Annotated in this window: 105 protein-coding genes and 4 pseudogenes (1 of these 109 only partly in view); 52 read left to right on the top strand and 57 right to left on the bottom strand. The window is 69.2% G+C overall.

The features are described 5' to 3' along the window. On the top strand, window positions 1-340 hold the 3' portion of the coding sequence (locus AB0N66_RS31375; protein ID WP_365441357.1) for a hypothetical protein. It extends 53 nt beyond the left edge of the window; the window shows 340 of its 393 coding nt (coding positions 54-393); its start codon lies off the left edge, out of view; it ends in the stop codon at window positions 338-340. A gap of 73 nt (window positions 341-413) precedes the next feature. Here AB0N66_RS31375 and AB0N66_RS31370 read toward each other — a convergent pair whose 3' ends face one another. Next, window positions 414-1,007: an SH3 domain-containing protein gene (locus AB0N66_RS31370; RefSeq protein WP_365441355.1), complete on the bottom strand. Its 594-nt coding sequence runs from the start codon at window positions 1,005-1,007 to the stop codon at window positions 414-416. A gap of 225 nt (window positions 1,008-1,232) precedes the next feature. On the opposite strand from AB0N66_RS31370, the gene AB0N66_RS31365 reads away from it, so the two are divergent. From AB0N66_RS31365 to AB0N66_RS31350, 4 genes are all read left to right on the top strand, one after another. Beyond that, window positions 1,233-2,141 carry a hypothetical protein gene (locus AB0N66_RS31365; RefSeq protein WP_365441353.1) on the top strand — a complete coding sequence of 303 codons (909 nt, stop codon included), beginning with the start codon at window positions 1,233-1,235 and terminating at the stop codon, window positions 2,139-2,141. Window positions 2,142-2,229: 88 nt separating this feature from the next. After that, a complete protein-coding gene (locus tag AB0N66_RS31360; protein ID WP_365441351.1) occupies window positions 2,230-3,033 on the top strand; it encodes an alpha/beta hydrolase in 804 nt (267 codons plus the stop codon). Window positions 3,034-3,143: 110 nt separating this feature from the next. Next, window positions 3,144-3,584 (top strand): hypothetical protein, encoded by a 441-nt coding sequence (locus AB0N66_RS31355; RefSeq protein ID WP_365441350.1) that lies wholly within the window; start codon window positions 3,144-3,146, stop codon window positions 3,582-3,584. A 105-nt stretch (window positions 3,585-3,689) separates the two neighbouring features. Continuing rightward, window positions 3,690-5,627: an FUSC family protein gene (locus AB0N66_RS31350; protein WP_365441348.1), complete on the top strand. Its 1,938-nt coding sequence runs from the start codon at window positions 3,690-3,692 to the stop codon at window positions 5,625-5,627. A 73-nt stretch (window positions 5,628-5,700) separates the two neighbouring features. Here AB0N66_RS31350 and AB0N66_RS31345 read toward each other — a convergent pair whose 3' ends face one another. After that, window positions 5,701-7,782 (bottom strand): PhoX family protein, encoded by a 2,082-nt coding sequence (locus AB0N66_RS31345; RefSeq protein ID WP_365441346.1) that lies wholly within the window; start codon window positions 7,780-7,782, stop codon window positions 5,701-5,703. 341 nt (window positions 7,783-8,123) lie between these two features. Here AB0N66_RS31345 and AB0N66_RS31340 point away from each other — a divergent pair, with 341 nt between their 5' ends. From AB0N66_RS31340 to AB0N66_RS31325, 4 genes are all read left to right on the top strand, one after another. Next, window positions 8,124-9,773, top strand: coding sequence for a VWA domain-containing protein (locus tag AB0N66_RS31340; RefSeq protein ID WP_365441344.1), 1,650 nt, complete (start codon window positions 8,124-8,126; stop codon window positions 9,771-9,773). A gap of 161 nt (window positions 9,774-9,934) precedes the next feature. Next, window positions 9,935-11,659 (top strand): methionine--tRNA ligase, encoded by a 1,725-nt coding sequence (gene metG / locus AB0N66_RS31335; protein ID WP_365441342.1) that lies wholly within the window; start codon window positions 9,935-9,937, stop codon window positions 11,657-11,659. A gap of 118 nt (window positions 11,660-11,777) precedes the next feature. After that, complete coding sequence (locus AB0N66_RS31330) at window positions 11,778-12,254, top strand: hypothetical protein (protein WP_365441340.1); 477 nt, start codon at window positions 11,778-11,780, stop codon at window positions 12,252-12,254. Between the two features lie 94 nt (window positions 12,255-12,348). Then, window positions 12,349-15,504 (top strand): VCBS repeat-containing protein, encoded by a 3,156-nt coding sequence (locus AB0N66_RS31325; protein ID WP_365441338.1) that lies wholly within the window; start codon window positions 12,349-12,351, stop codon window positions 15,502-15,504. Between the two features lie 73 nt (window positions 15,505-15,577). On the opposite strand, the gene AB0N66_RS31320 is transcribed toward AB0N66_RS31325, so the two are convergent. Continuing rightward, window positions 15,578-16,483 carry a hypothetical protein gene (locus AB0N66_RS31320; RefSeq protein WP_365441336.1) on the bottom strand — a complete coding sequence of 302 codons (906 nt, stop codon included), beginning with the start codon at window positions 16,481-16,483 and terminating at the stop codon, window positions 15,578-15,580. 313 nt (window positions 16,484-16,796) lie between these two features. Further along, complete coding sequence (locus AB0N66_RS31315; protein WP_365441334.1) at window positions 16,797-17,885, bottom strand: glycosyltransferase; 1,089 nt, start codon at window positions 17,883-17,885, stop codon at window positions 16,797-16,799. A 324-nt stretch (window positions 17,886-18,209) separates the two neighbouring features. Between AB0N66_RS31315 and AB0N66_RS31310 the strand changes: the two genes are divergently transcribed. Next, window positions 18,210-18,866: a peptidylprolyl isomerase gene (locus AB0N66_RS31310; protein WP_365441331.1), complete on the top strand. Its 657-nt coding sequence runs from the start codon at window positions 18,210-18,212 to the stop codon at window positions 18,864-18,866. A gap of 26 nt (window positions 18,867-18,892) precedes the next feature. On the opposite strand, the gene AB0N66_RS31305 is transcribed toward AB0N66_RS31310, so the two are convergent. The 4 genes from AB0N66_RS31305 to AB0N66_RS31290 form a co-directional block, all read right to left on the bottom strand. Further along, complete coding sequence (locus AB0N66_RS31305; protein WP_365441329.1) at window positions 18,893-20,365, bottom strand: DUF2079 domain-containing protein; 1,473 nt, start codon at window positions 20,363-20,365, stop codon at window positions 18,893-18,895. 144 nt (window positions 20,366-20,509) lie between these two features. Further along, entirely contained in the window at window positions 20,510-20,875 is a 366-nt protein-coding gene (locus AB0N66_RS31300) for a hypothetical protein (RefSeq protein WP_365441327.1), read from the bottom strand. A 193-nt stretch (window positions 20,876-21,068) separates the two neighbouring features. Further along, window positions 21,069-21,248, bottom strand: coding sequence for a DUF397 domain-containing protein (locus AB0N66_RS31295; RefSeq protein ID WP_365441325.1), 180 nt, complete (start codon window positions 21,246-21,248; stop codon window positions 21,069-21,071). A gap of 3 nt (window positions 21,249-21,251) precedes the next feature. Continuing rightward, window positions 21,252-22,103: a helix-turn-helix transcriptional regulator gene (locus tag AB0N66_RS31290; RefSeq protein WP_365441323.1), complete on the bottom strand. Its 852-nt coding sequence runs from the start codon at window positions 22,101-22,103 to the stop codon at window positions 21,252-21,254. A gap of 245 nt (window positions 22,104-22,348) precedes the next feature. Here AB0N66_RS31290 and AB0N66_RS31285 point away from each other — a divergent pair, with 245 nt between their 5' ends. Next, a complete protein-coding gene (locus AB0N66_RS31285) occupies window positions 22,349-22,783 on the top strand; it encodes an ATP-binding protein (protein ID WP_365441322.1) in 435 nt (144 codons plus the stop codon). A gap of 288 nt (window positions 22,784-23,071) precedes the next feature. On the opposite strand, the gene aspS is transcribed toward AB0N66_RS31285, so the two are convergent. Beyond that, window positions 23,072-24,835, bottom strand: a complete 1,764-nt coding sequence (gene aspS / locus AB0N66_RS31280; protein ID WP_365441320.1) for an aspartate--tRNA ligase — start codon at window positions 24,833-24,835, stop codon at window positions 23,072-23,074. Window positions 24,836-25,071: 236 nt separating this feature from the next. On the opposite strand from aspS, the gene AB0N66_RS31275 reads away from it, so the two are divergent. Further along, window positions 25,072-27,282, top strand: a complete 2,211-nt coding sequence (locus tag AB0N66_RS31275; RefSeq protein WP_365441318.1) for a SpoIIE family protein phosphatase — start codon at window positions 25,072-25,074, stop codon at window positions 27,280-27,282. Here the strand turns inward: AB0N66_RS31275 and AB0N66_RS31270 are convergent. Continuing rightward, entirely contained in the window at window positions 27,201-28,298 is a 1,098-nt protein-coding gene (locus AB0N66_RS31270; protein WP_365441316.1) for an AI-2E family transporter, read from the bottom strand. The genes AB0N66_RS31275 and AB0N66_RS31270 overlap by 82 nt on opposite strands. Before the next feature lie 410 nt (window positions 28,299-28,708). Between AB0N66_RS31270 and AB0N66_RS31265 the strand changes: the two genes are divergently transcribed. Further along, the gene (locus tag AB0N66_RS31265; RefSeq protein ID WP_365441314.1) at window positions 28,709-30,358 is read left to right on the top strand and encodes a multicopper oxidase family protein; all 1,650 of its coding nucleotides are present in this window, start codon (window positions 28,709-28,711) and stop codon (window positions 30,356-30,358) included. Between the two features lie 142 nt (window positions 30,359-30,500). Here AB0N66_RS31265 and AB0N66_RS31260 read toward each other — a convergent pair whose 3' ends face one another. Further along, entirely contained in the window at window positions 30,501-30,926 is a 426-nt protein-coding gene (locus AB0N66_RS31260; protein WP_365441312.1) for an ATP-binding protein, read from the bottom strand. 95 nt (window positions 30,927-31,021) lie between these two features. On the opposite strand from AB0N66_RS31260, the gene AB0N66_RS31255 reads away from it, so the two are divergent. The 5 genes from AB0N66_RS31255 (at window position 31,022) to AB0N66_RS31235 (ending at window position 34,020) form a co-directional block, all read left to right on the top strand. Beyond that, window positions 31,022-31,840 (top strand): helix-turn-helix transcriptional regulator, encoded by an 819-nt coding sequence (locus AB0N66_RS31255; RefSeq protein WP_365441310.1) that lies wholly within the window; start codon window positions 31,022-31,024, stop codon window positions 31,838-31,840. Continuing rightward, a complete protein-coding gene (locus AB0N66_RS31250; RefSeq protein ID WP_365441308.1) occupies window positions 31,837-32,049 on the top strand; it encodes a DUF397 domain-containing protein in 213 nt (70 codons plus the stop codon). Before AB0N66_RS31255 ends, AB0N66_RS31250 begins: the two co-directional genes overlap by 4 nt. A 233-nt stretch (window positions 32,050-32,282) precedes the next feature. Beyond that, entirely contained in the window at window positions 32,283-33,245 is a 963-nt protein-coding gene (locus AB0N66_RS31245) for a hypothetical protein (protein WP_365441306.1), read from the top strand. Between the two features lie 74 nt (window positions 33,246-33,319). After that, window positions 33,320-33,634 (top strand): ribbon-helix-helix domain-containing protein, encoded by a 315-nt coding sequence (locus AB0N66_RS31240; RefSeq protein WP_365441304.1) that lies wholly within the window; start codon window positions 33,320-33,322, stop codon window positions 33,632-33,634. Continuing rightward, the gene (locus AB0N66_RS31235; RefSeq protein ID WP_365441302.1) at window positions 33,631-34,020 is read left to right on the top strand and encodes a hypothetical protein; all 390 of its coding nucleotides are present in this window, start codon (window positions 33,631-33,633) and stop codon (window positions 34,018-34,020) included. Before AB0N66_RS31240 ends, AB0N66_RS31235 begins: the two co-directional genes overlap by 4 nt. Before the next feature lie 156 nt (window positions 34,021-34,176). Here AB0N66_RS31235 and AB0N66_RS31230 read toward each other — a convergent pair whose 3' ends face one another. Both AB0N66_RS31230 and AB0N66_RS31225 read right to left on the bottom strand, forming a co-directional pair. Next, window positions 34,177-35,148, bottom strand: coding sequence for a pirin family protein (locus AB0N66_RS31230; protein ID WP_365441300.1), 972 nt, complete (start codon window positions 35,146-35,148; stop codon window positions 34,177-34,179). A gap of 150 nt (window positions 35,149-35,298) precedes the next feature. Continuing rightward, window positions 35,299-35,790 (bottom strand): SseB family protein, encoded by a 492-nt coding sequence (locus tag AB0N66_RS31225; RefSeq protein ID WP_365441298.1) that lies wholly within the window; start codon window positions 35,788-35,790, stop codon window positions 35,299-35,301. Window positions 35,791-36,016: 226 nt separating this feature from the next. Between AB0N66_RS31225 and AB0N66_RS31220 the strand changes: the two genes are divergently transcribed. The 3 genes from AB0N66_RS31220 (at window position 36,017) to AB0N66_RS31210 (ending at window position 39,725) form a co-directional block, all read left to right on the top strand. Further along, a complete protein-coding gene (locus AB0N66_RS31220; protein WP_365441297.1) occupies window positions 36,017-37,858 on the top strand; it encodes an acyl-CoA dehydrogenase in 1,842 nt (613 codons plus the stop codon). A gap of 190 nt (window positions 37,859-38,048) precedes the next feature. Continuing rightward, window positions 38,049-39,356 (top strand): M18 family aminopeptidase, encoded by a 1,308-nt coding sequence (locus AB0N66_RS31215; protein ID WP_365441295.1) that lies wholly within the window; start codon window positions 38,049-38,051, stop codon window positions 39,354-39,356. A gap of 123 nt (window positions 39,357-39,479) precedes the next feature. Then, a complete protein-coding gene (locus AB0N66_RS31210; RefSeq protein WP_365441293.1) occupies window positions 39,480-39,725 on the top strand; it encodes a DUF6458 family protein in 246 nt (81 codons plus the stop codon). 160 nt (window positions 39,726-39,885) lie between these two features. Here the strand turns inward: AB0N66_RS31210 and AB0N66_RS31205 are convergent, their stop codons facing one another. Next, window positions 39,886-40,299, bottom strand: coding sequence for a cupin domain-containing protein (locus AB0N66_RS31205; protein ID WP_365441291.1), 414 nt, complete (start codon window positions 40,297-40,299; stop codon window positions 39,886-39,888). Between the two features lie 52 nt (window positions 40,300-40,351). Between AB0N66_RS31205 and AB0N66_RS31200 the strand changes: the two genes are divergently transcribed. Both AB0N66_RS31200 and AB0N66_RS31195 read left to right on the top strand, forming a co-directional pair. Beyond that, window positions 40,352-41,365, top strand: a complete 1,014-nt coding sequence (locus AB0N66_RS31200; protein ID WP_365441289.1) for a helix-turn-helix domain-containing protein — start codon at window positions 40,352-40,354, stop codon at window positions 41,363-41,365. After that, window positions 41,362-41,856: an LURP-one-related family protein gene (locus tag AB0N66_RS31195; protein WP_365441287.1), complete on the top strand. Its 495-nt coding sequence runs from the start codon at window positions 41,362-41,364 to the stop codon at window positions 41,854-41,856. Before AB0N66_RS31200 ends, AB0N66_RS31195 begins: the two co-directional genes overlap by 4 nt. Before the next feature lie 9 nt (window positions 41,857-41,865). On the opposite strand, the gene AB0N66_RS31190 is transcribed toward AB0N66_RS31195, so the two are convergent. Beyond that, window positions 41,866-42,717, bottom strand: coding sequence for a carbon-nitrogen family hydrolase (locus AB0N66_RS31190; RefSeq protein ID WP_365441285.1), 852 nt, complete (start codon window positions 42,715-42,717; stop codon window positions 41,866-41,868). 154 nt (window positions 42,718-42,871) lie between these two features. On the opposite strand from AB0N66_RS31190, the gene AB0N66_RS31185 reads away from it, so the two are divergent. Next, entirely contained in the window at window positions 42,872-43,696 is an 825-nt protein-coding gene (locus tag AB0N66_RS31185) for a maleylpyruvate isomerase family mycothiol-dependent enzyme (RefSeq protein ID WP_365441283.1), read from the top strand. Between the two features lie 107 nt (window positions 43,697-43,803). Here AB0N66_RS31185 and AB0N66_RS31180 read toward each other — a convergent pair whose 3' ends face one another. Then, window positions 43,804-45,102, bottom strand: a complete 1,299-nt coding sequence (locus tag AB0N66_RS31180; protein ID WP_365441281.1) for an MFS transporter — start codon at window positions 45,100-45,102, stop codon at window positions 43,804-43,806. After that, window positions 45,099-45,749: a GntR family transcriptional regulator gene (locus AB0N66_RS31175; protein ID WP_365441406.1), complete on the bottom strand. Its 651-nt coding sequence runs from the start codon at window positions 45,747-45,749 to the stop codon at window positions 45,099-45,101. Before AB0N66_RS31175 ends, AB0N66_RS31180 begins: the two co-directional genes overlap by 4 nt. Window positions 45,750-45,987: 238 nt before the next feature. Between AB0N66_RS31175 and AB0N66_RS31170 the strand changes: the two genes are divergently transcribed. Together AB0N66_RS31170 and AB0N66_RS31165 are read left to right on the top strand one after the other, a co-directional pair. Further along, on the top strand, window positions 45,988-46,884 hold the full coding sequence (locus tag AB0N66_RS31170; RefSeq protein ID WP_365441279.1) for a serine hydrolase: 897 nt from the start codon (window positions 45,988-45,990) through the stop codon (window positions 46,882-46,884). A 198-nt stretch (window positions 46,885-47,082) separates the two neighbouring features. Then, on the top strand, window positions 47,083-48,003 hold the full coding sequence (locus AB0N66_RS31165) for a Bro-N domain-containing protein (RefSeq protein WP_365441277.1): 921 nt from the start codon (window positions 47,083-47,085) through the stop codon (window positions 48,001-48,003). Window positions 48,004-48,121: 118 nt separating this feature from the next. Here AB0N66_RS31165 and AB0N66_RS31160 read toward each other — a convergent pair whose 3' ends face one another. Both AB0N66_RS31160 and AB0N66_RS31155 read right to left on the bottom strand, forming a co-directional pair. Beyond that, window positions 48,122-48,319, bottom strand: a complete 198-nt coding sequence (locus AB0N66_RS31160) for a DUF397 domain-containing protein (protein ID WP_365441275.1) — start codon at window positions 48,317-48,319, stop codon at window positions 48,122-48,124. A 5-nt stretch (window positions 48,320-48,324) separates the two neighbouring features. Further along, window positions 48,325-49,206 carry a helix-turn-helix transcriptional regulator gene (locus tag AB0N66_RS31155; RefSeq protein WP_365441273.1) on the bottom strand — a complete coding sequence of 294 codons (882 nt, stop codon included), beginning with the start codon at window positions 49,204-49,206 and terminating at the stop codon, window positions 48,325-48,327. A gap of 260 nt (window positions 49,207-49,466) precedes the next feature. On the opposite strand from AB0N66_RS31155, the gene AB0N66_RS31150 reads away from it, so the two are divergent. Continuing rightward, the gene (locus AB0N66_RS31150) at window positions 49,467-49,943 is read left to right on the top strand and encodes an ATP-binding protein (protein ID WP_365441271.1); all 477 of its coding nucleotides are present in this window, start codon (window positions 49,467-49,469) and stop codon (window positions 49,941-49,943) included. Between the two features lie 108 nt (window positions 49,944-50,051). Here AB0N66_RS31150 and AB0N66_RS31145 read toward each other — a convergent pair whose 3' ends face one another. From AB0N66_RS31145 to pdhA (AB0N66_RS31135), 3 genes are read right to left on the bottom strand one after another with little or no spacing between them, the layout of a single operon-like run. Then, window positions 50,052-51,551: a dihydrolipoamide acetyltransferase family protein gene (locus AB0N66_RS31145; protein ID WP_365441269.1), complete on the bottom strand. Its 1,500-nt coding sequence runs from the start codon at window positions 51,549-51,551 to the stop codon at window positions 50,052-50,054. 10 nt (window positions 51,552-51,561) lie between these two features. Further along, complete coding sequence (locus AB0N66_RS31140; RefSeq protein WP_365441267.1) at window positions 51,562-52,542, bottom strand: alpha-ketoacid dehydrogenase subunit beta; 981 nt, start codon at window positions 52,540-52,542, stop codon at window positions 51,562-51,564. A gap of 2 nt (window positions 52,543-52,544) precedes the next feature. Beyond that, window positions 52,545-53,801 (bottom strand): pyruvate dehydrogenase (acetyl-transferring) E1 component subunit alpha, encoded by a 1,257-nt coding sequence (gene pdhA, locus AB0N66_RS31135; protein ID WP_365441265.1) that lies wholly within the window; start codon window positions 53,799-53,801, stop codon window positions 52,545-52,547. 380 nt (window positions 53,802-54,181) lie between these two features. On the opposite strand from pdhA (AB0N66_RS31135), the gene AB0N66_RS31130 reads away from it, so the two are divergent. From AB0N66_RS31130 to AB0N66_RS31120, 3 genes are all read left to right on the top strand, one after another. Then, the gene (locus tag AB0N66_RS31130) at window positions 54,182-54,850 is read left to right on the top strand and encodes a response regulator transcription factor (RefSeq protein ID WP_365441263.1); all 669 of its coding nucleotides are present in this window, start codon (window positions 54,182-54,184) and stop codon (window positions 54,848-54,850) included. Window positions 54,851-54,949: 99 nt separating this feature from the next. Further along, the gene (locus AB0N66_RS31125; protein ID WP_365441261.1) at window positions 54,950-55,399 is read left to right on the top strand and encodes a pyridoxamine 5'-phosphate oxidase family protein; all 450 of its coding nucleotides are present in this window, start codon (window positions 54,950-54,952) and stop codon (window positions 55,397-55,399) included. Window positions 55,400-55,501: 102 nt separating this feature from the next. Further along, window positions 55,502-56,578, top strand: coding sequence for a phosphotransferase (locus tag AB0N66_RS31120; RefSeq protein ID WP_365441259.1), 1,077 nt, complete (start codon window positions 55,502-55,504; stop codon window positions 56,576-56,578). Between the two features lie 118 nt (window positions 56,579-56,696). Here the strand turns inward: AB0N66_RS31120 and AB0N66_RS31115 are convergent, their stop codons facing one another. Then, window positions 56,697-58,271, bottom strand: coding sequence for a protein kinase (locus AB0N66_RS31115; RefSeq protein WP_365441257.1), 1,575 nt, complete (start codon window positions 58,269-58,271; stop codon window positions 56,697-56,699). 390 nt (window positions 58,272-58,661) lie between these two features. Here AB0N66_RS31115 and AB0N66_RS31110 point away from each other — a divergent pair, with 390 nt between their 5' ends. Beyond that, the gene (locus AB0N66_RS31110) at window positions 58,662-60,314 is read left to right on the top strand and encodes a protein kinase (RefSeq protein WP_365441255.1); all 1,653 of its coding nucleotides are present in this window, start codon (window positions 58,662-58,664) and stop codon (window positions 60,312-60,314) included. Window positions 60,315-60,395: 81 nt separating this feature from the next. On the opposite strand, the gene AB0N66_RS31105 is transcribed toward AB0N66_RS31110, so the two are convergent. Then, entirely contained in the window at window positions 60,396-60,938 is a 543-nt protein-coding gene (locus tag AB0N66_RS31105) for a bacterial proteasome activator family protein (RefSeq protein ID WP_365441253.1), read from the bottom strand. 157 nt (window positions 60,939-61,095) lie between these two features. On the opposite strand from AB0N66_RS31105, the gene AB0N66_RS31100 reads away from it, so the two are divergent. Continuing rightward, window positions 61,096-61,557, top strand: a complete 462-nt coding sequence (locus tag AB0N66_RS31100) for a hypothetical protein (protein ID WP_365441251.1) — start codon at window positions 61,096-61,098, stop codon at window positions 61,555-61,557. A gap of 71 nt (window positions 61,558-61,628) precedes the next feature. On the opposite strand, the gene AB0N66_RS31095 is transcribed toward AB0N66_RS31100, so the two are convergent. Further along, window positions 61,629-62,609 (bottom strand): NAD(P)H-quinone oxidoreductase, encoded by a 981-nt coding sequence (locus AB0N66_RS31095; RefSeq protein ID WP_365441249.1) that lies wholly within the window; start codon window positions 62,607-62,609, stop codon window positions 61,629-61,631. 218 nt (window positions 62,610-62,827) lie between these two features. Here AB0N66_RS31095 and AB0N66_RS31090 point away from each other — a divergent pair, with 218 nt between their 5' ends. Both AB0N66_RS31090 and AB0N66_RS31085 read left to right on the top strand, forming a co-directional pair. Then, a complete protein-coding gene (locus tag AB0N66_RS31090) occupies window positions 62,828-63,871 on the top strand; it encodes an ATP-binding cassette domain-containing protein (RefSeq protein ID WP_365441247.1) in 1,044 nt (347 codons plus the stop codon). Beyond that, window positions 63,868-64,716 (top strand): ABC transporter permease, encoded by an 849-nt coding sequence (locus AB0N66_RS31085; protein ID WP_365441245.1) that lies wholly within the window; start codon window positions 63,868-63,870, stop codon window positions 64,714-64,716. The genes AB0N66_RS31090 and AB0N66_RS31085 overlap by 4 nt, the downstream gene beginning before the upstream one ends. Before the next feature lie 69 nt (window positions 64,717-64,785). Here AB0N66_RS31085 and AB0N66_RS31080 read toward each other — a convergent pair whose 3' ends face one another. From AB0N66_RS31080 to pdhA (AB0N66_RS31055), 6 genes are all read right to left on the bottom strand, one after another. After that, on the bottom strand, window positions 64,786-65,883 hold the full coding sequence (locus AB0N66_RS31080; protein WP_365441243.1) for a potassium channel family protein: 1,098 nt from the start codon (window positions 65,881-65,883) through the stop codon (window positions 64,786-64,788). Then, the gene (locus AB0N66_RS31075) at window positions 65,880-67,394 is read right to left on the bottom strand and encodes a molybdopterin molybdotransferase MoeA (protein ID WP_365441241.1); all 1,515 of its coding nucleotides are present in this window, start codon (window positions 67,392-67,394) and stop codon (window positions 65,880-65,882) included. Before AB0N66_RS31075 ends, AB0N66_RS31080 begins: the two co-directional genes overlap by 4 nt. After that, window positions 67,391-68,506, bottom strand: a complete 1,116-nt coding sequence (locus AB0N66_RS31070; protein ID WP_365441239.1) for a DUF6457 domain-containing protein — start codon at window positions 68,504-68,506, stop codon at window positions 67,391-67,393. Before AB0N66_RS31070 ends, AB0N66_RS31075 begins: the two co-directional genes overlap by 4 nt. Before the next feature lie 63 nt (window positions 68,507-68,569). Then, entirely contained in the window at window positions 68,570-70,162 is a 1,593-nt protein-coding gene (locus AB0N66_RS31065; RefSeq protein ID WP_365441237.1) for a dihydrolipoamide acetyltransferase family protein, read from the bottom strand. After that, a complete protein-coding gene (locus AB0N66_RS31060) occupies window positions 70,162-71,166 on the bottom strand; it encodes an alpha-ketoacid dehydrogenase subunit beta (RefSeq protein ID WP_365441235.1) in 1,005 nt (334 codons plus the stop codon). Before AB0N66_RS31060 ends, AB0N66_RS31065 begins: the two co-directional genes overlap by 1 nt. Further along, the gene (gene pdhA, locus AB0N66_RS31055; RefSeq protein ID WP_365441233.1) at window positions 71,163-72,380 is read right to left on the bottom strand and encodes a pyruvate dehydrogenase (acetyl-transferring) E1 component subunit alpha; all 1,218 of its coding nucleotides are present in this window, start codon (window positions 72,378-72,380) and stop codon (window positions 71,163-71,165) included. Before pdhA (AB0N66_RS31055) ends, AB0N66_RS31060 begins: the two co-directional genes overlap by 4 nt. A 190-nt stretch (window positions 72,381-72,570) precedes the next feature. Between pdhA (AB0N66_RS31055) and AB0N66_RS31050 the strand changes: the two genes are divergently transcribed. Beyond that, window positions 72,571-73,056: an Lrp/AsnC family transcriptional regulator gene (locus tag AB0N66_RS31050; RefSeq protein ID WP_266836212.1), complete on the top strand. Its 486-nt coding sequence runs from the start codon at window positions 72,571-72,573 to the stop codon at window positions 73,054-73,056. A 90-nt stretch (window positions 73,057-73,146) separates the two neighbouring features. Here the strand turns inward: AB0N66_RS31050 and AB0N66_RS31045 are convergent, their stop codons facing one another. Together AB0N66_RS31045 and AB0N66_RS31040 are read right to left on the bottom strand one after the other, a co-directional pair. After that, on the bottom strand, window positions 73,147-73,737 hold the full coding sequence (locus AB0N66_RS31045; RefSeq protein WP_365441232.1) for a TetR/AcrR family transcriptional regulator: 591 nt from the start codon (window positions 73,735-73,737) through the stop codon (window positions 73,147-73,149). Further along, a complete protein-coding gene (locus AB0N66_RS31040; protein ID WP_365441230.1) occupies window positions 73,734-75,248 on the bottom strand; it encodes a 3-hydroxyacyl-CoA dehydrogenase in 1,515 nt (504 codons plus the stop codon). Before AB0N66_RS31040 ends, AB0N66_RS31045 begins: the two co-directional genes overlap by 4 nt. Window positions 75,249-75,451: 203 nt before the next feature. Between AB0N66_RS31040 and paaN the strand changes: the two genes are divergently transcribed. Beyond that, entirely contained in the window at window positions 75,452-77,158 is a 1,707-nt protein-coding gene (gene paaN / locus AB0N66_RS31035) for a phenylacetic acid degradation protein PaaN (RefSeq protein ID WP_365441228.1), read from the top strand. 4 nt (window positions 77,159-77,162) lie between these two features. On the opposite strand, the gene AB0N66_RS31030 is transcribed toward paaN, so the two are convergent. The 3 genes from AB0N66_RS31030 to AB0N66_RS31020 are packed head-to-tail and all read right to left on the bottom strand — an operon-like array spanning window position 77,163 to window position 80,214. Beyond that, a complete protein-coding gene (locus tag AB0N66_RS31030; RefSeq protein ID WP_365441226.1) occupies window positions 77,163-77,960 on the bottom strand; it encodes a TrmH family RNA methyltransferase in 798 nt (265 codons plus the stop codon). Beyond that, on the bottom strand, window positions 77,957-79,183 hold the full coding sequence (locus tag AB0N66_RS31025) for an HTTM domain-containing protein (protein WP_365441224.1): 1,227 nt from the start codon (window positions 79,181-79,183) through the stop codon (window positions 77,957-77,959). Before AB0N66_RS31025 ends, AB0N66_RS31030 begins: the two co-directional genes overlap by 4 nt. Beyond that, window positions 79,180-80,214, bottom strand: coding sequence for a DUF5819 family protein (locus tag AB0N66_RS31020; protein ID WP_365441222.1), 1,035 nt, complete (start codon window positions 80,212-80,214; stop codon window positions 79,180-79,182). Before AB0N66_RS31020 ends, AB0N66_RS31025 begins: the two co-directional genes overlap by 4 nt. 279 nt (window positions 80,215-80,493) lie before the next feature. On the opposite strand from AB0N66_RS31020, the pseudogene AB0N66_RS31015 reads away from it, so the two are divergent. Next, window positions 80,494-81,486: pseudogene (locus tag AB0N66_RS31015) on the top strand (2Fe-2S iron-sulfur cluster-binding protein); the annotation flags it as partial. Between the two features lie 228 nt (window positions 81,487-81,714). After that, window positions 81,715-82,848 carry an acyl-CoA dehydrogenase family protein gene (locus AB0N66_RS31010; RefSeq protein ID WP_365441220.1) on the top strand — a complete coding sequence of 378 codons (1,134 nt, stop codon included), beginning with the start codon at window positions 81,715-81,717 and terminating at the stop codon, window positions 82,846-82,848. 73 nt (window positions 82,849-82,921) lie between these two features. Here AB0N66_RS31010 and AB0N66_RS31005 read toward each other — a convergent pair whose 3' ends face one another. The 5 genes from AB0N66_RS31005 to AB0N66_RS30985 all read right to left on the bottom strand — a co-directional run bounded on the left by AB0N66_RS31005 (window position 82,922) and on the right by AB0N66_RS30985 (window position 87,182). After that, window positions 82,922-83,269 carry a rhodanese-like domain-containing protein gene (locus AB0N66_RS31005; RefSeq protein WP_365441218.1) on the bottom strand — a complete coding sequence of 116 codons (348 nt, stop codon included), beginning with the start codon at window positions 83,267-83,269 and terminating at the stop codon, window positions 82,922-82,924. 80 nt (window positions 83,270-83,349) lie between these two features. Beyond that, the gene (locus AB0N66_RS31000) at window positions 83,350-84,441 is read right to left on the bottom strand and encodes a hypothetical protein (protein WP_365441216.1); all 1,092 of its coding nucleotides are present in this window, start codon (window positions 84,439-84,441) and stop codon (window positions 83,350-83,352) included. 153 nt (window positions 84,442-84,594) lie between these two features. Further along, window positions 84,595-85,065 (bottom strand): GNAT family N-acetyltransferase, encoded by a 471-nt coding sequence (locus tag AB0N66_RS30995; protein ID WP_365441214.1) that lies wholly within the window; start codon window positions 85,063-85,065, stop codon window positions 84,595-84,597. 87 nt (window positions 85,066-85,152) lie between these two features. Next, window positions 85,153-86,496, bottom strand: a complete 1,344-nt coding sequence (locus AB0N66_RS30990; RefSeq protein ID WP_365441404.1) for a DUF2252 domain-containing protein — start codon at window positions 86,494-86,496, stop codon at window positions 85,153-85,155. A 323-nt stretch (window positions 86,497-86,819) separates the two neighbouring features. Beyond that, window positions 86,820-87,182 carry a helix-turn-helix domain-containing protein gene (locus tag AB0N66_RS30985; protein ID WP_365441212.1) on the bottom strand — a complete coding sequence of 121 codons (363 nt, stop codon included), beginning with the start codon at window positions 87,180-87,182 and terminating at the stop codon, window positions 86,820-86,822. Between the two features lie 165 nt (window positions 87,183-87,347). Here AB0N66_RS30985 and AB0N66_RS30980 point away from each other — a divergent pair, with 165 nt between their 5' ends. Next, entirely contained in the window at window positions 87,348-88,001 is a 654-nt protein-coding gene (locus AB0N66_RS30980) for an NAD(P)H-dependent oxidoreductase (protein ID WP_365441210.1), read from the top strand. Between the two features lie 368 nt (window positions 88,002-88,369). On the opposite strand, the gene AB0N66_RS30975 is transcribed toward AB0N66_RS30980, so the two are convergent. From AB0N66_RS30975 to AB0N66_RS30965, 3 genes are all read right to left on the bottom strand, one after another. After that, the gene (locus tag AB0N66_RS30975) at window positions 88,370-88,600 is read right to left on the bottom strand and encodes a hypothetical protein (RefSeq protein ID WP_365441209.1); all 231 of its coding nucleotides are present in this window, start codon (window positions 88,598-88,600) and stop codon (window positions 88,370-88,372) included. A 7-nt stretch (window positions 88,601-88,607) separates the two neighbouring features. Continuing rightward, window positions 88,608-89,072 carry a hypothetical protein gene (locus tag AB0N66_RS30970; protein WP_365441208.1) on the bottom strand — a complete coding sequence of 155 codons (465 nt, stop codon included), beginning with the start codon at window positions 89,070-89,072 and terminating at the stop codon, window positions 88,608-88,610. Window positions 89,073-89,264: 192 nt separating this feature from the next. Continuing rightward, on the bottom strand, window positions 89,265-89,444 hold the full coding sequence (locus AB0N66_RS30965; protein ID WP_365441206.1) for a hypothetical protein: 180 nt from the start codon (window positions 89,442-89,444) through the stop codon (window positions 89,265-89,267). Between the two features lie 367 nt (window positions 89,445-89,811). Here AB0N66_RS30965 and AB0N66_RS30960 point away from each other — a divergent pair, with 367 nt between their 5' ends. Both AB0N66_RS30960 and AB0N66_RS30955 read left to right on the top strand, forming a co-directional pair. Next, the gene (locus tag AB0N66_RS30960; RefSeq protein WP_365441204.1) at window positions 89,812-89,955 is read left to right on the top strand and encodes a hypothetical protein; all 144 of its coding nucleotides are present in this window, start codon (window positions 89,812-89,814) and stop codon (window positions 89,953-89,955) included. A gap of 36 nt (window positions 89,956-89,991) precedes the next feature. Further along, window positions 89,992-90,522 (top strand): hypothetical protein, encoded by a 531-nt coding sequence (locus AB0N66_RS30955; protein WP_365441202.1) that lies wholly within the window; start codon window positions 89,992-89,994, stop codon window positions 90,520-90,522. Between the two features lie 306 nt (window positions 90,523-90,828). Here the strand turns inward: AB0N66_RS30955 and AB0N66_RS30950 are convergent, their stop codons facing one another. The 3 genes from AB0N66_RS30950 to AB0N66_RS30940 form a co-directional block, all read right to left on the bottom strand. Further along, on the bottom strand, window positions 90,829-91,335 hold the full coding sequence (locus tag AB0N66_RS30950; protein ID WP_365441200.1) for a hypothetical protein: 507 nt from the start codon (window positions 91,333-91,335) through the stop codon (window positions 90,829-90,831). Between the two features lie 471 nt (window positions 91,336-91,806). After that, window positions 91,807-92,415: a hypothetical protein gene (locus AB0N66_RS30945; protein WP_365441198.1), complete on the bottom strand. Its 609-nt coding sequence runs from the start codon at window positions 92,413-92,415 to the stop codon at window positions 91,807-91,809. A gap of 21 nt (window positions 92,416-92,436) precedes the next feature. Continuing rightward, the gene (locus AB0N66_RS30940) at window positions 92,437-92,832 is read right to left on the bottom strand and encodes a hypothetical protein (protein ID WP_365441410.1); all 396 of its coding nucleotides are present in this window, start codon (window positions 92,830-92,832) and stop codon (window positions 92,437-92,439) included. Here AB0N66_RS30940 and AB0N66_RS30935 point away from each other — a divergent pair. Continuing rightward, window positions 92,776-93,135 carry a helix-turn-helix transcriptional regulator gene (locus AB0N66_RS30935; protein WP_365441402.1) on the top strand — a complete coding sequence of 120 codons (360 nt, stop codon included), beginning with the start codon at window positions 92,776-92,778 and terminating at the stop codon, window positions 93,133-93,135. The two genes, AB0N66_RS30940 and AB0N66_RS30935, sit on opposite strands and share 57 nt — an antisense overlap. Window positions 93,136-93,193: 58 nt before the next feature. After that, window positions 93,194-93,652 (top strand): ImmA/IrrE family metallo-endopeptidase, encoded by a 459-nt coding sequence (locus AB0N66_RS30930; RefSeq protein ID WP_365441196.1) that lies wholly within the window; start codon window positions 93,194-93,196, stop codon window positions 93,650-93,652. 161 nt (window positions 93,653-93,813) lie between these two features. On the opposite strand, the gene AB0N66_RS30925 is transcribed toward AB0N66_RS30930, so the two are convergent. Together AB0N66_RS30925 and AB0N66_RS30920 are read right to left on the bottom strand one after the other, a co-directional pair. Next, window positions 93,814-94,269 (bottom strand): hypothetical protein, encoded by a 456-nt coding sequence (locus AB0N66_RS30925; protein ID WP_365441194.1) that lies wholly within the window; start codon window positions 94,267-94,269, stop codon window positions 93,814-93,816. A 57-nt stretch (window positions 94,270-94,326) separates the two neighbouring features. Beyond that, window positions 94,327-94,779: a hypothetical protein gene (locus AB0N66_RS30920; protein WP_365441192.1), complete on the bottom strand. Its 453-nt coding sequence runs from the start codon at window positions 94,777-94,779 to the stop codon at window positions 94,327-94,329. A gap of 166 nt (window positions 94,780-94,945) precedes the next feature. On the opposite strand from AB0N66_RS30920, the gene AB0N66_RS30915 reads away from it, so the two are divergent. Continuing rightward, the gene (locus AB0N66_RS30915) at window positions 94,946-95,656 is read left to right on the top strand and encodes a TniQ family protein (protein ID WP_365441190.1); all 711 of its coding nucleotides are present in this window, start codon (window positions 94,946-94,948) and stop codon (window positions 95,654-95,656) included. 520 nt (window positions 95,657-96,176) lie between these two features. Here AB0N66_RS30915 and AB0N66_RS30910 read toward each other — a convergent pair. The 5 genes from AB0N66_RS30910 to manD form a co-directional block, all read right to left on the bottom strand. Then, window positions 96,177-97,136: an alpha/beta hydrolase gene (locus tag AB0N66_RS30910; RefSeq protein WP_365441188.1), complete on the bottom strand. Its 960-nt coding sequence runs from the start codon at window positions 97,134-97,136 to the stop codon at window positions 96,177-96,179. A 99-nt stretch (window positions 97,137-97,235) separates the two neighbouring features. Next, entirely contained in the window at window positions 97,236-98,645 is a 1,410-nt protein-coding gene (locus tag AB0N66_RS30905; protein WP_365441186.1) for a mannitol dehydrogenase family protein, read from the bottom strand. Between the two features lie 240 nt (window positions 98,646-98,885). After that, window positions 98,886-100,517, bottom strand: a complete 1,632-nt coding sequence (locus tag AB0N66_RS30900) for an MFS transporter (protein ID WP_365441184.1) — start codon at window positions 100,515-100,517, stop codon at window positions 98,886-98,888. 84 nt (window positions 100,518-100,601) lie between these two features. Further along, window positions 100,602-101,096, bottom strand: coding sequence for a gluconokinase (locus tag AB0N66_RS30895; protein WP_365441182.1), 495 nt, complete (start codon window positions 101,094-101,096; stop codon window positions 100,602-100,604). Between the two features lie 35 nt (window positions 101,097-101,131). Further along, window positions 101,132-102,358 (bottom strand): D-mannonate dehydratase ManD, encoded by a 1,227-nt coding sequence (manD, locus tag AB0N66_RS30890; RefSeq protein WP_365441180.1) that lies wholly within the window; start codon window positions 102,356-102,358, stop codon window positions 101,132-101,134. Between the two features lie 219 nt (window positions 102,359-102,577). Between manD and AB0N66_RS30885 the strand changes: the two genes are divergently transcribed. The 3 genes from AB0N66_RS30885 to AB0N66_RS30875 all read left to right on the top strand — a co-directional run bounded on the left by AB0N66_RS30885 (window position 102,578) and on the right by AB0N66_RS30875 (window position 105,866). Further along, window positions 102,578-103,549, top strand: coding sequence for an alpha/beta hydrolase (locus AB0N66_RS30885; protein WP_365441178.1), 972 nt, complete (start codon window positions 102,578-102,580; stop codon window positions 103,547-103,549). Between the two features lie 238 nt (window positions 103,550-103,787). Then, entirely contained in the window at window positions 103,788-105,011 is a 1,224-nt protein-coding gene (locus AB0N66_RS30880) for an AGE family epimerase/isomerase (RefSeq protein WP_365441176.1), read from the top strand. 147 nt (window positions 105,012-105,158) lie between these two features. Further along, complete coding sequence (locus AB0N66_RS30875; RefSeq protein WP_365441174.1) at window positions 105,159-105,866, top strand: FadR/GntR family transcriptional regulator; 708 nt, start codon at window positions 105,159-105,161, stop codon at window positions 105,864-105,866. Between the two features lie 405 nt (window positions 105,867-106,271). On the opposite strand, the pseudogene AB0N66_RS30870 reads toward AB0N66_RS30875, so the two are convergent. Next, window positions 106,272-106,430 (bottom strand): annotated as a pseudogene (locus AB0N66_RS30870) (aldo/keto reductase); the annotation flags it as partial. Here AB0N66_RS30870 and AB0N66_RS30865 point away from each other — a divergent pair. Continuing rightward, window positions 106,420-106,533 (top strand): annotated as a pseudogene (locus AB0N66_RS30865) (transcriptional regulator); the annotation flags it as partial. The pseudogenes AB0N66_RS30870 and AB0N66_RS30865 overlap by 11 nt on opposite strands. A 127-nt stretch (window positions 106,534-106,660) precedes the next feature. Here AB0N66_RS30865 and AB0N66_RS30860 read toward each other — a convergent pair. Continuing rightward, window positions 106,661-107,260: a helix-turn-helix domain-containing protein gene (locus AB0N66_RS30860; protein WP_365441172.1), complete on the bottom strand. Its 600-nt coding sequence runs from the start codon at window positions 107,258-107,260 to the stop codon at window positions 106,661-106,663. A gap of 118 nt (window positions 107,261-107,378) precedes the next feature. Between AB0N66_RS30860 and AB0N66_RS30855 the strand changes: the two genes are divergently transcribed. Continuing rightward, complete coding sequence (locus AB0N66_RS30855) at window positions 107,379-109,568, top strand: MMPL family transporter (RefSeq protein ID WP_365441170.1); 2,190 nt, start codon at window positions 107,379-107,381, stop codon at window positions 109,566-109,568. Window positions 109,569-109,593: 25 nt separating this feature from the next. On the opposite strand, the gene AB0N66_RS30850 is transcribed toward AB0N66_RS30855, so the two are convergent. Next, window positions 109,594-110,046: a hypothetical protein gene (locus tag AB0N66_RS30850; protein WP_365441168.1), complete on the bottom strand. Its 453-nt coding sequence runs from the start codon at window positions 110,044-110,046 to the stop codon at window positions 109,594-109,596. A gap of 614 nt (window positions 110,047-110,660) precedes the next feature. On the opposite strand from AB0N66_RS30850, the pseudogene AB0N66_RS30845 reads away from it, so the two are divergent. From AB0N66_RS30845 to AB0N66_RS30835, 3 genes and pseudogenes are all read left to right on the top strand, one after another. Then, a pseudogene (locus tag AB0N66_RS30845) lies at window positions 110,661-111,001 on the top strand (hypothetical protein); the annotation flags it as partial. Between the two features lie 296 nt (window positions 111,002-111,297). After that, on the top strand, window positions 111,298-111,600 hold the full coding sequence (locus AB0N66_RS30840) for a hypothetical protein (RefSeq protein WP_365441166.1): 303 nt from the start codon (window positions 111,298-111,300) through the stop codon (window positions 111,598-111,600). Between the two features lie 151 nt (window positions 111,601-111,751). Next, window positions 111,752-112,368: response regulator transcription factor (locus tag AB0N66_RS30835; RefSeq protein ID WP_365441164.1), on the top strand; the 617-nt coding region annotated here is incomplete at its 3' end.

Here is a 112,368-nt window from a genome sequence, read left to right as displayed (position 1 = left end):
CATCGTCGGCGGTCTCGTCTACGGCTTCTGGGCGGCGGCCATCAACCGCCACACGGGCGCGATCACGGGCTGGAACGTGCTGTTCGGCTTCGTGTGCGCGATCGCGTTCGCCGCGGCCTGGACCGGCGTCCGCATGATGGCGCCGCTGATGCGCCGCGAACTGCACGCGCTGATGTGGATGGCGTTCGCGGGCATCGCGTTCGGCTTCATCTACAGCCAGACCGGCGCGACCATCCTGCGGTCCGTGATCATGTCGCTGGCGGTCGCGGTGAGCGTGTTCGCGGCGCTCTTCTACCACTACTACACCCACGAGGACGCCGACGGTCACCGGCTGAACTGACCCCCGGCGTACGGCATACGACACGCGAGGCCCCGGCGCAGCAGCCGGGGCCTCGTGTGTCTCCCTCACTCACCTACCCCCTGGGACCCCAGTCCCAGGAGCTCGCGGAGGAGCCGGAGACGCTCCAGCTCCATGAACCGGAGGCGCTGAAGCTCCAGGAACCGGACGAACTGGAGCTGGAGTCACCGTTGTTCCACCGGTCGCTGCTGTCGTTGTTCCGGTTGTCGTTGTTCCAGCTGTTGTCGCCGTGCTTCCAGTTGTCGTCGTCCCAGGCCCCGTCCTTCCAGCCGGGGCACGGGTCCTGGCAGCTGGGCACCCCCTGCCTGCCGATGTCCACGTAGGTGGCGCTGGCCCAGCCCTGCGCCCCGACGAGCCAGAACCAGTCCGTGTCGCCGAAGACGCTCTGCCCCTGGACCGCGCACAGGACGCGGTCCTGGCTGCCCGGCGAGAGTCTGTCGACCACCGACGAGTACGTGGTGGGGTCCGCCCGTACGTTCATGTCACGGGGGGATACGACGGTGCCCCATATGGGACTGCCCGAGCCGCCGCCACCGGAGTCGGTGTGCGCCGGCGTGGCCGCCGCCGAGGTGCCCGCCACGGCGACGGTGAGAACGCCGCCGGTGAACAGGCCCACAGCAAGGGTCCGCAGGGCCGGGTTGGTGCGCATATCGGCCTCCTTTTCCCCAGAACCAGGTAACACCCGTTCGGGTGAGGGCTCCACCGGAGAGCGCGCGGGCCGTGCGGTTACTGGGCTGCGGGCGGGTGCGCGGTGAACCCTGCACGGGGGGTTGGACCGGGTACACGGCCCCCTGGCCCCCGTACGGCTTGTCGTATGCGCCCATTTGCAGCCAAACCGCTCGCGCGGGGCCCCGCGGAGGCCTTGCCTGGTGGGGTGTCACACCGTGCCCGCAGCGCCCTGTCGGCCGCGCTGATCGTCCTCGCCTGTCTGCTCACGCCGCTGGGCGCGCTCTCGGCCTGGGCGCTGTACGGGATCGGCGACGCGGCCCGTTACGAGGCCACGATGGCGCCGCTCGCCGCCGACGCGGACGTACGGGACGCGATCGCGGCCGGGGTCACCGACGGGATCATGCGGGAGGTCCACGTACGGCCGCGGATGCAGGGTCCGGTGAACTCCTTCGTGCGGGACGCGGTGCGCTCGTTCACGCAGACGGAGGCGTACGTCACGGCGTGGGAGGCGGCGAACACGGCCACGCACGACGCGGTGATGCGGGCGCTGCGCGACGACAGCGAGGGGGCGGTGACCGTCGACCTCGCGACCGTCACCGAGCGGGTGAAGCGCCGGCTCACCGACGACCACATGCCGTTGGCGAACCGTATCCCCGTCGAGCACACCGAGGTCACGGTGCTCGGGGCCGAGGAACTGGTCGAGCTCCGGAAGGGTTTCCACGTGCTCGAAGTCGCCGCTTTCTGGCTGCCGGCCGCCTCCGTCGTCCTCACCCTCGCGGGGATCCTCGTCGCGGTGTGCCGCCGCCGCGCGGTGCTCGCGACCGGGCTCGGCACCGCGCTGGGCGCCGCGCTGCTCGGCGCCGCGATCGCCGTCGGCCGCCGGCTCACCCTCGCCGACCTGCCGCCCGGCGTCTCCCCCACGGCCGCGGGCGCGGTGTACGACGCCCTCACGTCCACGCTCCGCCTCGCCTGCTGGCTGCTCCTCGCCCTCGGCGTCACCGTGGCCGCCGGCGCCCTGCTCACCGGCGCGTACGCCCGGCACCGGCAGCGGACGGCCACGGCGACGCCCGCGCAGGCTCCGGTGGAGGGGACAACGACACAGGTCCGCGCCTGACCGCGCCGGCGGCCCAGCATTCCCCCACGTTGCACTAGGCCAAATACCTTATTGCACTGGGTAGTTGGACCTGTCTAGGGTTTTGACCATGACACTCGACCTGCCGCACGACCCCTCGTACCTCGCTTACGCGGACGAAGGGAACGCCGGCTCCACCGCGCTCCCCCTCGTCCTGATCCACGGCCACCCCTTCGACCGCACGATGTGGACCCCACAGATCACCGCGTTCGCACCCTCCCGGCGGGTGATCGCCCCGGACCTGCGCGGCTATGGCGCGTCCCCCGTGGTGCCAGGCGTCACCCCGCTCTCGATGTTCGCCGAGGACATCGCGGCGCTCCTTGACGACCTGGGGGTGGAGGAGTTCGTCCTCGCCGGGCTGTCGATGGGCGGGCAGATCGTCATGGAGTGCTACCGACAGTTCCCGGGGCGCATCCGGGGTCTGGTCCTCGCGGACACCTTCCCGGCCGCTGAGACGCCGGAGGGGAAGAAGACGCGGAACGCGATGGCGGACCGGCTGCTGCGCGAGGGGATGCGCGGCTACGCCGACGAGGTGCTGCGCAAGATGGTCGCGCCGTACGCGGACGCGGAGGTCGCGGCACATGTGCACCGCATGATGACCGCGACCTCCCCCGAGGGCGCGGCGGCGGCCCTGCGCGGCCGCGCGGAACGCCCCGACTACCGGCCGCTGCTGACCAGGGTCACAGTCCCGGCCCTCGTCGTCGTGGGCGCCGACGACGAGTACACCCCGGTCTCCGACGCGGAGGCGATGCACGCGCTGCTCCCCGACTCCACGCTCCACGTGATCGACTCGACGGCGCACATGCCGAACCTGGAGCGCCCGGAAGAGTTCAACGAGGCACTGGCGGGCTTCCTCGCACGGCTGGACGGCTGACCCGGAAACGCCTGAAGCGGCGGCTCACCCGTTCGGCCCACCCATGATGCGAGCCTTCGCCCCCCGGGCGAGCCTGCGAGTGAACTCCAGGCCCGTCCCGAGGAGACCTCATGACCCAGCACGCCGCGCCGCCCTTCGACCCCAAGCACGGCACAGCCTCGGCCGGAGGCTCGACCTGGGCCACCGGCGGCATCGTCTTCGCCGGTGTCCTGATGATGGTCAGCGGCATCCTGAGCGTGCTCAACGGCATCGCGGGCATCGCCGCCGACGACGTCTACACGCGCCTCGGCAGCTACGTGTACGAGTTCAACCTCACCACCTGGGGCTGGATCCACCTCGTCATCGGCGTCCTCGTGGCCATCACCGGCTGGGGCATCCTCCAGGGCAAGGTCTGGGCCCGCGGCGTCGGCATCGGCCTCGCCGCGCTCTCCATGGTCGAGTACTTCATGTTCCTGCCCTACGCCCCCTTCTGGTCGATCATCTCCATCGCCATCGCGGTCTTCGTGATCTGGGCACTGGCCACGGCCGGACGCCCGTCGACCGCGGCGTAGTCGGCCGCCTTCCTCGCCCTCACCGGCTCCGACCACCGCGCACTCGTCGTCGATCTCACCCTCCACCAACAGGGCTGAGACAGAGTCGGCCGCCATACTGAGGGCATGTTCCGCCAGTTCCCCATCAGCCGCCTCACCCCTCCCGACTGGCTGGTCAGGAACCTCCAACCGAAGCCGGCCCCCATCCCCTGGGCCGCCGTCGCCCGCGCCTCGATCGCGATGTCCCTGCCGCTCGCCATCGGCCTCGCCGTCGGACAGCCGGCGTACGGCGCCCTCGCCGCGATCGGCTCCCTGACGGCGGTCATCAGCGACACCGCCGACGCCTACCGCATGCGGATCCTCCGCATCGCCATCCCCCAGTCCTTCGGCGCGGTCGGCGTCACCATCGGCTCGCTGGTGTACGGACACGGCTGGATCGCCGTCGCCGCCGTCACCACCGTCGCTCTCGTCTCCGGGATGATCTCGTCGATCGGCGCCGTGGCCTCAGTGTCCGGCCTGCTGCTGCTCCTCGACTGCGTGGTGGGCGCAGGGCTTCCGCTGCCGGGCCAGTGGTGGCTGGCGCCGCTGCTGATGTTCGGCGGCGGGCTCCTCGTACTCGCCCTGGCGCTGCTCGCCTGGCCGCTGCGGTCGGGGGTGCCCGAGCGGGACGCCGTCGCCGCGAGTTACCGGACGGTGGCCGATCTGCTCGCCGCTAGCGGGACCGCGAAGTACGACGACCTCCGCCTCGCCGTCACCGAGTCCTTCAACAAGTCGTACGACCTCATCCTCGCCCGGCGCGCCTTCCACCACGGCCGCAGCCCCGAACTGGTGCGCCTGCTGGCCCAGTTGAACGCCGTGACGCCCGTCGTGGAAGCGGCTCCGGCGGCTCACCAGTACGGCAAGCGGCTGCCGGCCGAAATCCCCGCCGCCGTACGCCATCTCGCCGAGGCCGTGGAGACCGGCTACAGCGGCCCGACAGGGCTCCACCTCCCCGTGCCCGAGAGCGAGACCGCGCGCGCCGTCGACCACGCGCTCCGGCACGCCGCCGACGTGGTGACGGGCCGGGCCCCGGACGCACGCACCATCGACGACCGGCTCGGCGGGCCCGCCGCCCTCCAGGTGCGCGCCGCCCGCGCCGCCCGCAACGTCGTCCTGTCCGGCGCCTCCTGGCGCTACGGACTGCGCCTGGCCCTGTGCATCGGCATCGCGCAGGCACTGGTCTCGACCGTCCCGGTGGCACGCTCGTACTGGGTCACCCTCACCGTCACCTTCGTGATGAAGCCGGACTTCGGGTCCGTGTTCTCCCGGGCGCTGCTGCGCGCGCTGGGCACGGTCGCCGGGCTCGTCGTCGCGGCCGGGGTCCTCGCCGCCGTGCCGGTCGGCTGGTGGGACGTGGCCGTGATGTTCGTCCTCGCGCCACTCATCCCGGTGTTCACCCCGCGTGGGTACGGCTACCAGACCGCCGCCGTCACCCCGGTGATCCTCGTCGTCTCCGACGTCCTCAACCACGAGGGCATCGCCCTCCTCGCGCCCCGCCTTGTCGACTCCCTCATCGGGTGCGCGATCGCCATCGTCGCCGGGTATCTGCTGTGGCCGGAGAGCTGGCACACCCGGGTCGGCGACCGGCTCGCGGACGCGGTCGCGGACACCGCCGGGTATGTGGAGTACGCGTTCGGCGACGACGCCGACTCCGCCACCCGCGCCCGGATGCGCCGTGGCCTCTACCGCGATCTCTCCGTCATCCGTACGGAGTTCCAGCGCGCCCTCACGGAACCCCCGCCCAGCGGCAGGCGCGCCGCCGCCTGGATGCCGCTGGTCGTCGCCGTGGAGCGGATCGTCGACTCGACGACGGCGGCAGGGGTACGGATCCGGCACGGGGCCGCCCGGCCTTCGTCCGGGGAGGTCAGCCAAGTCACCCTGCAATTGCGGGAGTTGTCCAAGGGGCTGCGCGATACGGACGTACTCTTCGAGGTCCGCACCGACCTCACCGGACCGTCGGGGAGCGTCCTGGAACCCCTGCGGCAGGAGGTCGCGGCGGCACGGGCGATCACGTCGCCGCACTGACGGTCGGCGGTACGAGGATGGGGGCGCCCCTTGGGCGAGGGGCGACGCCCCCATCCTCGTAACTGCACTGCCATCAGACGCCGATGTCGCGGCCGTCCTTGCGCCATACCGAGACGACGGCCGGGCGGACGATCCTGCCGGGGCCGTCGGGCCAGATGCTCGCCGGCTTCTCGACGGTCGCGCCGGTGATCTCGCCCGGGTGCTGGACGGAGACGAGCACGCGCCGGTCCTGGACGAGCGGGCCGCAGGTCTCCGCGCCGGTCGGGACCGTCAGGAACTGCTTCAGCTCACCGCGCCGGTCGCCCTTGGTCGCGACACCGAACAGACCGTCGTGCGAGCCGAGTTGGTTGCCGTCGGTGGAGATCCACAGGTTGCCGTGCGGGTCGAAGGCCACGTTGTCCGGGCAGGAGATCGGGCTGACCTTCTCCTTCGGGAAGCCCGCGAAGTAGGTGGCCGGGTCGGTCGGGTCGCCCGCGACGAGGAACAGCGACCAGGCGAAGGTCGTGCTCTCGGGGCGGTTGCGGCGCTCGGTGAGTTCGAGGACGTGCCCGTGCTTGTTGGCGTTGCGCGGGTTCGCCTCGTCGGCCTTGGTGTTGCTGCCGACACCGCGGTTGGTGTTGTTCGTCAGCGCGACGTACACCTTGCCGCTGGTCGGCGAGGGCTCGATGTCCTCGGGTCGGTCCATCCTGGTCGCGCCGACCTTGTCACCGGCGAGGCGCGTGAAGACGTACACCTCCTCGGCGGTCATGCCCTCGACGTGCGAGACGGCGCCCTTCGCAGTGGCCGTCGCGATCGGGATCCACACGCCACTGCCGTCGAACTCGCCGTCGGCCGGCAGCTTTCCGGTGCCGTCGATCTCGGCCGCCGGGGAGTCGCCGGTGAGCTTGGCGACGTACAGCGTGCCCTCGTCGAGCAGGGTGAGGTTGTGCTCGCGGGCAGCGCGTGAGCTGCCCTTCTTCATCTTCTTGCTGCCGACGAACTTGTAGAAGTAGTCGAAGCGTTCGTCGTCGCCGGAGTACAGGACCGGGCGGCCGTCGTCCGTGAGGCGGGCGGTCGCGCCCTCGTGCTTGAAGCGGCCCAGCGCGGTGCGCTTGCGGGGCGTGGAGGTGGGGTCGTACGGGTCCAACTCGACGACCCAGCCGTGGCGGTGGACCTCGTTCGGCTCCTGGGCGACGTCGAAACGCCTGTCGAAACGCTCCCACTTGCGCTCGGTGGCGCCGGTGCCGATGCCGTAGCGGGCGTCGGTGGGGCGGCTGCTGTTGGCGAAGTACTGGTTGAAGTTCTCCTCGCCGTGCAGCGTCGTGCCCCAAGGGGTCTCGCCGCCCGCGCAGTTGTTGAGCGTGCCGAGGACCTTCCTGCCCGTCGGGTCGGCGGAGGTCTTGAGGAGTGCCGAGCCGGCGGCCGGCCCGGTCACCTTGAACTCGGTGGTCGCGGTGACACGGCGGTTGAGGTGGTGACGGGGGACCGCGGTCAGCTTGCCGCTCCGCTTGTCCTCCTCCACCACGACGACGGACAGGCCATGTGCCGCCCAGGCGATCTCGGCCTGCTCACGGGTCGGGTTCGCGGCGTCGTACGCCTTGAACATCAGGACCTCGTCCGTGTACTCGTGGTTCGCCACGAGGATCTGGCGGCCTCGCTCACCGGGGAGCGGCAGCAGCGCCAGGAAGTCGTTGTTGTAGCCGAACTGGCCCGCCTGTGCCGCGGCGGTCTGCCTGTCCGGGTCGAAGGCGGGGGCGCCACGGAGGATGGGCTCGCCCCAGCGGATCACGACGTTCTGGGCGTACCCGTCGGGGATCACCACGGCGTCGGTGAGGTTGGGGGCGACGGGGGTGAAACGGAGGCCGCGGGCGGCCTTGGCGCTCTGGTCGCTCTTGTCGTTCTTGGAGGCCGTCTCGACGGTTGCCGCCTGCGCCTGCGGGGCGCCGGTGCCGATGACGGCGGTGCCCGCCGCGGTGGCGACGGTCACGACGGCCGCGGCCCGCATCATCGAACGGCGGCTCAGCGCGGTGGCGATCACGTCCCCGACGTACTCGTTCTCGGTGGGGTTCGGTATCTCGTGGAAACAGGCGTTGCCACAGCGGTAGAGGCAGGTCATCGCCGATCTGCCGCCGGGATGCGAGTCGGGCGTTCCGATCAACGGCAGAAGTCTGCGCACTTTGCTCTCCCCATACGGTCCCTTGGCTTGAGCATGACGCTAGGTGGTGCGTATGTGCGGAAACAGGCCAGCGGAATGAACGGAGGGTGAACCCGTGCGATCCGGAGGGGTGTTGGGGTAACGCGGGTAGCGTCGGGGACTGGTCGGCCGAGAGAGCTTACTCAAGGCGCTTACTGAGGGCGCTTGTGCGGCCGGTCACGGGTCGCGTCGGGGACGCGGTCTTGACGAGTGCGGCCCCCGTACTCCGCCCCTGCCGAAGATCACCAGCTGTGACCGCTAACCTTACGTGTCCGTCCTGGCCAGGGATTGACGGGCACCAACTCACGCGAAGGGTTGCGCACATGGGCATTCTCACCGTCTTGCGGAATGCGTTCGGCCGCTCACGCAAGGGCCGTGACACCGACGGGGAGACCTCGCGGGAGGCTTCGACTCCGACGGTTCCGGCACAGGTTTCCGCACAGGCTCCCGCACCGGAGGCCGAGCCGAAGATTCCGGCACCGTCGACCGAACTCCAGCCGGAATCAGCCACGGAGCTTCCGACTCCGGCCCCCGAGCCCAAGCAGTCCGTGGTGGACGAGCTGGTGTCGGCGGCGTTCGACAATGTGACGGTTCCGACGGCTAGGACGCCGGAGCCGGCGGCTGCGGCGGAGGTCGCGGCTGAGGTAGAGGTCGCGGCTGAGGCCAAGCCGGAGACACCCGAGCCGGTGATCGAGCCCGAGGCAGTGGTCCCCACGCCGGTCGTCGAGCCGGAAGCGGTCATCGAGCCCACGCCGGTCATCGAGCCGACGCCGGTGGTCGAGCCCGAAGCCGAGGCCGAACGGGAGGTCGCGGCTGAGGCTGAGCCCGAAGCCGAGGCCGAGCCCGAGCCGGTTGTCGAACCGGAAGCCGAGGTTGCGGCTGAGGTGGAGACGCCCGAACCGGTCGTTGAGCCTGCGCCCGTCGCCGAGGTCCCGGAGGTCTCCGAGCCGGAGGCCGAGGTCACCGAGGCGGAGCCGAAGGCCGAGGCGACTCCGGAGCCCACCGAGATCGAGGAGACCCCGGAGATCTCGGAGCCGAAGGCCGAGGAGCAGCCTGCGGCAGCGGCGGCGGCCGAGCCGACCGTCGTCGCCGCCGCCGAGGACCCCGCTCCGGTCGCCGCGAAGGCGGACGAGCAGGCGGACGTGCAAGCGCACGAGCCCGCGGCCGCCGACGGCGATGAGCCCCAACAGGGGCAACCCGCACCCGCCGACGAAACGGTCACGGGTGGTGCGGGCGGGAAGAACGACCCGGCCGAAGGCCAGGTGCCCACCCACCGACCGGAGGCCGAAAAGACCCCGGAGCCCGAGGCTGAGGCCCTCACCCCGGCCGCCGCCGAGGCCGACGTACCCGCAGGCCTCCTCACCGCTTACGCCGAAGCAGCCACCACCCTCAAGACCCAGAACCTCACCGGCACCCGAGCCAAGGTCTACCTCGTCCTCGACCGCTCCGCGAGCATGCGCGCGTACTACAAGGACGGCTCCGCCCAGGCCCTGGGCGAGCAGACCCTCGCCCTCGCCGCCCACCTCGACCCCGAGGCCACCGTCCACGTCGTCTTCTTCTCCACGGAGCTGGACGGCACCGGCGAGCTGACCCTCACCGACCACGAGAACAAGGTCGACGAACTTCACGCCGGCCTCGGCCGCATGGGACGTACGAGCTACCACGCGGCCGTGGAGGAAGTCCTCACGCACTACCAGAAGTCGGACAGCACGGCCCCCGCCCTCGTCGTCTTCCAGACGGACGGCGCCCCGGACGCCAAGACCCCCGCCACCCAGTCCCTCACGGACGCGGCGAAGAACCACCCCGCCGTCTTCTTCTCCTTCGTCGCCTTCGGAGAGCAGGACAACAAGGCCTTCGACTACCTCCGCAAACTGAAGACCGACAACACGGCCTTCTTCCACGCGGGCCCGACCCCGCGCGAACTGACGGACGCCGAGGTCTACGAGGGCGTACTGGCGAACTGGCGCCCGTAACCCCACCAGCGACTCACCACGGCCGCCCGCTTCCCACCCCGTAAAACGGGAAGCGGGCGGCCTACCCATGTCGGCTAGAATTTCAAGGTTCGTAAGACGATCGACGACACGACCTGAAACGACGATCGTCACCCCACGTACCGACTTGGGAGCAGCCCGCGATGGCTCGACACCTCATCACCAGCGCCCTTCCGTATATCAACGGGATCAAGCACCTGGGCAACATGGTGGGGTCCATGCTCCCGGCGGACGTGTACTCCCGGTACCTCCGCCAGCGCGGTCACGACGTCCTGTACATCTGCGGGACGGACGAGCACGGCACCCCGGCCGAGCTGGCCGCGAAGGAACAGGGCCTCCCGGTCGACGAGTTCTGCGCGCAGGCGCACGACGCGCAGAAGGCGGTGTACGACGGCTTCGCGCTGGCCTTCGACTACTTCGGTCGCAGCTCCAGCCCGCAGAACCGCGAGATCACCCAGCACTTCGCCCGCCGCCTGAACGAGAACGGCTTCATCGAGGAGCGCGAGATCCGTCAGGTGTACTCGCCGACGGACGGCCGTTTCCTCCCGGACCGTTACGTCGAGGGCACCTGCCCGCACTGCGGCTACGACAAGGCGCGCGGCGACCAGTGCGAGAACTGCACCCGCGTCCTGGACCCGACCGACCTGATCAACCCGCGCAGCGCCATCTCCGGCTCCACCGATCTGGAGGTCCGGGAGACCACGCACCTCTTCCTCCTCCAGTCGAAGCTGCAGCACGAGGTCGAGGCGTGGATCGACGAGGTCAGCGACGAGTGGCCGCAGCTCGCCTCCTCCATCGCCCGCAAGTGGCTGACCGAGGGCCTGCACGACCGCGCGATCACCCGTGACCTGGACTGGGGCGTCCCGGTCCCGGCCGACACCTGGCCGGAGCTGGCCGCCGCGGGCAAGGTGTTCTACGTCTGGTTCGACGCGCCGATCGAGTACATCGGCGCGACCAAGGAGTGGTCCGACCTGGAACCGGAGAACCGGGACTGGAAGTCCTGGTGGTACGACGCCGACTCCGGCGAGAACCCGGTCCGCTACACGGAGTTCATGGCCAAGGACAACGTGCCCTTCCACTCGGTGATGTTCCCGGCGACCGAGCTGGGCGTCCGCGAGCCGTGGAAGAAGGTCGACTATCTGAAGTCCTTCAACTGGCTGACGTACTACGGCGGAAAGTTCTCCACGTCCCAGAAGCGCGGTGTCTTCACCGACGCCGCCCTGGACATCCTGCCCGCCGACTACTGGCGCTACTTCCTGATCGCCAACGCCCCCGAGTCGGACGACTCGTCCTTCACCTGGGAGCACTTCACGGCGACGGTGAACAAGGACCTGGCGGACACGCTGGGCAACTTCGTCAACCGGGTCCTGTCCTTCTCCCGCAAGCGCTTCGGCGACGAGGTCCCGGCGGGCTCGGAGGCCGGTGCGGCGGAGGCGCGGCTCGGCGAGGAGATCGCGGGCCTGCTCGCGGAGTACGAGACCCAGATGGAGGCGCTCCAGTTCCGCAAGGCGGCGGCCGCGCTGCGCGCCCTGTGGTCGGCGGGCAACTCCTACCTGGAGGAGAAGGCCCCCTGGCTGGAGATCAAGACCGACCCGGACGGCGCGGCCCTGACCCTGCGTACGGCGATGAACCTGATCCACCTCTACTCGGTGGTGTCGGAGCCCTTCATCCCGGCCTCGGCCGCGGCCATGCGCTCGGCCTTCTCCCTTGCCGACGACACCGCGACCTGGGTGACGGCACAGGGGGCGAAGGCGCTGACCGCGGTCCCCGCCGGTACGGCCTTCACCGTTCCCCCGGTCCTCTTCGCCAAGATCACGGACGAGGATCTGGAGTCGTACAAGGAGCGCTTCGGCGGCGCACCGGAGTAGTCACGGTGTTGTGAGGTGGGCCCGGCATCCTTGTGGAGCCGGGCCTCTTCACAAAATCCGTCGGGCTGGAAAGCGCCCCCGGCGCTGGCATGTTCGCGACCACCCGTATGGTTTCGCCATGGCAGTCCCCGAGGTCATCCCGATCGCCTACGAACCACACCACCGCACCGAGGCCATCGGCCGCTACGCGGATGGTCAGTTCCTGGCGTCGGTCACGTACGCCTTCCCCGAAGGGTTCCGTCCCGACGACGGCTGGGAAGAGCACAAGCGCCTCTACACGGTGCTTCACACTTTCGACGCCGAGGGCCGGTACCGCGACTCGGAGATCTGGTGCGCGGGCACCTGGGCCGAGCAGCACCACGCCCCGCACGCCGAAGGCTCGGTCCTCGCCCGAGCCGAGGCCCACCTGGGGAAACTCCTGCGAAGCCTCCCCCGGCGCTCCTACATGGACATCGCGATCCGCCCCTTCCAAGTCACCGTCGACGGCGTCCTGTTCGGCCTGGTCCTCAAGGAGGACGAGGGCGAGACCTGGGCGGAGCTCTACCCGGACCGCCTCGGCTTCGGCGAGCCCTGGGACGGCTCGTACGACACCTGAGCGCGCGGCGTCCCGGCGGCCCGACCTCGTAACTCCCTGGTAGCATCCGCTCTCTTGTGCGAGGGAGGGGACCCTCGCGGGGAGGGACTTTCAAGTGGGCAGACACGCCCTGAGACGGGGCGGTCTGACCGCCGCCGTCTCCGCATTCGCGGTCACCGTCGCGGCCGTCACCATCTACTCCGAGGGCGGCGGTTCCGCCGAGGCGGTCACCACGGAAGCCGCCGGCACCACGGAGATCACGCTCGTCGACCCGAGCTCGACCACGCCACGCGCCGACCGGCCGCTCAGCGCGGGCGAGACCGGTTTCCTGCACCGGCAGAGCGGGGTCGCCGGACTGCTGTGGACGGACTACGCCACCGGTGCCACCGTCACCGTGGAGAACTCGAGCGGCGTCTACACGCCCTCGGCGCCCTGCGCGTCCCTCGGCTCGACGTGCCGGACCGCCTGGTACGGATCGGACGGCGACCTGGTCGCCCTGCCGACGGCCGCAACCACCAAGTCCGTCACCCTCTGGGACCCGGCGACGCGCGAGACGTCGACCTTCACGTCCTCCTACGAATACCGGGCACTGGCCGGGGACACGGTCGTCACCGAGAGCACCCTGATCGACACCGTGGACGGCGTACGGCGCTCTCGCACCATCACCGGCCTTGGCAACGGGTTCAGCATCAGTGCCTCCGAGATCGTGGCCGCGGACTCCGGCGGTGTGCTGGGGGCGTCCGGCAGTTCCCTGTTCTACATCGACGTCGACACGGCCGTCGTCACCCAGGCCTTCACCGACCTCGACGCCAACGCGTTCCACGTACAGAGCGAGGACCGGTTCGGCTGGTACGACTCCTACACCGGCGACCTCCACCTCAAGTCCCGTACCGACCCGGCCGGGGCGGAACAGGTCGTCGACCTCCCGCCGGTCACGATCATCGGCCAACCGGCCCTCGGCACTCTCGACGGCGAGCCGGTCCTGATCGGCGACTGGCTGCTGCTGCCCACGAACACGCGCACCGGCAGCGGCACGGCGATCACTGCTCACTCACTCGCCGACGGCTCCACGCGGACCCTGCCGGCCGACGCCGGCGAGTACGCGATTCCCGCCCCCGGCGACGACGCCCTCGTCACGGGCGGCACCGGCGCCACCGACTGGTGGGTGCAGCGAGCGAGCCAGGCGGCGGACGGCTCCCTGGAGCTGACGAAGGTGCGCGAGATCCCGGCGACGGAGAACGACAAGACGGGCCTCGCGCTCAGCCGTGGCAGCCTGCGCGTGGCCGAGAACAACCCCTCCTCCACCACCAGTGACACCACATCGGTCCGGACCCTGACCACGGACGCCGGCAGCACTCTGACCCCCTCCGCCGCCACGGCGGGCTCCTCGGTCGCCGCCGCGTGCCCGTACCCCGGCACCAGCTGCTCGGTGGTGTGGGGCAACCGGGGCTACTACCCCGAGGACGTCTATCTCAGGGCGGCCGACGTCAGCGGCACCTCGGCCGGGGACACCCTGGTCAAGATCGGTGACGGCAACGGGGTCGTCGAGCTGGAGTTCGCGCCCCAGGGCGGCGCGACCGTCGACGTCTCCGACGACTACGCGGTCTACAACTCCGGCGGCACCGCGCCCACGCAGTACGTCGGCAACTTCAACCAGGGTCAACTGCTGAAGCGTTCGACCCGCGCCGCCGCCCTCAACGGCACCACCCTCTGGAGCGCCACCACCACCGCCGGCAGGATCACCTCGTACAGCCTGACCTCGGAGAAGACCCTCTCCACGGTCACCATCCCGGGCGCGGGCTGCATCCCGACCGAACTCCAGGCGGCGGGCCGCTGGGTGTACTGGGCCTGCGGGACGACCTCGGCGGGCGTGTACGACACCAAGGCCGGTACGTCGGTCGCCACCGAGCCCGGTGACGTGCTGCTCGGCGACGGTTTCGCCGTGCGCCACGACCACGCCACGGACGAACTCGTACTGACCGACGCGACCACCGGCTCCACCCGCGTGCTCGCCGCCGGGCTCCCGGACTCAGGCCTGGCCGTCGACCGCCGCTTCCGCTGGGCGGTGGACGAGTACACGGGCCTCGTCGCCTGGTTCGACACCTATGAGCGGGCGCACGTCGCGACGACCGGGGTGACCCCGTCCGCCCCGACCTTGTTCGACGGCTTGGGCGACTACTACCTCTCGCCGAAGTCGTCGGACACCGATTCCAAGACCTGGAACGGGAGTTGGCTGCTTTCCCGCCCGGTCACCTCGTGGTCCCTGACCTTCACCTCGGTCCAGAGCGGCGAGACCGGCAAAGCCACCCGCACGGTCACCGGCGGCGCCGTCACAGCCTGGCTGGAGACCGCCTGGAACGGGAAGACAACGGACGGGACCTACTTCCCCAACGGGGAGTTCAAATGGACCCTCAGGGCGACCGGCCTCGGCAGCACCACGGCGGCCACGGTGGCCACCGGCATGACCTACGTTGAGGGCGGCGCGGCGGTACGCCACGACTTCGACAGCATCGAGGGCTACCCGGACGGTGACGGCGACCTCCTCACCCTCAGCTCCTCGGGTGCCCTGACCTACCAACTCGGCACCGGGGGCGGCAAGTTCTCCGAGAAGACGACCGGCACGGGCTGGGCCACCACGATCAAGGCCATCCCGTTCGGGGACCTCAGCGGCGATCGCTGCAACGACGTCCTGGTGCGGCTGAGCAGCGGGGCCCTGCGCCTCTACAAGCCGGGTTGCGGTGCGGCGCTGAAGCCGTCGACGTCGTACACGACGCTCAGTACCAGCGGCTGGAACCAGTACGACATCCTCACCTCGCCCGGAGACATCAGCGGTGACGGTCACCCGGACCTGATCACCCGCAACACCTCCACCGGCGCCGTCTACCTCTACAAGGGCACCAGTACCGGCAAGCTCTCCGCCCGCGTGAAGCTCTACGACAACTGGAAGACGTACAAGAAGGTCGTCGGCGTCGGTGACCTCAACGGCGACGGCATCGGCGACCTGATCGCGCAGGACAAGGCCAACGCCCTCTACCGGTACTACGGCAAGGGCAACGGCACCTTCGCGGCCCGCGTGAAGCTGTTCGCCGACTGGGGCGGCTCCTACAACGTCATCGTCGGAGTCGGCGACCTCAACCGCGACGGCAAGGCCGACCTCGTCTCCCGTGACACCAGCGGCAACCTCTGGCGCAACTACGGCAACGGTGCCGGGTCGTTCGGGGCCCGTACGAAGATCGGCACCGGCTGGGGCGGCTACAAGTCACTGTCCTGACCGCATGACCGTGCGGCGCCCCGGGGGCTTTGCGACCCCGGGGCGCCGAGGGTATGCGGGGGTCAGGAGGGTGTCAGGAACCCTTCCTGTTCGCCGGGAGTCCGTTCAGGGAACCGATCATGTTCAGGTCGCCCTTGGATTTGATGATGGCGCGGTTCACGACCGTCGGTGCGTCCACCGGGTGCCATTCTTCGGTCCAGTCGAAGTTGTTGCCGTTCGTGTCGCCCAGCGTCTCCCAGATGTCGCCCTCCGTGGTCACGACCTTGATCGAGGAGTCGTTGCCCTGGGCCGAGATGGAGATGCCACAGGCGTTGTCGGGGTAGCTCCCGTTGTCGCTGAGGTTCGTCCACGCGTAGTCGCCCAGATCCGGCTGGTTGTCCCTGCGCCCGGCGTACGCCACGCCGTCGAGGAGAAGAGCGCTGAACTCCTCGGAGTCCGAGGGCTCGTAGGTGTCGATGTCGGTGCAGGGGCCCGTGGCGCCGGTGGCACCCGTTGCGCCGGTCGCACCCTTCGGTCCGGTCGGGCCCGTGGCGCCGGTCGCACCCGCGGGACCCGTCGGGCCGGTCGCGCCGACGGCACCCGTCGGGCCTGTGGCACCGGCTCCGGGCCCGGTCGGACCTGTCGGACCCGTCGCACCCGCACCGGTCGCGCCCGTGGCACCCGTCGCGCCGGTCGGACCCGTGGGCCCCGTAGGCCCGGTCGGTCCGACCTTGCACTTGTCGTGGGCCGAGTCGGCCACGGGCCCGACGGTCATCCCCTTCGGCCTTGGCTTCGGCCTCGGCTTCTTGCAGGGGTCCCCTGTCGACGGGCTCGACACGGTGGTCTCGGTGGCCGGATCGGCGGTGCGCGCCATGGCGCCCGCGGGGGTCGCGATGCTCGAGAACACGAGTGCGAGCGAGGCGATGGTGCCGCCGGCCAGCCATGCGTTCCGTAGGGGAAGCGGACCGAATGGGGATCGTTTCCGGTGTTCAGGTCTCATGCACTGCTCCTCACGATGTGGATCGAGTGATGTTCCGAAAGCACGTTCGAGATTCCATACCGGAAGCACGTTCGAGCCTCCTCCGGCAACATCGGATCGCAGGAGCAACGCCTTAAGAATTTCGCGGAGGTATCAACATATCGGCGTACCGGGCATCCACAGATGGATGCGTGCGCGACAGCGAATTCGGAGCCGCCTACCGGCGAGCCTTCACAAGGCCCGGGGCTCCTGCGTCTACGGTCTCCCCGCCCGAACCGCCGGGAGTGGTGTTGCCGTTCGGCCGCCCGTCTGCCTCTGCGTGACCCCGGCGAGGTCAGGCGTTCACCAGTTCGCATTCGGTCGGTTTGCTTCGGGCGAACTCGAGGTTGCGGGTCACACGCTCGCGCTGTCCGTCGGGCAGCTTCCCGCCGTCGAGGAGCCGCTCGCAGCAGGCCATGGACTCCTCGTAATTCCCGGTCCAGTACGCCGCCACCGCGAGCTCGTCGAGTGCGCGCCAGTCGTACCAGTCGAACTCGACGAACAGGATGTCGCTCGGATACGGGATCTGCGCCGCGGCCTTCGCGAAGAGGTGGGCCAGCGGCCAGCGCGGGCCGTTCTCGCGGCAGAAGCGCGCCAGATCGCCGAGGGCTTCGGCGCGCGAGGGCCGGCTCTCGTGGGCGCGGAGATAGCGGTCCATCACCTCGGCGGCCGGCCTTTCGAGCCCTGCCGCGAGCCGCGCGGCATAGAGATGGGCGCAGAAGACCTCCTCGTCCCACCCGCCCATGGCCGCCCGGCGGTCGTAGGCGGCGAGTGCCTTCTCCGGCTCGCCGGCGTCGCGCCGGCTCTGCGCGAGATAGAAGACGTAGCGGGCGTTGTCGGGCTCCTTGACCAGGCCCTCCTCAAGGATCTCCGCATCGCGCAGGTACTTCTTCCGCTGACCTTCCCTCAGGCGCGCCCCGCCTCCCACGGAGAGAATGTTGGCGCCCTTGAACGTCCCGCGGCTGTACTCCTTCCCGCAGTCGAGGTACTCGTGCAGGACACCGACATAGCGCCAGGGCAGCCGGGTCGAGACCAGGGCCGGGCGCCAGTGGATGATCGGCCCGTCGTGGAGGGCGACGCGATAGGCGTCGTGGGTCAGCTCCGGCATACGGAACCCCTCCGCCACCTCCATCAGGTCGTCGGCGTCGATGAACAGCAGGTAGTCCGCACGGTCGCGGGCGAGATCGATCGCTTCACTGCGGCTCCCGTCGAAACCCTTCCAGGGCCGCTCGTGCAGAGCGCCGGGCAGATCCCCGAGAACCTCACGGATGACGTCCTGAGTGCCGTCGGTGGAGCCGGTGTCCAGGATGACCCACGTATCGATGAGAGGACGTACGGATTCCAGACAGCGGCGAATCACCGGCGCTTCGTCTTTGACGATCATGTTGAGGCATACCGTTTGATTCACGATCCACATCAAATTCCAGCTCCCCGGCATGAAGGCCTGAGGCGCGCCGAGCCGAAACGGGAATGACGCGTGTCGCCGACGCCGGAACGGTAATGGCGTGTGTCGCCGACGCCGGAACGGTGATGGCGTGTGTCGCCGACGCCGGAACGGGAATGGTGTGTGTCGCCCACCCTGATCCAAATACGCCTGGATACGCTCTCGGCGTCGTGTCGGCCAGTGCAACCCACCACGATCGGGGAATGAATGCCCATCGGTAAATGGCCAGGAAAACTGAGGGATTACGCACGGCCCGGGAACCGTATGGCCGCTGCCGCGACGACGGCCCTCGCCGTCACGGCAGCCGGCTCGGCACTGACCTGGATGTCGGTCTCCCTGACCACCTGGGACTCCGATTCCAAGCCGCAGGCATCGTGTTCTTACACGCCCACCGGGCGCGGAAACCCCGCCGGCATCCCCGTCTTCGACGCCGAAAAGGCTGCCCGCCCGCTGACCGCCACCTTGGTCACCGACCGAGGAGAGGTCACGCTCAAGGCCTTGACCGGCGACGCGCCCTGCACAACCACCTCGTTCTCCTTCCTGGCCGGCGAGGGCTATTTCGACGGCAGCGAATGCCACCGCGTCACGACCCGGGGGATCTACGTCCTGGAATGCGGCGACGTCAAAGGGGACGGCAAAGCCGACCCCGGGTACTTCTTCCCCGACGAGAATCTCGACGGCGCCGACTATCCGGCGGGCACCGTGGCGATGGCCAAGGCGGAACCGGGGAGGAACGGAAGCCAGTTCTTCATCAGTTACGCCGATCCCGACGTCGGCATGGCACCCCAGTGGACTCCGTTCGCGAAGGTCGTCGGGGGAATGGACGTACTGCGGGAGATCGGCCTGGCCGGGACGGCGGACGGATCCACCGACGGCAGACCGCGCAAGCCGGTCATCATCAAGTCGGTGGTCCTGCGGTAGGACCTCCGGACAGGCCCGGGGAGCCGTCAGCCCGCGCGGGTGAGCAGTACGAAGCCGTCCTGTTCCGCCGCTGTGCGGTAGCCCTCGGCGAGCGCACGGTCGAGGGAGATCTTCTCCTCCGCGAAACTCTGCGGCCAGCGCCGATGCTGCGGTACCAGGGTGTCCACCATGATCCACTCGGGGTCGGGGCGGCTGTCGGCCCAGCCGTAGAGGCCGGTGCTCGTGCGGCCGGTGAGCTGGGGCACGAGCTGGTTGGACGCCTGGACCGTCGCGCCGTCGGGGATGCGGTCCATGAGGCCGTGGGCGACGGCGATCCGCGGATCGGTCCGCCAGGTCTCCGGCTTGACCAACTGCCACAGCGGGTACTGCGGAAGGATCAGGGCTGTGATCGCGGCCGAGCCCACGAGGTAGCGCCGCAGACTCACCCCGCTCGGCTGCCTGCGGACCAGGGCGTCGATGAAGGCGGCGAAGACGATCGGCATCAGCACGAGCGAGTAGTGATAGCTGGTGCCCCAGTGGGTGGAGAGCCCGGAGGCGAAGCGCCAGACCAGCGTCGGCAGCGCGACCCACACCAGCGGGGAGCGCAGGGCCAGGAACAGCGTGGGGGCCAGCAGGAAGAGCAGCGTCGTGACCTTGGCCTCGGGGGTGATGAGACCGATCGTCACCTTGTGGAGCAGATCCGGCAGCCCACCCTCTCCGCCCTCGGAACCTGCCGTCAGCCAGTGCGTATACGCGTAGGACCCCTGCGGGTTGAAGGCCGGCAGGATCACCAGCATCGCCAGGGCCGTCCCGCCGAGACCGGCCGCGGCGGTGGCGATACCCAGCCTTCGATCCCCTCGCCGCGCGATGAGGAGGCCGATCACGGCCACGGTGAGGCCGAGGTCCTCCTTCACCAGCAGCAAAGGCAGCGCCCAGAACGCCGCGGCACGCAGCCGGTCAGTCCCCAGAGCGGCCAGTGAGCAGGCGAGCAGCGGTACGGCGAACGCCACCTCGTGGAAGTCGACGCCGACCGCACTCGCGATACCCCAGGACAGGCCGTAGCAGGTGCCGATGATTCCCGCGGCGGTGGAGCCCAATGTCCGACGGGCCCAGAGCGCCAGCGGCAGAACGCTCGCGGCGATCAGCGCGGCCTGCACCACGAGCAGGACCATCGGCGACGGCCAGAGCCGGTAGAGCGGAGCGACAAGCGCCAGAACGGGGTGGAAGTGGTCCCCAAGCACAGGGAAGTCCGGACCCTTCACCTCGGACACGGGAAGGTGGCCTTCCGCGTAGGACCGGATGACCTGTTCGAAGATTCCCAGGTCGAAGGCGTTGGAGAGCATCCGTTGATGGAGGCGGAGGGACAGCGTCATGTACGCGAAGAACAGTGCTCCCGCGAGAGCCCAGGCCCACCACGGAATCCCGGCGTGGCTCCTGGGGGAATCCCCTGCGCGCGTCTGCTCGCCGAGCTGCAACTGCGGAGGCGGGAGCGTGGCGCTGTCGGCGGGGGATGCCTGCATGACGGTGCCTTTCCAGAGCGGCTACAGCGTCCGAAGGCCCTCAAGATGCCAGCATTTTCCTGCACCCGACTCTGAATCATCTCCCGTGTGCGCAGAATCCTCCGAATAGCCGACCGGCTCCCGAGCAGCGCCTCGCCGCCGCAGTCATCCCAGCTGCGCCTTGATGTGGTCGATCACCTCGTTGAACTCCTTCGTCGGTGAGAAGTCCACGTACTCGCAGTCCTCAAGCGCTTCCGGGACGTGACCGGGCGCCCAGTAGAAGGCCTGCCCCGCCTCGTAGATCTCGTCCCCCTGCTCGGTGCGCATCTTCAGCCGTCCCCTGAGCAGGTAGCCCCAGTGCGGGCACTGGCACGAGTCACCGGGCAGGCCCTTGACCGCCGGCGTCATGTCCGTACCCCCAGGAAGCCGCGCGAAGGCGACGCTCATGTCTCCCCCGATCTCCTGCGCGCGCAGCTCCACACCGCCGCCTTCGATCGCGACGGGGGTCTCAGTCCACGTGGTTGACGTCATGACTCCTCCAGCCCCGGTTCGCATGGATGATTGGCAGATCTGTCCCAGGCATGACCTCGATAAGGCCTGGTCGCGGCTGCCAGGTCGGGGACGGATCTGCCAATCACCGCTTACTGTCCAGTCTGGCCCCGGGGACGGCGGGTGTCCTGCGCAGGGGGAGTACGACGCAGGGTTTGCGTGAAGTCGTCTTCGGTCAGGCGCGGTTCGCCCGGACCTGCCTCAGGAGGGCGAGCAGGCTGTCGCGGGACACGGGGAGTGTCCGAGTGGGCTCATCGCTTTCGCGGAGGAGCAAGGCGCCTTCGCGCTGGGCGAGTTCTATGCATTCGTTGCCGTCCGCGCCACCGGAGAACGAGGACTTCTGCCACTGAGTCACGTCTTACAGCTCCTTCGCCAGGCGGTGGATGAAGTCCCGCGATCGGGCGGGCTCCAGGGAAGCCGATTCCACCTTACGGAAGAGTGTTCGCATGGACTGGAGCTGGGCGGCGGCATCAAGGAAAGCCGAGCCGTACGGGGTGTCCCGCTGAACGGTGTCCAGCGCGGGTACACGCCCACCCGTGTAGACCAGAGCTGAACTCGCCCCGGCGAAGCCGTCCACATCGAACGGGACTACGCGCACCGTGACGTGCGGGAGCTCCGACTCCTTGAGGATTTCGTCGAGTTGGGCTCGGGCAACGCGCCGGTCCGCGACACGCGTGCGCAGCACGGACTCGTGCAACACCGCCGAGTACGGGGGCGCCCCGTCCCTGCCAAGGACCGCCTTTCGGCGCATCCGGTATTCCACCCTCGGCTCCAGCTCACTCGCCGGAAGCTCCGGGCGCCAGTACGCGAACACCGCACGCGCATAGTCCTCACTCTGAAGGAGTCCAGGTACGTGCGCGGTACCGATCACCTGAATGCTGGTCGCGTGGTGCTCCAACTCCGCCAGGTCCAGGAACGAGGGAGGCAGCACACCTCGATACTCCTCCCACCACCCACGCGTACGATCCGTCGCCATCTCCACCAGCACGTCGATCAAGTCTGTGTCCGCACAGGCGTAGTGGGAAGCGAGCCTACGGACACGCTCACCACTGATCCCGACGTTACCGGCCTCCATCTGACTCATCTGGGCCCGAGCTACCCCCAACAGCCCGGCCGCGTCACCGGAGGACAGCCCTGCTGCCTCGCGCAGCTTCCGCAGCTCGACACCGAGGCGCACCTGGCGGGCAGTTGGCTGCGCTCTCGCCGGCATACGGCTCCTGTCCTCAAACATCGCGACTGTGGAGCGGAGTTGGACCACCCCGTTCGGGTGTCAGATTACGCGAACGACTTGCGTGGAGTAAATTTTTACACGTACCGTCGGTGACGCGACGCACACGCTGCGGAACCCGGGACCCCGGAAGCGCACCGCACCGCCATGCCATGGCGGTCGCGACAGAGCCACCCCCGACAACCGCCGCGCACTCCACCTCCCTGACCACGAACCGGAGTTGACGCATGCCCGAAACCCCAGCCCCAGCGCCCACCTCCTCCCCCTGGGAGTACACCCTCTACATCCCCAACGACCCCCGAGCCGTCACCATCTGCCGCCGTACCCTCCGCCTGATCCTCGCCGCCCATGGCCTCCCCCACCTCACGGAAGCCGCCGAGCTGGTGGCGACCGAGCTGGTCACCAACGCCGTACAGCACACGAAGGGCCCTGCCGCCATACGGCTCCGAGCGGAGGGCACCGCCCTGCGCATCGGCGTCTGGGACGCGGACCCCGCACCGCCGCGCCACTCCCGGCAGATTGCCCCGGATGCCGAGACGGGCCGCGGCCTCGCCCTCGTCCACAGCTGCGCGGACGCCTGGGGATGGGTACAGCAGCGGGACACCTGGAACGTCGCCGGCACCGGCAAGTACATCTGGTGCGAACTGACTTGGGCGGCGTGAACGATCCCCAGTGGAGTTCCGCGCCCTTTGCCTCGGTGGCGTTCCGGCGGATCCTGTCCGCGTCGATGCGGTACGGGCCCTCGGTGGTCTCCGTGGTCGGGACGTAGCAGGCCTCCGGGGTGCCGGACGGGCTCGCGGAGTCCGTCGCCAGAGGCAGCCCGTCGCCCGCGAAGGCGTTCGCGCCCGGGCCGGCGGCTGGGCGGGGGTCCCGGAGGACCACATGAGAATGGCTCGGAACCGGTGTCGATTCCGAGCCATTCGAACCCCCGTGGGGGCCAGGACGAAGGTCTACTTCGGCTGCGGCTTCCGTACGGAAATGTGCAGCTCGCGGAGGCGGGACTCCTCCAGCTCCGTCGGCGCGCCCATCATCAGGTCCTGCGCGTTGCCGTTGAGCGGGAACGCGATGGTCTCCCGGATGTTCGGCTCGTCGGCGAGGAGCATGACGATGCGGTCGACGCCGGGCGCGATACCGCCGTGCGGCGGGGCGCCGAAGCGGAACGCGCGGAGCATGCCGGCGAACTGCTCCTCGACGGTGTCACGGTCGTAGCCCGCGAGCTCGAAGGCCTTGAGCATGATGTCGGGCTCGTGGTTCCGGATCGCGCCGGAGGACAGCTCGACGCCGTTGCAGACGATGTCGTACTGCCAGCCCAGGACGTCCAGCGGGTCCTGGGTCTCCAGGGCCTCCAGGCCGCCCTGCGGCATCGAGAACGGGTTGTGCGAGAAGTCGAGCTTCCCGGTCTCCTCGTCCTTCTCGTACATCGGGAAGTCGACGATCCAGCAGAAGCGGAAGACGCCCTCCTCGAAGTGACCGGCGCGCTTGGCGGCTTCCACCCGCACCGCGCCCATGATCTTCGAGACCTCGTCGAACTCACCCGCGCCGAAGAACACCGCGTGGCCCGCGGAGAGCGAAAGGCGCTTCGTCAGCTCCGCGACGTTCGCCTCCGTCAGGAACTTGGCGATCGGGCCGGTCAGCGAGCCGTCCTCGGTCACCCGCACCCACGCCAGGCCCTTCGCCCCCTGCTCGACCGCGTAGTCACCGAGGCCGTCGAAGAACTTGCGCGACTGCCCGGCGACGTCCGGCACCGGCAGGGCGCGCACGTGCTTGCCCGCGAACGCCTTGAACTCCGAGCCCTCGAAGATGTCGGTGATGTCGACAAGCTCCAGCTGGGCCCGCAGGTCCGGCTTGTCGGAGCCGTACTTCAGCATCGACTCGCGGAACGGGATGCGCGGGAAGGGCGAGGTGACGTGGCGGCCGCCGCCGAACTCCTCGAAGAGCTCCGTCATGAGCTTCTCGATCGGCTGGAAGACGTCCTCCTGCTCGACGAAGGACATCTCCACGTCGAGCTGGTAGAACTCGCCCGGCGAACGGTCCGCTCGCGCGTCCTCGTCGCGGAAACAGGGCGCGATCTGGAAGTAGCGGTCGAAGCCGGAGATCATCAACAGCTGCTTGAACTGCTGCGGGGCCTGCGGGAGCGCGTAGAACCTGCCCGGGTTCAGACGGGAGGGGACCACGAAGTCACGCGCGCCCTCGGGGGAGGTGGCGGACAGGATCGGCGTCGCCATCTCGTTGAAGCCCAGCGCCGTCATCTTGTGACGGATCGCCGAGATCACGGCCGTACGCAGCAGGATGTTGCGGTGCATGCGCTCGCGGCGCAGGTCCAGGAAGCGGTACTCCAGGCGCCGCTCCTCGTTGACCCCGTCCTCGGCATTGATCGTGAACGGCAGCGGGGCCGCCGCACCGAGCAGCTCGACCTCGCTCACCTCGACCTCGACCTCGCCGGTCGGCAGATCCGGGTTCACGTTCTCCGCGCCGCGCGAGACGACCCTGCCGTCGACGCGGACCGTCGACTCCTTGGAGATCTTGTCGAGGGCCTCGTAGGCGGGCGTGCCGGGGCGGGCGACGAGCTGCGTGATGCCGTAGTGATCGCGCAGATCGATGAAGAGGATGCCGCCCAGGTCGCGCCGATTGTGCAGCCAGCCACTCAGCCGGACGTCACTGTCGACGTCAGAGGCGCGGAGCTCGCCGCAGGTGTGGGACCTGTACCGATGCATCGTCGTTTCATCCAGTCTTCGCGGATCAGGGGCTGTCTTCACGTGAACGGATCGGAACGGATCAAGCCCTGTCCATCGGAATGAATCAGGCCCTGTTTCACGTGAAACTTCCCCAAGACTACCGGCCACGCCAAGATCACTCCCCCCTATAACCCTGCCGCAGCCCACCGCGACCCACCGCGACCCCGGCACGGTCTAGGTGGCAGGTACGGATCACCTCTCCCTACAGTGGGTCAATGCGAACTGGTGAGCCCCTGCCCGCCGTGGGGGACGTCCTGGCCGCCCTCGCGACCGGCCTGTGGCGCTGGGACAACGGCTCTGGGCAGGTCACATTCGACGCGGAGGCCGCCCGGCTCATGGGCCTGCCCGCGGAGCCGGTGACGCTCTCGGAGGCGGGAGCGCGCTCCCGCTTCCACCCGGTCGACTGGAACGAGGTCTACGGAGTCGTCCAGCTCGCCATCACCGAGGACACCATCGCCGAGGTCCGGATGCGGGTCATGGACGTGCAGGGCCGGGTGATCCGTACCGTACGCAGCCGCTGCAAGCCGATCACCGACCCCACGACCGGCGAGTTCGAGCTGGTCGGCACCCTCCAGGAGGTCAACGAACCCTCGCCGGCCACCGCCGCACGCACGCCCATCACCGGTGACTGGCGGCGCTCACGCGAGGCGTTCCTACTGGACGCCGGGCGCGCACTGGCCGAGGCCCGGTCCACGGCGGAGGTGCTGCGGGTCGCGGCGGGCCTGTCGATGCCGGGGTTCTCGCCGGACGGGCTCGCAGTCTTCGGCGCGGAGGGCGACCGGCTGACGGTCATCGGCCACCACGGGCAGCAGCCGGGCGACGAGGGACCGTTCGCCCACATGTCCCTCAGCACGGCCTATCCGGCCGCTGATGTCGTCCGAACCGGCCGCGCCGTCTACCTCTCCTCCCCGGAGGACTACAAGGAGCGCTATCCCGTCTCCTGGCCGCTGGCCCAGCGCTTCGGCCGGCAGTCCTGGGCGTTCCTGCCGCTGACCGTCGCGGGCCGCACGATGGGCGCGTGGATGGCGGCCTTCACCTACCCCGTCGCCTTCACGCCCGACGAACGCGCGGTCCTGACCACCGTGGCCCGCATGCTCGCCCAGGCCCTCTCCCGCGCCGGCGCCGCCGAGACCGAGCGGGAGCTGACCGACGGCCTCCAGCGCTCGATGATGCCGACGCTGGGCCCCCAGATGCCGGGCATGACCGTCGCCGCGCGCTACGTCCCCACCGGCGGCGGGCTCCAGGTCGGCGGCGACTGGTACGACATGATCCCGCTCCCGACCGGCCGGTTCGCCATCGTCATCGGCGACGTGCAGGGCCATGACGTCCGTGCGGCAGGCCTGATGGGCCAGCTCCGGATCGCCCTGCGCGCGTACGCCTCCGAGGGCCACCGCCCGGACGCGGTGCTCTCCCGGGCCTCCCGCTTCCTGTACGGGGTCACGGACTCGGTGACGTACGGGTCCAGCGGCGGCAGCGACAGCGAGGGCGACGCCGGTGACATGCGCTTCGCGACCTGCCTGTACGTCGAGGTCGACCCGGAGACCGGGACGCTGGACATCGCCCGTGCCGGGCACCCGGACCCGGCGATACGCATGGCGGACGGGACCGTGCTGACGCGCCCCACAGCGGGTGGGCTGCCGCTCGGCATCGACCCGGACGCCGACTATCCGACGACCCGGCTCGTCCTGGAGCCCGGCGAGACGATGCTGATCTGCACCGACGGGCTGATCGAGACCGGCGGCCACGACCTCGACACCGGCTGGCGGCGCATCCGCCGGATCCTCGAAGCCCACGACGGCGACATGGAGGCCCTCGCCGACGCCCTCGTCCAGGCCGTCCACGGGCCCTCCTCGCACCACACCCCCGGTCCGCTGGTTGACCGGCGCGAGGACGACATAGCGGTGCTGCTGCTGTGCCGGATGGGGCCGGGGTGCGGCTGCGGCGACACGGTCACGGCCGTACAGCCCTTCATACGCCGTACGCTGCTGACCGTGGCGCAGGCCGAGCCCGAGGGTGTCGCGGTCGCCCGCCAGCAGCTGCGGGAACTCCTCCACGACTGGGCATCCGAGGACCAGCTCGACTCCGCCGTCCTCCTCGTCTCCGAGATGATGACGAACGTCCTCGTGCACACCGACGCCGACGCCCTCCTCGTCGCCGAAGTGACCGGCGAAACCGGCAAGCGCCGGATGCGGGTGGAGGTCACCGACGCCAGCGACGACCTGCCACACAGACGCCACCCCGGCGAACTGGCGTCCTCCGGGCGGGGATTGGTCCTCGTGGAGCTCCTCGCGGACCTGTGGGGGGTGGATCCGCGGGGGGAGGGGAAGAGCATCTGGTTCGAGTTCTACGAGCCTGCCGAGCCCTCGGACGAACCTTCCGGCGACCTTCCTGACGGTCCCTCCGGCGAACCTTCCGGCGGCGCGTAACGCGTCCGTAGCTCCGACAGCACCCCGAACGCGGCCGCCGTCAGCGGTACGGCGAGCAGCATGCCCAGGATCCCCGCGACGGACGCCCCCGCGGTGATCGCCAGCATCACCACCGCCGGATGCATCTGCACGGTCCGGCTCTGGATCATCGGCTGCAGCACGTGCCCCTCAAGGACCTGCACGGCGAGCACCACCCCGAGCGCCCACAGCGCGATGACGACCCCCCGGTCCGCGAGCGCGACCAGTACGGCCACCGCGCCGGAGAGAAACGCGCCGAGATACGGGATGTACGCGCCCACGAAGACCAGCGCGCCCAGTCCCACCGCCCCCGGAACGCCGAGGATCAGCAGCCCGACCGTGATGCACACGGCGTCGATGAACGCGATGATCGTCGTCCCGCGCATAAAGCCCTCGACAGCCTCGAAGGCACGGCGGGACATGGCTTCGACGGTGTCGGCGGTGCCGCGCGGCGCGAGCGAACGCAGGGCTCCCACGGCCCGGTGGGAGTCACGGAGGAAGAAGAAGACGAGCAGCAGGGCGAGCACCGCCATGGCGATCACCTCGCCTACGACACTGATCCCGCTGATGACCCCGGAAGCCGCCGTACCGCCGAACTTGGAGAGCAGCTCCTTGGCGTTGGTCGCGAGGTCGTCGAGCGACGTGCCCGCCGCTCCGAAATGCTCGGAGACCGACTTGGCGGCCTCCTTGAGCGAGGACACGATCTCGTCACCGGTGTCGATGAGCGCGGCGACGACGATGTAGACGGCCCCGCCGACCACCGCCACGACCGCGACACAGGTGAGCCCGGCCGCCACCGACCGGTTCACCCTGGCCTTCACCAGCCGCTGGTACAGCGGCCCCAGCAGCGCCGTCCCCAACAGCGCGAGGAGCACCGGCACGACCGCCGTCCGCACCTGGGAGCACAACTCGATCCCGACCCACCCGACACCGGCGGCCAGCAGGATGACGGCACACCAGGCGGCCACCCGCCGGGCACCTTCGGGAAGCAGCTGCACCCCTTCACCTGACCATGTCAGGAGCGGTACGTCCCGCCGGAACGGTCCAGCCGGGTGACGCGGCGACGACGAGCTCGCCGCCCGGAGGACCTGGGGCGGATTCCTACCCCAACCACCCCTTTCAAGATGGTTTCTGACTGTCGGTCATCCGCGAAATCACGTGACCCGATCGCGGTAGATTTTTTGCTCACCGGTGTGCAACTCTGTGCCGCGGACGGCCGGAGTGATCTGGCTCAGGTGTGGCTCAATGCAGCCCCTGCGACGCCTTCCTCCGTTCGTCCGCTCCCCCCACGCACACAACGAACTTGGAAACGGACTCCATGTCGCAGCACAGAATTTCACGTCGCCGACTGATGAGCGCAGGGATGGTGTTGGGTGCCCTGGGAACGGTCGGAGTGGTGACCCGAGCCATGGCGATCGCCCCGAACGGCGAGCCGACAGCTCCGGATGACCAACTCACCTTCCCCTCACCGGACCTGACGCCCTACGTGGACGACCTGTGGATCCCCCCGTCGCTGAGCGGTGACCGCACCCTGTCGATGGCCCGGTCCAGCCACCGCTTCCACCGGGACCTGGACACCGCACCCACCTGGTCCTTCGGAGGACAGCCGTATCTGGGCCCGACGATCGAGGCCCGGTCGGGAGAGACGCTCAAGCTCAAGTTCACCAACAACCTGAACGGCCATCTGTTCGCCAACGAGATCGACACCACCTTGGACGGAGCGTCCGAGGAAGACCGCACCCGGCCCCGCACCTCGGTCCATCTGCACGGCGCGGTCGTACGGCCCGAGTTCGACGGGCACACCGAGAACACCTTCCGCACCGGCGCGTCGATGACCTACGAGTTCACCAACGGGCAAGAGGCCACCGCCCTTTGGTACCACGACCACGCGATGGGGATCACCCGGCTGAACGTCCCCGCGGGGCTCGCCGGGATGTACCTGATCCGGGACGAGTTCGACACCGGCACCTCAAGCAACCCGCTGGGCCTGCCGAGTGGCGACTACGAGATTCCCCTGATCGTCGCCGACCACCGTTTCAACGCGGACGGATCACTGAATCCCCGTACCGCCCGCAGCACCCCCGAGGGCACACTCCAGGGGCCCATGATCGGCGACACGATGTCGGTGAACGGTGTCGTGATGCCGACGCTGGAAGTGGCGCGGGGGCTGTACCGGTTCCGGTTGCTGAACGCGTCCAACTGGCGGGCGTACCACCTCTATCTGTCCAACAACATGCCCTTCCGGGTCATCGGGAACGACGGTGGTCTGCTCAACAGCAGTGTCAGCACCACATCGATCCGGGTCAGTCCTGGTGAGCGCGCGGATCTGCTGATCGACTTCTCCGCCCTGTCCGGCGGCGACACGGTCGAGCTGCGCAACGACGAGCAGGTGAACCCCGCCATCGCCGCCACCAGCGGTGCCTACACTCTGCCCCAGGTCATGCGCTTCACCGTCTCCAGCAGCCGGGGCTTCACCAAGGCCGCGCCGACCGTGCTGCGGGGTGGTGCGTCGCAGCCCGCTCCCCTGCCGCCGGCCGCGCCCGTATCGACCCGGCGGGTGGTGGGCCTGACGTTGACTGCCGAGGGCATGGCACTCAGCAACCTCTGCTACGACCAAGATCCGATAGAGAAGCCCAAGCAGGGCAGCACCGAGGTCTGGGAGATCGTCAACTCCACCGTGGAGGACCATCCCGTTCACCTGCACCTGGTGAACATGCGGGTCCTCAGTCGCCAGTCCTTCGACATCAACGGCTACCTCAAGGCCAACCCGGCCCCGCCCATGGGGAACCGCTGGGCCCCGCCGGCCGACGCCCACCTGACCGGGCAGAGTCAGGCCCCGGCACCCTGGGAGGCCGGACTGAAGGACACCGTGCTGTGCCCGCAGAACACGGTCACCCGCGTCCTGATCCGCTTCCCGACCGCCGACGAGCTGGGCTTCGACCCCGACGCGGTGTTCACGTCCCAGAGCGGTGAACAGTTGCAGGGCTACGTCTGGCACTGCCACCTCATCGACCACGAGGACGACTGCATGATGGCCAAGTACCGCATCGTGTCCTGACCCTGGCCCTGGCCCTGGCCCTGGCCCTGCCGGCCGCCGGGTCGTTTCGCGGCGGCCCGGCGGCGGTGGGCACCGAGGGCCCCCGTTCGCCCGGGCGGAGGCACCGACGCCGCACACAGACGTCCGTCCTGCGGCGGGGCCGTCAACCGGGAAGCGGGTGAGCGAGTTCGAACCAGACCGTCTTGCCGATGCCGCCCTCGCGGGCACTCGCACCCCAGTCGTCCGCCAGCGCGTCCACCAGCGCCAAGCCTCGGCCGGACTCGTCGTCCGGGCCCGCCTGCCGCGCCTCGGGGAGCGAATCGTTCGCGTCCGTCACCGAGACACGGAGGCGGTCGACGTCCAGGGCGCAGCGGGCCCGGATCTCGCGGCCCGGGGAGACCTTCGCGTGGCGGTACGCGTTCGTCATCAGCTCGCTGAGCAGGAGCGCCGCCGTCTCCGCCACCTCGTCCGGGATCTTCCAGGCCGCCGCCTGTTCCCGGAGGAGGTTTCGGGCTCTGCTCACGCTGCGGGCGTGACGGGAGAACTGCCACTCAATGTCACGCGGGGGAGGGGGAGTTACGTCGTTCATGACTCAGACGGTGCTGGTCAGCGGCATAGTTGGTCGAGTAGCGACGCGGGTACGGAGCGTGCTTGTACACGGAGTGTGCGCGAGAGGCGGGTGTCGTGCCGACGACCGAATCCCAACAACCGCAGCAGACGTGGCGGTACTGCGGCGATCAGATCAAGTTGTGGAGGGAGGGCGCCGGGGTCAGCCGACAGGAGCTGGCCAAGGAGGCCAACTACAACTATGAGTACGTGAAGTCGATGGAGTGCGGGAGGCGGCGGCCCACGTTGCGGTTGTTGCAGGTCGCGGATCAGATGTGCGGGGCGCGGGGGAAGTTGACTGCGGCGTACGAGCACCTGAAGCCGGAGCCGTTCCCGGAGCGCACGCAGCAGTACGTGCAAGTGGAGGCCGAAGCGATCACAGTGCAGTGGTATGAGCCCCTGCTGATTCCCGGCCTGTTGCAGACAGAGGAGTACGCGCGTGAGCTGATCGGCACCAATTGCCCGCCTCTGGACGAGGAGACGGTGGAGGAGCGCGTTGCGGCTCGGCTGAAGCGCCAGGAAAAGCTGACCAGCAAGCCCCCGACGCTCTTCAGTTACGTGATCTACGAGGCAGCACTACGTGCAGTCGTTGGCGGCAGTGATGGGATGCACAGGCAACTGGACCACTTGCTGGAGGTGGGGAAGCAGCGCAATGTGTCGATCCAGGTCCTGCCCTTCGCGCTTGCCCCGTCGGCGGCACTCAGCGGCCCGATCGTGCTGGTGGAGACTGCCGACCACGAGTCGTACGCCTTCGCGGACGGGCAGGCGACCGGGGCCCTCTACAGCAGCGGGGACAAGCTCAGCATGCTCACGCAACGCCATGGCATGATCCGCACGCAGGCGCTTAGCGTTGAGGAGTCTGCCCGGTTCATCAGAAAGGTGGCGGAAGAGCTATGAGCACCGAACTGTCGTGGTTCAAGTCCAGCTACAGCGACTCCGAGGGCAGCGCCTGCCTCGAAGTCGCCTACACCTGGCACAAGTCCAGCAACAGCGACGGCCCCCACGCCATCCACGTCCGAGACTCGAAGCTCGGCGCTCGGAGCCCCCAGGTCGAGGTCCCCTCGGGCGCCTGGGACGCCTTCGTCACATACGCCGCCGGAACTTGAGCTTCGGGGCCCGGGACCCGAGTTCCTTTTGCAAGGAATGGGTGGTGGGTTCAACCCACCCTCCCACCCTCCCCACGCCTCAACTGCCCCGCACACCAGCGAACATGACTTTTCGTGATCGGCTTGCGACGCACCGTCGCGACCGTCTACCGTTCGCAGCAACAAACGACCCCGGCAGGTGTTAGCAGCACCGAACCGGGGTCTGACCTCAAGATCGAAAACGGACCGATCTCATGGCTTATGAAGACCTTAACGCTGCCCTGCCCGCGCCCGCGCACCCCATGGCGAACCCCGGCTACGGCAAGCGCTCCGCACCGGACCAACTACCCGTCCGCGCAGTCACCTTCGGGCATCTTCCCGCCCGCGAGGCGTACGTCGCCGGATTCCTGGACCGGCTTCCCGACGGTGCCGCGATGGACGCCAAAACCCTCGCGAAGGCCCTCCCCCTCTACGGCCAGCAGGCCGTACGGACCGCGCTCAACAACCTCTCCGCGGCAGGGCATCTGCGCCGGGTACGCCGCCGGGCCGAGGTCAGCGACACCGGAACCCGGTGGGTGTTCCACACCTACTGGTCCCGTACCGCACGTGACAACGAATGGTGGGCCCGACTCCTCGACGGTGACGTACCAGGTGCCGAACCGGATCCCGAACCGGATCCCGTAGCGCCTGGCACACCCAGCGAGCCCGCACCGAAGGGCGCCGCCCCCAGCGACGTACAACCGAAGAAGGCGGGTCCGTCCCCCGCGTATACGGCGCTCGCCCAACTCGGCCGTACCGAGCCGCGTTTGACGCTCTCCGCCGCCGACTGCGCCGCCCTCGAAGGCCTCGCCGCCGACTGGCTGGCCCGCGGGTCCGACACCACCCAACTGCTGCGGAGCCTCGCCGCCGGGCTCCCCGAACAGGTGCACTCACCCCGGGCCCTCGTCCAGCGACGACTGCGCGACAAGATGCCGCCCGAACTGCCCACACCTGAGGTCCGCGCGCCTCGCAACCTCATGGAGTGCACCGACTGCGGCGTACCCGGCCGGCCGGAGGCCCTACCCGGAGGCCTGTGCCGCGCATGCCGGGACGCAGGCGCAGGTGCCGATGCCGGTGCCGGTGCCGCAACGGCCTCACATGTCGCACTTCCCGCAGACGCCGTACGCCATCGCGTCGATCAGTTGCGCATCGCACTCCGCGAACCGTGTCGCAGGTGACCTGTGGAGCCCTCCGGCGGCAGCGCCCGGCGCCTCGCGGACCCGTTGCCCGCCCAACAGCAGGAGTTGATCGCATGACCATGCGATACCCTCGCATCATGGTCGCCAAGAAGCCCATCTCCGTAACCCTGGACCCTGACGTACTCGAAGAGCTGCAGCGTCTCGTCGAAGCGGGAGAGGCTTCTTCGCTCTCGGCGGCGATCAACGAGACCATGCGCAGCCGCGTGGAGCGACGGCGCAACGCCGAGCGGGCTCGCGCGTACATCGAGGAGACCCTGCTCGGCGGGCAGCCGCTGAGCGAGGAGGAAGTCGTCGAAGCCCGCGGGATGCTCGCCGCGAGCAAGGCCCGTACGGCCGCACGCCGTACAGGCGGTAACGCGGCAGCATGAGCGACGGGATCGTCCTGGACCACCATGGTCTGCTCGCGCTGGGCAGCGGGAATCGAAGGCTCTCGGGGTTCGTCGTAGCAGCTCATGAGGACCCGCTCTACACGCTGTCCGTCCCCGCGCTCTGCCTCGCCGAAGCCACCCGGAACCGGCCCGGCGTCTCCGCGCACCTGGCACAGCTCCCGGCGGTCGAAGTCACCGTGATCGACCGGATCGTCGCCGACACGATGGGTCGCATCGGGGCCACGCTCTTTCCCGAGCAGGGCTGGCACGTCCTGCACGCGGTCGCGGCAAGTCTCGTCTCCGGGTGGGAGATCGCGACCACTGAACCGCAGGAGTACCGCGGCTTCGGAGTGCCTGTACTGCCCGTCAACGGGAGACCGGACTGACGCGGCGAGTGCCCCCCTGAAGAACATGTAGCGGAATGTGCCATCGTCGGCTTCCGGAGCGGTGCTGACCGAAAAAGCGCCCGTCCCCGCTGACACTTCAGCAGGAGACGGACGCCGGTTCCGCCGTACGACGACCAGTCGCGGTCAACCGGTCGCTTACAACCCGCTCTCGCTCATCCCGTGCACCGCGGGGACGGTGCCCAGTCGGCCCTTCTGGAAGTCCTCGAAGGCCTGCTGGAGCTCCTCGCGGGTGTTCATCACGAAGGGGCCGTAGTGGGCCATGGGCTCGCGGATCGGCTGTCCGCCGAGGAGTACGACCTCCATGTCCGGGGTGTTGGAATCCTGCTGCTCGTCCGCGCGCACGGTCAGCGAGGTGCCGGTGCCGAAGACGGCGGTCTGACCGGTGTGCACCGGGCGACGTTCCGTACCGACGCTGCCGCGGCCGGCGAGGACGTACGCGAGGCCGTTGAAGTCCTCGCGCCACGGAAGTGTCAGCTCCGCGCCGGGCGCCAGGGTCGCGTGAACCATGGTGATCGGCGTGTGCGTGATGCCCGGGCCCTGGTGGCCGTCGAGCTCACCGGCGATGACGCGCAGGAGCGCGCCGCCGTCGGGGGTCGACAGCAGCTGGACCTGGCCGCCGCGGATGTCCTGGTACCTCGGGGCCATCATCTTGTCCTTGGCCGGGAGGTTCACCCACAGCTGGAGGCCGTGGAAGAGGCCGCCGGACATGACGAGGGACTCCGGCGGAGCCTCGATGTGCAGCAGGCCCGAGCCCGCGGTCATCCACTGGGTGTCACCGTTGGTGATGGTGCCGCCGCCACCGTTGGAGTCCTGGTGGTCGAAGGTGCCGTCGATGATGTAGGTCACGGTCTCGAAGCCGCGGTGCGGGTGCCAGGGCGTCCCTTTCGGCTCGCCGGCCCCGTACTCCACCTCACCCATCTGGTCCATCATGATGAACGGGTCGAGGTGGCGGTAGTTGATCCCGGCGAACGCACGGCGGACCGGGAAGCCCTCGCCCTCGAAGCCGCCGGGCGCGGTCGTCACGGTGAGCACCGGGCGGGCCACGGCATCGGCGGGCGCCACCACACGGGGCAGGGCCAACGGGTTCTCGACGGTCACTGCAGGCATGTCGGTACCTCCTTGCGCGTTCACTTTAGTTGATTGTTGAACTTTCTGCTACCCGTAACGACGGACGCCCGGAGGGCATTCCCTCCGGGCGTCCACGCACTGATCCAGGTAATCAGCTGTACATCGGGCAGTCAGCCGTACATCGGATGGTCAGCCGTACATACGGCGCATCGCGAAGTCCACCATCTGCTCCACCGCCTTGGCGTCGAAGACCATGCGGTGCTCGCCCTCCATGTCGAGCACGAAGCCGTAGCCGGTGGGGAGCAGGTCGATCACCTCGGCGCCGGTGATCACGAAGTACTTGGACTCCTTGCCGGCGTACCGGCGGAGCTCCTTGAGCGAGGTGAACATGGGGATGACCGGCTGCTGGGTGTTGTGCAGCGCCAGGAATCCGGGGTTGTCGCCACGCGGGCAGTACACCTTCGACGTGGCGAAGACCTGCTGGAAGTCCTCGGCGGCCATCGACCCCGTGGTGAACGCACGGACCGCGTCCGCGAGGGACGGCGGCGACGGCTCGGGGTAGAGCGGCTGCTGCTGCCCGTACCCGCCGGGCATCTGGCCGCCCGGCATCTGCCCGGGCATCTGCTGCTGGGGCGCGGCGTACCCCTGCTGTGCGCCCGCGTTCTGGTCGTAGCCGTACATGGGCGCAAGCGTACCGAGACGACCGGCCGGGCGGGCGGGTACGGGGGTGACGGACGGGGCGGGACGCCATCCGCCTCCGGCGGTCTACCTCGTCACAGATGCCCGTCCGGGGTTGCGTCTTATTACCGACGGGTAGCATCATCGTAGCTACTTGCTGGTACGCGTAACGAGGCCCCGAGTTCTACGAAGAGCTTCGGCCTCCCCGATCCCTTACGGAGCCGTCGCCATGGGGCACTACAAGTCGAATCTCCGCGACATCGAGTTCAACCTCTTCGAGGTGCTCGGGCGCGACAAGGTGTACGGCACAGGACCGTTCGCGGAGATGGACGTCGAGACCGCCAAGAGCATCCTCGGGGAGCTGACCAGGCTCTCGGAGAACGAGCTCGCCGAGTCCTTCGCGGACGCCGACCGCAACCCGCCGGTCTTCGATCCGGAGACCAACACCGCTCCCGTACCGGCGTCGTTCAAAAAATCGTACAAAGCCTTCATGGACTCCGAGTACTGGCGTCTGGGCCTGCCTGAGGAGATCGGCGGTACGACTGCCCCCGCGTCCCTGATCTGGGGGTTCGCTGAGCTGATCCTGGGCGCGAACCCGGCTGTCTGGATGTACTCGTCAGGACCGGCCTTCGCGGGGATCCTCTTCGACGAGGGCAATGACGTACAGAAGAAGATCGCCGAGATCGCGGTGGAGCGGACCTGGGGTTCGACCATGGTCCTCACCGAGCCCGACGCGGGTTCCGACGTGGGCGCCGGCCGTACCAAGGCGATCGAGCAGGAGGACGGTTCCTGGCACATCGAGGGTGTGAAGCGGTTCATCACCTCCGGTGAGCACGACATGGAGGAGAACATCCTTCACTACGTGCTGGCCCGCCCCGAAGGCTCCGGCCCCGGCACCAAGGGGCTCTCCCTCTTCCTCGTACCTAAGTACCTCTTCGACTTCGAGACCGGCGAGCTGGGCGAGCGCAACGGCGCCTACGCCACGAACGTCGAGCACAAGATGGGCCTCAAGGCCTCCAACACCTGCGAGATGACCTTCGGCGACCGGCACCCCGCCAAGGGCTGGCTGATCGGCGACAAGCACGACGGCATCCGCCAGATGTTCCGGATCATCGAGTTCGCTCGCATGATGGTCGGTACGAAGGCGATCTCGACGCTGTCGACGGGCTACCTGAACGCCCTTGAGTACGCCAAGGAGCGCGTCCAGGGTCCCGACCTCGCGAACTTCATGGACAAGTCCGCGCCCAAGGTCACCATCACGCACCACCCGGACGTGCGCCGCGCGCTCATCACGCAGAAGGCGTACGCCGAGGGCATGCGCGCCCTGGTGCTGCACACCGCGGCCGTCCAGGACGAGATCGCGATCCAGACGGCGGCCGGCGAGGACACCTCGCGGCTGCACGCGCTCAACGACCTGCTCCTGCCGATCGTGAAGGGCTACGGCTCCGAGAAGGGCTACGAGCAGCTCGCGCAGTCCCTCCAGACCTTCGGCGGCTCCGGGTTCCTCCAGGAGTACCCGATCGAGCAGTACATCCGCGACGCCAAGATCGACACGCTGTACGAGGGCACGACCGCGATCCAGGGCCAGGACTTCTTCTTCCGGAAGATCGTCCGCAACCAGGGCGCGGCGCTGAACTCCCTCGCCGAGGACATCAAGAAGTTCCTGGCGCTGGGCACGGGCGGCGAGGCGCTGGCGGGCGCCCGCGAGCAGCTCGCCAAGGCGGCCGTCGAGCTGGAGGCCATCGTCGGCCTGATGCTGACCGACCTCGCGGCGACCGAGCAGGACGTCAAGAACATCTACAAGGTGGGCCTGAACACGACCCGGCTGCTGATGGCCTCCGGTGACGTGGTCGTCGGTTACCTGCTGCTGCGCGGTGCCGCGGTCGCCGCCGAGAAGCTGGAGAAGGCGTCCGCCAAGGCTGTGCCTGCTAAGGATGTGCCCTTCTACAACGGCAAGATCGCGGCCGCGAAGTTCTTCGCCGCGACCGTCCTGCCGGGTGTCACCGGTGCGCGCAAGCTCGCCGAGGCCGTGGACCTGGACCTGATGGAGCTGGACGAGGCGGCTTTCTAGCCTGAGCCCCCAAGGGCCCATCGCTCCGCACCAAAGCCGCGTCACCACGCACTCCAGGACAGGGCGGGCACCTGACCAGAACCTGGCCTTCCGGTCAGGTGTCCGGCCATGTCCGCCCTTCACAACCCCGTTACCAGGGCCCTCTCCCATCCCCGGGAGCGGGCCCTTCGGCGTCGTTAAGGTGAACCCCATGAGCACTCCCCCCCGCTTCGACCGCGGCCATACCGACGACCTCATGCCCTTCCTGGCGGCGAGCCCGTCGCCGTACCACGCCGTGGCGAACGCCGCCGAGCGGCTGGAGAAGGCCGGATTCCGTCAGGTCGCCGAGACCGACGCGTGGGAGGGGACGAGCGGCGGGAAGTACGTGCTGCGCGGGGGTGCGCTCATCGCCTGGTACGTACCTGAGGGGGCCGAGCCGCACACACCGTTCCGGATCGTGGGCGCGCACACCGACTCCCCCAACCTGCGGGTGAAACCGCGCCCGGACAGCGGGGCGCACGGCTGGCGGCAGGTGGCCGTGGAGATCTACGGCGGGCCGCTGCTGAACTCCTGGCTGGACCGGGATCTGGGCCTGGCCGGACGGCTGTCGCTGCGGGACGGCTCGACGCGCCTGGTGAACATCGACCGGGCGCTGCTGCGCGTGCCCCAACTCGCCGTCCACCTGGACCGTTCCGTGTCGACAGAGGGCCTGAAGCTGGACAAGCAGCGTCATCTGCAACCCATTTGGGGGCTGGGCGAGCAGGTCCACGACGGCGACCTGATCGCGTTCCTCGAGGAGGAGACGGGGCTTGCGGCCGGCGAGGTGACCGGCTGGGACCTGATGACCCACTCGGTCGAGCCGCCCTCCTACCTGGGCCGCGACAAGGAGCTCCTCGCGGGCCCGCGCATGGACAACCTGCTGTCCGTGCACGCGGGCACGGCGGCGCTGGCGGCGGTCGCGGCGGCCGACTCCGGTGAGCCGTACCTCCCGTACATCCCCGTCCTCGCCGCCTTCGACCACGAGGAGAACGGCTCGCAGTCCGACACCGGCGCGGACGGGCCGCTGCTGGGCGGCGTCCTCGAGCGTTCGGTGTTCGCGCGCGGGGGCTCGTACGAGGACCGGGCACGCTCCTTCGCCGGCACCGTCTGTCTGTCCTCCGACACAGGCCACGCCGTCCACCCCAACTACGCGGAACGGCACGACCCGACGCACCACCCGCGCGCGGGCGGCGGGCCCATCCTCAAGGTGAACGTCAACAACCGCTACGCCACGGACGGTTCGGGCCGTGCGGTCTTCGCCGCCGCCTGTGAGAAGGCCGGCGTGCCCTTCCAGTCCTTCGTCTCCAACAACTCCATGCCCTGCGGCACCACCATCGGACCGATCACCGCGGCCCGCCACGGCATCAAAACCGTCGACATCGGGGTCGCCATCCTGTCCATGCACAGCGCGCGTGAACTGTGCGGCGCGGACGACCCGTTCCTGCTGGCCAACGCGATGGTGGCGTTCCTGGAGGGCTAAGCCTGTTTCAGAAGTCCGTGGGCAGGACCGGAAGCCTCCGCATACGGCCGCATGTCCAGCTCCGCTGCGGGTACACGGAGTTGGCCAGAACGACGCCGAGTCGAATGCAAGGAGGCGACACCCATGGGCCTGGGCGGATGCATCATTCTGATCGCCGCAGGAGCGATCCTCACGTTCGCGACCGACTGGGACATGCAGGGGGTCAACCTCGACCTGGTCGGTCTCATCTTCATGATCGTCGGGCTGATCGGGGTGGCCACGTTCAGCAGTATGGCCAGGCGCAGGCGCGTGGTCATGCCGCCCAGCACCCCGGTGATCGACGAGGAGCGCCCCCACCGGGGCGGCTACCGCGACGGGTACGGCGGGTAAGCAGGGCCGCACAAGTCAGGCGTCCATCCCGCGAGGACCAACGGCAACCGGTCCGTCCCCGTCCCACCCTCGGTGAGACGGACCGGGACGCCCCCCAATCGCCGGCCTACGGGCGCGACCGGGACAAGGTACGGCGTGCGGCATGTGTCCGGGCGAGCTCCTAGGGCCGCAGCATGTGTCCGGGCGTGACGTCCACATGGTCGGGTACGTCGTCGTGGCGGTCGCCCACGCTGAGCGTGCCGGTGGGCTCGAAGACCAGGATGGCGGCTGTGGACGGGGCGTACGGCTTGTGTTCCGTGCCGCGCGGGACCGTGAAGACGGAGCCCTTGGGGAGTACGACGGTCCGCTCGCCGTCCGTCTCCCCCTTTTTCTCACGCAGGGCGATGTGCAACTCGCCCTCCAGGACTAGGAAGAACTCGTCCGTGTGGTCGTGCACGTGCCAGACGTGCTCGCCCTCGACCTTCGCGACGCGTACGTCGTAGTCGTTGACGGCGGTGACGATGCGGGGGCTCCACAGGTCGGTGAAGGAGGACAGGGCCTTGTCCAAGGAGATGGGGTCAGAGATGGGGTCCATGGCCTCATCGTGCGGGGTGTCTTGTCCTCCGTACGAGTGCTAGAAATCGCACATGCCGCAAGGATCCTCGCAGCACGCACCCTCGGCTCGGCCGCACCGGGTCGCCGTGATCATCGACGAGAGCACGAACCCCTTCGAGGTCGGTGTCGCGACCGAGTTGTTCGGGCTGCCGCGGCCCGAACTCGGCCGGCCGGAGCCGCTGTACGAGCTGACCCTGTGCGGCCCCACGCCCGGCGTGCGGATGAACCACGGGTTCCTCACCCTCACCGGCCTGCCCGGACTGGACGCCGTGGACTCCGCGGACACGCTGATCGTGCCGGGCCGTCCCGACAACGTCGTACCGCGCCCCGCCGCCGTGCGCGAAGCCATCCGGCGCGCCCACGCACGCGGCACCCGGATCGTGAGCTTCTGCACCGGCACCTTCGCGCTCGCCGAGGCCGGACTGCTCGACGGGCGGCGGGCCACCACGCACTGGCGCTGGGCGGACTCCTTCCGCGAGCTCCATCCGAAGGTCCTGCTGGAGCCCGACGTGCTCTTCGTGGACGAGGGCGATGTGCTGACCGCGGCCGGCAGCGCGGCCGCGCTGGATCTCGGACTGCACCTCGTCCGGCGCGACCACGGCGCCGAGATCGCCAACTCGGTCTCCCGACGGCTCGTGTTCGCCGCTCACCGCGACGGCGGGCAGCGCCAGTTCGTCGAACGGCCCGTGCCCGACGTACCGGACGAGTCGCTCGCCCCGTTGCTGGCGTGGGCGCAGCAGCGGATCGGCGAACCGCTCACGGTCGCGGACCTGGCGGCGCGTGCGGCGGTCAGTCCGGCCACCCTGCACCGGCGCTTCCGGGCCCAGCTCGGCACGACCCCGCTGGCGTGGCTGACCGGGGAGCGCGTGGCGCTGGCCTGCCGGCTCATCGAGCGCGGGGAGGAGCGGCTGGACGTCGTCGCGGACCGCAGCGGTCTGGGAACCGCCGCGAACCTGCGGGAGCGGCTGCGGCGCGCGACCGGACTCAGCCCGTCGGCCTACCGGCGGCGTTTCGGACCGCCTGCCGGGGAAGCGGTGATGGCATGAGATACCTCGTACGCGACCGGCTCCTCGGCTTCGGTGACGACTACTGGATCGAGGACGACCACGGCAGCAAGGTCTTCCTCGTCGACGGCAAGGCGATGCGGCTGCGGGACACCTTCGAGCTGAAGGACACGCGGGGGCGCGTCCTCATCGACATCCATCAGAAGATGCTCGCCCTGCGCGACACGATGATCATCGAGCGCGACGGCGACCCGCTGGCGACGATCAAGCGCAAGCGGCTCTCCCTGCTGCGCAACCACTACCGGGTGTCCCTGGTGGACGGCACCGAACTCGACGTCAGCGGCAAGATCCTCGACCGCGAGTTCGCCATCGACTACGACAACGAACTCCTCGCCCAGATCTCCCGCCGCTGGCTGCACGTCCGCGAGACGTACGGTGTGGATGTCGTACGGGAGGACGCGGACCAGGCGCTGCTGATCGCGGTGGCGGTGTGCGTGATCCACCTGGCGGAGAAGGAGCGGGAGGAGGACTGATACCTGCCGCTACCGCCCCGGGCTAACGCCTGGGCCCCCGGGCTGACGCCGGGGAGTGTCCAGCCCCAGCAGCCGGTCCTTCAGCGCCGGGAACTGCTCGCGCGTCGACGCGACCCTCGCCGGGTCGAACTCCACCGTGAGGACCTCCTCGCCGGAGCCCGCCTCCGCGAGGACCTCGCCCCACGGGTCGACCACGATGGAGTGCCCGGCCTGGGGAACCCCGGCGTGCGTGCCGGCCGTTCCACAGGCGAGGACGTATGCCTGGTTCTCGACGGCTCGGGCCTGAGCGAGCAGCGTCCAGTGGGAGCGGCGGCGCTCGGGCCAGCCGGCCGCAAGGACGAAGGTCTCGGCGCCCGCGTCGACGAGCCCACGGAAGAGTTCGGGGAAGCGGAGGTCGTAGCAGGTGGCGATGCCGAGGGTGGTCTCCGGCAGGCGGACGGTCACCAGTTCGGACCCGGCCCCCATCAGCACGGCCTCGCCCTTGTCGAAACCGAACCGGTGGATCTTGCGGTAGGCGGCGGCCAGTTCGCCGGAGGGCGAGAAGACGAGGGAGGTGTTGTAGAGGGGTCCCTCACCCGCGGCGGAGCCGCTGTCGGATGCGGCCCGCTCGGGGATCGAGCCCGCGTGCAGCCACACGCCCGCGTCACTCGCCGCCTTCGCCATCACCTCGTAGGTGGGCCCCACCAGCGGCTCGGCCTCCGTGCCGAACTCCTTGTAGGCGAACGCCCCGGTGGTCCACAGCTCGGGCAGCACGACGAGGTCCGCGCCGGCCTGCTCCCTTACCAGAGCCGCCACGCGTGTGCGCCGTGAATCGACGGATTCGGTGTCGTTTACGTCGACTTGGAGGAGAGAGGCGCGCACACTACCACCGTCCTGGCATTCGAGCCGTTGATACGGGCCTACGATCGTCACACCAAAGCACTGCCGGGGTGCCTCACAGCAGCGTAACTTAGCGTCCCAAGACACCCGCTGCCTGTGCACTGACCGCGTCCAATCGCCCGAGGGGTCCCGTTCCGTGAGTCTGCCTCCCAGCCTTCAGTCCTACGCCGACGCCTGGACCCACTCGATCGAAGCGATATCCGAGCTGGTGTCGCCGCTTGTGGAAGGCGAGTGGAACAAGCGGACGCCATGCCCGGGCTGGTCGGTGCGCGACCTCGTTTCGCACGTCATCGGCCTCGACTCCGAGATGCTCGGCGATCCTCGGCCGATCCACACGCTCCCGCGCGACCTGTACCACGTGACGAACGAACACCAGCGGTACATGGAGATGCAGGTCGACGTACGCCGTCACCACACCGCGCCGGAGATGACCTCCGAGCTGGAGTACTCGATCATCCGCCGCAACCGCCAGCTGCGGAACGAGAACCGGAAGCCCGACACCAAGATGCGTGGCCCCCTCGGCACCGAGGTCACCCTCGAACACGCCATGCGGAACCACGCGTTCGACGTGTGGGTGCACGAGCAGGACCTCCGCGCCGCCCTCGGCCGGCCCGGCGACCTCGACTCCCCGGGCGCGTACCTCGCCCGCGACGAGCTTCTCGCCGCCCTCCCGAAGGTGGTCGCCAAGGACGCGGGCGCGCCCACGAGTTCGGCGGTCGTCGTCGACGTCCACGGGCCGGTGGAGTTCCTCCGGACGGTCCGCGTGGACGCCGACGGCAACGGCTCGATAGACGGCGCGCCCTCGCTCGGCCCGGCCGCCACCCTCACCCTCGACTGGGAGACGTACTTCCGGCTGGCCTGCGGGCGCGTGACGGCCGACGCGGTCGCCGACCGCATCAAGACGGAGGGCGACCCGGAACTGACGACGGCGATCCTCAGGAACTTCACGGTTACGCGGTAGTTGGTCTTCAGCTCCTCCGGCGTTTGAGGAGCGGGGTGTGGGGCGGAGCCCCAGGTACGGGAAGGGCAGGGGCGGAGGGGGCGAAAGAATGCCCCAACTCCCACCCCCTACGCCGGAACGTGCACCGTCTCCACCCGACTGGCAACCAACCGCTCCCGCTCCCGCCGAGCCGCCTGCTTCCGCAACCGGAAGATCTGGCTCAGCCCCACCGCCTGAAGAACGAACACGGACGAGAAGGCGAGCCGGTAACTGCCACCGGTCGCGTCCAGCAGCACGCCGATCGCCAGCAGCGTGGTCATGGAGGCGACGAATCCCCCCATGTTGGTGATCCCGGACGCGGTCCCCTGCCGCTCGGGCGGATTGGCCGGCCGGGCGAAGTCGAACCCCAGCATGGAAGCCGGCCCACAGGCCCCGAGCACCGTGCACAGCACAACCAGCACCCACATCGGCGCGTACTCCCCGGGGTACACCAGCACCCCCGCCCATACGACGGCCGTCGCGGCGACCGTGCCGAGCGCCAGTGGAAGCCGCGCCGCGTGATGCCGGGCGACGATCTGCCCGTACACCAGCCCCACCACCATGTTGGACAGCACGACGAGCGTCAGCAGCTCACCGGCGGTGGCCCGCGAAAGACCCTCCGCCTCGACGAGGAACGGCAAGCCCCACAGCAGCAGGAACACCATCGCCGGGAACTGCGTGGTGAAGTGCACCCACATCCCGAGCCGCGTCCCGGGCTCCCGCCAGGACGCCGAGATCTGACGCCGGACGTACGCGGCCCCCTGGTGCGGGAACGGCTCCGGCTCGTGCCCCTCGGGGTGGTCCTTCAGGAACAGCAGCATGAGGACCAGTACGACGACACCGGCGCCGGCGCTGCCCGCGAACGCCGCCGTCCACCCGACCCCGTGCAGCAGCCGGGCGATCACCAGCGTCGAGACGAGGTTGCCCGCCATGCCCACCAGGCCCGCGAGCTGTGCGACGAGCGGCCCGCGCCGGGCGGGGAACCACCGTGTACCGAGCCGCAGCACGCTGATGAAGGTCATCGCGTCGCCGCAGCCGAGGAGCGCGCGCGAAGCGAGCGCCATCTCGTACGAGGGGGAGAACGCGAAGCCCAACTGCCCTGCCGTGAACAGCACTACGCCGATGGTCAGCACCTTCTTGGTGCCGAGACTGTCGACCAGCAGGCCCACGGGTATCTGCATGCCCGCGTAGACGAGAAGCTGGAGGATCGAGAAGGTGGAGAGGGCGGAGGCGTTGATGTGGAAGCGGTCCGCCGCGTCGAGGCCGGCCACCCCCAGCGACGTACGGAAGATGACGGCGACGAAGTAGACGGAGACGCCCACGCCCCAGACCGCGATGGCCCGCCTACCGCCGGGCGGATCCCCGGGCAGCGTGGCTGAGGAACTCATCGGACCTCGCCCCGGGCAAGGTTGGAGAACCAGCTGACGTGCCCGTGGATGAGGCCGACGACGGCCTCCGCGTCACCGGAGCGCAGCGCCTGGAGAATCTGCTCGTGCTCGACGAGCGTCTTGGTGATCCGGTCGGGGTGGGCGTGCATCACGGCTACGCCCATCCTCAACTGCCGGTCGCGGAGCTGGTCGTAGAGCCGGGAGAGGATCTCGTTGCCGCCGCTGCGGACGATCTCTGCGTGGAAACAGCGGTCGGTGACGGCCGCGGCGGCCAGGTCCCCGGCGGCGGCCTGCTCCTTCTGCTCGGCGAGCAGTTCCTCCAGGCGGGCGATGAGCTGCGGCGATGCCGGTACGGCCTTGCGCGCCGCGTGGCCCTCGACGAGCTGCCGCGTCTCCACGACGTCCGCGATCTCCTGCGCGGAGACGGGCAGGACGAGCGCGCCCTTCTTCGGGTAGAGCTTGATCAGCCCCTCCACCTCGAGCCGGAGCAGCGCCTCACGCACCGGCGTGCGCGAGACCCCCACGGCCTCGGCGAGCTCACCCTCGGTGAGCAGCGTGCCGCCTCCGTAACGGCGTTCCAGGACACCCTGCTTGACGTGCGCGTAGACGCGTTCGGCGGCGGGGGGTTGTTTCACGGGAGCGGTCATCGGCGCGGGAGCGGTAGTAGTGGGCGGGGTCACTGCGGGGGACGGCGCGGAGGGCATGCGCACAGCATAGATACAACACGTACGCATCGTCGCGCCCCTTCCAGAATGCGGACGCGGGACGCACGAACACTTCTTCAATTAACCGCACAACCTTTCGTGCGACTTACGTGTCACACGAGAGGCGGCACTCCCATGTAGCCGCGCTCCTTGGGCATTTAACGTAATCGGGGTAGGAAACTTGATAACCGGCATTAAGGGCACGCGCGTCCGCAGAGCTGCCGCCGTAGTCGTCACGACCGGCGCCATGATCGCGACCGGAGCCCTCAGCGCGGCTCCCGCACAGGCCCTCACCACGCCCACGATCGCCGCCAAGGGCGGCTACGTGATGAACAACGGGACGGGCACGTCCCTGTACACGAAGAAGGCGGACACCCGCCTCTCCACCGGCTCCACCACCAAGATCATGACCGCCAAGGTCGTGCTCTCCCAGGCGAACCTCAACCTGGACGCCAAGGTCACGATCCAGAAGGCCTACAGCGACTACATCGTGTCGAAGGGCGCCTCCTCCGCCCACCTGATCGTCGGCGACAAGGTCACCGTCCGTCAGCTCCTCTACGGGCTGATGCTGCCGTCCGGCTGCGACGCCGCGTACGCCCTCGCCGACAAGTTCGGCACGGGCACGACGCGTGACAAGCGCGTGAAGTCGTTCATCGCCAAGATGAACACCTCCGCGAAGAACCTCGGCCTGACGAACACGCACTTCGACTCGTTCGACGGCATCGGCAGCGGCTCCAACTACTCGACGCCCCGCGACCTGACGAAGATCGCCAGCAGCGCGCTGAAGAACTCCACGTTCAAGACGGTCGTGAAGGCGAAGTCGTACACGGCGAAGACCATCACGAAGACCGGCTCCACCCGCACCATGGGCAAGTGGACCAACACGAACGGTCTGCTCAGCAGTTACACCGGCACGATCGGCGTGAAGACCGGCTCCGGCGCCGAGGCCAAGTACTGCCTCGTCTTCGCGGCCACCCGCAACGGCAAGACCGTCATCGGCACGGTCCTCGCCTCCACGTCCATCACCGCCCGTGAATCGGACGCGAAGAAGCTGATGAATTACGCCTTCGCGAAGTAACCGGTAGTTTCCGGGATTTCAGGCATACGGGAAGGGGGCCTGCCGCGTAAATGCGGCGGGCCCCCTTCATGTGCTCACCACGTTCTGGGGCACCTGCGCAGGGATTTGCGTGATCTGCGCTCGGAGTGATGAACATCCCGGATCCTGTTGGCATATGCGTTGTATGTCGATCTACGTTCCGCCGAGGAGGTGGTTCGTATGAGCGAACACGACACGACGTCGACCACAGCGTCCCGGACCGACGCGATCGACATCAACGACTTCGTGTACGGGGCTACAGGGGCCCGGGTGCGGAGGCTGACGATGCCGGACGGGAGCCATTGGTTTCCGGCGGCGGATGTTCTCGGCGAGCTTGGGTACACCAACCCGAGAAAGACCCTGAAAGATCACGTGCCGGACGAATTCCGAACCCAACTCGAAAGCGTAACCACACGTTACGCTTTGGACGTTCCGGCTGGTCACGGCTTCAAGAAGTCGATGAACATGGTGAACCTGAACGGGCTCATCATGCTCATCGCGGCTACGACGAAGCCGGAGACGCGGCCCTTCAAACAATGGGTCGCGGAAGTCATCATCACGGTCCAGCGAGACGGTTCGTACGCCCTCCCCAAGGCGGAGGTACAGCCCCGCGACCCGGGCGGTCCCGTGGCGTACGCGATGCCCGCGCAGGTCGCCGACGCGATCATGCGGCTCGAGGAGCGCAACGTACGGCTGGACGAGGAGTTCGCCGAGGCGCAACGGGCCTCGGCGCGAGTGCAGTCCCGGATGGCGGATGCCATGGATCGGATCGCGGACGCGCTGGAGGCGTTCCGTCCTGTCACGGCGGAGCGCCCGGCAGCTCCGGCGGACCCGTACCGGCCGAGTGCCGAAGCCCTCCTCGCGGACTGGAAGTCACGGATGTCCGTGACCGAGGACGTGTGGGCCGTGGCTGTCACGATCGCACCCGTGCTTGCCGAGCACGGTGAGATCCGGATGTCGCTGGAGGCTCTCGCGGCGCGGACGGGCCTGAACGCCCATCGGGTCAACGAGTGCCTGCGGTTCATGCGAAGGCATGCGTGCATCCGATCCAGGGGCGGCGCGGAGGACGGCGCACTCGTCTACGTACTGGATCGGCCTTGACCGCAGCCGAGTGAGGGTGGTTGAGCGGCCGGTCGCAAGTCGAGTTTGCGGCCGACCGCTCGGCGCCTGAGCGTACGTGACGGGGGCCGGCGTGTGCCGGTTTCCGTACGTTTCGCCGTCAGGCGTCGGCATCTTGTGCGGCGGCGAACCCGGCGAACGCCGCCCAGGCGGAGGGGGCGACGCGGAGTATGGGCCCATCCACGTCCTTGGAGTCACGGACGGCGACGGTGCCGGGGATGTTGGGGGCGACTTCGACGCACTGTTGTCCGGCATCGCCGCCGCTATAGGTGGACTTCACGAACACAAACTCGGTCACCGGGTCTACATCTCCTTGCGAATGGCTTCGATCAGTTCGAGAGCGTTGCGTTCCGCCAGCCCCATCCGCGCGATGCGATCGAAGATCCGGCTGTGCCGGGTGGCGTCCTCCTCGCTCTCCAGCCAAAGCGTAGAAGAGGGTACGTCCATATGTACGACGTCCAGAGCCCCGGGTTCAGCGAACGAGACAATGCTGAACGCCCCGATCATGCCCGGGTTGGCACCGGCCAGAAAGGGCACAACCTGTACCTTCACCGTGCCCATGTGCGCCAGGTCCAGCAGATGCCCCAACTGTTCCTTCATCACGTCGCGGCCACCGACGAGTTGGCGTAGCGCCCCCTCGTGTATCACCGCCCACAGCTCCAATGGTCGGTCCGATCGCAGTCGCGCCTGGCGGGCCAGCCGCGCCTCCACGAAAGGTTCGATCTCGCCCGGGTCCTCCCAGGACCCCGCACCGACGGCCACGGCCCGCGCGTAGTCAGGCGTCTGCAACAGGCCTGGGACGAAGGCAAGTTCCCAGGTGCGCATACTCGTGGCGATGTCTTCCAGGGCCACGTACTCGATCATGGCAGGAAGCTGCGGGTACTGATTCCACCAGCCGCGGGCCTTGCGTCTCTCACGGTCCGTCCGCGCAAGCGTCAGCAGCCTCCCGAGCACCGCCTCGTCGTTCTCGCCGTACAGGTGACACAGCGCACGGATGTCCGGATCACGCATCGGCACCCACCCGCGTTCCATCTTCGCGACCTTGGCCACCGACGCCGACAAAGTCTCGGCTGCATGCGGCTGACGCAGCCCGCACGCCTCGCGCATACGCAGTAGCTCGCCACCCAGTCGGCGCGCCAGCACCGTCGACACTGACGTACCGCGATCAAGGTTCCTACCTGTCATCCCAGGCTCCCTCCCACTGAGTCGGTCACAGTCTGTGCCGTCTCCGCACTGCGAGCAAGCAAGTTCGAGTAGATATTTCTCGCACAGAACTTGAACACAGTTGCTCACGGACGTTACCGTCAGTACTCAATCGCCCACCCAGCGACACCAGTTGGCGGAAGTGCACCGCGCTGCCCACCCCAGGGCCGTACGGCTGAGCCACCTCCCCCCACCCACCTGGCAGCCGCCCGGGCACCCGGCCCGCACAAGGAGGTGCGCCCATGACCGGCTCCTGCGACCCCGACCGCCCCAAGAACAATCCGCACAGGCCCGACCGCTACGACGCCGTCAGCTACACCCCGTATCCGCAGAGCATCCCCCGCGCGCGCAGACGGGTGGCCCGCCTCGCCGCCGAGTGGGGCCATCCCGGCGCAGCCGGTGACGCGGCGCTGCTGGCAAGCGAGTTGTGCACGAACGCGCTGCTGCATGGATGTCTGCGGGACCGGCTGTTCCGCGTGGAGACGTCGCTCATCGGCCAGGTGTTACGGATCGCCGTCACCGATCCGAAGGGCGAGCGCCTGCCGGAGCCCCGTACGGCGCAGGACAGCGACCAGTTCGGGCGAGGCCTGCTCATCGTTCGCGTGCTCGCCAGCCGCTGGGCCGTCGAGAACCTCACCGTGGGCAAGACGGTCTGGGCGGAACTGAATGGTGCCGACGAAGGCGGCGATTGTGCCGAGAGTCCCAGCGGCACGCCGTAGGCGCGGCGTGTCGCTGGGACTCAACTACCAATTGGCTAAAGACGTCTCACCGAACTGAACGGATTCGCCGACGGGACTCTTCACGGACGACAGCCCGGGGTTCTCGGGTCACGCCCAAGTAATCAGCCGCTTCGGCTGCTCCAGGATCGCCGCCACATCGGCCAGCACCTTGGAGCCCAACTCCCCGTCCACCAGGCGGTGGTCGAAGGACAGCGCCAGCGTGGTGACCTGGCGGGGCTTGACCTTGCCCTTGTGGACCCAGGGCTGGAGCTTGATCGTGCCGACGGCGAGGATGGCCGCCTCGCCGGGGTTGAGGATCGGCGTGCCGGTGTCGATGCCGAAGACGCCGACGTTGGTGATGGTGACCGTGCCGCCCTGCATCGCGGCCGGGGAGGTCTTGCCCTCACGAGCCGTGGAGACCAACTCGCCGAGAGACTGAGCCAGTTGAGGCAGGGTTTTGGCGTGCGCGTCCTTGATGTTCGGGACGAGCAGGCCGCGCGGGGTGGCGGCCGCGATGCCCAGGTTCACGTAGTGCTTGAGGACGATCTCCTGAGCGGTCTCGTCCCAGGACGCGTTGATGTCCGGGTTGCGCTTGATGGCGACCAGCAGGGCCTTGGCGATCAGGAGCAGCGGGTTCACCCGCAGACCCTGCATCCCGGACTCGGCGGGGGCCCGCTTGAGCTCCTCGACGAGCTTCATCGTGCGCGTCACATCAACCGTCACGAACTCGGTGACATGCGGCGCGGTGAACGCCGAACCGACCATCGCCGCGGCCGTCGCCTTGCGGACACCCTTGACCGGGATACGGGTCTCACGCGCGGTGTCGTACGAGGCGACGGGCGCCGTGAACTGGGCAGAAGCGGCCACGGGCTGCTGGACGACCGGCTCCGGAGCGGTCGGCGCCAAAGCGGTCGGCGCCGGTGCCACCGCCGCGTGCACATCTTCGCGCGTGATGATCCCGTCCGAGCCGGCCGGGATGATCGTCGCCAGGTCGACGCCGAGGTCCTTGGCGAGCTTGCGGACCGGGGGCTTGGCCAGCGGACGGGCCACCACGGACGCGGAGTGCCCGTGCCCGTGTCCGTTCAGCTCGGCCTGGACGGCCTGGATCGCCGAAGCCGCGTAGACCGGCTCGGCCGCCTGGGCGGGAACCTCGGCGCCCTTGCGGGGGCGCCGCTTGGTGGAGGACACGGCGACGCCGTAGCCGACGAGAACCGGCGTGCGGCCCTCGCCCTTGGGCTGCTCGGACTTGGGCTGCTGGGCCTTGGCCTGCTCGGCGGCGGGCGCTTCAACAGACTCTTCAACAGGCGCCGCGGTGGCCTCGACGGCAGGCGACCCCGCCCCTCCGGCGACCTCCACCGCGATGATCACCTGGCCGACGTCCACCGTCGTCCCCTCGGGGAAACGGAGTTCGCGCACCACACCGTCGTACGGAATCGGCAGCTCCACAGCCGCCTTCGCCGTCTCGACCTCGCAGACCACCTGACCGTCACTGACCTGGTCACCGATCTGTACGTACCACTTGAGGATCTCCGCCTCGGTGAGCCCCTCGCCCACATCGGGCATCTTGAACTCGCGGAGTCCCGACGCGTTCTCAGTCATCGTCGTCACGACCCTCTCCTCAGTACGCAAGCGAGCGGTCGACGGCGTCGAGCACCCGGTCCAGGCCCGGAAGATACTCGTCCTCCAGGCGTGCCGGCGGATACGGCGCGTGATAGCCGCCGACCCGCAGGACAGGTGCTTCCAGGTGGTAGAAGCACCGCTCCGTGATCCGGGCGGCGATCTCCGCGCCCGTCCCCAGGAACACCGGCGCCTCGTGCACCACGACCAGGTGACGGGTCTTCTCCACCGAGACCTGGACGGAGTCGAAGTCGAGCGGGGACATCGACCGCAGGTCCAGGACCTCGACCGACTTCCCCTCCTCCTCGGCAGCCGCCGCGGCCTCCAGACACACCTTCACCATCGGGCCGTACGCCGCCAGCGTCAGGTCGGTGCCCTCGCGCACCACCCGCGCCTTGTGCAGCGGCCCGGGAATCGCCTCCGTGTTGACCTCGGACTTGTCCCAGTACCGCCGCTTCGGCTCGAAGAAGATCACCGGGTCGTCGCTCTGGATGGCCTGCTGCATCATCCAGTAGGCGTCGGACGCGTTCGACGGGGAGACCACCTTCAGGCCCGACACGTGCGCGAACAGCGCCTCGGGGGACTCCGAGTGGTGCTCGACGGCGCCGATCCCACCGCCGTACGGAATGCGAATGACGACGGGGAGCTTGATCTTGCCGAGCGCTCGCGCGTGCATCTTCGCCAGCTGCGTGACGATCTGGTCGTAGGCCGGGAAGACGAAACCGTCGAACTGGATCTCCACGACCGGGCGGTAGCCGCGCAGCGCGAGGCCGATCGCCGTGCCGACGATGCCCGACTCGGCGAGCGGGGTGTCGATGACCCGGTCCTCGCCGAAGTCCTTCTGGAGTCCGTCGGTGACCCGGAAGACCCCGCCGAGCTTGCCGACGTCCTCGCCCATGATCAGGACCTTGGGGTCGGTTTCCAGGGCTTTGCGCAGCGATTCGTTGATCGCCTTGGCCAGCGCCATCTTTTCCGCGGTCATCGCTACTTGTCCTCCCCTTCATCCGCGAACGACGCCTGGTAGGCGGCGAACTGGGCCCGCTCCTCGTCGACGAGCGCGTGCCCGTCCGCGTACACGTTCTCGAAGATGGCGAAGTGGTCCGGGTCCGGCATGGCCCGTACGACTTCGCGTACTCGTTTGCCCAACGCCTCGCTCTCGGCTTCGAGTTCCGCGAAGAATCCCTCGTCCGCGTGGTTTGCGGCCTCGAGATAGGTGCGCAGGCGAAGGATCGGGTCCTTGGCCTGCCAGGACTCGGTCTCCTCATCGGCCCGGTACTTGGTCGGGTCGTCGGAGGTGGTGTGCGCGCCCATGCGGTAGGTGAACGCCTCGACCAGGGTGGGGCCCTCGCCGCGGCGGGCCCGCTCAAGGGCCCACTTGGTGACGGCCAGGCAGGCGAGGACGTCGTTGCCGTCGACGCGAACGCCGGGGAAGCCGAAGCCTTGCGCGCGCTGGTAGAGCGGGACGCGGGTCTGCTTCTCGGTCGGCTCGGAGATGGCCCACTGGTTGTTCTGGCAGAAGAACACGACGGGGGCGTTGTAGACCGCGGAGAAGGTGAAGGACTCGGCGACGTCGCCCTGGCTGGAGGCGCCGTCCCCGAAGTACGCGATCACGGCCGAGTCGGCGCCGTCCTTGGTGATGCCCATGGCGTAGCCGGTGGCGTGCAGCGTCTGTGCGCCGATGACGATCGTGTACAGGTGGAAGTTGTTGGTGTTCGGGTCCCAGCCGCCGTTGTTCACACCGCGGAACATGCCGAGCAGGTTGGCCGGGTCGACCCCGCGGCACCAGGCGACGCCGTGCTCGCGGTAGGTCGGGAAGACGTAGTCGTCCTCGCGGGTGGCGCGCCCGGAGCCGATCTGGGCGGCCTCCTGGCCGAGCAGGGAGGCCCACAGACCCAGCTCGCCCTGGCGCTGCAGTGAGGTGGCCTCGGCGTCGAAACGGCGGGTCAGCACCATGTCCCGGTACAGGCCGCGCAGCTCTTCGGGGGTGATGTCGGCGACGTACGGGTCGTACGTGGCGTCCTTGACCCGCTTGCCCTCGGGGGTCAGCAGCTGAATGAGTTGAGGGCCGGCGCCCGGTGCCTTCTTGGCGCCGGCGCGCTTGGCACCGGTGCTCGCGGCACGCTTCGTCCCGGTCGTGCCGGTGCTCGCGGCGCTCTTCGAACCGGTCGTGCCGGCGCTTGCGGCGCTCTTCGTACCGGCGCTGCGTCGCGGCTTCTGCGCGGCAGTGCTCTCCACGGTCACGTGTACTCCTCCGTCGGTCCGGCCCCCGGGGTTGCCGGTCGGCCAGTGCGGCTCGCCTGCTCCAGTACCCGTGCACGGGGTGGGTGCACTCGGCCGGGAACAGACGTGACAGGTGCCCCGGCGAGTGCCCTGCAACAGCCACGTTACCCAGTGCCTCACAAATCTGTGAGACCCCTCCTGACCTGCGTTTTTGCTCGGATTTCCAACTACTTTTCAGTCGGACGTCCAAGTACATCGCCTCGGTCGGGAACAGCCGCTGGTCACAGCACTGGTAACAGCCTTGCAGGGGGCCGGAACACCGGCACGTTATCCCGGCCACCCCGGGCACGGGAAGAGTTCACCCCGGGGCAGGGCCAATGGCCGTGTGTGACACTGACAGCGTGCATGAAAACGGGAAAATCACCGTATTTCTCCTCGACGATCACGAAGTGGTCCGGCGCGGCGTCCATGAGCTGCTCGCGGGCGAGGACGACATCGAGGTGATCGGCGAGGCCGGCACCGCGGCCGACGCGCTGGCACGGATTCCGGCCACCCGCCCGGACGTCGCCGTCCTGGACGTACGGCTACCGGACGGCAGCGGTGTGGAGGTCTGCCGCGAGATCCGCTCCCAGAACGCGGACATCAAGTGCCTGATGCTGACTTCGTACGCCGACGACGAGGCTCTCTTCGACGCGATCATGGCGGGCGCCTCGGGCTATGTCCTCAAGGCCATCCGCGGCAACGAACTACTCACGGCCGTACGCGAGGTCGCCGCCGGGAAGTCCCTGCTCGACCCGGAGGCCACCGCCCGCGTCCTGGAGCGGCTGCGCGACGGCGGCGGCGCCAAGAGCGACGACAAGCTCGGCCACCTCACCGAGCAGGAGCGCAAGATCCTCGACCTGATCGGCGAGGGACTCACCAATCGCGCGATCGGCGAGCGGCTGCATCTCGCCGAGAAGACGATCAAGAACTATGTGTCGAGTCTGCTGTCCAAGCTGGGGATGGAGCGGCGGTCCCAGGCGGCGGCGTACGTGGCCCGCCTACAGGTGGAACAGCAGCAGCGTCAGTAGGTAGTAGGTGGCCATTGGGGCTTAATTCGGGACTTATGGCCCCCCGTCAGAGGGCTGGTGGCCCTTTTCCCGGTCTTCCGGGTGCCGGAAATTAGTCGTATGCCCGACGCACAGCCGGCCAACGACCAGCCGATCGACGAGCGGTTCGCCGTGGAACTGATCGCCCGCACCGACTACGGCCGGATGGCCACCAGCATGCGCGCGCTGCCCTTCCTCGCGTTCGCCCGGCACATAGTGGCCGACGGCCGCGTCCTGCTGCGCATGCCCCAGAACCTCGGCTACCACCAGGCGTGCGCCGACAGCATCGTCGCGTACGGCACCGACAACCTGGGTTCCGCGCGGCCGGGCGAGGGCCTGTGGACCGCGCAGATCGTGGGCCAGTGCGAGACCGCCGAGCCGACCGAGGTTCAGCTGGAGCGCTTCGGCCCCGCGCCGCGTCTCGTGGACGGCGAGCCCTACGAGCCGGTCTATCTGGGTATCGAGCCGCAGTTCTGCACCGTGCACGCGACGGACGGTGGCCTGGAACGGCGGTTCCAGCACGTTCTGTGACCGATCTTGCGAGCAGTGCGACTGTGTGTGACAAACCCAAGGTCAGAGGCCTTTTCTTGGCCTAGCATCTGCCGCGTGCCGCGCTCTTCCGTACCACCCCCTGTGTCTCACGCGCCCCCTCTGGGCGCCCTCCTCCGCCAGTACGCCGCCGGGTCCGCGCTGACCTGCGAACCCGTCGACCAGGGGCTGCTCAACCGCGGCTACCGGCTGTGCACCACCCGCGGCCGGTACTTCCTCAAGCACCATTTCGACCCGGAGACCGCCGACCCCGCCGCGATCGCCCGCCAGCACCGGGCGACCCAGCGCCTCGCGGACCTCGGCGTCCCGGTCGCCCCGCCGCTGACCGGCACCGACGGCCGCACGGTCGCCGTCGTCGGGGGTCACGCGTACGCACTGCACCCATGGGTCGACGGACGGCACCGGCACGGCGCCCAGCTCACCACGGAGCAGTGCGCGCGGCTGGGGGCGCTCCTGGGTGTCGTCCACGCGAGCCTGGAGCAGGTGATGCCGGCGGAGGGACGCGGGCCGGTGAAACCGGCCGAAGGTGCCGCCCTGTCGGCGGGTACGGCCCTGTCGCCCGCGGCCGCTCCGTCGCCCGGTGCCGCCCCGGCCGACGGTGCCGACCCCGCCGACACCTTCGCGCTCATCGACCACCTGCTCGCCCGCGTGCGCCGCCACCGCCCGTCCGACGCCTTCGACGAACTGGCCCGGCACCGGCTCCTGGAACGGCGCGCTCTCCTGGAACGGCATGCCGACCGACGGCCGCCGCAGGGCGCTTCGGTGGGCTGGGTGCACGGCGACTTCCACCCGTTCAACCTGCTCTACCGCGACGGCGAACCGGCCGCGATCGTCGACTGGGACCGGCTGGGCGTCCAGCCCCGCGCCGAGGAGGCGGTACGCGCCGCGGTGATCTTCTTCGTACGTCCCGTCGGCGCCCTCGACCTGACGAAAGTACGGGCCTACGCGCGCGCGTACCGGCGTACCGCGGGCGCCGCCCCCTCCGAACTCGCCGCCGCCGTGCACCGCGTGTGGTGGGAGCGCCTCAACGACTTCTGGATACTGCGCTGGCACTACGAGCGCGGAGACACCCGCGCCGATCCGCAGTTCCCTGCGGCGTCGGCGCTGGCGGTGTGGTGGACGCGGGAGTACGAGGCGGTGTGCGAAGCGTTCGCGGGGTGATCCCCACGTCTGTGCCCGTGTGCCCGTCCGGTCATAACCCGTCCGGTCACAAACTGCACGCGCGCGTGGAGCCCGTTTTGGGCCGCACGCGCGCGTGGAGGGTGTTTCGCCCGCCGGGTCAGTTGCCGGTCAGGCCGCCCGGGGGGCCACCGGTGACGCCCCCGGGGTCCGTCGGCTCCTCCGTCACCGGGTCCGTCGGCTCCGTGGTGGTCGGCTCGTCCGTCGGCTCCGTGGTGGTCGGCGTCGTCTCGCTCGGCTCGTCCGAGGGCTCGTCCGACGGCTCACTGCTGTAACTCGGAGACGGCGTGTACGACGGTGTGTAGCCCGAGCCGGAGCCCGTGCTGTTGTCGTTGTCCGTCGATTCGTCGGTGGGGTCGTTCGTGGCCTCGTCGCTGGGGGTCGCGCTGGAGTCGCTGCCCTCGGTGGCCGACGACGACGTCGTGGGCGACTGCGTCGTGCCGGCCCCGCCGTCACCGCCACCGGCGCTGTTGAGCGCGAACGCGACACCCGCCGCGATGGCGATCACCGCGAGGACCGCGAGGATCCACAGCTTGCCGCGGCCGCCGCCCTTGTTGCCGTGCCCCTCGAAGCCGCCGTCGTCCCCGCCGCCGTACCCGCTCGGCAGGATCGGCTGCGGGATCTGCGACGTGCCGGAGTCGCCGGGATGCGGCAGCGCGGCCGTACCGGCGAAGCCCGCCGCCGGGGTGCGCTGTCCGCCGTGCATGTCGACAGGGCCCGTGTTCCAGGTGCCGGTGTGGCTGCCCTGGTCGTACAGCATCTGAAGCCCGTACTGGACGAGCCCGCGCATCTCCTCCGCGGTCTGGAACCGGTCGTCCGGCTCCTTCGCGAGGGAGCGCATGACCAGCCCGTCGAGCTCCGGCGGCGCCGCGTCGGAGACCTCGGAGGGGGGCACCGGGATGTCCTGGACGTGCTGGTACACCACGGACAGCGGCGTCTCACCGGTGAACGGGGGCCGCAGCGCGAGGAGTTCGTAGAGCAGGCAGCCCGTCGCGTACAGGTCGGAGCGGTGGTCGACGGCCTTGCCGAGCGCCTGCTCGGGGGAGAGGTACTGCGGCGTGCCCATGACCATGCCGGTCTGGGTCATCGTCGACTGCGCGCCGTGCAGGGCGCGCGCGATGCCGAAGTCCATCACCTTGACCGCGCCGGTCTCCGTGATGATCACGTTCGCCGGCTTGATGTCGCGGTGCACGATGCCGTGCTGGTGCGAGTAGGCGAGCGCCTCCAGGACACCGGAGACGATGATCAGCGCCTGCTCCGGCCCGGGGGCCTCGGCGTTGATCAGCAGGTCGCGGATCGTGTGGCCCTCGACGATCTCCATCACGATGTACGGGACGACCCGGGAGCCGACCGCGTCCTCGCCGGAGTCGTACACGGCGACGACCGCGTGGTGGTTGAGGCCGGCGACCGACTGGGCCTCGCGTGTGAAACGGGCCTTGGAGACCGGGTCCTCGGCCAGGTCGGAGCGGAGCAGCTTTACCGCGACGGTGCGTCCCAGGCGTACGTCCTCGGCCGCGAACACCTCGGCCATGCCGCCCCGGCCCAGCCTGTGGGTGAGCCGATACCGGCCATCGCCGACCAGCCCGCCGTTACCCCACAGCTCCGGCGCATCCGACATACCGCCGCCAGTCGCCTCGGGGTCGGACGGGCCCTGAGCGCGCTGCTGCTGTGCCATCAGTCCTCGCCGTCGTTTCTACCCGCGGTCTGCGCGGTGGTTGTCACGGTCTCCGTCGGGCCACGCTACAGGCTCCGCGCAAGGCTCCGGTCCGAGACGGAAGTGGGATGGATCGGCCATCCAACCCGTCGCGGGTACCCGCGTGCAAATCCTGTGTACCGGCCGTACGGCACCTGTAACGCTTCCGCGACGCTTCTTTCTCAGACGGTCACGGAACGGGCACCGAACTTGACGTGTCAGTGCCCTCGGGCAGACTTGGCCGGGAATGAGCCAATCGATCACTGAACTCCGGCCGATCACCGGGCAGATCACATCATCGATCACGACAATCGAGTCACGGACCGCGGGAGCCATCAGCAGCTGCCGCCGCGCCGATGGGGGACGCAGAAGATGAGCCAGGACGGCGCACAGGGCCGGTACGCGGGGCGTGCGGTCGCCGGCGGCCGCTACCAGCTGCGTGATCTGCTCGGCGAGGGCGGCATGGCCTCGGTCCATCTCGCGTACGACTCGGTGCTCGACCGCCAGGTCGCCATCAAGACGCTGCACACCGAGCTCGGCCGCGAGCAGGCCTTCCGCGAGCGGTTCCGCCGCGAGGCCCAGTCGGTGGCGAAGCTCACGCACACGAACATCGTCTCGGTCTTCGACACCGGCGAGGACCTCCTGGACGGCATGACGACGCCGTACATCGTCATGGAGTACGTCGAGGGCCGCCCGCTCGGGTCGGTGCTCGACCAGGACATCGCGCAGTACGGCGCCATGCCCGCGGACAAGGCCCTCAAGATCACCGCGGATGTGCTGGCCGCCCTGGAGATCAGCCACGAGATGAGCCTGGTCCACCGGGACATCAAGCCGGGCAACGTGATGATGACCAAGCGCGGCGTCGTCAAGGTGATGGACTTCGGCATCGCCCGCGCCATGCAGTCCGGTGTCACCTCGATGACCCAGACCGGAATGGTCGTCGGCACACCGCAGTACCTCTCGCCGGAGCAGGCCCTCGGCAGAGCCGTGGACGCCAGGTCCGACCTGTACTCCGTCGGCATCATGCTCTTCCAACTCACCACCGGCCGACTGCCGTTCGAGGCGGACTCGCCGCTGGCCATCGCGTACGCGCATGTCCAGGAGGAGCCGGTCGCGCCCTCCTCGGTCAACCGCTCGCTGCCCCCGGCCGTGGACGCGCTGATCGCCCGCGCGCTGAAGAAGAACCCGAACGAGCGGTTTCCCAGCGCCGAGGCGATGCGCGACGAGTGCCTGCGCGTCGCCCACTCACTGCACGCCGCCGCGCCGAGCATCGTGCCGGGCGCCCGCACGTCGAGCGGCGCGGGCGTCGCCTCCGCGGTCTTCCCGCCCGTCGACCAGGCCGCTCCGGCGCCAGGTCCGGTCCAGACGCCTTACCAGCCGGGTGCCTACGGTCCGCCGACGCCCGCACCCACCCCGCACCCGACTCCGGCTCCGTCGTACGGCTATCCGCAGCAGGGCGGCTATCTGACACCGCCGGTGGCCTCGGCATACTCCCCGCAGCAGGGCGTCTCCACCCCTCCGCCGTACAACCTGACGCCCCAGTACCCGACTTCCCAGCCGGGCGGCCCCGGGGGCGACCGCAAGAGCGCCAAGGGGGTTGTCGTCGGCTCGATCGTGGTCGCGGTCGTCGCGGTCGGCGGCCTGATCGCGGCGCTGGCGCTGTACAGCGGAATCGGCGACGACGACACGGGCGGCGGCAGCGAGGCCAGCCAGTCGCCTTCCGTGGTGGCGGGCCACAAGGGGCCGGACACGACGAAGACCATCGAGACGGAGAAGTGCACGGAGCCGGAGGAGTCGTACAACGACGAGAAGAAGATCCAGGTCCCGGACTTCTCCTACAAGTACCTCAAGTCGGTCAAGTCCTGCTTCCAGGCCGCGGGTTGGCAGATGAAGATCGAATATGTCGACGAGAACACCTACGGCGAGGGCACGGTCATGGACCAGTTCCCCTCCGAAGGCACGGATGTCGACCCGGCGGACATGCCCGAGATCGAGCTGAAGGTGTCGACGGGTAATCCGTCCTGATCCGCGGCCTGATCGAGGTACGAAAAAGCCCGGCACCTTCGTGCCGGGCTCGTTTCGTTGTCCGGGTGCGGCTGCCGGGGGTTACAGGTACGGTCCGCCCGAGCGGCCGCCCGTGCGGGGGTCCTCGTCCTCCTCCGCGCCGCCGGCGCCCGGCGGAAGGGCTCGGCGCATCGACTCCAACTGTGCCCTCGCCGCCATCTGCTGGGCGAAGAGCGTGGTCTGGATCCCGTGGAAGAGGCCCTCCAGCCAGCCCACCAACTGTGCCTGTGCGATGCGCAGTTCGGCGTCCGAGGGAATCGCCTCGTCCGTGAACGGAAGGGAGAGCCGCTCCAACTCGTCGACCAGGTCGGGGGCCAGGCCGTCCTCCAGTTCCTTCACGGAACTCGCGTGGATCTCCTTCAGCCGGACGCGGCTCGCCTCGTCCAGAGGTGCTGCACGCACCTCCTCAAGCAGCTGCTTGATCATGCTTCCGATGCGCATCACCTTGGCGGGCTGTTCCACCATCTCCGTCACCGGGATCTCGCGGGAGTCCTCGTCTCCGGCGCCACCGAGAGCCATTCCGTCCTGGCCCAGGACCAGGATCTGAGGGTTCTCCGGCGACCGTTCGTTCCTCGGCATCTCCATGCCGCCCATTGTCTCGCACTCGTCCACCGCGGCACCCCCCGGCCCAAGTCCTCCGAGGCACCGTGAGCAAAGGGAGCAGCCGAGATGCCGGGGCAAAGGGGGCATGTGAGGCTTGACCCACTGATCATGGACTCCTCACCGGGAGGGGGTCACGGGCGTGACTCCATGGCTCCGCGCGCTGCACGTGGCGGGACTGCTGCTGACCCTGACGACCGGGGCGGCGGCGCCTTCGTACGCCGCCTCGTACGCCGCCGCACACGCCCTTTCGTACGGCCCTTTGTACGCCCCTTTGTACGCCCCCGACCCCAGCGCCGATGCCTCCCGTGCGGGGAGCGTGCCGGGTGAGGGCCGTGCGCGGCCCGGGCGCGAGGAGCCCGGGCGGCAGTCGGAGACCGGGCCCGCGGACCCGACGTACACGGATCGCGACCCCGCCGTCCCGGAGGCGAGCGCCGCCTCCGAGCCGTCGCAGGCTGCCGTGATCCCCGTACGGCAGAGCGTCGGCCGCACCGGAGGCACCCCGGCACCGGTACTCCAGATCGTGCCGCTGGGCAGCGGGCTGATCCTCATCGGGCTGGGTCTGGGGCTGGCGTTCCTCGCCCTGCGCATCCGGCGCGGCTGAACCGCTCGGGAGGCGCGCCCCCCCTGGGAAGCGCGCGGCAGAAACGCCCGAGCGACGCGCCTCCTAGGGAGCTAGGGAGCGACCAGCAGCACCTTCCCGATGTGTCCGCTGCCCTCCAGCACCCGATGCCCCTCCGCCGCGTCGTTCATCGGCAGCTCACGGTCGACGACCGGGCGTACGTGTCCGGAGGCGAGCAGCGGCCACACATGCTCGCGTACGGCCGCCACGATCGCCGCCTTCTCACCCAGCGGGCGGACGCGCAGCGAGGTCGCGGTGACGGCGGCACGCTTGTGGAGGAGGGTGGCGATGTTCAGCTCGCCCTTGATGCCGCCCTGCATGCCGATGATCGCGAGCCGTCCGTTGACAGCCAGTGCCTGGACGTTCCGGTCCAGGTACTTGGCACCCATGTTGTCGAGGATGACGTCGGCGCCCGCGCCGTCGGTGGCCCGCTTGATCTCCTCGACGAAGTCCTGCTCGCGGTAGTTGACCAGGATGTCCGCGCCCAGTTCGGCGCAGAAGTCGAGCTTCTCCTTGGTGCCCGCCGTGACCGCGGCCCGCGCGCCGACGGCCTTCGCCAGCTGGATCGCCATGGTGCCGATACCGCTGGAGCCGCCGTGCACGAGCAGGGTCTCGGCAGGCCGGAGATGGGACACCATGAAGACGTTCGACCAGACGGTGCAGGTCACCTCGGGCAGCGCGGCGGCCTGCTTGAGGTCGATGCCCTCGGGCACGGGCAGCAGCTGACCGGCCGGAACGGCGACTTTCTCGGCGTATCCGCCGCCCGCGAGCAGCGCGCACACCTCGTCGCCGACCGCCCACCCGGAGACACCGGGGCCGAGCTCGACAATGCGCCCCGAGCACTCGAGACCGGGGTACGGGGACGCGCCGGGCGGCGGGTTGTAGAGGCCTTGCCGTTGCAGCAGGTCAGCACGGTTGACAGCGCTGGCCACCACCTCGACCAGCACTTCGCCCTCACCGGCCACCGGATCCGGGACCTCGTCCCACACCAGCGCCTCGGGCCCACCAGGTTCAGGAATCGTGATCGCGTACATGAGGGGGACGCTACTCCTCGCGGTAAATGAGATGCGCGGATCCTCCGGTAGAGGCACGGTGTAGGCAAAGGGAACGTAAAGTCAGGGCCCTGGCGGCGGATGGCCGCGCGACCAGCGGAGACGGACAACTGCGCGAATTGCTCATGCGGCGGGCGATGAGTTCGCGCCACGGCAGCGGTCTCCCTTGCGTAGCCACGCACCCGGAAGGACACCGAGACATGAGCGCACTCAGCGCACCGAGCACACCGACATCCGGTCTGGCCATCGAGACCGCGGGTCTGGTGAAGACGTTCGGCGAAACCCGGGCCGTCGACGGCGTAGACCTCGCCGTGCCCGCCGGCACGGTCTACGGCGTCCTCGGCCCGAACGGCGCCGGCAAGACGACCACCGTGAAGATGCTGGCCACCCTGCTGCGCCCCGACGGCGGCCAGGCACACGTCTTCGGCCACGATGTCGTACGGGAGGCCGACCGGGTCCGCGAAAGAGTCAGCCTGACCGGCCAGTACGCGTCCGTGGACGAGGACCTGACCGGCAACGAGAACCTGGTGCTGCTCGGCCGCCTCCTCGGGCATCACAAGCGGGCGGCGGCGATCCGCTCGGCCCAGCTCCTGGAAGCCTTCGGGCTGAGCGAGGCGGCGGGCAAGCAGGTCAAGCACTACTCGGGCGGTATGCGGCGCCGTATCGACATCGCCGCCTCCATCCTCAACACCCCCGACCTGCTCTTCCTCGACGAGCCGACCACCGGCCTCGATCCGCGCAGCCGCAACCAGGTGTGGGACATCGTGCGCGCGGTCGTCGCCCAGGGCACCACCGTGCTGCTCACCACGCAGTACCTGGACGAGGCCGACCAGTTGGCGTCCCGGATCGCGGTGATCGACAAGGGCAAGGTGATCGCCGAGGGGACGAAGGGCGAGCTGAAGGCGTCCGTCGGCGCCGGTTCCGTACATCTGCGGCTGCGCGATCCGGCGCAGCGCCCGCAGGCGCAGGAGGTGCTGCGCATCGCCCTCGACGTCGAGGTTCAGCTGGAGCCGGATCCGGTGGCGCTGACGGCCCGTGTCGGTGCGGGCGCCGCCAATGGCCGGGGCGCGGCGGAACAGGCCGCTCGGGCGCTCGCCGAGCTGGCCCGCACCGGCGTGATCGTCGACAACTTCTCGCTGGGACAGCCCAGCCTGGACGAGGTCTTCCTCGCCCTCACCGGACACGTGACCGACCCCGAGGCTCCCGCGGCCGACGACACCATGGACAAGGAGGCGGCGGTATGAGCACCGTGACGACCACCGAGAGCCAGGATCTCGCCCCCGTCAGCGCCGAGTCGCTGGCCGAGCTCCTCATCAGCAAGGACCGTCCGCCGCGGCCCAGTGCCCTGTCGGCGTCACTGACCTTCGGCTGGCGGGCGATCCTCAAGATCAAGCACGTGCCCGAGCAGCTCTTCGACGTCACCGCGTTCCCGATCATGATGGTGCTGATGTACACGTACCTCTTCGGCGGTGCACTGGCCGGATCGCCCAAGGAGTACATCCAGTTCCTGCTGCCGGGCATCCTGGTGATGTCGGTCGTGATGATCACGATGTACACGGGTGTCTCGGTCAACACGGACATCGAGAAGGGCGTCTTCGACCGCTTCCGTACGCTGCCGATCTGGCGGCCGTCGGTGATGGTCGGCTATCTCCTCGGCGACGCCCTGCGCTACACGATGGCCTCAGCGGTGATGCTCGTCGTCGGCGTGATCCTCGGCTACCGTCCGGACGGCGGAGTCCTCGGCGTGGTCGCCGGGATCGCGCTGCTGCTGGTCTTCTCGTTCGCGTTCTCGTGGATCTGGACCATGTTCGGACTGCTGCTGCGCACCGAGAAGTCGGTGATGGGCGTCAGCATGATGGTGATCTTCCCGCTGACCTTCCTCTCGAACGTCTTCGTCGACCCGAAGACCATGCCCGGCTGGCTCCAGGCCTTCGTCAACAACAGCCCGATCACCCATGTGTCCTCGGCGGTACGCGGCCTGATGGCGGGCGACTGGCCGGCGGCGGAGGTCGCCTGGTCGCTGGGCTGGGCAGGACTGCTCGTGCTGGTCTTCGGACCGATCACGATGCGGCTGTACAACCGCAAGTGACCCGCTGATGCACCGCTGATAGACGCTGTCAGACCGCTGATAGACCGTTTGCAGACCGCCGGCAGTCCTCTATTCCGTACGGAGTCGATGGGCGTCGGGTGCCACATGGGTACCCGGCGTCACCCGCACGATCGTGATGAGCCGGTCCGTCAACTGCAGTGTCCCGATGGCCGGATCGTCGTATCCGAGCACCCGGTGCCCCCGTACGACACTCACCACCAGGTCGTCCGTCTCCCGTGCGCCCTTGCCGACCTCGGCCTTTATGACCGGCCGCTCCACGATGTCGAGCCCACTGCCCTGCTGGATGAGGTCCTCCATGACCATGCCCGCGGCGGGACTGAGCACGGAGAGCCCGAGCAGCCGCCCGGCCGCGCTGGCGCTGGTGATCACGGCATCCGCGCCGGACTGGCGCAGCAGCGGCGCGTTCTCCTCCTCCCGCACCGCGGCGACGATCTTCGCCCTGCTGTTGAGCTGCCGCGCGGTCAGTGTGACCAGCACGGCCGTGTCGTCCCGCTGGGTGGCGATGATGATCTGGCGCGCCTTGCTCACCTCGGCCCGCACCAGCACTTCGCTGCGCGTGGCGTCCCCGATGACCCCCGCATACCCGTCGGCCGTCGCCGCGTCGACCACCTTGGAGTTGGGGTCGACGACCACGACCTGCTCCTTCTTCAGCCCGGTCGCACAGACGGTCTCAATGGCCGACCGCCCTTTGGTACCGAAGCCGACAACGACGGTGTGATCTCGCAAGGCCGCCCTCCAGCGGTTCTGCCGCCATTCCTCGCGGGTGCGTTCCGTGAGGACTTCGAGCGTGGTGCCGACCAGGATGATCAAGAACAGCACCCGCAGCGGCGTGATGAGGAAGATGTTGGTGAGCCGGGCGCCGTCGCTGACCGGGGTGATGTCGCCGTATCCGGTGGTGGAGAGGGTGACCGTCGCGTAGTAGAACGCGTCGAGGAGGTCGACGGCGCCGTCCGAGTTGTCGTTGTAGCCGTCGCGGTCGACCCACACGATGAACGCCGTGGCGGCGAGCACCAGCAGGGCCATCGCCACTCGCTTGCCGACCTGAAGGATCGGCCGTTCCACGACGTTCTTCGGGAGTTTCACCCGATGGGTCACGAGGTGTTCGTCCGCCTGGCGGGCAATCGCGTCATGGCCCGGTTGTTTCACGTGAAACACACCCCGATTCCTGCCGCGGCCCAGGGCAGATCAAGGAGCTCCAGCTCCTGACCCGCGCGGGCACCGCCCGGCGGTACGACCGCGAGGGCGTCGGCCGCCGCGATGCCACGCAGCATCGCGGGGCCGTTGTAGTGCAGCGGCACGGCCCGGTCGGCGCGCAGGACGACGGGAACGAGCCGGGTGTCGTACGGGTGCCCGTGCACGGCTTCCTTGAGAGGCAGCGTGTACGACTCCGCCGCCGCACGTCCGGCGAGGATGCGCAGCAGGGGTTCGGCGAGCGTGAGCAGCCCGGAGACGGCCGCGAGGGGGTTGCCCGGCAGGCCGACGAGGTACTGGTTCTGCTTGATGCGGGCCAGGAGCATGGGGTGGCCCGGGCGCACCTTGACGCCGTCGATGAGGAGTTCGGCGCCGATACGCCCCAGGGTGGGGTGGACATGGTCGACGGGACCGGCCGCGGTACCGCCGGTGGTGATGATCAGGTCGGCTGCGGAGCTGGTGATGGCCCGTTGCAGGGCCTTGGCGTCGTCACCGAGCCTGCGCACCGCGACGACCTCGGCGCCGATCGCGCGCAGCCAGGGCGGCAGCATCGGGCCGAGAGCGTCCCGGATCAGCCCCTCCTGGGGCAGCCCCTCGGTGAGCAACTCGTCGCCGAGCACGAGGACTTCGACGCGCGGCCGGGGGATGACGGCAAGCGTGTCGTACCCGGCGGCCGCGGCGAGACCCAGCACGGCGGGCGTGACCAGCGCGCCGACCGGCAGGAGTTGGTCGCCACTGCGGCACTCCTGGCCGCGCGGCCGGATGTCCTGCCCGTGCACGACATGGGCGATCGCCCCTGCCCGGCCGGAGCCGGGAGCCTGGGGGAGGGCCGCGTGCAGCCGCCCCTTGTCGTCGATGCGTCCGTGCTCACTGCGCAGTACGGCGGTGGCGTCCTGCGGGACACGCGCGCCGGTGGCGATCCGCACCGCCTCGCCATCGGTGAGCGCCGCGGGCTGCGCATGCCCGGCGAGCACCCCTCCTTCGCGTACGTCCCAGGGCCCGGGCCCGGCGACCGCCCAGCCGTCCATCGCCGAGGTGTCGAAGGAGGGAAGGTCCGAGAGCGCGGTGAGGGGGGCGGCGATGACCAGGCCGAGGGAGGCGTCCAGGGGTACCGAGACGGCGGCGGGGCGGGGGAGGGAACGGGCGGCTCGCTCGGCGGTGGTGCGGGCCTGCGGCCAGGGGGTGGCTTCATGGCGGACGCCGTGGTCGCTGCGGTGATCTCCGTGGCCGCCGCCGCTGTGGTCGCCGTGGCCGCTGTTGGCGGTGTGCGCGTGGGGCTCGCCCTGTGGAGTGGCCACGGGGGTGGCGGGCGTGCCCGAGCGGTCCCGGGCAGCACTGTTCCCAGGGCCCGGCTCGCCCGAGGCGCGGGCGCTGCCTTCCTTGACCAGCGCCAGCACCTCCTCCACGTCGAGGTCGTCGAGACCGCCGGCGTCCTGGCTGGCCCGGGTGCCGCGCGCGGCGGTCATCCGGCGTCCGGCCGGGCGTCGGAACCCGTGCCGGATCCGGCTGCGGGACCTTCTGCGGGACCCGTCTCCGGCTTGACGTCTGCGGCCTCCTCGTCGGCCCAGCGGAGCGCCAGTGCGGCGGCCTTGCGGGAGGCCTCGGCGACCGCCTCGGGGCCTCCCCCGGCCCGCGCGGCCGCGTACCCCACGAGGAACGTGGTCAGCGGCGCGGCAGGCCGGGCCACACCGTGCGCGGCGTCGCGAGCCAAATCGAGCAGGACGCCGATGTCGACGTCCAGATCGATGCCCAGTTCGTCCTTGACTGCGGAAATCCATTCATCCAACACGTGCCCATGCTCCCTGATACGTGCCCGGGCGGCGGCGATGTCGTCCCAGGTGTCGCAGTCGAAGGACGCGACGGGGTCGGAGATTCGGATGAGATCGAGCGCGGCGATGAGCCGCCGGAGCGGCAGCCCGGCCAGACCGCCGCCCGCGGCGGAGCCGCGGATGGACGCGGCGGCGCTGGAACCCTTGGTGGACGCGGCGGTGGCGGGCCCTTCGTTGGACGCGCCGGTGACGGGTCCGTTGATGGACGCGGCTGTGGCGGATCCGTTGATGGACGCGGCGGCGAGCGAGTCCAACTCCCGCCGCAGCGCCCGCACTCGGTACGCGGCAACGAGCGGCTGGTCCTTGCCCTCGGGGTCGACGAGCAGGACGCCTTCAGGGCCGCTCGGCTTCCCTTCTGCGTCCTCCGGGTCGGCGGTGCTCGCCTGAAGGGCCTCCGTCAGTCGCCGTACCGTCCCCGCCTCCAGGAACGGCAGGTCGGCGGAGAGCACGACGACGTACTCCGCGGTGGTGTGCCGCAGCCCGGCGTCGAGCGCGGCGAGCGGTCCCCCGCCGGGCGGATCCTCCCGGGCCCACACCACGGGGCGGGCGGTGGACCGGGGTTCGGCCACCACCACCGTGGTGACGGCATCGGCGCAGGCGGCGAGCACCCGGTCGAGCAGCGCCCGGCCGCCCACCCGCACCGCGGGTTTGTCCACCCCGCCGAGCCGCCGCGCGGCGCCTCCGGCGAGCACGACGGCGTCGTACGGGATACCGGCGCCGGGCGCGCCCGGGGCCTCGTACGCGTTCATCCCCCGAGTATGAGCGCCCGAAGGATCATTGCCACCCCCTGAGCAGCATGTGGACAGGGGCAGTCACAAGGTCCGCAGCAGCACCGCCGGCTGTTCCACGCAGTCCGCCACATAGCGCAGGAAGCCGCCCGCCGTGCCGCCGTCGCACACCCGGTGGTCGAAGGTGAGCGAGAGCTGCACGACCTGCCGTACCGCCAGCTCGCCCTGGTGCACCCAGGGCTTGGGGGCGATCCGGCCGACGCCGAGCATGGCCGCCTCGGGGTGGTTGATGATCGGCGTGGAGCCGTCGACCCCGAACACCCCGTAGTTGTTCAGCGTGAAGGTGCCGCCCGTGAGGTCCCTGGGTGTCAGCGTCCCGGTCCGGGCGGCCTCGGTCAGCCGCGCGAACTCCGCGCTCAGCGACTCGGCGTCGCGGGCGTGCGCGTCCCGTACGACGGGTACGACGAGCCCCCGCTCGGTCTGCGCCGCGAAACCCAGGTGCACCTGGTCGAGTTGGACGACCTCGCGGGCCTCCATGTCGACCGTCGAGTTGAGCTCCGGGTGGCGGGCCAGCGCCGCGGTGCAGATCCGGGCGAGCAGCGCCAGGAGGGAGATCTTCGGGCCGCCGGCGGAATTCATCGCCGCGCGCGCGTGCATGAGTTCCGTGGCGTCGGCGTCCACCCAGCAGGTCGCGTCGGGTATCTCGCGACGGCTGCGGGAGAGTTTGTCGGCGACGATTCCGCGGATGCCTCGCAGGGGGATGCGGGTGCCGTGCGGGGCGGCGGGCCGGGGGGCGGCGGCCGGGTCGAGCGCGGTCGCCGGCTGGGACTGGGGTGCTCCCATGGGCGCGACAGGCCCGTGGCCGACGGCCGGTGCCCGGAGGGATTCCGCGGCGGGGGGCATCCGCAGTTGGCCGGTTGCCGCCGCGCGCAGCGCGTACTCGACATCCGCCCGCAGGATCAGCCCGTCGGGCCCGGAGCCCTCCAACTCGCGCAGATCCACGCCGTTCTCCCGCGCGAGCCGCCGTACGAGCGGAGAGATGACCGGCACGGGACCGTCCCCGTACACCGCGACGCCGCCGTGATCACCGTGATTGCCGTGATCACCGTCGGCCGGGCGGTCCCGGACATCCGTACCCGCGCCGTACCGGCCGTCGGGAACCGCGTGGTCCCCGTCGCCGGAACTCGCGGCGGGACCGTCCCCGGCGAGTCCGAGCCCACGCGCCCCGTTCGCGGCGGCCACCACGCCACCGGCATCCGCGGGAGCGCCCGGCCGCGCACCTGTGGGGGTCCCGGGCGCCCGGGATCCCGGCGCACCCGTCGTGTCCGACGGCCGCACCCGCCTCCGCCGTGCCGGAGGCGCCCCGGTGCCGTAACCGACGAGCACGTTCCCGGATCCCTCGTCGACCTCGTCACCCTCGCCGGGGGCGGACGCGCCCACGGCGACGGTCAACAGGGGGGCGCCCACGGGCAGTTCCGCGCCCTCCTCGCCGAAGCGGGCGGTGACCACACCCCCGTACGGGCATGGGACGTCGACCATCGCCTTGGCGGTCTCGACCTCGACGACGAGCTGGTCGACGGCGACTACCTCGCCGACCTCGACCAGCCAGCGGACGATCAACGCCTCGGTGAGTCCCTCCCCGAGGTCGGGAAGCCTGAACTCCAACACTTGGGCCATCAGCTCTCCGCCTCCCATTGCAGACGCCCCACGGCGTCCAGGATCCGGTCGACGCCAGGCAGGTGGTGCCGTTCCAGCATCGGCGGCGGATACGGGATGTCGAACCCGGCCACGCGCAGCACCGGCGCCTCCAGGTGATGGAAGCAGCGTTCGGTGATCCGCGCGGCGATTTCCCCGCCAGGGCCGCCATACCCACCCGACTCGTGTACGACGACCGCGCGCCCGGTCCGCCGTACCGAAGCCGACACCGTCTCGTCGTCGAACGGCACCAGGGAGCGCAGATCGACGACTTCGAGGTCCCAGCCCTCGGCCCGCGCCGCCTCGGCGGCTTCGAGGCAGACGGGCACGGACGGCCCGTACGTGACGAGCGTGGCGCTCCGGCCGGAGCGCCGCACCATCGCGCGGCCTATCGGCTGAACGGCCGGCGGCTCGTCCGGGTTCCAGGAATCCTTCGACCAGTACAGCCGCTTGGGTTCCAGGAAGACGACCGGGTCGTCGGAGGCGATGGCGGCGCGCAGCAGACCGTAGGCGTCGGCGACCGTCGCGGGCGTGACGACATGGAGCCCCGGAGTCGCCATGTAGTACGCCTCGGAGGAGTCGCTGTGATGCTCGACGCCGCCGATGCCGCCGCCGTAGGGGACACGGATCGTGATCGGCAGCGGCATCGCGCCGCGGGTGCGGTTGCGCATCTTCGCGACGTGGCTGATCAGCTGCTCGAACGCCGGGTAGGCGAACGCGTCGAACTGCATCTCCACGACCGGCCGCAGCCCGTACATGGCCATGCCGACGGCTGTCCCGAGGATGCCCGCCTCGGCCAGCGGTGTGTCCGTGACGCGGTCCTCGCCGAACTCCTTGGCGAGCCCGTCGGTGACCCGGAAGACGCCGCCGAGGGTGCCGACGTCCTCACCCATCACGTGCACGGCCGGGTCGGCCGCCATCGCGTCGCGCAGCGCACGCCCGAGGGCCTGCGCCATGGTGGCCGGTTTCAGGGCAACGGTCGTCATCGCCCGGCTCCTTCTGAGCCGCGTGCCTCGCCTGCCCCGTGCGCGTCGGCTGACCCATGCACGTCGGCCGACCCGTGCTCCTCGACCGGCCCGTGTTCCTCGGCCGCCAGCTCCGCGCGCAGTTGCGCCTCCTGCTCACGCAGTTGCGGTGTGGGCTCGGCATACACATGGGCGAACAGATCCATGGGGTCGAGCACCGGGTCCTGGTTCATACGCTCACGCAGATCCGCGGCCATCGTCTCGGCGTCCTCGCGCGCGGCCCGTACGGCTTCCTCGTCGAGCAGCCCGCGCTCGGTCAACTCGCGCTCCAGGAGCGCGATCGGGTCGTGTGCGCGCCAGGTCTCCACCTCGGAGGCCACGCGATAGCGGGTGGCGTCGTCGGCGTTGGTGTGGGCGTCGATGCGGTACGTCACCGCCTCGACGAGTGTCGGACCGCCCCCCTCGCGCGCGCGGCGGACGGCTTCGCTCAGCACCTCGTGCACGGCCGCCGCGTCGTTGCCGTCGACCAGACGGCCCGGCATCCCGTAGCCGACCGCCTTGTGGGCCAGCGACGGGGCGGCGGTCTGCTTGGCGAGCGGTACGGAGATGGCGAAGCCGTTGTTCTGGACGAGGAAGACGACCGGGGCCTGCCAGACGGCGGCGAAGTTCAGTGCCTCGTGGAAGTCGCCCTCGCTGGTGCCGCCGTCGCCGACCATCGCCAGGGCGACGACGTCATCGCCCTTGAGGCGGGCGGCGTGCGCGAGGCCCACGGCGTGCGGAAGCTGGGTCGCGAGGGGGGTGGAGAGGGGCGCGACCCGGTGCTCACGGGGGTCGTAGCCGGTGTGCCAGTCGCCGCGCAGGAGGGTGAGCGCCTGGACCGGGTCGAGGCCGCGGGCGACGGCCGCGAGGGTGTCGCGATAGCTGGGGAAGAGCCAGTCGCGGTCCTCCAGGGCGAGCGCCGCGGCGACCTCGCAGGCCTCCTGACCCGTGCTGGAGGGGTACACGGCGAGGCGGCCCTGCTTGGTGAGGGCGGTGGCCTGCGTGTTGTAGCGGCGGCCGCGCACCAGTTCCGCGTACAGACGGCGCAGCAGACCCGGGTCGACCTGCGCGGCTGCCTCGGTGCCGAGCACGCGGTACGGCAGCGCGTCGGGCAGCAGCGGCGCAGGGTCGATGCGGGGCTGCCAGGCGGGCGGCGGCGTTGGCCGGTAAGCGCCTCGCTGCTCCATGACCGTCATGACGGCACCTCCTCGTGGGAGACGGCTCCAGGCGCGTCACGGTTGTGATGCGCCTCACCTACCGATTGTTCGGTCGTCGGCACATTTTGGCTACAGACCCCTTCAAGCTGTGGACAAACGGTTCTGCACAGCCTGAGATGGACGCAGTACGTCCATGATAGGGAGGCGGGGGGACATGGCACCTGAACAAATGGCCGAGCCGCCGGAGGCCGGCCCGGCGCTTCCGCCCGCCCGCCCGCTCGACGCCATAGATCAAGACATCCTCCAGATGCTCCAGGCGGACGGCCGCGCCTCGATACGGTCCGTGGCCGAGCGCGTCCATGTGTCGCGGGCCAACGCCTACGCGCGTATCAACCGCCTCATCGAGGACGGTGTGATCCGCGGCTTCGGGGCGCGCGTCGATCACGAACGCGCCGGGCAGGGCACCTCGGCGTACATCACTCTGAAGATCGTGCAGAACTCCTGGCGCACGGTCCGCGAGCAGCTGAGAGTGCTCCCCGGGGCCTCCCACATCGCCCTGGTGGGCGGCGATTTCGACGTGCTCCTTCTGGTACACACCCCCGACAACAAGGCGCTGCGGGAGCTGGTGCTCACCCGCCTCCAGGCCATCCCGGAGGTACTCAGCACCCGGACACTGCTGGTGTTCGAGGAGGAGGACCTGGAGCCGCAGTCCTGAGCCTCCCGCAGTCCTGAGCCTCCCGGTGACCGGCGACTCCCCGGTGACCGGCGCGTTCAGGACTCGCTGCACGCCCGGACGACCTGGGCCTCAGGACTCGCTGCGCAGCCCTCCGAAGACCAGCTGGGCCACGGCCTCGGCGACTTCCCGCTCGTTCATGCCCCGCCCGTCGGGCCGGTACCACTCCACGATCGAGTTGATCATCCCGAAGACCAGCCTGGTCGCGAGCCGGACCTCCACGTCACCGCGTACGTCACCGTCCGCGGCCGCCGCCTTCAGCAGCTCGGCCACCTGGTGGTCGAACTCGCGGCGCCGCTCCAGTGCCCAGCGCTCGGTGTGCGTGTTGCCACGCACCCGCAGCAGCAGCGTCACGTACGGCAGCTCGGCGGTGAGTACCTCGACCATGCGCCGCACCACGTACTCCAGGCGCTCCACGGCACGCCCCACGCGCGCGTGCTCCTCGTCGAGGATCCCGAAGAGGCCGTCCAGGGCTCGGCTGACGGCCCTGCGCAGCAGCTCCTCCTTGCCGGCGACGTGGTGGTATATCGACGACTTGGAGATGCCCGCCGCCTTGGAGAGGTGCTCCATGGAGGTGCCGTCGTAGCCGCGCTCGTTGAAGACCTGGACGGCGACGGAGAGCAGGGTCTCCGGGGTGTAGGTGTCCCGCTTGGCGGTGGTCATGAGGTGCCCTCCCGCTTCTCGGCGGTGTGTCCGTGACGGTACAGCGCGAGTGAGGGTGCGTACCGGCCGGAGGGTTCGCGCAGATGCAGCTCCTCCAGGAGGTCGTGCGCCCAGGTCCTGCCGAGCCTGCGGCTCCATTCGAAGGGGCCCAGGGGATAGCTGACGCCGAGCCGCATCGCGGTGTCGATGTCCTCCTCGGTCGCCACTCCCTTGGCGACGGCGTCGTGCGCCAGGTCGACGATCCGGGCCACCGTCCGGGCGACGATCAGTCCCGGGACGTCGCCGATGACACTGACGTCCTTGCCCAGCGCCTGGAAGAGGCCGATGGCCTCCGCGAGTGTCTGGGGAGAGGTGTCCTGGCAGGCCGAGACGGCGATGCGGGTCGCCTTGCGGTAGTCGAGCGCCAGGTCGAAGTAGACGACGTCACGGAACTCGACCGAGGTCTGGCCGTCGGCGAGGACCAGCTGACCGCCACCGGGCAGCATCAGCCGCGTGCCGTGGTCCTCCTCGTCCTCGCGGACCAGGATGCCCGCCTCACGGATCAGCGGGAGGAGCTCGGCCGCCGGGCCCAGGTCGCCCTCGACGACGACGTACGCGGGCGGCTGGGCCCTCTCCGCGGTGTGCGGCTCGGGCCGCTCGGCACCGTCCCCGTAGTCGTACCAGCCGTGCCCCGTCTTGCGGCCGTGCATGCCGGACTCCACGAGCCGGCGCTGGGCGAGCGAGGGGGTGAACCGCACGTCCTGGAAGAAGGCCTGCCACACGGAGTGGGTGACGGACTCGTTGACGTCCTGCCCGATGAGGTCGGTGAGTTCGAAGGCCCCCATCCGGAAGCCGCCGGATTCGCGCAGGACCGCGTCGATGGTGGCCGGGTCGGCGGCCTGCGACTCGTACACCGCGAACGCCTCGGCGTAGAAAGGCCGCGCGATGCGGTTGACGATGAACCCGGGGGTGTCGGCGCAGGCGACCGGGGTCTTCCCCCAGGCGCGTGCCGTCGCGTACGCGCGCGTGGCCGACGAGAAGTCGCTCGCGTACCCGGAGACGACCTCCACGAGGGGCAGCAGCGGCGCCGGGTTGAAGAAGTGCAGTCCGACGAGCCGGCCGGCGTTGCGCAGGGCGCCTGCGATGGCCGTGACGGACAGGGACGAGGTGTTGGTGGCGAGCAGGCAGTCGGCGTCGACGATGTCCTCGAGAGCGCGGAACAACTGCTGTTTCACGTCGAGTTGTTCGGCGACCGCCTCGATGACGAGCGCACAGTCCGCGAGGTCGGAGAGGTCTTGTGCCGGTCGCAGCCGGGCGCGAGCGGCATCCCGGTCGGCGCCGCTGAGCCGGTCCTTCTCGACCAGCCGGTCCAGGCGCTCACCGATCGCCTCAGCCGCGGCGTCGGCGCGCCCCGGCACGGCGTCGTGGAGCCGCACGAGGTGGCCCGCGACCAGCGCGACCTGGGCGATGCCCTGGCCCATGGTGCCGGCGCCTACGACGGCCACCGGGCCGCTGAGGTCGAGTGCTGTCATGCTCGCGATCCTCCCGCACAGGGTTTTCCACAGATGCGGCGGACCCCCTTGTCCCGACCGATCGTTCGGTTACTCTAGCTGTGACTACCCGTCCATCGCCCACCACCACCCTGACAGAGGCGCTGGACGCCGCACCTTTTCCGTAATCCTGCCCAGATCACCAGCTCGACGAAGAGCTGCTTCGAGGAGGAGTTGGTCCCCCGATGGCCGCCGAACTCACCGCGCACCAGCTGATCAGCCAGCACCGGCCCACCCTCGACCAGGCGCTGGAAGCGATCCGCACGCGCGCGTACTGGTCCCCCCACCCCGAACACCCCAAGGCGTACGGCGAGAACGGCAGCCTGGGCATGGCGGAGGGCAAGGCCGCATTCGACTCCCTCCTGGGCACCCGCCTCGACCTCGGCCAGCCCGGCACCGACGACTGGGTGGGCGGTGAGGTCTCGCCGTACGGCATCGAGCTGGGTGTGACCTACCCGCACGCGGACGTCGACGAACTGCTGCCCGCCATGCGCGCGGGGCAGCGTGCCTGGCGCGACGCGGGCGCGGAGGCGCGTGCCGCGGTCTGTCTGGAGATCCTCAAGCGGATCAGCGACCGCACCCACGAGTTCGCGCACGCGGTCCAGCACACCAGCGGCCAGGCCTTCATGATGGCCTTCCAGGCGGGCGGCCCGCACGCGCAGGACCGCGGCCTGGAGGCGGTGGCGTACGCGTACGCGGAGCAGGTCCGCACGCCGGACAGCGCACAGTGGAGCAAACCCCAGGGCAAGCGGGACCCGCTCACCCTGACCAAGCAGTTCACGCCCGTCCCGCGCGGCACCGCCCTCGTGATCGGCTGCAACACCTTCCCGACGTGGAACGGCTATCCGGGCCTGTTCGCCTCCCTCGCCACCGGCAACGCCGTGCTGGTGAAGCCCCACCCGCGCGCGGTGCTGCCGCTCGCGCTCACCGTCCAGGTGGCCCGCGAGGTGCTCGCCGAGACCGGCTTCGACCCGAACCTGGTGGCACTGGCCGCCGAGCGCCCCGGGGAGGGCATCGCCAAGACCCTCGCCCTGCGGCCCGAGATCCGGATCATCGACTACACCGGGTCCACCGCGTTCGGCGACTGGCTGGAGACCAACGCCCGCCAGGCGCAGGTCTACACGGAGAAGGCCGGCGTCAACACGGTGATCGTGGAGTCGACGGACAACTACAAGGGCATGCTTTCCAATCTGGCCTTCTCCTTGTCCCTGTACAGCGGCCAGATGTGCACCACCCCGCAGAACCTGCTGATCCCGCGCGACGGCATCACCACGGAGGAGGGCCCCAAGTCCTTCGACGAGGTGACGGCCGACCTCGCGAAGTCGGTCGGCGGGCTCCTGGGCGACGACGCCCGCGCCAACGCGCTCCTCGGAGCCATCGTGAACCCCGATGTGAAGGCCCGCCTGGAAGCCGCTTCCGGCCTCGGCGAAGTCGCCCTCCCCTCACGGGAGATCACCAACCCGGAGTTCCCGGACGCGGTCGTACGTACACCGGTGATCGTGAAGCTCGACGGCGCGCGGAAATACTGGGACGGGGCGGACGACGAGGCCGCCTACCTGAACGAGTGCTTCGGCCCCGTCTCCTTCGCCGTCGCGGTCGACTCGGCCACGGACGCGGTGGAGCTGCTGCGCCGCACGATCCGCGACAAGGGCGCGATGACGGTCGGCGCGTACACGAGCTCGGAGGAGTTCGAGGAGGCCGTGCGCGAGGTCTGCCTGGAGGAGTGCGCCCAGCTCTCCCTGAACCTCACGGGCGGGGTGTACGTCAACCAGACGGCCGCGTTCTCCGACTTCCACGGCTCGGGCGGCAACCCGGCGGCCAACGCGGCCCTGTCCGACGGAGCGTTCGTCGCCAACCGCTTCCGCGTGGTGGAGGTACGCAGGGACGCGTGAGCCCTCAGGAGGCCGTCGCGCCCCCGGTCGCACTCCAGTGGAACAGTGTCATCGCCACACTGGTCGCGAGGTTGTAGCTGGAGACCTGGGGGCGCATCGGCAGGGACACCAAGTGGTCGGTGCGGGCACGGAGTTCGGCGGACAGGCCGCTGCGCTCGGAGCCGAAGGCGAGGACGGCGTCATCGGGGAGCTTGAGCCCCCGGATGTCCTCGCCCTCCGGGTCGAGGGCGAACACCGGGCCCGGCGGCAGCTCGTCCACCGTCAGCCGCTCCACGGCGGTCGCGAAGTGCAGGCCCGCCCCGCCGCGCAGGACCGTCGGATGCCAGGGGTCGAGCGAGCCCGTCATGACCACCCCGGTCGCGCCGAAGCCCGCCGCGAGCCGGATCACGGCCCCCGCGTTGCCCAGGTTGCGGGGGTTGTCGAGGACCACGACGGGCGTACGGCGGGGCATGCGGGCCAGCGACTCCAGATTGGCCGCCCTGGACGGACGTACGGCGAGAGCGGCCACCGAGGTGGGGTGCGGACGCGGCACCAGGGCCTTCAGCGTCGCCTCCGGGACCTCCACCAGCAGCTCGTCGACAGCAGCCCGTACGTCGCAAGCCAGGTCGTCGGCCAGCGCGAGCGCCGCCTGCCGGTCGGTCGTGACGGCCACCGGGATACGGGCCTGGAAGCGCACCGCGTGCTTGAGGGCGTGGAAGCCGTCGAGCAGCACGGAACTTTCGGCGAGCCGGTGCCAGGCGCGCACCGCGTCCTGGGGGTCCCTGCCGCCGCCGGCTCCGAGCCCGCTGTCGGGGTCGTTCATGCCCTGAAGCCTACGTGCGTGGGCTCGGCCGGATCCGGGGTGCTCGGCGGCTGTTCACGCGGACCCGGCAGCGTACGACCGCCCTCGCCACCCGAGAACAGCACTCCACGCGCGCGCGTGACCAATCCGCCCAGGCGCCGCAGGAACGACGTCGGCAGGAACACCGCATCGGCGGCGATCATCGCGAGTGAGAAGAACGGCAGCCCGAGCACCACGGCGATCACCGCGTGCTCGGTCATCATGCCCACGAGCAGGACGTTCTTGACCCGCCGGTTGAACAAGGTGAACGGGAAGGCGACCTGGGCGATCACCGTCCCGTACGTCACCAGCATCACGATCGTGCCGTACCCCGACAGCAGGTCGGACAGGGCGGGCCAGGGCGAGAAGTAGTCCAGGTGGAGCGGGTAGTAGATCGCGGTGCCGTCCTGCCAGCGGGAGCCCTGGATCTTGTACCAGCCGGCGGTCGCGTAGATCAGACAGGCCTCGGCCATGATCACGAACAGGGCCGCGTTGTGCACGAGGTTGGCGACGACGTCCAGCAGCACCCGGGGCTCGGCGCTGCGTGCGCGGTTGTCGATGACCCACCACAGGGCCTGCGCCGCCCACAGCCCCCAGAAGACCACCAGCCAGCCGGCGCTGAGCCGTCCCGCGAGCGTCGGCGCCGCCAGCGCGATGCCGAGCACCCCCCACAGGACGGGCCCGACCTGGTCGGGCCTGACCCGCTTTCCACGCGCGCGTGCCTCTCGTCCGAGCCGCGCCCGCCGCGCGTCCAGCGACCACACCTGGCCGCAGCGCGTGAACACCAGGTAGATCGCCATCAGGTGGATGACGTTGTCGCCGCCGTCCCCCATGAACACGCTGCGGTTCTGCAGCGAGAGCACACCCACCATGAAGAGGACGGACGCGGCACGGGTCCGCCAGCCCAGCAGGAGCAGCAGGCTCGACAGGGCGGCGAGGGCGTAGACGATCTCGAACCAGATCTGGCTGTCGGACCACATCAGGATCGTGAAGGCGTGGTTGGTCGCGATGAGCTGCTGGGCGATGTCCCAGCTCCACGGCGCGTCAGGCCCGTACATCTCCTGGCGGTGCGGAAACTCGCGCAGCAGGAACAGCAGCCAGGTCGCGGAGAACCCGATACGGATCACGGCGGTCTGGTAGGGGCCGAGGGCAGCCTCGGTGACGCGGGTGATGCCGCGCGCGAGGGACAGGGCGAAGGGGTTCATCGGGCGCTCGCCTCCGACGTCTCCTGCTGCCGGTCGCCCGCGGGGACGGACCACCAGGGCAGTTCGCGGACGGCGGGTTTGTCGGACACCTGCTCCTCGCTCCATTTGGGGGGCGTCACGCTGGTCGTGAGGGAGCGGACCTGGACGCTTTCGACGACCGCGCCCTTGCCACCGGCCTCCAGCCGGTCCAGGCGCAGCACGACGATCCGGCGCAGATAGCGCTCGGAGAGGTCACCGCGCAGGCCCGTGGGACGGTTCTCGCCGTCGTGGCTGTTGACGTAGAAGTCCCAGGACCGGCGCAGTTCGTTCTGCTGGGTGTGGCTCGGCAGCAGGTTCCCGTCGATGGCCGCTCCGTCGAGCGCGGACAGGTCGTACCAGCCGGTCTCACGGCTGGCGCCGTCCGGCGTACGGACCTGGGCACGGACCTGGACGGCGATGTTCTGCTGCAACGGGTTCGGCGCGAACAGCTTCCAGTTCTGCTCGAACTCGGGGTAGATCCACTCCTCGATCGCGCGGCCGTGCTGCTTGGTGACGGTGTTCGAGGGCGCGAGGTGCAGGAACACCATGCCCAGGTGCACACAGGCGGTGAGCGCGACGACCGCGAGGGCGAAGGCGGCGGCGATCTGATAGCCGAGGGAGAGGGCGGCTATCCCGGTGGGAGCGGGGATGGCCGGGGCGCCTTCCGCGGCGAAGGGCCGAGCAGGCGTGGGGCGCCCGGGGGGCGGCGCCTGGCCTGCCGGCGTCTGGTGGACGGGCGGCTGCTGGTGGACAGGCGACGTCTGGTGGACGGGCTGCTGCTGATCGGCGGGGCCGTCGGGCACTTTCGGCGTGCCAGAAGCGTTTGGCAGGTCAGAGGCGCTCGGGCTCGACACGGCGGCCGAGTCGGCGTTCTCCGGTGCGCTGGGGACGTCGGATGCGTCGGTTGCTTTGCGGGCGTCGGGTGCGCTGGGACTGTCGCCCCTGCCAGGCGCGGGCCCGTCAGGCGCGTCCGGCCCATGCCGGCCGTTCGAGCCCTCGTCGTACGCGTCCATTCCGCCCCTATCCCCGATCCGGTCGCACCTCCCGCCACCGAGGCCGCGCGGCGTGGTCGTACCGCCCGCGAGCCCCACGCTGCGGCGTTCGCACGGGAACGGTACTCAGGCGAGATCGCCCGGCACAGCCCCAGGAGCCGCAGCGGCCACATCGGCCATGTCAGCGGCATCCACAGCGGTTGACACCTTACGGCGACTCGTCACACCATTGAATCGAGCTTGCCGAACGACCGATCGGTCGGGAGTGGCGGATCGGTGAGAGATCAGTGAGAGATCTTCACGGTGCCACCCGAACTGCGCGAGGAGTTCCGGCACACGCCCTGCCAGCATCTCGCGCTGCGCCGCACGGTCGACGGCACGGAGATACGGCGTACGTACTCGATCTGCTCACCGGCGCCCGCCCCCGGCGACCAGGGCCCCGGGACGCTGCGGGTGGGGGTGCGCCTGGTCGACGGCGGCGCGTTCTCGACGTACGCGCTCAAGGAGATCGCCATCGGCGACGAGGTGGAGGTGATGACGCCGGCGGGCCGCTTCACTCTGGAGCCCACGGCCGGGGTGTACGCGGCGGTAGTGGGCGGCAGCGGGATCACCCCCGTGCTGTCGATCGTCGGGACGCTGCTGGCGCGGGAGCCGGAGGCGGGATTCTGCCTGATACGCGGCGACCGGACGTCGGCGTCGACGATGTTCCTGGAGGAGGTCGCCGACCTCAAGGACCGCTGTCCCGAGCGGTTCCAACTGGTGACGGCGCTCTCCCGGGAGGAGCAGCAGACGGGGCTGCCGTCCGGGCGGCTCGACCAGGAGCGGCTCACGATGCTGCTTCCGGCACTTCTGCCGGTGGGCCGGGTGGCGGGGTGGTTCCTGTGCGGGCCCTTCGGCCTGGTGCAGGGGGCTGAGCGGGCGCTGCGCGGGCTGGGCGTGCCGCGGACCCGTATCCACGAGGAGATATTCCACGTGGCCGCCGGGGCGACGACGCCTCCTGCCGTACCGGCTCCCGCGCACAGCACCGTGACCGCCCGCCTGGACGGGCGCGGCGGAACGTGGCCCGTCCAGGACGGCGAGTCGCTCCTGGAGGCGGTGCTGCGCAACCGGCCCGACGCGCCCTACGCCTGCAAGGGCGGGGTGTGCGGAACCTGCCGCGCCTTCCTGGTCTCGGGCAAGGTACGGATGGACCGCAACTTCGCGCTGGAACCCGAGGAGACGGACGCGGGATGCGTACTGGCCTGCCAGTCGCATCCGGCCACGGAGAAGGTCGAGTTGGACTTCGACCGGTAGGTCGCGGAGAGGAGCTCGTTGAACTTCGCCCCGTGGGGCACGAACAAGGTCGAGTTGAACCTCGCCCCGTAGGCCACGGAGAAGGTCGAGTTGGACTTCGACCGGGAAACCGCGGCTGACGTAGGTCGCGATCGACCGTTCCCTTCTCGTAGAAGCTGTTCTATCTTGACGCTCCGTCAGATCAGGTGTCCGCCTGGTCGGTTGGCCGGTGCATGGGAGGACGGGACCGTGGACTTCACCTTCACCGAGGAACACCAGGCGGCGGTCGAGGCGGCGAAGGCCGTGTTCGCGGGAGTCGCGCCGGACGGGGTGCCAAGCCCCGCGCTCACCCCGGGCGCCGTGGCCGAGGACTTCGACCGGGCCCTGTGGGCGAGGCTTGCCGACGCGGACCTGCTGAGCCTGCTCCTCGACGCGGAGTACGGCGGGGCGGGCCTCGACGCCGTCGCGCTGTGCCTGGTGCTGCGGGAGTCGGCGAGGGTGCTCGCGCGGGTGCCGTTGCTCGAGAGCAGCGCGGCAGCGGTGGCCGTGCAGCGGTACGGCGGCGAGGAGTTGAAGGCGCAGTTGGTCGCGCGGGCAGGCCGGGGCGAGTTGGTGCTGACCGTCGCCGCGAACGGCCGCAGCGGCCACGACCCCGCCGAACTCGCCGTGACCGCACGGCAGGACGGCGACGCGTGGGTGCTGGACGGGACACAGACCGCCATTCCCTGGGCGCAGAACGCCGACTTCACCCTCGTACCCGCGCACACCGCCGCCGACCGGACCGTCCTCGCCCTCGTACCGCGCGTCCACGAAGGAGCCGAACTCGCCGAACAGATCTCCACCAGCGGCGAGCGACTCGGTGAACTGCGCCTGGAGTCCGCGCGGATCGCCGCCCGGGATGTCATCGAGGCGGACGGCGCATGGGAGTGGCTGCACGAGCTGCTGGCCACCGGGACGTGTGCGCTGGCGCTGGGGCTCGGGGAGGGCGTGCTCAAGATGACGAGCGAGTACACCAGCAAGCGGGAGCAGTTCGGCTTCCCGGTCGCCACGTTCCAGGCGGTCGCCGTGCAGGCCGCCGACCGCTACATCGACCTGCGCGCGATGGAGGTGACGCTCTGGCAGGCCGCATGGCGGATCAGTACGGGCACGGGCGGTGCGCTTCCGGCGTCCGGAGACGTGGCCGTCGCCAAGATCTGGGCCTCGGAAGGGGTACGACGGGTCGTACAGACCGCGCAGCACCTGCACGGGGGGTTCGGCGCCGACACCGACTATCCGCTGCACCGGTACCACGCCTGGGCCAAGCAGCTGGAGCTGTCGCTCGGGCCGGCGGCGGCGCACGAGGAGGCACTGGGGGATCTGCTCGCGGCCCATCCGCTGGGCTGAACGCCCGCTCCGGCCCACCCACGCCACGCCAGTGCCGGGGGCCGGCGCCCAGCAACTCCCCCGGCACCCTGAGCTACGCCACGAAGCCCGGCTGCCCCTTGTCGTCCACGACCGGACGACCGGTGGCCGCCCAGGCCTGCATGCCGCCATCGACATTCACCGCGTCGATTCCCTGCTGGGCCAGATACATGGTGACCTGCGCCGAACGGCCACCGGAGCGACAGATCACGTGGACCTTGCCGTCCTGCGGTGCCGCCTCGGTCAACTCGCCGAAGCGGGCGACGAATTCGCTCATGGGAATGTGCAGCGCCCGATCGGCATGACCTGCCTCCCACTCGTCGTCCTCCCGGACGTCCAGCAGAAAGTCTCCGTCCGCGAGATCCCCGACCTCGACCGTGGGTACACCAGCTCCGAAACTCATACCTCCGACGCTACCCGACCTCACCGACAGCCCAATCCCCTTCAGGAATCCCGACCATCAGCCACACGGACCCCGACCGGTCAGCCGGCCTCAGGAGCCTGGGCGGTCAGCTCGGCCAGCTCCGTCTCGCGCTCCCCGACCTGGGCCAGCAACTGCTCGGCGATCTCCTCAAGGAGACGGTCGGGATCCTCCGGAGCCAGCTTGAGCATCGCGCCGATGGCGCTCTCCTCCAGCTCGCGGGCGACGAACGCGAGCATCTCCTTACGCTGGGAGAGCCACTCGAGCCGGGCGTACAGCTCCTCGCCGCGGCTCGGCTTCCACTCCTCGGGCGCGGGCCCCGCGGCCCACTCCACGGAGAGCTCGCTCAGCAGCGCCTCGTCGCCACGGGCATACGCGGCGTTGACCCGCGTGATGAACTCGTCGCGCCGCTTGCGCTCGTCCTCGTCCTGCGCCAGGTCGGGATGGGCCTTGCGAACCAGTTCGCGGTAGAGCCTGCGGGCCTCGTCACTGGGGCGCACGCGCTGCGGGGGCCGCACGGGCTGGTCCGTCAGCATCGCCACGGCCTCCGGGAACAGCCCCTCGGCGTCCATCCAGCCGTGGAACAACTCCTCGACGCCCGGCATCGGCATGACCCGCGCCCGCGCCTCGTCCGCCTTGCGCACGTCCTCCGGGTCCCCGGTGCGCGCGGCCCGCGCCTCGGCGATCTGTGCGTCCAGCTCGTCGAGCCGCGAATACATCGGCCCGAGCTTCTGGTGATGCAGCCGCGAGAAGTTGTCGACCTCGACCCGGAAGGTCTCCACGGCGATCTCGAACTCGATCAACGCCTGCTCAGCCGCCCGAACAGCCCGCTCCAACCGCTCCTCAGGCCGCCCCACACCGTCGGCGCCGGGCTGCTGCGGTACCGACGTTCCACTCTCGGTGCCGGCCTGCTGCGCTTCCGCCGTTCCACTCTCGGCGCCGGCCTGCGCCGACGTCCCGCTGCTCTCGGTGCCGGCCTGCTGGAGCGACTCCTCCGCAGGTTCCGCCTGCGAGGACGTCACGCCCCCGGGCGCCGCCTCGCGCGAATCCGCCGCGACGGACCCGTCCGCCTCGCTCTCCAGGGCACCGGACTGCTCCCGCACCCCCTCATCGGTGGGCTCGGACTGGCTCTGCTCAGCTTCCGGCGTCGTCACCCGACCAGCGTAGGCCACGGGCCCGCGCGGCTCGCGGCCTTCCCCTCCGCAGCGTCGTTCTCGGCGCCCTCCGCGCCTCCGCACCTCCGCGCCTCGCCGCCTCCACGCCCTCGGGACTGTCCGGCTTCGTCGGATCTGTCCGGCGGGCCAGATCTAAAGCAACTCCAACGCCCCCACCGTCTGGCCCCCGCTCTTCTCTCCAGTCAGCCGGAACCCGAGCCTCAGGTAAAAGCCTTCGGGGCCGCTCTCGCCTGGGTGCCAGGTGGTCGTGAAGCGCGTACCGCCCCGGCGTCGGATTTCGGCGGCCACTGACTCGACCGCGAAGCGGCCGCAGCCCCTGCCCTGTTCTCCAGCCGCGATGTTCAAGCGCCAGAGGCCGGAGCGGAGGTCGGTGCCCTTGCCGTCTCCGTTCCAGTCGATGTCGAAAAAGGCCATGAGGAACCCGACAGTCCGGTCCCCGTCAAGAATGAGGCGGGGCCAGGCTATGTCTGGATACACGTACGCCTCCGCCAAGGACTTCACGACCGGCGCGACCAGATGCTCCTGGTCCGGGCGGACCTTCAGGCCGAGCGCGATGTCGATATTGCTGGGGGTGATCTTCATCAGGCGGAGTGCGGTCTTCATGCCCGCACCGTAAGGAGGCGGATCAAGCGAATTTCGGCGTCGCTCCGGAGCTTTCCCCAGCCCCTCCCCCGAGCCCCCTCCCACCCCTCAAACCCCCAACTCGGCCTCGATCCGCCCTTCCCGTACCGCCCCCACCAGCTGCGCATGATCCGCCTCAGTACGGTCGGCGTACGCCACGGCGAACGAAGCAATGGCCTCGTCCAGCTCTTCGCTCTTGCCGCAGTACCCGGTGATGAGGCGCGGGTCGGCGCTGTGAGCGTGGGCGCGGGCGAGGAGGGCGCCGGTCATGCGGGCGTAGTCGTCGATCTGGTCGGCGGCGAGGGCGGCGGGGTCGACGCTGCCCTTGCGGTTGCGGAACTGGCGTACCTGGAAGGGGAGTCCGTCGACCGAGGTCCAGCCGAGCAGGCTGTCGCTGACGACCTGCATGCGCTTCTGGCCGATGACCACACGACGGCCCTCATGCGGTACGTCGGATATCACGTGGCCGGCCGTCGCCAGATGCGGGAGCAGCGCCGAGGCACGGACCTCCTTCACCTGGAGGACGAGAGGTTCACCGCGGTGGTCCAGGAGCAGGACGACGTAGGACCGGGTGCCCACGCTGCCGGTGCCGACGACACGGAAGGCCACATCGTGCACGGCGTACCGGGCGAGGAGGGGGAGTCGGTCCGCCGACAGTGTCGTGAGGTACTCCTCCAGTGACGCCGCGACCGCCGCCGCCTCCGCGTCGGGTATGCGGCGCAGCACCGGCGACGCGTCCACGAAGCGCCGGCCGCCGCCCTCCACGGCCTCCGTCGACTTCGCCGCGAACCGCCCGCTGGTGTTGCCCCGCGCCTTCTCGGAGACCCGCTCCAGCGTGCCGAGCAGATCGTGGGCGTCGGCGTGTGAGACGAGTTCCTCGTCCGCGATGGCGTTCCACGCGTCCAGCACCGGGAGCTTCGCGAGCAGCCTCAGGGTGCGCCGGTAGGCGCCGACCACATCGTGTGCGGCCTTGCGGCAGGTGTCCTCGTCCGCCCCGGCTTCCCGGCCCGCGAGCACGAGCGAGGTGGCGAGGCGCTTGAGGTCCCATTCCCAGGGGCCGTGCACCGTCTCGTCGAAGTCGTTCAGGTCCATGACGAGTCCGCCGCGAGCGTCCCCGTAGAGGCCGAAGTTCGCCGCGTGCGCGTCGCCGCATATCTGGGCGCTGATCCCGGTCATGGGGGTGCGAGCGAGGTCGTACGCCATGAGGCCTGCCGAACCGCGCAGGAAGGTGAAGGGCGTGGCCGCCATCCTGCCGACCCGTATCGGGGTGAGCCCGGGGATCCGGCCGAGGTTGGAATCCTCCACCGCGCGGACGGCGTCGGGCCGGCCCGCGTCCGGCGTGAACTCCGCGTGTGCGATGCGCGGCACGCGCCCGCGCAGGGCCTTGCCCTCTTCCTTCGGCGAACCCTTCACGGGCCACGCCGCGAACCCACGTACCGCGAAAGCCCTGGACGTCTGCCGCGCCTGCCGCGCTTCCTGCGCTTCAACCGCTTGCCGCGGTTGCTGTGCTTCGACCACTCCCTGCGCTTCGACCGCTTCCTGCGCTTCGACCGCTTCCTGCGCCGGAACGTCTGTACCGAGCTCGGTCACTCCGACCGCCTCCCCCGTGCACGAACATCAACTTGCCACGACCGTACAGCCGGTCGCTGAGAGGCGTCAGAGCCTGTGGACAACTCAAAGCCTGTGGACAACTCCACAGGCGCTCGGAAACGGGCAAGGAGCGGTGTCGGACCAGGTCACCCCGGACACTGCCCGCCCTCCGGCAGATGCCGCTCCGCCCAGGCCCCGAGTTCCTTGAGCGCGGGTTCCAGTGCGGCTCCCGCCTCTGTCAGCCGGTACGCGACTCGCAGCGGGGGGCCTTCGTCGACCTCGCGCACGACCAGTCCGGCCGCGCCGAGTTCGGTGAGCCGGTCCGAGAGCATCCGTTCGCTGATGCCGGGGATCGCCCTGCGCAGCTCGGCGAAGTGAACAGGCCGGTGCAGCAGAACGGCCACGACCAGGCCCGTCCAGCGCTTCCCGAGGAGCTGGAAAACCCGGGTCATGCCGTCATCGACCTTCTGGCACGGCCCTGCGTCCTCGTGGCGTCCCGGTGCTGGCATGGCTTCAGAGTACTGCGCTCACGCAAGGGGATGAAAAAAAGTAAGTAGCTGTGTTATCTATAGTCGAGTACGAAACGGAAGCTCACCTATGGCCCCGAACCCGGAGCTCCAGGCTCGGCTTCCCGACTGTCCACACCCCCCTGCTCCCTCACCTTGGAGATCCTCATGGCCACCCTCCTCCACATCGACTCGTCCGTGTTCCCGGGTTCCGCCTCCGCCTCCCGCGCGGTGACGGACGCCTTCCGCAAGGCCTGGGAGGAGCAGCACCCGGAGGGCACGGTGATCTACCGCGACCTCGCCGCGAACCCGGTACCGCACATCACCGCCGCCTCCTTCTCCGCCGGCCTCGCCGCCCCGGACACGCACACCCCCGAGCAGGCCGCCGCCTTCGCCGAGCGCGTGACGCTCATAGAGGAGCTGGAGCAGGCGGACGCCGTGCTGATCGGCGCCCCGATGTACAACTTCACGATCCCGTCGACCCTCAAGGCGTGGCTGGACAACATCATCGTCATCGGTCGCACCGCCATGGCAGAGGACTCGAAGCTCAAGGGAACCCCGATCACCGTCGTCGCCAGCCGCGGCGGTTCCTACGCGCCGGGCACCCCGCGCGAGCCCTTCGAGTACGTGCAGAACTACCTGGAGGCGGTCCTGCGCGACACCCTCGCCCTGGACCTCCACTTCATCGTCCCGGAGCTCACGGCGGCGCCGCACAACCCGGCGATGTCCGAGCTGATCCCCCTCTTCGAGGCCTCCCGCACAAAGGCCCTCGACGACGCGGCCGCCAAGGCCAAGGAACTCGCCGAACGCCTGGCCGCGTAACCCTTCGCGCAGCCCTTCGCCCCTTCAGCGCGCGACCGCACCATCCCGCCGCCCCGCGTGATTGTCCTCACTCAGAACGATCATGCGGGGCACTCTCCCGTAGGAATTCCGGGAAACCGGACAAGAACGCGGGCAACGCAGAAGCCCCGCAGGTCCAAGACCTGCGGGGCTTCCAACTGGTGGGGAACCGACGAAATGTGCTGATCAGGCCTTACAAGTCCGGCACGTAGATCGTTTCCCGCACCGTCGCAGCAGATTTCCCACGGCGGAGGCCAGGGGGCAAGACCCCGAGCGGCCGGCACCCTCATGACACCCGCGCTCGGTGGCCTCGGAGAACCTTTTGGCGGCCCGCGTCGCCGTGCCCGTGCTCACTTGCCCTCTCTGCTCCTCTTTGCCATCCAGGACTGGCAGATCCATCGGGTGAGCGCTCCCACCAGGACGGAGACAACGATCGCCCCCCAGTCAATAACGTGCGGAAGCCCGGGGAAGAAGGCGAAGAAGGCGAGTGTCACTACGAGGCCCGCCACGAACGCGGCGACCCCAGCCGACCGCCGTCGTGCCTCCCCTGGCTGTTCCCGCCCCTGCTGTTGATCGATCATGAGCGACTCACTTCGTGATGTGGTGACACTGCTTCACCCGCCGCACCCCATTGACGTAGAGATGCGTGCACGCCTTTCCATAACGAGGCAACGTCTGGGGAGAGTTGCTCCGCATCGGATCGATCTTGCACTCGGGGTGCGTTCGCCCTCGCGATGTCCGATAGGTCTTGTTGTTGGTGTTGGCGTACGTGAAGTCGATCCGCCAGTTGCAGAACCCACTGCTCAGTGCGGCGACAAAGGCGCAGTCGACGCCCGCGTTCTGGTAGGTGATCTTCTTCCCGCTACCTCGGATGATGTGTGTGAATAAGCAGCCGGTCGGAACCTTCATCGTCATGCCGCCCACGCTGTACTCGAAGGTCCGGACAGGAGTCGAACCGACAGCACCGGCCTGCGCCACCGAGGAACTCGTCAGCACGAGAGCGCACGCGGCAGCAAGAGCCGTGAAAAGCCTGGATCGATACAGCGCGACCATGAACAATCCCCTTCCGGCGGACAATCTCTTCCGACCGAAAAGAACTCCGTCGCCGCGATCATGTTTCTGGCCGATGGGAGGGTTCACCGACTTGAGTGATCAAGAGGTAGAGCGCTGACCAGATGATTCGTTTCTTCGACAACCCATCGAGCTGTACGTCAGCCACCACAGGCAGAGCCCCTTGCACGCGACTCAGGCGTGGCTCCATGGCCGAAGCACACACGCATCCCAGGCGAAGCGGCGGAGTCGCGCCTGCTCGACATGCGCTGCGGTGTCGCCGTAACTGATGTTGAGGTGGCGTCCAAGGACCAGGATGGCCGCGCTCGCTCCCAGGACCGGCGGCTTCCAGAGCCGAAGCTGCGGACTGGGCATGGTTGCCGGTGGTCCAGGTGTCGTCGATGAGCAGGACGTTCTCGCCCCAGAGCGCTGAGGAGGTGTAGCGCTCGGCTGAGACGTTGCGGCCGAGTTCGGCTGCTCCTGCTGGAGCGGCGCGTTCTGCGCGGGATAGGCGCGGCGCAGGCCGGTGCCGGTGACGGCGACGGTCCTGCCTCCGACGGCGAGAGCGGTTCCGTGTGCTTGCTCCAACTCCTGGTCCATGCCGCCAATACAGGAAGGACAGCCAAGGTCAGGAGGCGGCCGAACAGCAAGAGAATCGGGGGACGGCCTCAGCCGCTGAGCCACGGCACTGGTCTGCGCCGTTCCGCTGCACGAGCTCGACGCCCACAAGTGCGCGGACGCGATGATCTATCTGACCGTGTCGGCCTCCGGCGCCACGGCGGCCGGCGACATCATCCCCGGCCCGGCGGAGAGCCTCATGGTCTTCCCTCCAAAGCCTCGAAGGCTGGGACAGCGCATCGCCGCCCTGCTGGGCCTAGAAACCTGAATCAGGCTGATCGCCGCCCGCCGCGGATACCGCCTCATGCCGAAACAGAACGCTGACGCCGACGGCTACCAGCGGATGATGTGCCCCGCCGAAGCGGGCAAGGCCCAGTGCCCGATCAAGCTCCACACGATGGGCCGCGGCATCCACCTCCCCCTCATCGATCCGCAGCCCACGCCAGTGGGGTCGGTCAAGGTCTGCCGCCAACGTGCCATCACCGTCAGCCCAGAAGCCGGCGCGAAACAGTGGCAGGCCCTGGAGTACGGCGGCCCGGACTGGCAGAAGGTCTACTTCCGGCTACGCAACAGCGTCGAGGGCTACAACGGCTACGCCAAGAACCCCCTCGCCGAGGGCATCGAAGCCGCGAGCTCACGCCGCATCCGCGGCATCGCGGGCCAGACGATCCTCCTCGTCTTCCAGCTCGCCCACGCCAACCGCCGCAAGGTCCAGAAATGGCTCGAGACGCTCGCACGCGGCGGCGAGAGACCCCGCCGCCGCACCCACCACCGGCACAAGACAAAAGACCCCGGAACCTGGACTCCCACCGGCCACCTGATGACAGCCGCCTAACCCAGCCCAACCCCACCCCAGCACCAACCGAAGAACAACCAGCAGCACGAAAAAGCAGGGCCCCAGCAGTGAGATACCTCACCGCCGGGGCCCTGCTGAGTCCGCGCACGACCACTCGGATCTCCAAGCCGACAGACAACGAGAAACGGGCCCCACCAGGACTTTCGTCACTGATGGAGACCCGTTTCGTCGGTTTCTCCTGGTGGGGAACCGACGAAATGCGCTGATCAGGGGATACGGATAGTCCCCTGAGGCTCTGATCCCGCGCTCCCTAAGATCGTTTCCCGCGAAGCAGGTGAGCGCCCGTCAGAGATGGCGACGCATGACTGCGATGCAGGCGGCCCGCGCCTCATTCGACCGATCCCTGGAGTACGCGGAACCGAGGTTCATGCCGCTGTCGGTCGTGATGGGCGGTTGCTGCCAGGCGAAGCTCATCTGCGCACCGGCTTCCGCTCGCGCCGTCGCCACAAGCGCCGCATAAGGCCCCGCCACAGACGATGCTTCGATCTGAAGCCACGCCTGGTGGAATGCCATGCGCGCCAAGAGGCCACTCACCTCGTCCGTGAGTTGTTGCCGGACTGCAGACGAAGATTCGGGACGGCGCCGTATGCGGTACGGCATCTCCAGGTACGCCTCAACTGCCGTCAGTGCTTCCGCGAACGTCTGGGCCCGGCGCTCTCTTCGCGTGGCGCGTTGGTTGAGGGCGTACGTGAGGAAGGCACCGGCTAGGGCGACGCAAGGGATGATCAACGCAGTGGTCTGGGCCCAGGTCCACCCCCCGCCCGTCGCTTCTGTCGCCGCGATGACATCCACGCACCGCTCCCCGGCATGCCGTGAGGGGCATCCTCTACCAGCCACTGGCCGCGCTGCTCACCGCCGGTGAGGCGCCAGTAGCGCTCAAGGAACAAGTGTGTGCGGACTATCTCTATGAGGTCCAGCAGTCCCTTCGAACTCGTCCACCGCCGCTCTTCCGGATCGAGCGGGTGCCACAGGCAGAGGGCATCGTCGTCCGAGTATCGGTGCTTCGAGGAAGCCCCCCGTTTGGCGTGGACGCGCGGGAAATCCTGGGGTCTCTGGCCGTACGTCGAGTAAGGCGGATGCTCGTAGAAGCGGATGCTGACGTCGATCGGGTCCGGCTCACCTATGACATCGAGATCGGTGAGTACGTACGTCAATGAGCTGCGGCGGTAGGTGTGCTGGAGTGCCGAGCCGAAGCGTCGTCGAGCGTCGCGTTCGAGCGGGGCCCACCAGACAGGCTGAGCCCCGTACCAGACCGGCATGGCGTCAGATTCCCCAGGCCCGGGTGGGTGTGACGATTCCGACGGCGAGCCCAAGGCCGGTGGCGGCTGTGCCGCCAGCGCGGACGGTCGACGCCAGCCGGTCGGCCTCCTCAACCGTGGCGTCCGCGTCCGGCACAAGCTCGGGCAGGACCTGATGGAGGGCGTGCTGGGCACTGAGCGGGCGCCCGGCTGCCTCGTGCTCGAGCGCGAGGTCGATGTAGTCGCGTGCGGTGCTCAGCCGCTTGTGGACCTCGCGGCGCGGCATGTTCAGGGGAATAGGTCCGGCTACGTCGGCCGGGTCCGGCGTCGGTCCCTTGTCGATCTCGTCCGCCGCGTAGGTGAAGAAGACCTGGAGAGCGTCGATCAGCGGCATGGGCTGGTCGAGGCAGTCGAGGGCGAGGGCCTTGATGTTCCACGAGCACATGGGCTTGCTGTGGGTCCCGTTCCAGTGCTTCAGGAATCGGACCGTACGCGCGAAGACCACCTTCGTGTCCTTAATGGCCTGGAGCACCATCCGGGTGTGCGTGATCGGGTCGGCTCGGTCCCACTGGTCCGCGATCTTCGTGTTCGGGATGTACAGCCCGCAGCCCGAGGGGTGCGGGATCGCGGTCATGACGTCCGCAGTGAAGTCGGGCTACGCTTCGGTGACCGGGTCACCGAAGCGTACGAGGACGGCGCGGCGGCGGCCGAGCACCTCGATGGTGAGCTTCGGGAACTCGTCGTCGAGGTCCTCGCGGATTGCGTCTCGGGCCTTCTCCATGAGGGACAGGGCGCTCTTCTTGCCCGGTCCGTAGGGCTCGGCGTCCTTCTTGGTGAGGACCACGCCGAGGTCTACATCGGTCAGGGGAGTGTTGGCGTCGCCGTGCGCGACGCTGCCGTTGAAGTAGCTGATCGAGCCGGAGAAGGCCCGGCGTACGGACGCGGCCAGGAGTCGGCGACGGCGCTTGGCCTCGTCGAGTTCCTCGTCGGTCACCTGGATCTTGCGGCGTCCTTCGTCGAGGAGCGACGCAAGGGAGTCTTTGCGAAACATCTGTACCTCTCTGCACTCAGCCCCCCACGATTCCTGTCGCGTACCGCCCAAGGGCTTAACCAGCAGGAGCTGGGGAGCGCCGTGGGGCTCAACCGCACGTCCATCAGCAACATTGAGAAGGGGCGTCAGCGGGTCGCACTGCACATGCTCTTCGAGTTCGCCGCCGTACTGCGAGTGGAGCCCGAGGCACTGCTGCCCGCACCCGACGGACGCTCGGACGTCTTGGACGAGCTTCCTGAAGACGCACGCGGGTGGGCGCAGAGCGTGCTGGCCAACGCAAAGAGGGAGACAGATCGTGGCTAGGCGGGCAGAACAGGTGGCCAGTCGCCTCCTTGCGGAGGCGGGCGAAGCATCCCTGCCTGTGAACGTGGAACGTCTGGCCACACATCTCGGCGTCGTCATTTCCCGCAGCGCGTTCAAGGACGGAGACGTGTCGGGGATGCTCGTTCGCCAGGACGGCCAATCCCCCGTCGTGGGCGTCAACGATTCCCACTCAACCCTTCGGCAACGGTTCACCATCGCTCACGAGCTGGGGCACCTCCTGCTGCACCCTGGACGTGAAGTCGTTCTTGATCGGCCCGTCCGGGTCAACCTCAGGGACAAGACCTCCAGCACGGCAACCGACCTCGAGGAGATCGAGGCAAACGCCTTCGCCGCAAACTTGCTGATGCCTGCCGAGCTTGTCCGATCGGAGCTCCAGCGACTGCCCGCGACGGTTCAGCAAGACCCGGAAACCTGTGCTGCCGAGCTGGCAGACATCTTTGAAGTCAGCACCGCGGCCATGGGATTCCGTCTGATCAACCTGGGCTTGGTGAGCTGACGCGACGCTTCACACGAGTGACATCCCCCGTCCGGCAGCCACCCTTTCCCGCCCCCGTTCATGAAGACGTGAAGTTCTACGCGCTCAACCTTCGCTCGCGGTAGGTGATGAACTCGGCGGTCATACGGGCAATGCCGACGTCGCTTGCCAGCGTTGGGCTCTCACCGCGCGATCCGCCGCGCCGCCGCCCCGGAGATCTCCTCGGGGCTGTAGGTGCGCAACAGCTCGTTCAGCGAGCACTCCAGCTGCTCTCGGCGTGTAGACCGGTCGCGGGCCAATGCCTGCGCGATCGCCTGCTGCAGGTACTGCTCCGGGGTCTTCCGCTCGGCTGCTGCGCAACCTCGGATCCGCTCCTGGACCTCGTCGCTCATCGGAATGCTCATGAGGTACTTACCGTCAGGTCCCGGAAAGACGCTGCACAACACGTCAATGGGAAGCACGTCTTCGAGCCGCTTCCAGATCCTTCTTATGGCCCTGCGCTCATTCTTGGCGGTCACGAGGACCACGAGTCGTCTCCGGTCATCGGCAGCCGCCATGGGAAGCACGCTCTCCTGCCGCGCGGCCGCCAACTCAACGGCTTCGATGGAGCGGGTGAGGGTGATCTCGATGGCGTGCATGGTCACTGGTTGTTCTCCTCTTGTGGGTTCGGTTGGACGAGAGCTGGGCGCGGTCAGTCAGTCGAGCGAGATCTCTCCGTCCGGCAGCCACCCGTCCCAGTAGCCGTCCATGAAGTCGAGCAGTTGAACGGGCTCGACCAGTGCCTTCGCCGACCTCAGCTCCGCCATCGACCACCAGCGCGCTTCGGGGCCCACTGCGGAGCCCACGGACGTGGGCCAGCTTTCGACCACGGTGCGCACGACGACGACGTACTGAAGGCCCTCCACCGCGTTCACGCGCGGGAGTCGGCCGATGAGAGGCGAGATGCGAAGTGCGGGCAGGTCAGCGACGCGATGCAGGTGACGGGCTGCCGCGCGACGGCTGGTCTCACCGGGGCGCATGGGGAATCTCGGAAGCGTCCAGCGGAATTCACCTGTGGACGCCGACGGGATCAGGAGGAGCAGGCGTTTCGGGGAGTCGATGACAACGGGACGTACAACGTCCCGGCCATCTGCATCGGCGTCGTGCATGCCTCAACCCTTCCGCCATGCTATTCGAATAACACCATCAAGCGCCCTAACGGGTGACACGCGGAGGACGGGGGCCCAGTGAACGAAGACCCGCTCGGTCACCCACATCGGTGGTCCGCTCACGAGCCACGGTTCAGCAGGGTGCACCTGTCGCAGGATTCGCGTCGTGAGTACAGCGAAGAAGACGGCACAGCAACGTCGCCCACCGCACCGCACCCTGACTGAACCAGTGATTCAGCCGATCCCCGGAGAGTCTCTGACCAGCTGGATCGGTGCGCTCGCCCATCAACAGGATTTCGAGATGAAGCCGCTCCTTCGGGAACTTCACCTCGACAGGCTTGGCGGGCTTTCTGCGGCCGAACTACGGTTGTCCGATCCTGTGGTTCGGCGGATGGAGCAGCTGACCGGAATCGACGCCGAGAGCCTGCACGCGATGACCCTGGCACGCTACGCCGGAAACGCGCTGCCGCATCTGCCGCTGTTCTCGTCTGACGGTGTGGCGGTTCAGCAATGGCACAAGGGGGCGTGGTTCCACCATTCGCAGGCGCGCTGGTGCACCAAGTGCCGACGCAGCAACGACAGTCGCTGGCTCCTGCGCTGGAAACATCCCTGGTCGTTCGCGTGCGTTGACTACGCCGTGTACATGGTGACCGAGTGCCAGGCCTGCTGGGGCACCGTCGATCTCCGGCACGACGCCCCGCCTGAGCGAACCTGCGACAACATGACCGACGAGGGCGAGTGGACTTACGACCTTGGAGAACCATGCGGCTTCTCGCTGAAGATGTGTCAGCCGGTGCCGGTGAGCGACGACTCCGTTCTGGCCTTGCAGGCGCGTGTCAACGCATGGCTCGATGGGACGCCCACGCATGAGGACTGACAACTCGTGGCCCTGGCGGCCGTGCTGATCCCGCTCCTGTCACCATCAATGGTGCGGCGCGGTGACCCAATCCTGCGCTATGCGGTGCGCTCCCCAAGGGGTACCTCGCAACAGCAGAGGAAAGGCGGAAGGCCGTGGACCGACTCACTTCGGGTCGCGGCTGCCGTGTATGCCGCGGATTGGTTTCTGCGCCGCAAGTATTCCCCCAGCGAGGTCGCTGACTGGATCGCCGACCTTCGGCTCCTCGATCACCGGCGTAGGCCATGGCACATGGACGTGGCGGAGTTGGCGTACGGGCCTTCGCTCCGGCCGAATCCCATCGTCGAGCCGCTGGTGCACCGCGGGTTGATCACTCTGGGCGGCTGGCTCTGACGGCGACTTGATTTTTCGGGAGCGTAGCGAGGATCCGCGCCACGGTCGCCCGCCCGGTCGTGCCATCGTGCCAAGCGCGCAGATGGGTCCGCCCCCACGCCGGGAGCACGTCGTCGGACGCTATAGATTGCTTCCCGAGCGCATTCGCCTACGCGGGGAGCTCGACGTCCTGTCCGGCGAGTGCGGCTTTGTTGACGAAGGCGAGGACGGCGTTGGCTTCGGCGCGCCAGTCGCGGGCGGGTTGCCAGTCCGGCAGGGTCATCGAGCCGTGGATGTGGCCCGGCATGGTCCGGCTGACGGCCTGGATGCCGGCGTCGCGCAGCCTGGTCGCGTAGGCCTCGCACTCATCGCGGCGTGGGTCGAATTCCGCGTTCATGAAGTATGCGGGCGCGAGGCCTTCAAGGTTGGGGGCGAACAGCGGGGACGCGTAGGGGTGGGCGCGTTCGGCGAGCGAGGAGAGGTAGACGTCGACCATCGCAAGGTCCATCTCGCGGGTGATGTCGTGCTCGGGGCGCGGGTTGCGCCAGGCCGCCGAGCTCTTGGTCAGGTCGGTGCCGGCGGCTTCGAGCAGTTGCAGGGCGAGCGCGGGACCGTCCAGGTCCCGGGTCATCAGGGCGAGGGCTGCGGTGAAGTTCCCTCCGGAAGAGGCGCCGCCGACGGTGATGGCGTCGGGTGCGATGCCGTACCCGCCGGGGTCCGCGGCCAGGCCGGTGAGTGCGGTGTAGCAGTCGTTGACTCCGGCGGGGAACCGATGTTCGGGTGCCAGCCCGTATTCGACGGACGCGACCAGGCACGCGGCGTCGAGGGCACGCCGGGAGAGCAGGCCGTCAAGTTCTCCGGACAGCGCCGAGCCCAGAACGAAACCGCCGCCGTGGCAGTAGATGTGCAGCGGCAGGTCGCCGCCACTCGTCGGCCGATACAGCCGGACCGGGACTTCGCCGACTACGACGTCCCTGATCTCGACGTCCCCGACCGGCCCGTCGGACAGGTCCGGTGCCCTGAACATGCGGCGCAGCATCGGCACGTCATCAAAACTGAATTCTCCGCCGGCCATGGACCGGTACTGCTCAAGCAGCGCACGAACGGGGGCCTCAAGTTCCGTGGCCATCGTCTCTTCTCCCTCTGTAATGGGATGTTTGGATAATGTAGTCAAGTTCATGGGACATTCCCGGTCCCGCTCGCCCGGCCACGTGGCCGGGCGACGTGCTCACACGGGTTCCAGCGCGCGGGCGTGCGCGGTAACGGCCGTGGCCAGTTCCGCGTCGTCCGCCAGCGACGGGTCGAGGAAGGCGAGCACGCGGCAGGCTGCCTCCGGCAGCGGGCCCTCGGCGAGCGAGGGGTCAACACCGGCGTCCTGCACCGGGGCACCGAGACCACGCAGGTGGAGCAGCCAGGCGGCCAGTCCGCGCGCCGCACCGTGCGGCAGGCGGCCCGCAGCGCGCTCGACGCGCAGGGCCGGGAGGATACGGACAGGGAGCTTCTGCGATCCGTCAGCGGCAATCTGTGCCAGAGCGTGCCGGATCCGCGGGTTGGTGAAGCGTTCCAGCAGCGCGCTCTGATAGGCGATCAGCTCAGCCGTCGGCATGGGCAGATTGCGTGCGGCCTCCTCCCACCACTGCGCCAGCCATTCGCGGCAGCGCGGGTCGGCCACGGCCTCGGCGACGGTGGCGTGTCCGAGCAGCGGGGCCGTGTAGGCCAGAAGCGAGTGGGCGCCGTTGAGAAGCCAGAGCTTGCGCTGTTCAAAAGGCATGACGTCCGAGACGAAGCGGGCTCCGGCGTCCTCCCAGCGGGGTCTGCCGGCGGGAAAGCGGCCCGAGAGGACCCATTCGGAGAATGGCTCGGTCACCACGGGCGCGGCGTCCGTGAAACGGCTCGTCGAGCTGGCCTCGTCGAGGTCGGCTCTGGTGGTCGCGGGCGTGATCCGATCGACCATGGTGGTCACGAACGCGGGGTCCTGGGCAGCGGCGATCAGAGTGGCGTCGCCGACCGCCTCGGCGAGGTCGCGCACGACGCGCTGCGCCACCTCCGCGTTGCCGGGGAGGTTGTCGCAGGGCACGATCGCCACCGGCTGCAGGCCCGCTTCGCGTCGGGCCGCGAGTCCGGCCAGCAGCTTCGCGGGTGCTGTGCTGACGTCTGCGACGGATGAGGCCTTGAGCGCGGCGATGTCGGCGGCGACATCAGCCCGCGCGATGTCGAGCCCGCCGCGACGGCTGCGGCCGTCGCCGTTGGTTCCGTGGACCCGGGCGTATCCGGCCTCGGTGATCGTCAGAGTGACGACGCTGAGTTCAGGCCGCCGCCAGTAGTCCAGCCAGGCGGCGTGGTCGTCGCTCGGATGTACCACGCTCAGCGAACGGATGACCTCTCGGCGGTCGCCCCCCGCGCCTCGGACGACGAGCGTGTACAGGCCCTCCTGGGCGGCGAGCGTCCGGGCGAGGCCGGGACGGCGACCGGTGAAGGCCGCGATGCCCCATTCGGCGGCGTCCGGTGCGTGGTGGGTGTACCAGGCCTGATGGGCGCGGAAGAAGTTGCCCAGCCCCAGGTGCACGATGCGAACCGGCGCGGCCGGGAGGCCGCGGACGGTTGTGCGCGACAGCTGCCGCGCCGCGACACTGCTCACGGCTTCAGGACCCGACGCGGATCGCCGGCGGCCGGCCGGGCGAGCGGGTAGCGGTCGGGGCGGTGCGCCGCGTCCTGGATGCGGGCGGTGTGGGTTCGCAGAATCTGGTTCACCATAGGTGTTCGCTTCTCTGAGTGGGATCGGGCCGTGGGCTGCACGCGTCCGCAGGCCGCGGTGCTCCGTGGCTCGCCGCGGCGGGAGGCGCCCCGCCGCGCGTGACAGCTGCCGTTGGGCGGGGCGTTACTGTTCGACGGCGCTGCCTCCGCGAGCGGGGGTGCGGCCGGTGCGCAGGGCGAGGGCGAGCCCGAGGGCGATGAGGGCGGGCACGACGCCGAGGAGCAGATAGACCAGACTGTAGGCGGAGTTGTCGTAGACCTGGGGTATGTCCTTGGTGATCGTGCCGCCGGTGGGCTGCGTGATCGTCATCTGGTACGGGTGGGCGGCGACGATGGCGGTGAAAAGCGCCGTGGAGATGGCGGTACCGATGCTGCCGAACACGAAGAACATGCCGGAGCTGACCCCCTGACGCTTTGCCGGCACCGTGTCCATGAGCAGGTTGGGCGCCGAGGCGAAGAAGAAGCCGTAGGCCAGGCCGAAGGCGACGCCGATGGTGATCTGCTGCTGCCAGGTTTTGTGCCACTCGACCCACAGGGCGGTGGCGGTCACGAACGCGAGCAGGCCGATGATGAGCGGGAGGCGGGTGCCGATCCGTCGGGTGAGGTAGCCGCCGACAGGCCCGAAGATCATGGCGAACACGGACGTCCAGATCGACACATGGACGGCCATTTGCAGGATGGAGAAGCCGGCGGCGTAGCTGATGTCGCCGTGGAAGTGCACGAGGGGGGCGACGGCGGCGACGGTCGTGTGAGCCTCGGCGGCTACGCCGGCCAGGAGCTCGTTGTTGAGCACGGCGGCCTTGGGCGTCTGGAACATGTACGGCACGGCGACGCTGATGACGCTCAGGACCCCGGTGGCGAGCAGGGAGATGAGCATCAGGAACAGGACCTTGGGGGCGCGCAGCAGCCGCAGTTCCATCATCGGCTGCTCGGTGCGCGTCTCCCAGACCAGGAAGGCTGCCAGGAACGCGAGTCCGACGATGAGGTAGGCGAGGCTGCTCGTGGTGCCCCAGCCCCAGCTGGTGCCCTGGCTGAGGTAGACGAGGGGGAGGGCGACACCGGCGCCGAAGAGCAGCGCGCCGGGTATGTCCAGTCGGCTGCGGACTCGCAGCGGACTCTCCGGGACGACGAGCAGGAACAGGATCAGGGCGGCGCAGGTGTAGACGAGCACGAACCAGAAGATGGAGCGCCAGCTGTAGTGATCGGTCAGGGCGCCCACGATCAGGGGGCCCGCGATGGCGGACAGGCCGAAGCCGGTGCCCAGGACGGCGACGCAGATGGGGATCCAGCGGCGCGGCATCAGGTCGCGTACCAGACCGTATTCGACGGCGATGATGCCCGTGGCGAGGGCGCCGATGCCGCGGCCGGTCAGGAACAGCGCCCAGCTGTCGGTCAACGCGCAGATCAGCGTGCCGCCGAGGAAGAGCAGGGTGGTGAGCGCGACCACGCGCTTCTTGCCCCACACATCGCCGAGCTTGCCGACGAGCGCGACGGTGGCCCCGCCGACGACGCCCACGATGGTGCCCGCCCAGGTGACGGCGGCGCCGGCCTGCGGGAAGCCGGTGGCGATCTTCGGGATCGCGACGCCGATCATCAGGTTCTGCAGGGGGACGATCTCGGAGATCGCGACAAGGGCGATCAGGACAAGGACGAGGCGGCCGGTGGAAGCACCGTCGAGGCGGCCCGCATCGTCAGAAGGGTCGCGGCTGCCTGCGGCGTCGGCTTGCGGCGGGGGTGGAGTGGTCTGCTCGGTCACTGTGCACCTCTTCATTGGGGTGGCGGCGTGTGGGGACTGATGAGCGGTGTTGGCGGGTGACGGGGCGTCAGCGGCCGGCGTCCGTCACCGGGAGGTGTGCGGGGGGACCGGCACGCCGATGACCACGGACAGCGCGCGGGCCACCAGGACAGGTTCGGGGACCTCGCCGTCGAGGCGTACGACGTCGGGCTCGCCTGGTGACGGCGTCTCCAAGGTCGCGTATTGATCGTCGACGAGTGAGGCCGGCATGAAGTGCCCATTCCGGCCGGCCACGCGCTCACGGGCCGTCGACGGTGCGATCTCGAGGTGGAGGAACAGCAGCGGCCCGGCGAGCCGCAGTTGGTCGCGGTAGCTTTCCCTGAGCGCGGAACAGGCGACGATCCCGCGCGGCGTCGCTTCGAGCCAGGCTGCGATGTCCTTGAGCCAGGGGATGCGGTCGCGGTCGGTCAGGGATTGGCCGCCCGCCATCTTCGCCACGTTGTCGGGGCCGTGGAAGCTGTCGCCGTCGCGGAACTCGCGTCCAAGGTGGCGCGCGAGCGCCGAAGCGATGGTGGACTTGCCACTGCCGGCCACACCCATGACGACTGTGGGGCGATCGTAGAGAGTTGGAGGCCTCACCAGTCATGCACCGTCCCGTCGACGGCGAGCCGGTTGATCGGCAGGTACGCCCCTTGGTAGGGGTACGCCGCGGCGGCCTCCAGGTCCATCTCGACGCCGAGGCCGGGCCGATCGCCGGGGTGCAGCAGGCCGTCCTCGAACCGGTAGCCGGTCTGGAAGACGGTCAGCGTCTCGGGGCTGTGGCGCATGTACTCCTGGATCCCGAAGTTGTGGATCGCAAGTCCCAGGTGCAGCGCCGCGGCCATGCCGATGGGCGAGATGTCGGTGGGGCCGTGCATGCCGGACTTGATCTGGTACATCGCGGCGAAGTCGAGCAGCTTGCGCATCGCGGTGATGCCGCCCGTGTGCGTGACAGCCGAGCGGACGTAGTCGATCAGGTGCTCACTGATCAGCGTCTGGTAGTCCCAGACGGTGTTGAACACCTCGCCGAGGGCCAGCGGGGTCGTGGTGTGCTGGCGCACCAGGCGCAGTCCGGCCTGGTTCTCGGCCGGGGTGCAGTCCTCGAGCCAGAACAGGTCGTACGGTTCGAGGCTCTTGCCGAGTTTCGCGGCTTGGATCGGGGTCATCCGGTGGTGGCCGTCGTGCAGTAGAGGCAACTCCGGTCCGTACTTGCCCCGGACGGCTTCGAAGACGCTCGGCACGTGGCGCACGTAGGCGCGGGTGTCCCAGTGTTCTTCGGTGGGTCGGGCGGCCGCACGCGCGGGCTCGTAGTCGTAGCGCGGTCCGCCGCCACCGCTCGCTACCCCGTAGACCTGACCGAGCCCGGGCACGCCGGTCTGAATGCGCACCGCCCGGTATCCGGCGTCGATGTGCTCGTCGACCGAGTCGAACAGGGCCGGGAGATCGGCCCCGCTGGCGTGCCCGTAGGCAAGCAACCCTCGCCTGCTGGCGCCGCCGAGCAACTGGTACAGGGGCATCTCGGCGTACTTCGCCTTGATGTCCCACAGCGCCATGTCCACCGCGGCGATCGCTGCCATCGTCACCGGCCCGCGGCGCCAATACCCCCCGCGGTACAGGTACTGCCAGGTGTCCTCTATCGCGCCCGCGTCGCGGCCGATCAGGATCGAGCTCACATGGTCGCGCAGGTAACTGGCGACGGCGAGCTCACGGCCGTTGAGCGTCCCGTCGCCCCAGCCGACCACCCCGTCCTCGGTCTCGAGACGCAGACTCACGAAGTTGCGGCCCGGGCAGGTGACGACGACTTCAGCGGATGTGATCTTCACAGGCGACCCTCCGAATGCAGGACTGAAAGCCTGCGACAGCAATAGGATGTTTACGCAGGGGATGCTAAAGAGAGGATGTTAAGTCGTCAAGGCTTACATCTGGACTGATTCAGTTACGGATTTTTCCCCCGGATGGACCCTTGACCCCTATCGAGGGCCCACATAGCATCCCACTATTACCTCTAGATCAATTTTTGATCCTATCTTTAAGGAGTGGCCATGGAACTCGAGGCACCGGTACGCGGGCTGCTTGAGAGCTACAAGTCGATGGCCGTGGGCGGCCTGAACCTGCTGAACCCGGAAGATCTTTCGAAGATCCGGGCCATAGCGATCCAGACGGACCTGGACCTGTCGGACGGTCCCATCGACGGTGTCGAGATCAGTGACGTCGTGATCGGCGATGTTCCGGTCCGGCTGTATCGACCCCCGACTGACGGTGACCTTCCGTTGCACGTCTACATCCACGGCGGTGGCTTCATCCTCGGATCCGCCCTGTCGGACGAGCTGGACGGCCTCCTCGCTCGCCGCGCTCTGGACGCAAAGTGTCTGGTCGCCTCAGTCGAATACCGGTTGGCGCCCGAGCACCGGTTCCCCGCAGGGGTCAACGACTGCTACGCCGCGTTCAGCGGGCTTCTCGCTGATGCCGAGCGCTACGGCATCGCTCGCGAGGTCGTCACCGTGGGCGGGGGCTCGGCCGGCGGCAATCTGGCCGCAGTGGTGGCGTTGATGGCGCGCGACGTGAGCGGCCCCAGGATCGCCCTGCAGTTGATCGAAATCGCCGGCCTCGACCTCACCGACTCGTCCCGGGCATGGCGCAACCCGAGCCTCGGACACGACTCGACCCGCGAGGCGGACGTTGCGTGGAACGATCTGCACATCTCCTCGCCGTCGGAACGCGTCCACCCCTACGTCTCCCCGTTCTTCGCCCCGAACCTGGAAGGACTCGCGCCCGCGTACGTCATGAACGCGGAGTTCGACCCCCGCCGTGACGAGTGCGAGGCCTACGTGGCTCGGCTGCGTGACGCCGGCGTCCACGCGGTCAGCCGGACCATGAACGGGCATATCCACGGATCGTCGATGCTGCCGGACTGGCAGCCCGCCAGGGATTGGCGCGCGGAGGCCAACGCTGTCCTCGCCTCGGCCCACGAAGCCACGCTCGCCGGCCGCGACGTCGAGCTTCCTTCCGCGTAGGCGACTGCGGCTCAACGAAGATCATTCGGCTTCCGCGGCGAACCTGCGCTCTTAGCGGCAGGAGCTTCGCGCGGCAAGTCCGAATAGAGGGTCGGGACCGCTCCACGGCGGAATAGTGGGTTCCGACCCGATTGACGAAGCCCGGGCGGCGCGTCCAGCAGGCGAGGCTCTCCGCGCGAAGAAGCAGCCCTGGCCTCCCATGCAGTCATGAGGAACGCACGCAACCAGAAGGAGCGTCATGACACAACTGCCCCGGCCGGGGAGCCCCGCCTATCTGAGGGCCGAGGGAGATCGGCTGCTTGCCTTCGCGCGCAACGCTCGCCTGCCGGACTGGGGCTTCGGGTGGCTGGACTCCCACGGATCACCGCTGGTGGACGATACGGTCCACACATACGTCACCGCCCGTATGACGCATGTGTTCTCGCTCGCAGTCCTGCGTGGCCACCCGTGGGCGGCGGAGTATGCGGACCACGGCCTCGCGGCGCTCGCCGGTCCGCTGCACGACGACCGTCACGACGGTTGGCATACCGCCACGGACCGCTCCGGTCGGCCGCTGGCGGACGAGAAGGTGGCTTACCCACACGTGTTCGTTCTCCTGGCCGCGGCAAGCGCCACAATCGCCGGACGGCCGGGGGCCGCCGAGTTGCTGGCACACGTGCTGGGAATCATCGAGGGTCGGTTCCGGGAACCGGGGTCCGGACTGCTGCGCGAAAGGTGGGACCGCACCTGGAGCACGCTGGACGGGTACCGCGGCGGCAACAGCAATATGCACGCGATCGAGGCGCTGCTGGCCGCGAGCGACGCGACGGGCGACCAGGGACTGGCCGACCAAGCTCTCCAGATCGCCGAGTTCCTCGTGAACTCCGTTGCACGGCGCGCAGACTGGCGCATCGTCGAGCATTTCGACGAGGACTGGTCACCGAAATGGCGGTACCACGAGGATCGCCCAGCTGACCCCTTCCGGCCGTTTGGGTCCACGGTCGGCCACGGCATCGAGTGGTCGCGCCTCCTGGTTCACCTGCGTACCGTCCGCGCCGACGCGCCGGCCTGGCTGCTTCCGGCCGCCCGCGAGCTGTTCGAGCGGGCCGAACGCGACGGCTGGATGGCCGACGGACATGAGGGGTTCGTGTACACGGTGGACTGGACGGGCGCCCCCGTGGTGACAGCACGCCTGCACTGGGTGCTCGCCGAGGCGGTAGGGGCGGCAGCGGTGATGCACCGCGCCACCGGCGACCCGGAGTACCGGCTGCGTTACGACCAGTGGTGGCAGTGGGTCGAGGATCATCTCGTCGACCGCGACGCGGGCAGTTGGCACCATGAACTGGACGTCGCGGGGCACCCGGCGGCGACAGTGAAGACGGGAAAGGCCGACGTTTACCACGCGTTCCAGGCGACCCTACTGCCAGGGCTACCTCTGGCACCCTCCCTCGCCGCCGCACTCAGCCCGGCACACGCGCAGTAGGTCTTGGCGGCGCCCCCTGCCTGCCACGCTCGGGACAGGCAGGGCATCCATCCGATCGAAGTGAGGGGAGACACTTCAGGTAGGATGTCTGCTAGGGCCAGGTGTGGCACAGGACTTCGGGCGCTGCCCGCGCATGTGGAGGCAATGATGGGCGCTCAGACGCTGGGCCAGGAAGTGGCCGAGCGGCTTCGCCGGGACCTGGCCGACGGCGTCTTCAGCCTGGGGGAGAAGCTGCCGCCGGAGCGGGAGCTGATGACGCGTTACTCGGCCGGCCGCAATACCGTCCGCGAGGCGGTACGCGGGCTCGTGGCGCTCGGGATGCTGGAGGTCAGGGCCGGTTCCGGTACGACGGTCTCCCGCATCGACGGCCGCACCGCCCTGGCGCACACGGTGAGCGAGCGGCCGATGGACGAGTCGGGGCTGGAGGATCTCGTAGAGTTCCGCCTGACGCTGGAGGGCCGGGCGGCGCAACTGGCCGCGGAGCGGGCGACCCCCGAGGACCTGGACCGGATCCGCGAACGGCTGACGGCCTATCAGAACGCGGTACGGCAACGCGAGGCCGTCTACGAGCACGACGTCGCCTTCCACCGCGCCGTCTCCGAAGCCACCCACAACCGGCTGTTCCTGGATGTGATCGACACGAGCTCGCAACTGTTCCAGGGAGCGATGCGCGCCGCCGACCACACGTCGGAAGACATCCTCAAGGCCGCCGGGGAGCACGCGATGATCGCCCACCACGTACTGATGGGCGACGCCGAGGCCGCTGGCCAGGCCATGCGCGCACACATCCTCGCCGGTAACGAGCGCAGGCTCAAGGGCACAGGCGAGGGGCAGCACAGACAGGAAAAGCCTTGAGACCTGTGGGCGCTCAGAAGTCCCGGGCTGTTTACCTTGGCTGGTAGACGGCCGGACGCCGTGGGTGCTCATCGGCTTGGCATGACCGGCACCGCACCGAAACCACCCATGGACGTCCACGCCACGGCCGCCAGGTCCTGGTTCAGCCCGTCCGTCGCCTGGCATTCTGCGGGGAGGCCGACGCATAGGGGCCTTCGGCGGGTTGCGCCAGCTTTCTGGAATTGACAGGCCGTGACTTGGCGGCACCGATGAGGCACAGCCCTTGGGCTCTTTCGCAGGGGTGGCGTCAGGCAGGTCGAGATCTTCCAGATGACCGGAGCAGGACCCTGCGACTTCGGGAGAAGCCGACGCCGTGCCGGCTTCTCAGCCCTCGACCCCGAAGGCCCCTCCGGTCCCCCGGGGGATTCAGTCGCTGATGCCGTCCAGCTCTGCCAAGTCCTCAGAAGCGAGAGAAAGGCCGGCGCCCGCGACGTTCTCACGCAGGTGCGCCACCTTCGACGTGCCGGGGATGAGCAAAATGTTCGGGGAACGCTGCAGCAGCCAGGCCAGCGCGACCGATCTCGGTCTCCCCCTCCACCACGTGACGCGCGGCATCAGAAGCTGGGCCCAGACGCACATGGGCGAGGTGCTCTCCAACCGCGAAACCCACGGCACTCGCGCCACCTGAGCACTCACATCCAACAGCTCAAACCTTCTCGCGCTACATCCTCGACTGCGAAGAGCCGCCGAACTGTCCGCATGCGCTTCGGCTCTCGATGGAGGGAGCCTGGCCGGGTGATTGTCCGCCACTGAGTTCAGCGCGCGGAGCGGACCAGGGCTCGGAGCGTGCGCATGAAGGCGGTGTGCAGCTCGGTCCGGTTCTCGGCGTGCAGCACGACGGTGATGTACTCGGCAACGGCGGCCCCGACGGCGGCCGCGATGACGGCCGCGAGCGGATGGTCCAGGGGCAGACCGACCTCTGCGCTGAAAGCCGGGGTCCCGGCCTCCACGGCCTCGCTGACCTCGGCACTGCTGAGGGAACGCAGGCCGGGATTCGCCTGGAACATCGCTGCCGTCAGCGCCGCGAGTTCGGGGTCCAGGCGCTTCGCCTCTGCGGTGAGCCACTGGTCGATCGCGCCCGTGAAACCGATGGAGGCGTCCTCGCGGAACACGTCGGCCAAGCGGCCGGCGATCTCGTTCGACATCGACAGCGCGATGTCGGCCTTGGACGGGAAGTACATGGTCACCGTGCGGGGGGCGACCTCTGCCTCGGCGGCGATGTCCGCGATGGTGGCGCCATCGTAACCGCGCTCGGCGAACAGACGCATGGCGGTACGGCGGATCAGCTCGCGGCGTCGGGCCTTGGAGCGTTCGCGGAGTGATGGCTTCGACGGCGCTGCCTCAAGTGCTCCCATAAGAGAACCATAGCCGATACTGCAAACTTGCCATCGAATGCAAAGAGGCTATATTTGGCATAGATGCATCTTATGGCATCTCTTGCCTCTGCCCCGCCGCAGCGCTCCTGGGAGAACCGTGTCCCGATACCTCTACCGACTGGCCCACTGGTGCTTCCGGCACCGCTGGGCGACCGTGTCCGCCTGGGTGGCGGCGGTGATCGCCGCCGTGGTCATCGCCGGCGCGAGCGGCGGCAAGACCACCGACGCGCTCACCATCCCCGGCACCCAGGCTCAGCAGGCCATCTCGGTGCTCGAGCAGAAACTCCCGGCAGCGTCCGGCGTGACCACCCAGGTGGTCTTCGCCGACGAGGGCGGCACTGTCACGGCCTCCGCACACAAGGCTGGCATCAAGGCGACGCTGAAGGACCTGCGTGAGCTCCCGCAGGTGGTCTCCGTCTCCGACCCGTTCACCGCCGGAACGGTCTCTCCCGACAAGCAGGTCGCTCTGGCGACCGTCACCTACGGCACCGCCGCCGCCGGCGACGTCAAGGCCGCCACCGTCGACGGCCTCAAGACCGCAGCCGCGGACGCCCAGCACGCGGGTCTGCAGGTCGAGTTCAGCGGCTCGGTCTATCCCAAGGCCGCAGCGGTCAACAGCGAGACCGTCGGCATGATCGTGGCCCTGATCGTGCTCGTGCTGACCTTCGGCTCCTTCCTCGCCGGCGGCCTGCCGCTGGTCACCGCCATCGTCGGCGTGGTGATCTCGATGATGGGTGTCACCATCGTGTCGTCGTTCACCGACATCGCGTCCGCCTCCACCGCCGTGGCGACCATGCTCGGCCTGTCCTGCGCGATCGACTACGCCCTGTTCATCCTCTCCCGCACCCGCACAAACATGATGGCCGGTCACTCCCCGCAGGAGGCCATCGGCCGCGCGGCGGGAACGGCGGGCAGCTCCATCGTCTTCGCAGCCCTCAGCGTGATGATCGCCCTGTGCGGCCTTTCCGTGGTCGGCATCCCGTTCCTCACCGTCATGGGCCTGACCGCCGCCGCCACCGTCGGCCTGGCCCTCCTCGTGGCACTGACCCTGCTGCCCGCGCTGCTGGGCCTGGCCGGCCACCGCGCCGCCCGCTTCTCCCGGCTGCCCCTGCTACGCCGGGCCCGGCCCGCCACCGAGACTGCCGTAAGGGCACCGGCGAAGCTGGCCGGCACCCGTTACGCGTCCTGGGTGGTCCGCCACCGCACCCCAGTGCTGGTCCTCGGCACTATCATGCTGGGCCTTATGGCCCTGCCCGTGTCCAAGCTGGACCTGGGCCTGCCCGGCGCGGACGCCCGGCCCACCTCGGACACTTCCCGGGTCGCCTACGACCTCACCACCGAGCACTTCGGCGCCGGCTACAACGGCACCCTCACCGTGGTTGCCCAGGACGTCACCCGGACTGCGCAGGCCCAGCAGGTGTCCGCCACCCTGGCCAAGATGGACGGTGTGGTCTCCTCGAACGTCGGGGCGGTAACCAACGGCATCGCGGTGATCTCGGTGGTCCCCACCACAGGTCCCAACGACTCCGCCACGGCCCACCTCGTGCACACCATCCGTGACGACTCCTCCGCCATCGCCGCGGCGACCGGAGCGCACATCCTGGTAGGCGGCCAGACGGCCACCGACATCGACGTCTCCGCCAAGCTCTCCGAGGCCCTGCCGGTGTTCCTGGCCACGGTCGTGGTGCTGGCGTTCCTGCTGCTGACCTTCGCGTTCCGCACGATCCTGGTGCCACTCAAGTCGATCCTCGGGTTCCTGCTCTCCGCCGGGGCCGCCCTGGGCGCGCAGGTAGCGGTGTTCCAGTGGGGCTGGGGCAAGGACCTGCTGGGCATCGCACCCACCCAGACCCTGAGCTTCCTCCCGGTCATCCTGCTGGCCATCATGTTCGGCCTCTCCAGCGACTACGAGATCTTCGTGGTCTCCCGGATCAAGGAGTACTTCACCCGGACCGGCGACGCCCGCCAGGCAGCGATCGCGGGTACCGGCCTCTCCGCCCGGGTGGTATCCGCAGCGGCACTGATCATGGCCGCGATCTTCGCCTCGTTCCTCTTCTCAGACGACCCCATGACCAAGTCGATCGGCTTCAGCTTCGCCGTCGGCGTGCTGGTCGACGCATTCGTCGTCCGGCTCACCCTGGTGCCTGCCGTGATGGCACTGGTCGGCAAGCGGATCTGGTACCACCCCCGCTGGTACGCGCGGCTGGTCCCGGACCCCGACATCGAGGGCGAGCGCCTGGAAGCCGAACTGGCCGACGAACACCGCCCGGAGATGACACCCGTCGGCTGACAGCCACTGCGCGCCACCGCCGCCGTCAACAGGCCCTGGCTTGTTGAGGGCGGCGCCTGACGTCACACCACACCGGATCAAGTCCCGCGCCGAGGCCAGAGCCCACTGACCCGGTGTGCAGCTCTGGTGTCATGCACCGCTCTGGCGAGCGGCATTGCGGAGCGAGTCCCACAGGGTGTCGGTCGGGCTGCGTCGTCGGCGTGCCGATCGCGACACGGATCGCGAAGTGGCCGTTGACCGATGTGTGCGTAAGGAAGGAACGCCCTTCGACGTTGACCGCCTCCATCGCCGCCTTGGTGGCGACGTCGTCGGGGAGGCCGTCTCGGTCGACAAGGTACAGGCATACGAGCGCCAGTGACGGCGGCGTCGCCAGGGCGAAGCCCTGCTCCCTCGCGATTCTGTCGGCCAGGGAGTCGGCCATGGCGACGTGGCTGCGGATGCTTTCGCGCAGGCCTTCCAGCCCGGCACCGTTCACCACCGACCAGATCTTCAGCGCGCATACGACGGCCCAGCGGAATCTGCCAGTCGCCCCTGTTGGGCGCTTCGAAGATCGTGTCGTCGAACTCGGCGACGACCGCGTCCGAACGGGATGCGACATCGAAGACGTGGAGGCGGCACTTCTGACCAGGCGCCAGGCCCCGCCCGAGGACGCCGGGGGCCTGCTCGAGCATCCGGGCGAGTTCGCGCGGCGTCGGCATACTCGCAGCAAATTCGGGGAGGTCGTGTGGCGCCGGTCGATCGGGGGTGGGGGCGCCCTGCGTGGAAGCGGAAGGTGCGGTCATCTCTTGAGCTTTCCTGTTTCAGTAGTCGGTTGCCGGAATGTGCGAGCGGGTCAGTTCTGGTTACTGAATGCGGAGTCGAAGGAGGCTGCGGGCATAGCAGGGCGCGGACGAACTCCACCGCCTCGGCCGCACCGCGCAGCTGGTCCATCCCGGCGTCCTCCCACTCAATGGAGATGAGGCTGGTGTAGCCCTGGGCACGGGCGGTTTCGGTGCCGACGATCACCTCCGCCTGGTCGGCCTCAAGGAAGGGGTTGTCGAACAGGCCGAGTTCGAATTTCTCGCGCAGTAGCCGCCGCACCGAGGTGCCACCGAACTGGGCAGCGCGCTACTCGAGGTTGCCGCGATCTCCCGCGCCGTGGGCGGCCGCCGCGACCTCATCACCGTGATGCCGTGCGACGCCGCAGCCCGAATCGCCCACCCGCTGTGCTGCGCCGAAGGAATCCCCCTGGTAGGCGGCGGAAGTACGGACCTGTGCACAGGCTTCGCCAAGGCTCTCCGAACCGGGCCCGACCGGACGTCACGTGCCGGACAGTGGTGGGCCTGTTCCTCCGGCAGTACGAAGACTCGTCCTGGGACAAGGACGATCCCGACTATGTGCCGGACTCGCCGCCGGCGTGGGCACGCGTGGTGGACATCGGGTCGGCTCGGTGATCTCCACCGGCGCGTGGCCGGTCGACGACGCCTCCGTCGGCGACCTGGTCCGGTCCCACCGGCGGTGGAGCGGGAAAGCGGTGTCGGCCGAATGGCCGACAGGTTCGTGTGAGACCGGTACGTGCGGCCGAGGCAGCGGGTCCCGGCCCGGCGCAATCATGGGTGGACGATGCTCCGGCTGCCCGTGGGGACGAGGCAGCCGGGTACGCGCCGTGGGCCGGGTGGTGAGCGGCACACCCGGCCCACGGCGCCTTCGTCCTTTCAGCGCTGAAACGATGCAGTCCGGGGGGCACGTCATGAAGAAGGGGACGGTCGTCGGCGTTCTGGTGATTGCGGGACTCCTGGCCCTGTCCGCACACGGCAAGGAGGAGACAGCCGTCATGCCGGACTCGACAGGGCAGGTTCTGGAGGTCGCACAGTCCGCTGCCCGGCAGGCCGGGTTCACGACCCTCGCATCTCACGACGCCCTGCGGGAAAAGCGTATGCAGTTCCTCGACCAGAACTGGAAGGTCTGCAGCCAGACGCCCACGGCCGGCCGACACGCAGCTACCACTCGCGTCGATTTCGCCGTCGTCAAGCTCAGCGAAAGATGTCCATGACCGCCGCTCCCGCCGCGCGGGAAAGCGAGCGAGGCCGTCCGATGTCGTCGAGCGGCCCAGCAGACGGCGTACGGCCGCGTCCCCTCGCGCAGCGGGTCCCGGCGGCCGTCGGTCAGGTCGGCGCAGCTGATCACTGTGGTAGGAACAGGTAGTGGCCGATACGCGGATCAATGTGGTGATCGCCGACGACCAGCAGTTGGTGCGGACCGGATTCAGCCTGATCCTGGGGGCGCAACCGGGCATCACCGTGGTCGGGGAAGCGGCTGACGGTGTCGAGTGCATCGCTCTGGCACGCCGGCTGCGCCCGGATGTGGTGCTGACCGACATTCGAATGCCGCGGTTGGACGGTCTCGACGTGGTGCGGCAGTTGGCCGGGCCGGGGGTGGCCGATCCGATGAACGTCGTGTTGATCACCACGTTCGACCAGGACGACTACGTACGGACCGGGCTGCGGAACGGGGCGTGCGGATTCCTGTTGAAGGACGCCTCTCCGGGGCTGCTGGTGGAGGCGGTGCAGGCGGCGGCCCGTGGGGACGCGCTGGTGTCACCGGCGGTGACGGTCCGCCTGCTGCGTCGGCTGGAGGAGACCGAGCGGGGCTCGGCGTCGGGTGACGCCGGGGCTGCCGGGCTCAGCGAGCGCGAGCTGGACATTGCGCGTCTGGTGGCTGTGGGACGTACGAATCAGGAGATCTGCGACGGGCTGTTCTTGTCGTTGTCGACGGTGAAGACGTATCTGGCGCGTATCCAGGCCAAGTTGAAGGCCCGTAA

Origin of the sequence: Streptomyces sp. NPDC093544 (assembly GCF_040683495.1) — a bacterium.
In the GTDB taxonomy this organism is placed as follows: Bacteria; Actinomycetota; Actinomycetes; order Streptomycetales; family Streptomycetaceae; genus Streptomyces.
The sequence above is the reverse complement of the archived record's forward strand: the minus strand, read 5'-3'. Positions and strand labels throughout refer to the sequence as shown.

Excerpts from the sequence above, each read along its gene's own strand:
- AB0N66_RS31370 (WP_365441355.1), bottom strand. The coding sequence starts at position 1,007 with ATGCGCACCAACCCGGCCCTGCGGACCCTTGCTGTGGGCCTGTTCACC.
- AB0N66_RS31360 (WP_365441351.1), top strand. The coding sequence starts at position 2,230 with ATGACACTCGACCTGCCGCACGACCCCTCGTACCTCGCTTACGCGGAC.
- AB0N66_RS31355 (WP_365441350.1), top strand. The coding sequence starts at position 3,144 with ATGACCCAGCACGCCGCGCCGCCCTTCGACCCCAAGCACGGCACAGCC.
- AB0N66_RS31350 (WP_365441348.1), top strand. The coding sequence starts at position 3,690 with ATGTTCCGCCAGTTCCCCATCAGCCGCCTCACCCCTCCCGACTGGCTG.
- AB0N66_RS31340 (WP_365441344.1), top strand. The coding sequence starts at position 8,124 with ATGGGCATTCTCACCGTCTTGCGGAATGCGTTCGGCCGCTCACGCAAG.
- metG (WP_365441342.1), top strand. The coding sequence starts at position 9,935 with ATGGCTCGACACCTCATCACCAGCGCCCTTCCGTATATCAACGGGATC.
- AB0N66_RS31330 (WP_365441340.1), top strand. The coding sequence starts at position 11,778 with ATGGCAGTCCCCGAGGTCATCCCGATCGCCTACGAACCACACCACCGC.
- AB0N66_RS31320 (WP_365441336.1), bottom strand. The coding sequence starts at position 16,483 with ATGAGACCTGAACACCGGAAACGATCCCCATTCGGTCCGCTTCCCCTA.
- AB0N66_RS31315 (WP_365441334.1), bottom strand. The coding sequence starts at position 17,885 with ATGATCGTCAAAGACGAAGCGCCGGTGATTCGCCGCTGTCTGGAATCC.
- AB0N66_RS31310 (WP_365441331.1), top strand. The coding sequence starts at position 18,210 with ATGGCCGCTGCCGCGACGACGGCCCTCGCCGTCACGGCAGCCGGCTCG.
- AB0N66_RS31305 (WP_365441329.1), bottom strand. The coding sequence starts at position 20,365 with ATGCAGGCATCCCCCGCCGACAGCGCCACGCTCCCGCCTCCGCAGTTG.
- AB0N66_RS31300 (WP_365441327.1), bottom strand. The coding sequence starts at position 20,875 with ATGACGTCAACCACGTGGACTGAGACCCCCGTCGCGATCGAAGGCGGC.
- AB0N66_RS31290 (WP_365441323.1), bottom strand. The coding sequence starts at position 22,103 with ATGCCGGCGAGAGCGCAGCCAACTGCCCGCCAGGTGCGCCTCGGTGTC.
- AB0N66_RS31285 (WP_365441322.1), top strand. The coding sequence starts at position 22,349 with ATGCCCGAAACCCCAGCCCCAGCGCCCACCTCCTCCCCCTGGGAGTAC.
- aspS (WP_365441320.1), bottom strand. The coding sequence starts at position 24,835 with ATGCATCGGTACAGGTCCCACACCTGCGGCGAGCTCCGCGCCTCTGAC.
- AB0N66_RS31275 (WP_365441318.1), top strand. The coding sequence starts at position 25,072 with ATGCGAACTGGTGAGCCCCTGCCCGCCGTGGGGGACGTCCTGGCCGCC.
- AB0N66_RS31265 (WP_365441314.1), top strand. The coding sequence starts at position 28,709 with ATGGCGATCGCCCCGAACGGCGAGCCGACAGCTCCGGATGACCAACTC.
- AB0N66_RS31260 (WP_365441312.1), bottom strand. The coding sequence starts at position 30,926 with ATGAACGACGTAACTCCCCCTCCCCCGCGTGACATTGAGTGGCAGTTC.
- AB0N66_RS31250 (WP_365441308.1), top strand. The coding sequence starts at position 31,837 with ATGAGCACCGAACTGTCGTGGTTCAAGTCCAGCTACAGCGACTCCGAG.
- AB0N66_RS31245 (WP_365441306.1), top strand. The coding sequence starts at position 32,283 with ATGGCTTATGAAGACCTTAACGCTGCCCTGCCCGCGCCCGCGCACCCC.
- AB0N66_RS31240 (WP_365441304.1), top strand. The coding sequence starts at position 33,320 with ATGACCATGCGATACCCTCGCATCATGGTCGCCAAGAAGCCCATCTCC.
- AB0N66_RS31235 (WP_365441302.1), top strand. The coding sequence starts at position 33,631 with ATGAGCGACGGGATCGTCCTGGACCACCATGGTCTGCTCGCGCTGGGC.
- AB0N66_RS31230 (WP_365441300.1), bottom strand. The coding sequence starts at position 35,148 with ATGCCTGCAGTGACCGTCGAGAACCCGTTGGCCCTGCCCCGTGTGGTG.
- AB0N66_RS31225 (WP_365441298.1), bottom strand. The coding sequence starts at position 35,790 with ATGTACGGCTACGACCAGAACGCGGGCGCACAGCAGGGGTACGCCGCG.
- AB0N66_RS31220 (WP_365441297.1), top strand. The coding sequence starts at position 36,017 with ATGGGGCACTACAAGTCGAATCTCCGCGACATCGAGTTCAACCTCTTC.
- AB0N66_RS31215 (WP_365441295.1), top strand. The coding sequence starts at position 38,049 with ATGAGCACTCCCCCCCGCTTCGACCGCGGCCATACCGACGACCTCATG.
- AB0N66_RS31210 (WP_365441293.1), top strand. The coding sequence starts at position 39,480 with ATGGGCCTGGGCGGATGCATCATTCTGATCGCCGCAGGAGCGATCCTC.
- AB0N66_RS31205 (WP_365441291.1), bottom strand. The coding sequence starts at position 40,299 with ATGGACCCCATCTCTGACCCCATCTCCTTGGACAAGGCCCTGTCCTCC.
- AB0N66_RS31200 (WP_365441289.1), top strand. The coding sequence starts at position 40,352 with ATGCCGCAAGGATCCTCGCAGCACGCACCCTCGGCTCGGCCGCACCGG.
- AB0N66_RS31195 (WP_365441287.1), top strand. The coding sequence starts at position 41,362 with ATGAGATACCTCGTACGCGACCGGCTCCTCGGCTTCGGTGACGACTAC.
- AB0N66_RS31180 (WP_365441281.1), bottom strand. The coding sequence starts at position 45,102 with ATGAGTTCCTCAGCCACGCTGCCCGGGGATCCGCCCGGCGGTAGGCGG.
- AB0N66_RS31175 (WP_365441406.1), bottom strand. The coding sequence starts at position 45,749 with ATGACCGCTCCCGTGAAACAACCCCCCGCCGCCGAACGCGTCTACGCG.
- AB0N66_RS31165 (WP_365441277.1), top strand. The coding sequence starts at position 47,083 with ATGAGCGAACACGACACGACGTCGACCACAGCGTCCCGGACCGACGCG.
- AB0N66_RS31155 (WP_365441273.1), bottom strand. The coding sequence starts at position 49,206 with ATGACAGGTAGGAACCTTGATCGCGGTACGTCAGTGTCGACGGTGCTG.
- AB0N66_RS31150 (WP_365441271.1), top strand. The coding sequence starts at position 49,467 with ATGACCGGCTCCTGCGACCCCGACCGCCCCAAGAACAATCCGCACAGG.
- AB0N66_RS31140 (WP_365441267.1), bottom strand. The coding sequence starts at position 52,542 with ATGACCGCGGAAAAGATGGCGCTGGCCAAGGCGATCAACGAATCGCTG.
- AB0N66_RS31125 (WP_365441261.1), top strand. The coding sequence starts at position 54,950 with ATGCCCGACGCACAGCCGGCCAACGACCAGCCGATCGACGAGCGGTTC.
- AB0N66_RS31115 (WP_365441257.1), bottom strand. The coding sequence starts at position 58,271 with ATGGCACAGCAGCAGCGCGCTCAGGGCCCGTCCGACCCCGAGGCGACT.
- AB0N66_RS31110 (WP_365441255.1), top strand. The coding sequence starts at position 58,662 with ATGAGCCAGGACGGCGCACAGGGCCGGTACGCGGGGCGTGCGGTCGCC.
- AB0N66_RS31105 (WP_365441253.1), bottom strand. The coding sequence starts at position 60,938 with ATGGAGATGCCGAGGAACGAACGGTCGCCGGAGAACCCTCAGATCCTG.
- AB0N66_RS31095 (WP_365441249.1), bottom strand. The coding sequence starts at position 62,609 with ATGTACGCGATCACGATTCCTGAACCTGGTGGGCCCGAGGCGCTGGTG.
- AB0N66_RS31090 (WP_365441247.1), top strand. The coding sequence starts at position 62,828 with ATGAGCGCACTCAGCGCACCGAGCACACCGACATCCGGTCTGGCCATC.
- AB0N66_RS31085 (WP_365441245.1), top strand. The coding sequence starts at position 63,868 with ATGAGCACCGTGACGACCACCGAGAGCCAGGATCTCGCCCCCGTCAGC.
- AB0N66_RS31075 (WP_365441241.1), bottom strand. The coding sequence starts at position 67,394 with ATGACCGCCGCGCGCGGCACCCGGGCCAGCCAGGACGCCGGCGGTCTC.
- AB0N66_RS31070 (WP_365441239.1), bottom strand. The coding sequence starts at position 68,506 with ATGAACGCGTACGAGGCCCCGGGCGCGCCCGGCGCCGGTATCCCGTAC.
- AB0N66_RS31065 (WP_365441237.1), bottom strand. The coding sequence starts at position 70,162 with ATGGCCCAAGTGTTGGAGTTCAGGCTTCCCGACCTCGGGGAGGGACTC.
- AB0N66_RS31060 (WP_365441235.1), bottom strand. The coding sequence starts at position 71,166 with ATGACGACCGTTGCCCTGAAACCGGCCACCATGGCGCAGGCCCTCGGG.
- pdhA (WP_365441233.1), bottom strand. The coding sequence starts at position 72,380 with ATGACGGTCATGGAGCAGCGAGGCGCTTACCGGCCAACGCCGCCGCCC.
- AB0N66_RS31050 (WP_266836212.1), top strand. The coding sequence starts at position 72,571 with ATGGCCGAGCCGCCGGAGGCCGGCCCGGCGCTTCCGCCCGCCCGCCCG.
- AB0N66_RS31045 (WP_365441232.1), bottom strand. The coding sequence starts at position 73,737 with ATGACCACCGCCAAGCGGGACACCTACACCCCGGAGACCCTGCTCTCC.
- AB0N66_RS31040 (WP_365441230.1), bottom strand. The coding sequence starts at position 75,248 with ATGACAGCACTCGACCTCAGCGGCCCGGTGGCCGTCGTAGGCGCCGGC.
- paaN (WP_365441228.1), top strand. The coding sequence starts at position 75,452 with ATGGCCGCCGAACTCACCGCGCACCAGCTGATCAGCCAGCACCGGCCC.
- AB0N66_RS31030 (WP_365441226.1), bottom strand. The coding sequence starts at position 77,960 with ATGAACGACCCCGACAGCGGGCTCGGAGCCGGCGGCGGCAGGGACCCC.
- AB0N66_RS31025 (WP_365441224.1), bottom strand. The coding sequence starts at position 79,183 with ATGAACCCCTTCGCCCTGTCCCTCGCGCGCGGCATCACCCGCGTCACC.
- AB0N66_RS31020 (WP_365441222.1), bottom strand. The coding sequence starts at position 80,214 with ATGGACGCGTACGACGAGGGCTCGAACGGCCGGCATGGGCCGGACGCG.
- AB0N66_RS31005 (WP_365441218.1), bottom strand. The coding sequence starts at position 83,269 with ATGAGTTTCGGAGCTGGTGTACCCACGGTCGAGGTCGGGGATCTCGCG.
- AB0N66_RS30995 (WP_365441214.1), bottom strand. The coding sequence starts at position 85,065 with ATGAAGACCGCACTCCGCCTGATGAAGATCACCCCCAGCAATATCGAC.
- AB0N66_RS30985 (WP_365441212.1), bottom strand. The coding sequence starts at position 87,182 with ATGCCAGCACCGGGACGCCACGAGGACGCAGGGCCGTGCCAGAAGGTC.
- AB0N66_RS30980 (WP_365441210.1), top strand. The coding sequence starts at position 87,348 with ATGGCCACCCTCCTCCACATCGACTCGTCCGTGTTCCCGGGTTCCGCC.
- AB0N66_RS30975 (WP_365441209.1), bottom strand. The coding sequence starts at position 88,600 with ATGATCGATCAACAGCAGGGGCGGGAACAGCCAGGGGAGGCACGACGG.
- AB0N66_RS30970 (WP_365441208.1), bottom strand. The coding sequence starts at position 89,072 with ATGGTCGCGCTGTATCGATCCAGGCTTTTCACGGCTCTTGCTGCCGCG.
- AB0N66_RS30965 (WP_365441206.1), bottom strand. The coding sequence starts at position 89,444 with ATGCCCAGTCCGCAGCTTCGGCTCTGGAAGCCGCCGGTCCTGGGAGCG.
- AB0N66_RS30960 (WP_365441204.1), top strand. The coding sequence starts at position 89,812 with ATGATCTATCTGACCGTGTCGGCCTCCGGCGCCACGGCGGCCGGCGAC.
- AB0N66_RS30955 (WP_365441202.1), top strand. The coding sequence starts at position 89,992 with ATGCCGAAACAGAACGCTGACGCCGACGGCTACCAGCGGATGATGTGC.
- AB0N66_RS30945 (WP_365441198.1), bottom strand. The coding sequence starts at position 92,415 with ATGACCGCGATCCCGCACCCCTCGGGCTGCGGGCTGTACATCCCGAAC.
- AB0N66_RS30940 (WP_365441410.1), bottom strand. The coding sequence starts at position 92,832 with ATGTTTCGCAAAGACTCCCTTGCGTCGCTCCTCGACGAAGGACGCCGC.
- AB0N66_RS30925 (WP_365441194.1), bottom strand. The coding sequence starts at position 94,269 with ATGCACGCCATCGAGATCACCCTCACCCGCTCCATCGAAGCCGTTGAG.
- AB0N66_RS30920 (WP_365441192.1), bottom strand. The coding sequence starts at position 94,779 with ATGCACGACGCCGATGCAGATGGCCGGGACGTTGTACGTCCCGTTGTC.
- AB0N66_RS30910 (WP_365441188.1), bottom strand. The coding sequence starts at position 97,136 with ATGGCCACGGAACTTGAGGCCCCCGTTCGTGCGCTGCTTGAGCAGTAC.
- AB0N66_RS30895 (WP_365441182.1), bottom strand. The coding sequence starts at position 101,096 with ATGGGTGTGGCCGGCAGTGGCAAGTCCACCATCGCTTCGGCGCTCGCG.
- AB0N66_RS30885 (WP_365441178.1), top strand. The coding sequence starts at position 102,578 with ATGGAACTCGAGGCACCGGTACGCGGGCTGCTTGAGAGCTACAAGTCG.
- AB0N66_RS30880 (WP_365441176.1), top strand. The coding sequence starts at position 103,788 with ATGACACAACTGCCCCGGCCGGGGAGCCCCGCCTATCTGAGGGCCGAG.
- AB0N66_RS30875 (WP_365441174.1), top strand. The coding sequence starts at position 105,159 with ATGGGCGCTCAGACGCTGGGCCAGGAAGTGGCCGAGCGGCTTCGCCGG.
- AB0N66_RS30860 (WP_365441172.1), bottom strand. The coding sequence starts at position 107,260 with ATGGGAGCACTTGAGGCAGCGCCGTCGAAGCCATCACTCCGCGAACGC.
- AB0N66_RS30840 (WP_365441166.1), top strand. The coding sequence starts at position 111,298 with ATGAAGAAGGGGACGGTCGTCGGCGTTCTGGTGATTGCGGGACTCCTG.